Source organism: Polaromonas sp., from assembly GCF_030680935.1.
Classification (GTDB): domain Bacteria; phylum Pseudomonadota; class Gammaproteobacteria; order Burkholderiales; family Burkholderiaceae_C; genus Polaromonas.
This window is the reverse complement of sequence record NZ_JAUXUP010000007.1, coordinates 55,923-144,296: the sequence shown is the minus strand read 5'-3', so window position 1 is coordinate 144,296 and position 88,374 is coordinate 55,923. Positions and strand designations below refer to the sequence as shown.

Below are 88,374 nucleotides of genomic sequence, written 5' to 3'. Positions count from 1 at the left end.
TTTTCTGCACCAAACACGTTTATTCCTTCGAGTCTTTGGCAATGTAGCCAGTTATTTCAAGGCCGTAACCCGTCATGCTGGGCATGCGGCGCGGATTGCCCATCAGTTTCATTTTGTGCACACCGCACTCGCGCAGGATTTGCGCGCCTATGCCGTAAGTACGCAAGTCCATGCGGCCACGTTCTGGGGCCTGGGCGGGGCTGGCCGTGCCTTCAAACTGGGCCAATAGTTGCGCAGCACTTTCGCCGCAATTGAGCAGCACCGCCACACCCTTGCCTTCCCCGGCGATGTGCGCCAGACTTTGATCCAGGCTCCAGGAATGCATGACGCGACCGGTTTCCAGTGCATCCAGTACTGACAGGGGCTCGTGCACCCGTGCTGCCACCGAATCGCTGGATGACCACTGGCCCTTCACCAGCGCCATATGCAGGCCCTGGCTGGGCGTGTCCCTGAAGGCATGGGCGGTAAATTGACCGTAAGCCGTTTGAATGCTTCGGGTGCCTATTTTTTCGATCAGCGAATCGTGGCGGCTGCGGTGTTCGATCAGATCGGCGATGGTGCCGATTTTCAGGCCGTGTTCTGCGGCGAAGACTTGCAAGTCCGGCAGGCGCGCCATGGTGCCGTCGTCTTTCATGATCTCGCAAATTACCGCTGCAGGCGAGCAACCGGCCATGCCGGCCAAGTCGCAACCGGCTTCGGTATGTCCGGCACGCATCAGCACGCCGCCATCGACCGCCTGCAAGGGGAAGATGTGCCCGGGCTGAACCAGGTCGCTGACCCTGGCGTTTTTGGCGACGGCAGCCTGCACGGTGCGCGCACGATCTGCTGCCGAGATGCCGGTGGTGACGCCCTCGGCCGCTTCAATGGACACGGTGAAGGCGGTGCTGTGTCGGGTGCCGTTGCGTGTGGCCATCGGTGGCAGCTGCAGCATCTCGCAGCGCTCGCGTGTCAGGGTCAGGCAGATCAGGCCCCGGCCGTAACGCGCCATGAAATTGATGGCATCGGCACTCACGTGATCGGCGGCCAGCACGAGGTCGCCCTCGTTTTCACGGTCTTCTTCGTCCACCAGAATAACCATGCGGCCGGCCCGCATGTCGGCCACGATGTCTTCAACGGGGGAGATGGCGATGGTCATGGTTCAGGTATTCTTTTCGTTCTGGAGCATGCGCTCCACGTATCGCGCAATCAGGTCAATTTCAAGATTCACCCGGGATTGGGTCTGCAGATGTTGCAGGGCGGTGTTGTGTACCGTGTGGGCAATCAGGTTGATGCTGATCTCGCAACCAGCTTGATGGGGCAGGTCGGCCACCCGGTTCACAGTCAGGCTCACGCCGTTGACGGTGATCGAACCCTTGTAGGCGAGGTATTTGGCCAGTTCATGCGGCGCCAGAATACGCAGCTCCCAGCTTTCGCCGACTTCGGCAAAATGCGTCACCGTGCCGATGCCGTCCACATGCCCGGCGACGATATGGCCGCCCAGACGGTCATGGGCGCGCAGGGCTTTTTCAAGATTGACGGGGCCGGGCTGCGCCAGTCCACTGGTTCTGGCCAGTGATTCTGCTGAAATTTCAATCAAAAACTGGTGTTTTGGAAGGTCAACGGTGGTGACCGTCATGCAGGCGCCGTTGATGGCAATGCTGTCACCCAGACCGACGTCGTCCAGATAACCCGCAGGCGCCTCTAGGGTGAGACGCTTGCCGTGGTCCAAAGAGCTGCCCAGGCTATGGATGGCGACGATGCGCCCCATGCCGGTGATGATTCCGGTAAACATGGTCGTATTTTCGCAGAGATTGCCGCCGGGTATGGCGGGTTGCTGGAATCAGGGCTTGACCAGGCCTCAAAAGAGGTCGCGTCCACGTACCCGGGCCACGATGCGCAGGTCGGGGCCCAGCCTGTCGGTAGCGCGAAACTCCAGTTCCAGCGCCTTCGACAGCTCGGTGATGGGCCCGAGCTTGGCCATGCCTGCTCCATCGCCGATGAGTTTGGGCGCCAGATACACCAAAAACTCATCAACCAGGCCAGCTTGAATCAGTGAACCATTGAGTTTGTGCCCTGCCTCGACGTGTAGCTCATTGATTTCGCGTCGGGCCAGATCCTGCAGCATGGCCTGCAAATCCACCTTGCCGCCCGCGCCGGGCAGGTAGATGACGGTCGCACCGCGCGCTTCCAGCGCTGCTTTTTTAGCATCGTTTTGCACTGCGGCGTATATGTAGAGCGCGCGGCCAGCTATAAAAAGATGAGCGTCCAACGGTGTTTCTAGGCGGCTGTCCACCACCACCAGGTGTGGCTGGCGCGGCGTGTTCACCAGGCGCACGTCAAGACGCGGGTTGTCCTGCAGCACCGTACCAATGCCGGTCAGCACCGCGCACGAACGGGCGCGCCAGGCGTGGCCGTCTGCACGCGCCGCGTCAGAAGTGATCCATTGGCTGACGCCGTTGGCAAGCGCGGTCTTGCCGTCCAGCGACGCCGCGACCTTCATGCGCACCCAGGGCGTCTTGCGGATCATCCGGCTGAAAAACCCGATGTTGAGCTCGCGCGATTCCTGCGCGCCGGGGCCCACTTCCACCTCAACGCCGGCAGCGCGCAGGCGCTCAAAACCCTGGCCCGAGACCAGGGGATTGGGATCGGCGATGGACGCGACGACCTTTTTGATGCCAGCTGCAATCAGCGCATCACAACAAGGGCCGGTACGACCGTGGTGGGAGCAGGGTTCAAGGGTGACCCAGGCGGTAGCGCCAGCAACATCGTGGCCCTGTGCGGCGGCATCGCGCAGCGCCATGATTTCGGCGTGCGGGCCGCCTGTGTGCTGGGTGTGGCCCTGGCCGAGGATCAGACCGTCTGAACTGCTTAGCAGACAGCCAATACCCGGGTTGGGCGGACTGATCAGGCGCGCGCTCTCGGCCAGTCGCAGTGTTTGCTGCATCTCGTTGTGCAACGCAGGATGAGTTGAATTTGTCATTTGCCGCCTGGCTAGTAACGATAACCGTTCGTCGGTACTGTACCCGCTGCACTGATTCACTTGCGTAACATCCTTGGCATGCATGGAGAAAACTCGTTTGTATTGCGTAGTGTGTACCAACGGTCCCCAATCAGACCTTCGTTAAAAGCGGGTCGACTTTTTCTTGGGTTTTCTCTTATTGAAGTAATGGTGGTGGTTGCCATCGTGGCTATTTTGGCAACCCTTGCCGCGCCCTCATTTGTCACTATGTTGCGAAACAACCGGCTGTCCGCAGCGGCATCCGCATTGCAGGTGTCCCTTAGCCTGGCAAGGTCGGAGGCCGTCAAGCGCGGCGCTGACGCGCGAGTCACGGTTGCAGCAAATACGACAGCCGGTGTCTGGACAAACGGCTGGACGGTGTTTGTGGATGGGACTGGGACCGCCAACGCAGGGGTGGCACCAACGGCTGATACGGCGGGTGTTACAGGCGTGACTCGCGTCGAGGTGGTGGCAGCGCCGTCGGGACCTATCGACACGGGGCAGACGGGCACGCTCAATTACTTTACCTACAACGGTGCCGGGCGATTGATCACCACGACGGGGGCTTCGGCTAACCGGTCTTTTTGGTTTTTTGACGCGACCAGTGAAAGATACTGTCTTGTTCTTAACGTGTCAGGTCGTGTGCGAACCACCCGTGTGGCCAGTGGTGCAAGCTGCCCTACGGACTAGAAGTGTAGAAGCAACCTCAATATGAAAAATGTGTCGCACTTTTACCTACATGCGCCAAAGCGTTCTGCAAAGGCGAATGGCAAGCAGGGCGGTTTCAGCCTGATTGAAGTGTTGGTCACCATGGTGATCCTGTCGTTTGGCTTGCTGGGTGTCGCCGGACTGCTGGTCAAAGGGATATCCAATGCGGCGGCTTCTGAAGCCTCTTCCAAAGCCAGTCAACTGGCTGCGGACATGGCCGACCGGATTCGCGCCAATCCGGCGGTGGCGCTGTCGGCAACCAGCCAATACATTACCACTTACGCAGACACGTCACCTGTCAGTCCCACAACAATAGCCATGAAGGATAAAAAGGAGTGGCTTGACGCCCTGGCCGCCCAATTGCCGCAGGGGGACGGCAAGATCACCAACACTGTGTCCGGTGGCGCACGCAAAGTGGAGATCGAGGTACGCTGGTCCAATTGCCTGGGAACCTTGAGTGACGACGTTACCACTGCGTGTACGGATAACTCGGCTGCAGCCTTCCAGACTTTTGTTTTCGAGTTGCGGCTATGAGGGCATTCCAAAGTAGCCGTCGTGGCAGTGGGCAACGGGGGTTCACGCTGATTGAGCTGATGATTTCGCTCGTGTTAAGTATGGCCGTGCTTATAGGACTGTCTTCGGTGTATGTGGCGGTAAAAAGCGCCTTTCGCTTTCAGGAGAGCACGGGCAGATTGCAGGAAGACGCGAATTTTGCCCTGGATACCATTGCAAGAGAGCTTCGCATGGCTGGTTTTGCGGGTTGCTCCGGCATTCAGACGCTAACGGTGGCAGGTGTAACGACTCGTTATCCGGGTAACGTCCTGGCCTCGGCAAATCCGAACACCATCAGTGGCCCCAATCCGTTGGCAACTGTTGAATCCGGCAACGCGGAGGTGACGGTGCAACCCTTCACACCGCTTAATTTCATCCGCGGTTTTGACAGCGTGCCAAGCACGATGTTCGCGTCTGGATCTGTCCCTGCATCCAGTGGCACAGACAGCCTGTTTTTTGCTGGGGGTAGTGCCAATGCTGTCGGCGTCACGGTGGCAATGTCAGCGAGTAATTCTCCGCTCACCATTTCTTCCAACGTGTACGGGTGGAGTGGTGCGAATACCATGATTGTTTCCGATTGCAATTCGTCCAGCATTTTTGAAGGAACAGTGAGTACCAGTGGAGGTGTCACAACCATCGCCCACGACGGAACCGGAAACAGTACAGATACGTTCAACAGCAGCTACAAGTTCGGCCCGCCTGTGGCCTCCGGAGTGGATGCGCGAACTGGAGCAATTGTCATGTTAGCGCAGTGGAACTTTTTTTATGTCGCAACCCGCAGTGGTGCCACGACGCCCAGCTTGTATCGGATTACCTTCAACGGCGCAAGCCGATCCAACGCGGAAGAAATCGTGTCTAACGTAGAAAGCATGCAACTGCATTATGGTGAAAATACCCAGGTAGACGCCAGTGGGGCCGCTACGCGTGTCGCTGACGAGTGGCGCACTTCTGCGGCAGGCGTGACTGATTGGGCGCGCATCGTTGCAGTGCGTATTGGGCTGATGATGGTTAGCGCAGAGGACAACACCAGCCCCGATGTCGTGTTGACGACGCCTACTCTGTTGGGGCAAACCTATACCCTGCCTGCCGGCGCGTCGACGAACCGGCTCCGCAAGGAGTTTTCTACTACCGTGGTTTTGCGCAACAGCGTTGCAGCACGGTAGAGAGACGGATACACCTTATGTCGTACAAGCACATTGCAGGTATTCCCCGTAAAAACCATCGCTGTGTGGTTTTGGCGGCAAGAAGGCTTCCATTGGTTTTGCAACCCCGCTGCAAATCACAGCGCGGCATGACTCTGATAGTCGGTTTGATTTTGTTGGTCATGCTCATATCCATCAGCATGATTGGTTTTCGTAACACCACCCTGTCCGGGCGCATGACAGGTAATGTTCTGGATCGGAATGTTTCTTTCCAGTCGGCCGAAAGTGCTGGCAAAGAGGCCTTGCAGGTCATTGAGGGCGGGGGATTTTTGACCACCACAGTTGGCCACTACGATCCGCCATTCAGCGAGGGCGACAACGGAAGTTTCTGGACGCAAGGGGCGGGAGCGACAGTCGCGGCAAGTGCCTGCGCTACAACGACCCCGTTCAGTTGGACCAGTTGTGCCGCGTCTGTGGCCACGCCTTATGCCAACAACTCCGAGAGTGCGAAATATGTGATTGAGTTGGTGAGTACTGTCGCGGGTGCTACTACCACCGCCCGCACATACAGAGTGACCGCACGCAGCGTGGGCGGATCAGGCGCAGCAGAGTCAATTGTGCAAGTCATGTATGTCCAGACGACAACACCATAGCAAGTTTTAAGGGGTTCACCATGAACAAGCCAGCCATTTTTTCGGAACACAAGCATGTGATGGGCATGGGTCTGGGTCCCCGATCGGTGGGGTCTGTGCCAGCGAATTGGCGGCAACGGTTCGTGTTCACCGCATGGTCCTTGGCAGCGCTGTTTTTTGCGCTGGCTCTGGTCGGCTTGCCGCTGAAAAGCGCGAACGCGCAAACCACTGTCAGCATCGCAAACGTACCGCTGTTGGCTCTGAAAAGCGCGCCCGGTCTTGTCATGTTGACCATGAGCAAGGATCATCGGCTTTTTTATGCCGCCTACAACGATGCCAGCGATCTGAATGCCGACGGCATACCTGACGTCGGGTTCAAACCGTCCATTACCTACTATGGCAACTTCGCGTCGGATCGCTGTTATTTGTACGACTCGGGTGACTCAAGATTCAGTCCTAAAGATGTCGCCAAGAGCAGTGACGGATGTGCGACGGCTGTATCCAATGCACGCTGGCACGGAAATTGGCTGAACTGGGCCACGACTTCGCGCATGGATGCGCTGCGACGCGTACTGTACGGAGGTCATCGCGTGTCAGACCCGACCACAGCGTCAGGCACCACGGTTTTACAAGGGGCGTTTATTCCCCAGGACAGCCATGTCTGGGGTAAAGAGTACAGGCCGGTCACTGGGCGCGACAGTTACAACATCACCCACTACACCCCCCTCGCGGCGCCCGCAGCGGGCAAGCAGCATCTGTTTGCCGTGAGAAGTGATGCTTACGAGACTACGCCTGCGGATGCGGGTTCGGGTGTCTATCCATTTCCAATGCCAGCCCCGAGACTGCGGGTGATTCTTAATGCCGATCAGGTTACCGATCGCATCTGGAACTGGACTTCTGCAGATGGCAATGCCAATATTGCCCGTAGTACTGCCTTTGGTATCACCAGTACAGCCTACACACTTAGGGTCGAGGCCTGCGTTACATTGAGCGGCGCCCGGGAAACAGGCTGTACGGGGTACCCTGCAGCAGCACCTGTTATTTGGAAGCCAACGGGTGTGTTGCATGATTATTCGGTTAGCGACCAACTGAAATTTGGCTTGCTCACTGGTTCATTCAGAAACAATTACTCTGGCGGGGTTGTACGTCGCAACATCGCCAAATTTTCAGATGAGGTAACTCCTTCCAATGGCGTTTTTCGGCAGGTGACCGAAGGCACGGCGACGGTTGACGGTATAGCCCGAACCATCGACCGCATTTCCATCTATGGCTGGAAAGGGAACGGATATTACTGCGACAACAATTTCAATTCGCTGCAGATAGAGGGTGCTTGCCCTTCATGGGGGGCTCCTATCGGCGAAATGATGTACGAAGGGCTACGGTATTTTGCGGGGAAAAGCTCGGGGTTTTCGGCATATGCGAATGGTGTCAATGTCAACACCTCACCAGACTCAAGGCTTCAACTGCCATTGATGGGCACTGGCTCCTCTCCGTGGCAAAACCCTTTCAGGGCTAAAACGGATGGCGGAAGTCCTATTTGCTCGCGCCCCGTACAGATGGTCATCGCAGACGCTGTGACGTCATTTGACAATGACGGGATTCCGGGGGCGTACTTTCCGGTAGTGGAGCGAATGGGTAACCCGCTTGCTCCTCCCGAAGGCGACCTTGCTGGGGTGAATGTGACCACCCAATCCAACATCATTTGGGGCCCCCCGCCGGTGACGTCTCCGGTTACAAAGTCGGAGAATCTGGGGACACGGAATGTCTTCATTGGCCAGTCGGGCACGCTCAGCGACGGAAACCCCACCCTGAAACCTGCCAGTTCTTTTGCGCAGCTCCAGGGGCATGCGCCGGACGCCACACAGTCGCGCGGGAGTTTTTATTCGGCGGCGGTTGCGCGTTTTGGAAAAGTGACAGGCTTCCCGATTGGCAACCCCCCCTCGGTGCCCACGACGACGACCAACGCAACAGTCGATACCATTGCTGTGGTTCTTGGTAGCGTAGTGCCGAAAATTGAAATTAAATACAGCGGCAAAACCGTTTCCCTGGTTCCTGTTTCCAAATCGGTAGGTCCCAGCAGCTTCGTCAGTAGTTCAGCCTATGGCGCGTTTCAGCCGACAGGTTCCATCACCGGCTTTTATCTGGACACTTTCAACAACACCAGTGGAACCACGGGGCTGGACTATAACGCAGCCATCAACGGTGGGCGGCCAACGATGTCTTTTGTCGTGAACTTTTCTGACACCGACGCTGGCGGCGACAACGAAACCGACGCGGTGGTCGGCTACAACGTCAGCGTGAATGCTGCAAATAACGTGGAGGTGCAACTTGTACCGATCAACACATCTGCAGCAGGCATTGAAATGCACGTTGGTTATTCCATATCGGGCACTGCCAATGACGGTCTCTATCTGGATATGACGACCAAACCGAGTGGGGGCACGCCGACGATCAAGTATTACCTTGACACGCTTTCCAGCCAGGGACCAGCCCCGGCAAACGGCTCACGGGTCAACGCTACCATGCTGCCAAGCACGTCAACCACCCGTACGCTGGCCTTTGCAACCAGCGCAACGGTATCGGGTTACATACCGCATGACACGCTGTGGTACGCCGCCAAATACGGTGGCGCGGGCCTGCTGGACTCCAACGGCGACCCCACCAACTATTTCAAAGTCAACAATCCAGCCAACCTTCCGGATCAGATGGCCAAGGCCTTCCGTTCTGCTGCTGCGTTGGCGGCGGTGGCCAGCACCAGCGTGGTGGGTGTGGGGCAGCGGAGCCTGGGCTCGGCCGCCATTTACCAGGCCAATTACGATTCGCTGACATGGACTTCGCGCTTGTACGCTTTTTCCATTGCAACCAGCGGCGCTGTGTCCGATACACCTATTTGGGAGGTTTCTACAAAAATCCCTGTGCCGGCGTCGCGCACCAAGTTGTTTCTTGGCCAGGGGGGAGCGACCACACCTCTTGCCTTGACTTCTGGCGGCTACGCCACGTTGCCGAGCGCCGTGCAAACCGACTTCGTCAACTCTGCAACTTATGAGTACCTTCTTGGGGACAAAACGGGCGAGGAGCGAAAAGGAGGCAGTTTCCGTAACCGCGGCAGTACGGCTGCGGCCGAATACGGCTCGGTGTTGGGCGACATTGTCAATTCAGATCCACAGATCATTTCAGCGAAAAATCTGGACTACACAGCGAGTGACTCGACTTACACGACCTTCCTGAGTTCCATCAATTTTGAAACTCTCGCGGTGGGTACGAACAGTGGGTTTTTTCATATTTTTGACGCCGAGCCCGATGCAACCGGCGGGGGCGAGTTGCTCGGTTTCATGCCGCAGGCGGTGAGGAGCAGTGTTAAAAATCTGGCAGACCCTGGCTACCAGCATCAGAATTACATTGATGGTTCGATTGCTGTCGGGCACGCGAAGATCACTGTGCCCGGCGATGCCACCACCAATTGGCGCACGGTAGTTGTTGCTGCCGGCGGCAGTGGCGCCCAGACCGTGTTTGCCATCAATGCCAGTTCAAAAACGTTTTCAGCCAACAGCATTTTGTGGGAAATCAATTCGACCACCGCTGGCGTTGGGTCGACCTTTGGCAACATCATGGGCAGGCCTGGTATCGGCAAACTGGCGGACGGGACTTGGGTTGCCATTTTTGGAAATGGCTACAACAGCAGCGCTGGTACAGCGAATCTCTACGTCGTGAGGTTGAGCGACGGTAATATTCTCCGGATCATACCGACCAACGCTTCCATCACGAGCAACGGCATGGGCGCGGTCGAGTTGGTGCGAAAAACATCGGGCAACCGGGACACGATCGCGTACGTGTACGGCGCGGACTACAAAGGAAATATCTGGCGCTTTGACCCAAGTTCCGGTAGTGCCGGTGCCCTGATTTACACCACCCCGACAGGAAGGCCCATCACCGCCGAGATCAAAGTCGGGGCAGCACCCTCGCATGCGAACACGACGGGTGGCAAGATGATTTATTTTGGAACTGGCAGCTATTTGAGCGCTGCTGACCCTGCCAATACGACAGTACAGGCCTTGTATGGAATTTATGACGACTTGGTGCATAACATCACCACCACGCCGTTTGTCACAGAAGCGACGCTGTCTTCCATGACCATCAATATGCCTGCTCCGGTAGGGGGTGTCACAAGCGACGTTCGCACCACATCAGCGGGGGCAACGCCGGATTGGTACACAGTGGCTGGTAAAAAGGGGTGGGTGGTCCCACTGACTGGCACCAACATCACGGCGGGGGAGCGAGTAATTGCTCCTCCTGTGCGCTATACCATTTCAGGCGTGGTGGACGCATTTTTGTTTACCTCGATAGTGCCGAGCGTGGATGATTGTGTTGCCGGACTGGATGCCTGGATCACTGGAATAGACGCCCTGACCGGCGGGTATAAAAAGGTATTCAACGATCTAATTCCCAATTCGGTTCGTATTCGCGGCGGTTCTCCAAGAGGCGTGTTCGTGTTGCAGGACAACGGCCCACCAGCGCTGTATATCAGCCAGACCATCTTCAACGATACTATTTCGACAACGTCTTTCACCACCAATGTCGGTGGTCAACAAACGGTCTGCATCAATGGGGTCTGTGGAAAAACGCAGGTACTTCAAATAAATTTAACACCTTCAACCACTTCTGGCACCAGCGGAGCAGTTGGGCGTCAAATCTGGCGCCAGCTTAAGTAAGCGACTTGTGACCGCATCAATCTAATAAGGGGGATAAAAAATTGAAAACACGCAAGCACACCGGTGGTTTCACGTTGATCGAGTTAATGATTGTTGTGGCCATCATTGGCATTTTGGCTGCCGTTGCGCTGCCAGCTTACACGTCCTATATTGAACGAGGGCACAGGACCGGCGCGAAAGCTGCGTTGCTTGAGGCGGCGCAGTTTATGGAGCGTTACCGGGCGGTCAATTTCCGGTATGTTGATAGCGGTGGTGTTGCGCCTGCCTTGCCAACTGCGCTTACGCTGTCGCCGAACTCGGGCGTAAAGCGATACGACGTGGCGTTGAGTGGCACTACAACTGCGACATCCTTTACCTTGACGGCAACCCCAAGTGGTTGGACGGACACCCTCTGTGGAAACCTCACACTGACCAACCTGGGCGTCAAGGGACAGAGTGCTGGCGACGCGGCCACGTGCTGGAACAAATAGGCTTGGTCTCTGCGGCCTACCGCCGCACCTCATCCACCAGCGTCTTGAACTCATCAATATCCTCAAAACTCCGGTAAACGCTGGCAAAACGTACGTAGGCGACTTTGTCGAGTTTTTTGAGTTCGCGCATGACCAGTTCACCCAGTCGGGTGGAGGGGACCTCGCGCAGGCCCAGGTTCAGCAGTTTTTCTTCGATACGCTCAATCGCCGAGTCCACCTGCTCGGTGCTGACTGGGCGTTTGCGCAGCGCCAGGCTCATGGATTCGAGGATTTTGCTGCGTTTGTATTCAATGCGGCGCCCGTCCTTTTTGACGATAGCCGGAAAGTTGACGTCGGGCCGCTCATAGGTGGTGAAACGCTTTTCACACGCGCCGCACTGGCGGCGGCGGCGTATGAAGTCTGCGTCTTCCGACACCCGGGTTTCGACCACCTGGGTTTCGAGGTTGCTGCAAAAGGGGCACTTCATGCTGCCTTGCCTGAAGTTATAAGCAAAATTGGCCTCCAGCCCTTATTGGGTATGCGCAGGCAGCTATAAAAATAATAGCGGCTGAGCGCTACTGCGGATCTAGCGATAAACTGGGAAACGGCTGGTCAGCGCGTTGACCTTGGCGCGGACCGCTTCGATGTTTGCAGTGTCGCGCGGATTGTCGAGCACGTCTGCGATCAGGTTGGCGGTCAAACGCGCCTCTTCGTCCTTGAAGCCGCGGGTGGTCATGGCCGGGGTGCCAATGCGTACGCCGCTGGTGACCATCGGCTTTTCCGGGTCGTTGGGGATGGCGTTCTTGTTGATGGTCATATGCGCGCTGCCCAGCACGGCCTCGGCTTCCTTGCCGGTGATGCCTTTTGCGCGCAGGTCCACCAGCATCAGATGGCTTTCGGTGCGGCCGCTGACGATGCGCAGCCCGCGCTGTGTGAGGGTTTCAGCCACAATTTTTGCGTTTTTCAGGACCTGCTGCTGGTAGGTCTTGAACTCGGGCGTCAAGGCCTCTTTGAACGCCACCGCCTTGGCCGCAATCACATGCATCAGCGGGCCGCCCTGCAGGCCGGGGAAAATGGCGCTGTTGATGGCCTTTTCGTGCTCGGCTTTCATCAGGATGATGCCGCCGCGTGGGCCGCGCAGGCTTTTGTGGGTGGTCGAGGTCACGATGTCGGCATGTGGCACCGGGTTGGGGTACACGCCTGCGGCGATCAGACCGGCGTAGTGCGCCATGTCGACCATGAAAATCGCACCGACATCTTTGGCTACCTTGGCGAACCGCGCGAAGTCAATGCCCAGTGAATAGGCAGACGCGCCGGCAATGATCAGCTTGGGCTTGCTTTCATGGGCTTTGCGCTCCATGGCGTCGTAGTCGATTTCTTCCTTGTCGTTCAAGCCGTAACTCACGACATTGAACCATTTACCGCTCATATTGAGAGCCATGCCGTGGGTCAGGTGGCCGCCTTCAGCCAGGCTCATGCCCATGATGGTGTCGCCGGGCTTGAGAAAAGCCAGAAAGACAGCTTCATTGGCCGATGCGCCGCAGTGCGCCTGTACGTTGGCGGCTTCAGCGCCGAATATTTGCTTGACGCGGTCAATCGCCAGTTGCTCGGCCACGTCCACATGTTCACAGCCACCGTAATAACGGCGTCCCGGGTAGCCCTCGGCGTATTTGTTGGTGAGTTGCGAGCCTTGCGCGGCCATGACCGCGGGCGAGGCGTAGTTCTCGCTGGCGATCAGCTCGATGTGGTGTTCCTGGCGCGCGTTTTCCGCCAGGATGGCGGCCCACAGCTCAGGGTCGGTTTGTTCTACAAGAATGGTGCGGTTGTACATGGCAGTCCTTTAAAGACGTGGTCCCTGCCATCTGGTCGATGAAACAAGGGCTGCCCAGGCGAACGGCTGAACGCTGTACTCACTGCATGAGGTCAGCGGTGCGCTTCCCAGTGGTATCCCACGTCAGCAAGCGCCCTTTCTGTAGGGGGCTGCTTATCGCCAGTTGCGCACGGTGCTAGTGTAACGGACGCAGCGCCGGTCTTCGGCCAGAAGCGGCCCCAGGCGGCGTCCATGAAGCTTGGGTGGCTCAGGAAATGGCCAGGCTGGCGATCTTCTCGGGGGTCTTGTCTGCAGATTCCATATCAGCGGGCATGGACGCTGGAATGGCAAGGGGCGGGCGCACGGTCGGCTGGTAGGTCGGTGCCCGACCACTGACAACAGCCAGCAGGCGGGCGTGTTCGGCCATCACCTTGGCGGCGTAACCGCCGTCGCTTTCGAGATTGGCCGCGCCCACGTAGTACTTCAGGCCGGCTTCGACCGAACCAGCGCGGGCGATACATTCCTGCAGCACCTTGACACCCACGCGCAGGTTGGTAACCGGGTCAAACGCAGCCAGCTTGCCGCCAAAGTTTTCATACTTGGCGTGGTGAATGTTGGTCATGACCTGCATCAGGCCCTGGGCGCCGACCGGGCTTTGTGCAAACGGATTAAAACCCGACTCGATTGCCATGATGGCCAGAATCAGGGTCGGGTCGAGTTTGACTTTTTGGCCAATTTCAAAGGCCTCGGCTACCAGCACACTCAAAGGTTCTGGTGCAATGCCATATTTTTTGCTCAGCCAATAGGCGACGGCCGCCTGTTGCCGGGGCAGGTCTTTGGGGTTGGCCGCCGTGGCGCGGTCAACCGCGTCGGGCTCGGTATAACCTATGGCCGCCTCCTGGCGTTCCAGCAACCAGCCCATGAGTTTTGCTTCACCCGCCTGACGCAGGTCGGGCCGCGCGGTGAGCATGATCACCGCAAACACGACGGCCAGCCCGACCAGGGCAAAGCTGTTGTGGGTGATCTCGAAAAAGCCTTGAGCGATGTCGTCGGCAATGTTTGCAAGACTGTTGCCAATATTCTTCTGAAGCCTGCGCATCATCAATGCGGGGCTGGATTGTCCTAGCGCTGTCATAGCACTCCTTTCTACGTACCGGCTTTTTGAGCCAAGCACTTTGATTGGGTCGCCATCAAACCAAGGGCTTGCCTTGGGGGTGTTGACCCCTTGTCTGACTTTGCCGGGTTCGGCAGCGGATTCGGGTTGTCCCTTAGTTTTATCTTGGGATGGCGGATTCTAGGGGGCGTCTAAATAACATGTCAATAATATAAAGTTAAAGTAATATACACAAAACGATATTAAATAGGCCATCCAGGGCTTCCAAGCGCCTGTTTTCGCCGATTTTGGCTTTTTTGAGGTTCTACCTCTAGCTGGCCAAAAACCCATACTTTGAAACCTGGGTACGGGCTGTTTTGTCCTCAAATCAAACGCTTGCATCAGATTTGCAGAAATCACCAGAACATGCGCCTGTGGCGCTGGAAGGCTGGGTTTGGCGAAAGTCTGATATGTCTGTAGGACAAATGCGTGCCGGGTAAAGCCGTCAGAATTTTCAATCGCAGAGACGAAATTGATTACAAATTTGGGCTTGCACCAAGCTGCCGACAGGATTAATCTGCAAGTGCTTGAGCATCTCAAGCATTCGCCGGGTAACCAACCCTGGTAAAACTGAGAGCAATCACTTGCTTTCATCGCACTGGAGACGATCTTCTCTTCTTTGCGAAGCCCGACGGCATGAGCATCACGCCCGCCGTCAGCCCCGGTCGGCCTCGCTGCCCGGGGTTTTTTTATGGGGCCGACGTCCTTATATATATGCAGTGATACAGGCGGGGTCTGATGCACGCAAGCAGCGGGCTACAGGCCCTGTTCTGACGGCTGCATGAAGGCGGCTGGACAAGTTAATTGGGCGACGCCCTAAAAACGGCGAAAATACCTGCATTGCTTTATTCCTGAAGCTTTGGTTGGGGCTGTAGATACCTGTTCTGCAGCGCCGCTTTTTGACGCCGGTCCGGCCTTCACCTTTGACGCCAACAGCCGAGGGCTTGAGGTCAGACCTGTAATTTCCTGATTGCTGAAGACCCCCGCTTCACCGATCCACTTACCTTTATGCTGCGTTCCCCCATGTCCAAATCTGCCAAGCCCGATACCTCCGCCGTGAAAACGCCTTCCACCAAGAGTACCGACAGCCATCCTCTGGACGGTTTGACGGGTGGCGCTTTTTCTGCGCCCACTTCGGGCGAGCGCACCGCCCGCATCCGCGAATGGCTGGCCACCGATCCCGGCGCTGAGCAGATGGCCGAGGTGTACAAAGACCTGGCCAACCGGGACAAAGGCGCAGCCAAGCCACTGAAAGAGAAGCTGGACGAAGCCAAGCGCCTCAAAAGCCAGGAAACGGTAGCCGCCGAGTGGGCCGACAAAGGCGCGGCCCTCATGGGCCTTAAAAAGCTCAATCTTGCTGATGCGCTGGCCTGGCAGCGCGACGCCGCCAAGGCTGGGGCGCCGCTGTCGCGCGAGCCGCTGGCTGGTCTCAAGGCGCAACTGGCCGACCGCGTCAAGACGATTGAAGACCTGCAGCACCGCGCGCAGGTACAACGTGAGGCGGCGGTGCTGATGGCCCAGAGGGTAGAGGTGCTGTCCACCAAACCCTGGCGCGATGCACAGTCGGCCTGGGACACTTTGCGTGCCGACGTGACCCACTGGCAGACGGAGGCTGATGCGCTGGCGCAAGACAGCAACTGGCCCAGTGTGGATGCCAAATTTCCGCCCATGCTCGACGCCTCGCGCGGCCAGTTGCTGGCGGTGTGGGAAGCGTTTCAGGCCGCGCTGGCGCTGGCGGTTGCCGCCGCCGAAGACGCAGTGGCGCCGCTGCCGGCGGTGCCGGTCTGGGCTGACGAGTTGCGCGCAGCGCGTGGCACACCACGCGGCGGTGACGCCCTAGCGGGCGATCATCCCGCGCGGGCGCCAAAGGTAAAAATCGATCCTGCCGTGCTCAAGGAGATGCGCGAAAAATCGACCGCCATCGTGCAGGCTGCGCTCGCCAAACTGGAGCATGAAGTCACCGAAGGCCACGGCAAGTCCACCCCCAAAGTGGCTGCCGAACTGCGCCAGGCACTGAAGGAAAACATCCGCAACATCGACAATGCGCTGGAGGCAGCCGCCCATGCGGCGCTCACGGCAGCTGGCGAACTGGAAGGCTGGCAACGGTGGCGCGCCGACCAGATCCGCGAGGAGCTGGTGGCCAAGGCTGAAGCGTTGGTCGCCAAGCCGCTGGGCGGGCGCAAGCAGCAAGAGGCGCTGCGCACCATGCGCGAGCTCTGGAAGACCAGCGACCAGGGGGGCACGCCCAACCACGCCATGTGGAAGCGTTTTGACGACGCCTGCAACGAGGCCCACAAGGTGGTTGAGGTCTGGCTGGAGAAAGTCAAGGAGCAAAGCGAAGTCGTCAAGGCCGAACGCCGCCTGCTGATCGACGAGGTGCTGGCCTGGGCCGAAGCCAACAAGGGCAACACCGACTGGAAGCACCAGATCCGCAGCCTCAATGGGTTTGTAGAGAAATGGACGGCGGCCGGTCACCTGAGCGAAAAGGCCTTTGCCGAGATCCAGCCGCAGTGGAAAGCGGCCATGGACGCGGCCGACGCCGGTCTCAGGGCTGCGCGTTCGGACAGCCTGGCGCGCCGCAAGGCCATGATTGAAGAAGCCCAGGTGCTGGGCGCCGAGCCGCAACTGCATATTGATGCGGTCAAACACCTGCAGCAGCGCTGGCAGCACGAGGCCCAGGCCGTTCCGATTGAGCGCAAGCAGGAGCAAAAGCTCTGGGACGCCTTCCGCAAGCCGATTGACGATGCCTTCCAGCGCAAGACCGCCGAGCGCGAGAAAGCCGCGTCGGCTCTGGGTGAACATGACCGCCACGTACTGGAAGCAGCCAAAGCGGTGGAGGCCGCTGCCGCCACGGGTGATGCGCAGAAGATTCACGCCGCCGCCAAAGCACTGGAAGCGGTGGTTCGCGGTCAGGTGCCGGTCCCCGCAGCGGCTGCAACGCCTGAAGTGTCAAATCCGACGCCCGCTGCCCAAGAGGCACCGGTTTCGGAGGTAAATCAGGCTACAGCCCATGCGCCAACTGCGCAAGCAGCTACCGAAATCATAGCGCCTGAAGTGGCGGCGGATGTTGCGCCAACTGAAGTGGAAGCATCTTCTGAGCCGCAAGCCGAAGCCGAAGCCGAAGCTGAGGTCGCGGCCCCCGCACCCGCGGAAGCTGCCGCACCACCGCCCGCGCCCAAACCAGCCCCCAAGCCGGTGGTGGCCATGCGTGGGGACGACCGACCGGGCATGCGCAAGGCCGAACCTGCCTCTGCAGGAGGGCGTGGCGGCAAATTTGGTGACCGCAAGGATGCACGCCCGGGTGGCAAGCCCGGCGGCCCGCGCGCCAGCACCGACAACAAGTTTGAGCCTTATCGCCCGGAGCGCAGCTTTGAGGCGCGTCCTGATCGCGGCGAGCGCCCGGCTTTTGAGGAGCGCGGCCCTCGGTTGGGTGACGCCGCCTTCCGCGCCCAGCGCGAGGCATTTGAAGCGGCCAACCAGGCCCTTAAAAAGCTGTCGATGCAGGCGCACGGTGAAGTGTTGACGAATTTGCTGACTGCCTGGGAAAAGCGCGATCCGGCGCAATTGCCTGCCGCACAAGAGCTCGGCAAGCTGGTCACGCCTGCGGTGCGCAGCAGCTGGGTTCAGGCGCTGGGTGGCGCACCGGGCAAAGACGCGTCCGAGGCGCTGCTGCGCCTCGAAATCGCTGCCGAGTTGCCAACGCCCGCCGAACACATCAGTGCGCGCCGCATGTTGCAGCTGCAGTTGTTGACCAAGCGCAATGCGCCTGCGCCGGCAGAAACCTGGGGTGAAGATGCGGCCAAGGTGCTGGCCGCCAGTTTTGACGCCGGCAATGCACGGCGTGTGCAGAACGCGCTGAAGGCCCTGCTCAAGCGCTAGAAAGCGAGCGCCGCCCTGAGGGGCGGCTGCTCAGCGTGCAGGCCGCAGCGCCGACTTGGGTCTGAACGCCTTGCAAACGGCATCGTCGGTTTCCAGGTAAGGCCCGCCTATCAGGTCGACGCAGTACGGCACGGCGGCAAAAATACCGGCCACGGCTTGCGTGCCATCGGCGTTTTTCAGGCCTTCCAGCGTTTCGGCAATCGCCTTGGGTTGACCCGGCAGATTCAGAATCAGACTTTGGTCCCGCACGACCGCGACCTGGCGTGACAGGATGGCGGTGGGCACAAACTTGAGGCTGATCTGGCGCATCTGCTCACCAAACCCCGGCATGTCCTTGTGCGCCACGGCCAGCGTAGCTTCTGGCGTGACATCGCGCAGGGCAGGGCCGGTGCCGCCGGTGGTCAGCACCAGGCAGCAGCCAGCGTCAACAAGTTCGATCAGGGTGGCGCTGATCTGCGCCTGTTCATCCGGGATCAGGCGTTCTGCAAATTCCAGCGGGTTGAGCAGGGCGCGGCCCAGCCATTCTTTCAGCGCCGGCAAACCCTTGTCTTCATACACACCACTGGAGGCGCGGTCACTGACCGAGACGATGCCTATCTTCACCGTATCGACGGGGCCGCTCATGGGGCCTCTGGCGCCAGCGCTTCGCGCACCAGCTGAAAGATCTCTCGGTAAGATTTTCCGTGACGCGGGGCTTCGCCGGGCTTCTCGGGCTTGGCGTCCTTGCGCGCCTGGCGCACCAGTGCGCGTAATTGCTGTGCGTCGGTATCAGGGTGTTCCGTGAGCCAGTCGCCCAGCGCGTCGTCGTCGGCAATCAGTTTGTCGCGCCATTGCTCAGCCAGGTGCAGCGCCAGCGTGAGCTGGGCCGAGCCGTTTTTCTGCTCGTCGATCGCGGCGCGTATCGGTTCGGTGTCCAGTGGACGCATCAACTTGCCGATGAACTGCATCTGGCGGCGCTTGCCCTCGAAGTTGGTGATCTTTTTGGCCTGGGCGATCGCGTCAATCAGTTTCTCCGGCAAGTCCAGGCGCGCCATCAGGTCGGCGCGCAAGGTCAGCAGGGCTTCGCCCAGCGCCTGTTTTTCATCGGCCTCGGCCTTGAGCTGGGTCTTGCTCGGCGGGCCGACTTCTTCGAGCGCGATTTCTTCGGGTTTGACGAAGCGGCCGTGCGACCAGTAGCCCTTGATGGCCTTGGGAGTCTTGTTGTTCATAGCAGTCAGTATCATAGCTACCCATATGACCCTCAAGACCCCCAAAACAGCTCCCCGCCCCAAACAAACCGCCCAACCTGAATCCGGTTTCAGCTACCACCGTGATTTTTTTGAGGAATTGGTCGATAGCGCGCTGGCGCATGCCAAAAAAATAGGCGCCACCGACGCCGCTGCCGAGGCCTCAGAAGGCTGCGGCTTGAGTGTCAGCGTGCGCAAGGGCGAGCTTGAAAACGTCGAGCGCAACCGTGACAAGTCTTTGGGCATCACCGTGTACGTCGGCCAGAAACGCGGCAATGCGGCCACCAGCGACTTTTCCAAGGCCGCCATTGAACAAACCGTCAAGGCGGCCTACGACATTGCCCGATTCACTGCGGAAGACAAAACCTCTGGCCTTCCGGCGGACCGCGACATCGCGCGTGTGCACCCCGAGCTCGACCTGTTTCACCCCTGGGCTATAGATTCGGAAGGCGCGGCGCAGCTGGCACTGCAATGCGAGGCGGCAGCGCTGGGTACCAGCAAACGCATCACCAACAGCGAAGGCGCGGGTGTGTCGGCCCAGCAGAGCCACTTTTTCAGCGCCCACACGCGTGGTTTTCGCGGTGGTTATGCAAGCTCGCGGCACAGCATTTCAGTCGCGCCTATCGCCGGCAAGGGCAGCCAGATGCAGCGCGACGCGTGGTACAGCTCCATGCGTGACGCCAGCGAGTTGGCCAGCCCTGAGGCCGTCGGTCGCTACGCCGCCGAACGCGCACTGGCACGCCTGAACAGCCGCAAGATCAAGACTACGCAGTGCCCGGTGTTATTCGAGTCGCCGCTGGCCGCCGGCCTGCTGGGTGGTTTTGTGCAGGCCATCAGCGGCGGTGCTTTGTACCGCAAAAGCACTTTTTTGCTGAACAGTCTGGGGAAGCCGGCCTTTCCGGCGCACATTGACATCACGGAAGACCCCTTCGTGAAAAAAGGCAAGGGCAGCTCACCGTTTGATGAAGAAGGCGTCAAGACCCGCGCGCGCACGGTGGTGGACGCCGGCATTGTGCGTGGCTACTTTTTGAGCACCTACTCGGCGCGCAAGCTCGGCATGCGCACCACCGGCAACGCCGGCGGCTCGCACAACCTGGTGATGAGCAGCCGCCAGACGAAGGTGGGTGACGACCTCGACGCCATGCTCAAAAAACTGGGTACCGGCCTTTTTGTGACCGAACTGATGGGGCAGGGCGTCAACTACGTGACCGGCGATTACTCGCGCGGCGCGTCAGGATTCTGGGTTGAAAAGGGCCGCATCGCGTTTCCGGTGGAGGAGATCACGATTGCCGGCAACCTCAAGGACATGCTGATGGGCATCCAGGCGGTGGGCGCCGATGTGTACAACTATGGCGCCAAAAGTGTGGGTTCGATTCTCATCAACCGGATGAAAGTGGCTGGCTCTTAGCGCAGCGCGGGGCGAGGGGCCCCGCTTGCGGGGATCGACCAGCGAAGCTAAGAGCGAGGGAGCGGGCTCGAAGCCCGCGACCGAAGAATCACGCGGCCCTACTCTCCCGACGGCTGGGCTAAGCCGCCAGCGCTGCTTTGACCGCCGCCGACACCTGACCCATGTCCGCCTTGCCGGCGAGCCTGGCTTTCACCGCACCCATGACCTTGCCCATGTCGCCGGGCCCCGAGGCACCGAGTTCGGTGACGATGGCCTTGACCTCGGCGGCGACTTCATCAGCGCTCAGGCGGGCCGGCAGATAGGCCTGCAGCACCAGCAGCTCTGCGGCCTCCTTGTCGGCCAGGTCTTTGCGTTCGGCCTTCTCGAAGGCTTCGATGGAGTCCTTGCGCTGCTTGATCAGCTTGTCAACGATGGCGACCACGGCCGCGTCGTCAAGCACCACGCGCTCATCGACTTCTCTTTGCTTGAGGGCCGCCAGCAGCAGGCGGATGGTGCCCAAGCGCTCGCTGTCCTTGGCGCGCATGGCGGTTTTCATGTCTTCGGTGATCTGGTCTTTGAGGGACATGGTGTTCTCCATCAGTCGGTAGGGGGTAAAAAGGCAAAAAGCCCGCAGAGCGTCCTCGTGCGGGCTTTTTTGCCAGAAGGCGCGTACTGATTTAGTACAGCTTCTTGGGCAGTTGCATCGAGCGGATACGCTTGTAGTTGCGCTTGACGGCGGCAGCCTTCTTGCGCTTGCGCTCGGCAGTTGGCTTTTCGTAAAACTCGCGGGCGCGCAGGTCGGTCAGCAGGCCGAGTTTTTCGATGGTGCGCTTGAAACGGCGCAGAGCCACGTCGAAGGGCTCGTTATCTTTTACACGAATGGTCGTCATTGATGAAGTGATCCAAAAATTTTGCGTCCTTAGTGATCTGATCAGAATCAGGCCAGACGCGGGTTTGCCAGCAAAGCCTGAGATTATAGCACCCCCACGGTCGTTCACGGCGTGTAACTCCCTGCCCCCAGAGGGAGCCGCAGCGCCTGCGGCCCGGCAGAGCCGGTTTCGCGGCCGTGGCTGGTTGGCCCCCACGTTCGCTCACTTCGTGTAGCTCTCTGCCCCCCAAGGGGGCGCTGCCCTTGCAGGGCGCCGCGCTGCCAGAGGCAGCGCATCTGGCGTCTGTCCATGCCCGCTCAAGCGGGCTCGGAGCCGCAGCCGCCAGCCTGCCGGCCGGCAGAGCCGGATCCGCGGCCCCTGCTGGTCAACGCGGGGAGGGGTGGGGGGATGTGTTGTTGTGTTTTAGCGCCAAGGCTTCGGCGCAGGCATGGGCACTGGCCCAGGCCCACTGGAAGTTGTAGCCGCCGAGCCAGCCGGTCACGTCGACGACTTCTCCGATGAAATACAGGCCTTGCTGCCTGGATTCCATGGTCTGGGACGACAAATCGCGGGTATCGACGCCACCCAGCGTGACTTCGGCCTTTTTGTAGCCCTCGGTGCCCGTTGGTATCAGCTGCCAGTCCTGCAGGCGCTCGGCCAGTGCGGTCAGGGCCTTGTCGGTGGCCTCGCTGACGGGTTTTTGCCAGGCGGGGTCGCGGCTTGCCCAGGCGTCGGCCAGGCGGCTGGGCACCAGCGTAGCCAGCTCGTTGGCGATCAGTTTTTTCGAGCTGGCCTTGGCGCGCAGCAGCAGGGTGGGCAGGTCCACGCCGGGTGCGAGATTGATGCGTACCGGCTGGCCTTCGCGCCAGAAGCTCGATATCTGCAGCACCGCAGGCCCGCTCAGGCCGCGGTGCGTGAACAGCAGGTCTTCGGCGAAGACCACGGCTTTTTTGCGCTGCTTGGGCGTGGCGTCCGGCGTACCGGTTTCGATCAGCACCGGCAGCGCCAGACCGGAAAGCTGGGCGTAGGGCGCCCAGGCCTCGCCGTCGAAGGTCAGCGGCACCAGCGCGGCACGCGGCTCGACCAGTCGAAGGCCGAACTGCTTGGCGATGCGGTAGCCAAAATCGGTCGCTCCGATCTTGGGAATCGACAGCCCGCCGGTGGCAATGACCACTTGCGGCACTTCGATCAACCCCCGGTCGCTCTCGATTTGATAGCTGCTTGCGCTTGTCTTGTCTGGGCTGGATGCCTGTTTGATGCTTGAAACCCGGCAGGGCTGCCAGCGTGTGACACCGCCAGCATCACATTCGGCCAGCAGCATGTTGATCACGTCCTCCGCCGAGCGGTCGCAAAACAGCTGGCCTTTGTGTTTTTCGTGGAAAGGGATCTGGTAACGCTGCAGCAGGGTGATGAAGTCCTGCGGCGTGTAGCGCGACAGGGCCGAGCGGCAGAAATGCGGGTTCTCGCCGACGAAGTTGGCCGGCGTGGTGTCACGGTTGGTGAAGTTGCAGCGGCCACCGCCCGAGATGCGGATTTTTTCGGCCACTTTTTCGCTGTGGTCCAGCAGCAGCACCTTGAGTCCGCGCTGGCCAGCCAGGCCCGCACAAAACAGGCCGGCAGCACCTGCGCCTATGACTACTACGTCGTATTTTTCAGTCAAATCGGCCTCTGACCCATGACTGGCGTCCGTGAACAGCTATCAAAATTGGAGCAAGTTTGGGCTGTAGCAAGCTCACCCTTTCCAGGTAAAAGGAAACTTGAACTGCCTGACAAACCCGTTCGGCACGTAGTCGCCGAGTACCCCGTAATGTTCGGGCCATAACTTGCTGCTTTTGACGGCCGTGCCGAACAGGTGGTCAAGAAACGCGAAGTGTGCGGCGTAATTACGGTCCAGCGCGTCCTGGTCCTGGCTGTGGTGCCAGTGGTGAAAGTTGGGCGTGACGATGACGTAACGCAGGGGGCCCAGGTGCACGCTGACGTTGGCATGGTTGAACACCGCCTGGAAGCCGACGATGACGATGTAGGCGTCAATCACTTCCTTGGAGAACCCCAGCACGTAAATGGGCGCCAGAACCAGCGTGCGGGTGATCAGTACTTCGACGATGTGCTGGCGGGAGCCGGCCAGCCAGTCCATGCTTTTGACACTGTGGTGTACCGCGTGCAGGCGCCACAACATCGGTACCTGGTGGTAGGCGCGGTGTGTCCAGTACTGCGCCAGGTCGGCAACCAGCACGATGAGTAACACCGCCGCCCAAAAAGGCAGGTTTTGCACCCAGCCGCGAATGCCGTCGTGGGCCGCCCAGCCAAAGATGCGATGGACCAGTAGATTGGTGGCCAGCAGCATGAAGCCCACAATCATGTGGTTGACGATGAAGTGGTGAAAGTCGGTCTGCCATTCCGCGCGGAAGACTGCTTGCTCCTTGCGCAGTGCAAACAGCTTTTCAATGAAGATGAAGATCAGCGAGGAGCCCAGCAGGTCCAGGATGAACCAGTCCAGGCCTATGTAGGGCGTGTTGTTGGCAAAGTCGGTGACCGGCACCTTGTGCCCGCCCAGCAGCGCGGCACCCGCTACCAGCAGAAAGGCGGCGCCAGACAACCAACGCGAGCGGTTGAAGATGATATTGACCAGGGACATGCCGCCGGCGATCACCAGTGCCGAGAACATGAGCATGCGAATGATGTCCACGTTGTAGCTCTGGCGCAATTGGGGAGTTGTCAGGTACTCAGGGAAGTGAAAGGCCAGCACGCCGAGAAAACACAGGATGCCCAGGCTCAGGGCAATCACGCCGCTGATCAGGCCGCGGCCCCGGCGCAGGGCGCCGTGGCTTTCTGTCAGTTCATTGAGCTTCTCAAGCATGGCTCATGCTCCCGTGGCCGTTGTTTTACCTCGGGAGTGTAGCCTTGGCGCCCGCGTCTGGGCGATCAGGCGGTCTTGAATTGCGCCGGGTGCTCTGTGGCTGCCGCGATGCCGCTGACCACATCGCCCACCACGATGACCGACGGGCTGGCCAGGACGGAATCGCTGATCGCCTGGGCCAGCTCGCCCAGTGTGGTGGCGATGTGGCGCTGGTTCGCCAGCGTGGCGTTCTGGATCACAGCCACTGGTGTGGTCGCGGGCAGGCCGGTCAGCAATTCGTTCTGGATGCGGCCGGCGCCACTGACACCCATGTAGATCACCAGCGTCAGTTTGGCTTTGAAAGCGGTTTCGGCCAGCATGCGCCAGTCGGTGCCTTCGTCGCCTGGTTTGGCGTGGCCGGTGACAAACACCACGCCGTGGGCATGCTGGCGATGTGTCAGCGGCACGCCCAGCGAGGTGACGGCCGCCAGGCCCGCAGTGATACCGTTGACGACGGTCACTTCAATGCCGGCGGCCTGCAGGTGCTCGACCTCCTCGCCGCCGCGCCCGAATATGAAGGGGTCACCGCCCTTGAGGCGCACCACATTTTCGCCTTCGCGCACGGCCATGATCATGAGTTTTTCGATGAACTCCTGCGGTGTGGATTTGCAGCCGCCGCGTTTACCGACGTGGACAATGCGCGCGCCGGGTTTTGCAAAGGCAACAATTTCGTCGCTGACCAGGTCGTCCACCAGCAACACGGTGGCGGTCTGTATGGCCTTGAGCGCCTTGAGCGTGAGCAGCTCCGGGTCGCCTGGGCCTGCGCCGACCAGGGTGCAATGGCCGCGTGAAGAAGAGTGCTTGCTGCTTGTCATAGTTGGGATGTCAATTGCAAGATATGTTCCACCTGCCGGGCGATCGATGCAGGTACGGCGTGCGAGCCCGACATCACCGCGCGGATATAGGCGGCGGTGCTGTCGCTGTCGATGGCGGTGGGCAGGTCCGGCACACTGGCCAGCGTGCCGGGCTGGAATTCCTGCAACAGCGTGCGCTGGCCGCCGATGAAAGCTTCCATCTGCGGCGTGCGGCGTGCATCGGCCACCACCTCGCCTTCGGTGCCGCGCAGCAGCAGGGCGTTGGCTGCGATCAGTTCAAAGGTCTGGCCCATGGAGATCGCGTATTCCGGGTGCGTGTAGCTGCTGACCACCAGCGCCTGGCCCAGGCAGGGGTTCATGATCTTGACCAGGCTGTGTGCCGGGTTGCGCAGGCCAACCGCGCGCCGCACGTCCAGCAGGCGCTTGAGGCCGGGGCACAGCAGTTCTGTGGGGGCAAACACCACTTCGCCATTCGCTATTGATTTAATAGCTGTTTGCGCATGTATATCAAGGGCTGCAAGCACATTCGATGTAAAAATCCGGCTGGACTCGGTGGCTGTGCCATGCACCAGTACCGGCAAACCCTCACGCGCGAGCAGCAGTGCCAGCAGTGGCGTCAGCACTGGCAGCTTGCGCGCGCCGTTGTAGCTGGGCAGCACCACGGTGGGCCTGTCACTGGCCGGAAAGCGCTGCATGCGCTGATAAGTGGCGTCCAGAAAACCCGCCATCTCTTCGGGAGTTTCGCCCTTGATACGCATGGCCAGGCAAAAGCCGCCAATCTCCAGGTCGGTCACGCTGCCATCGAGCACCTGGCCGAACAGGTCGGCGGCCTGCTCGCGCGTAAGTGGCCGGGCGCCGTCTTTGCCGCGGCCTATGACCTTGATGTACTGGGCGATGGACATGCGTGATTGTCGGCGAAGGCAGATAACTTTTCGTTATGAGCTTAAGCGCGATGTGTCAGGCGAGCACCTTGATGGGAATCACATTGCGCCCGCCCGGATTGCCGCCGCCTGGCGGGAGGGCCAGGGCGGCACTGCGGATGAGGCGTTTGATCTCGGGGACACATGAGCCGCAATTGGTGCCGCATTTGAGTTTGTCCTGCAGGGCAAGCAGGCGCTCGTCATCGCTGGCGAGCAGGCCCGCGCCGCCGGGCTCGTTCACGATCGCGCGCAGGCCGGCCGCGATCTGTTCGTCACTGACGCTGAAACAACTGCACACCGGTTTGCCGCGCGGCATCATTGCACCGGGGGCTTTGGCACCGGGCAGCAACAGCAGGCGGCCATAGGCCTGTGCGGGCAGTTCGTCCTGCAGCAAGGCCTTGATCCAGGCCTGCGCGCTGACATCGCCAGCGAGCACAAAGCCGGCCAGTTCAGCCTGCTCGCCTTTGCGCACCAGCCGCGCCGCGCGGTGCTGGCCTTTTTTGGCGTCGGCATAACGCAGCACATCGGCACCGTCAAGCCCGAGGATGGCCTCGATGTTTTTCAGCATGGCGGCTGGCGCAGCTTCAAAAGCCGCAGCACGAAACAGCACGCCGGTGCGTTGGCGCCCGGCCTCACCGAGCGGCACCTCGTTGGCAAAAGGCACACAACTGCTGAAGGCAAAGGCGGCCATCAGCGGCTTGAGTTGTTCCCGCGCGGCAAGGGCCTGACCCTCAGGCAGCCAGGCCATGGCCAGCAGCGACCAGGGCAGTTCAGCCTTGAGGATTTTGACGGCAGCGTGTTTGAGTTCGGGTTGCTTCGAACTCGGGCAATAGGCCGAGGTGGTCAGCGCGTTGACGCCGGCCAGCCGCTCGCCGCTGGCAGAGAGGCCGCTCAGATACTCTTCGCCCCAGTGCATGGCCATGAAGGCCTGGCTCACTGCCACTTCCGGTGAAGCCTGCAGTGGTACCACGATGGAGCCGCGCTTGGAGGTCACGTGCACCAGGTCGCCGTCTTTCAGCAGGCGTCGCGCCATGTCCTGCGCGTTCATCTGGATCGACGGTTCTGCCACATGGCCAAACAGCCGACCCAGCGTACCGGTGCGGCTCATGCCGTGCCACTGGTCGCGCAGGCGGCCGGTGGTCAGCGAGAAGGGGAAACGCGATTCGCGTGGTTCGGCCACCGGTTTGTAGACGGTGTTGACGAAGCGCGCCTTGCCGTCTTCGGTCGGGAAGATGCCGTCTTCGTAGAGCCGGACCTTGCCGCTGGCTTCACCTTCCTTGAGCGGCCACTGCTGCGGCGCGGCTTCGAGCATGGCGTAACTCATGCCGGTGATGTCGAGGTCGCGCCCGCGTGTCGATTCACGGTGTTCGTTCCAGATGCTTTCCACAGCGACGATTTCGTCGGCGACTGGCCACGGAAACAGCGTGCTGATTTTTTGCACCGGCAAAAGTTTTTCAAGCCGCTGCGCAAACGCCACCGCAATCGACCAGTCGTGACGTGTTTCACCCGGTGCGGCCACGGCGGGCCGGACGCGGCTGATACGACGCTCGCTGTTGGTCACGGTGCCGGTTTTTTCGCCCCAGGTGGTGGCCGGCAGCAGCAGGTCGGCGTAGTCGCAGGTGGAGGGCGTGGCAAAGGCTTCCTGCACCACCACCAGTTCGGCGCGCTGCAGGGCCCGCCGCACGGTGGCCTGGTCGGGCATGGACTGGGCCGGATTGGTGCAGGCGATCCACAGCGCCTTGATCTCTCCATCGGCTGCGGCCTGAAACATTTCGACGGCGGTTTTTCCGGGTTTTTCCGGAACGGAGGGGATGCCCCACAGCGCAGCCACTTCGGCACGGTGTTGGGGGTTGGCCATGTCGCGGTGCGCGCTCAGCAGATTCGCCAGACCACCCACTTCGCGACCGCCCATGGCATTGGGCTGGCCGGTCAGCGAGAAAGGCCCGGCGCCGGGCTTGCCGATCTGTGCGGTGGCCAGGTGCAGATTGATGAGCGCCGCATTTTTTGCGGTGCCACTGCTGGACTGGTTCAGGCCCTGGCAATACAGGCTCAGCGTCGCGGCGGAAGTGGCAAACAGTCTGGCGGCCGTGAACAGGTCTTCCTTTCTGATACCGCAGGTGTCCGCGACCAAGTCGGGCGTGTAGTCGCGCACCGTGGTTTTCAGCGCATCAAAGCCGTTGGTGTGTTCAGCGATCCAGGCCGGCTGGGTCCAGCCTTCCCACAGCATGATGTGCAGCATGCCGTTGAACAGCGATACATCGGTACCCGGCTGAATCGGCAGATACAGATCCGCAATGCCGGCCGTGTCGGTACGGCGCGGGTCGCAGAAGATGATCTTCATCGCCGGGTTGGCGGCCTTGGCATCCTCGATGCGCCGGAAAAGAATCGGGTGCGCGTAGGCCGTGTTGCTGCCAACGATGAAGATGCATTGCGCGTGGTTCACGTCGTCGTAGCAACTGGGTGGTGCATCGGCGCCCAGCGTTTGTTTGTAGCCCGCCACCGCGCTGCTCATGCACAGGCGCGAGTTGGTGTCGACGTTGTTGGTGCCTATCAGGCCCTTGGCCAGTTTGTTGAAGACGTAATAGTCCTCGGTCAGCAGCTGGCCAGAAATGTAGAAACCGACGGCGACCGGTCCGTGGTCGCGGATGATCTGCGCAAACTTCTCACTGGCAAAGTCCAGCGCACTGTCCCAGCTTGTGCGTAGCGGTAAACCGCCGCGCTGCGTGCGCTGCATCGGGTGCAGCAGCCGGGTCTGGCGCGTGACGGCATGGGACGCGGTCAGGTGCAAGGTCGAGCCCTTGGTGCACAGCCGTCCGAAATTGGCCGGATGGTCCGGATCGCCGCGCACGCCGGTGATCTGGTCGGCCTCGGACTCAATAACCACGCCACAGCCTACCCCACAGTACGGGCAGGTAGATTTGGTTTCGCGAGTCATCACGCAGTGTGCGGAGCCTGCACGTCGAAAGTCTGGTCACCCAACGCGCCGGTCGAGGCACAGGGACCTGCGCGCGGCGCCGCCAGGTCCAGGGCGAGCGTGGCCAGCTCGGCCGGGTCAAGCATGACCTGCCCGTCATCGACCTTGCAGGCAAACTTTGGTGTGCAACCTTCATCGGCGCCCTGGGCACAGCCGTCGGCCAGGCCTATGGTCCAGTTGTGCAGCGGGCAGGCCACGCTGGTGCCGAACACGATGCCCTGCGACAGCGGACCGCCCTTGTGCGGGCAGCGGTCCAGCAACGCGAACACCTGGTCTTCGGCGTTGCGGAAAACGGCCACGTCCACACCTTGCGCCCTGGCCACGCGGCGCGAGCCGAGCACCGGGATGTCTTCCACCCGGCAAATTACCGTCCATTCATTGGTTTTCATGCTGCCTGCCCCGCGCTTTCCAGTTTTGTGAACTGCCGGGTATCGACCGCCGCTTCCTTCAGTTCAAACCACGGGTCGGGCTCACCATCGAGCGCAAACTGCAGCCGCTCCCACAAGGCCTTGCGGCCTTCGTGGTCTTCAAGTATTTTTTTCTTCACATAGTCGAGGCCGACGCGGTTCACGTAGTGCACTGTGCGCTCCAGGTACCAGCCTTCCTGGCGGTACAGCTCGCAAAATGCGCCGGTGTACTCGAGGACTTCGGCGGCGGTCTTGAGTTTGGTGAAGAAGTGCGCGACTTCGGTCTTGATGCCACCGTTGCCAGCGATATACATCTCCCAGCCGGAATCGACACCAATGATGCCCACGTCCTTGATGCCCGATTCGGCGCAGTTGCGCGGGCAACCCGACACCGCGAACTTGACCTTGTGCGGCGCGTACATGCGCCACATCGCGCGCTCCAGGTCCTTGCCCATCTGGGTGCTGTCCTGGGTGCCCATACGGCACCATTCGCTGCCGACACAGGTTTTTACCGTACGCAGCGCCTTGGCGTAGGCGTGGCCCGAAGGCATGCCGATGTCTTTCCAGACATTGACCAGGTCTTCCTTTTTCACGCCGAGCAAATCGATCCGTTGGCCACCGGTGACCTTGACCGTCGGGATCTTGTATTTATCCACCGCATCGGCGATGCGGCGCAGCTCGCTGGCTGTGGTTTCGCCGCCCCACATGCGCGGTATCACGCTGTAGGTGCCGTCTTTCTGGATGTTGGCGTGGCTGCGTTCATTGATGTAGCGGCTTTGCGGGTCGTCCTTGGCCTCCTTGGGCCAGGTGCTGATCAGGTAGTAGTTGACGGCCGGGCGGCAGCTGGCGCAGCCATTGGGCGTCTTCCAGTCCATGAATTTGAAGGTATCCGTAATCGTCATCAATTTATTGCTGCGGATGGCATCACGCACCGCCTGGTGCCCATGGTCGGTGCAGCTGCACATGGCCTTGAGTTTGGGGGTGGCCGAGTAGTCGCCGCCGGCGGTGAACATCAGGATCTGCTCGACCAGCCCGGTGCATGAGCCGCAGCCGCCGCTGGCCTTGGTGTGTTTGCGCACCTCATCGAGCGTGAACAGACCTTTTTCGCGAATCGCCTTGACGATGGTGCCCTTGCACACGCCGTTGCAGCCGCATACTTCGGCGTCGTCAGCCATCGTGGCTGCCTTGTTCTGACCTTCATGGCCGGCGTCGCCTAGATTCGATTCGCCGAACATCAGTTTGTCGCGGATGCCCGCCACGCTGCGGCCATCGCGCAGCAGTTTGAAGTAATAGCTGCCGTCCACCGTATCGCCGTACAGGCAGGCGCCGATCAGCTTGTCGTCTTTGAGCACCAGTTTTTTATAGACGCCGCCGAACGGGTCGCTCATGACAATTTCTTCCGTACCCTCGCCACCCATGAATTCACCGGCGCTGAAAAGGTCGATGCCGGTGACCTTGAGCTTGGTAGAGGTCAGCGAGCCCGTGTAGCGCCCAATGCCGAACTGCGCGAGGTGATTCGCTGCCACCTTGGCCTGCTCGAACAGCGGTGCCACCAGGCCGTAGGCAATTCCGCGGTGTGCCGCGCATTCGCCGACCGAGTAGATACGGGCGTCGGTGACGGTCTGCATGGTGTCGTTGACGACGATGCCCTTGTTGCAATGCAGGCGCATTTTTTCGGCCAGCTCGGTATTCGGGCGTATGCCCACGGCCATCACGACCAGGTCGGTCGGCAGCTCGGTGCCGTCCTTGAATTTGATGGCGCTGACCCGGCCGTCCGGGCCGGCCACCAGCTCCTGGGTCTGCGCGCCCATCAGGAATTTCAGGCCCCGGTCTTCCAGCGACTTCTGCAGCAGCTTGCCGGCCACGCTGTCGAGCTGGCGCTCCATCAGCGTGGGCATGACGTGCACCACGCTCACATCCATGCCGCGCAGCATCAGGCCGTTGGCAGCTTCCAGGCCCAGCAGACCGCCGCCTATGACCACGGCATTTTTGTACCGTACCGAGGCGTCAATCATCGCGTTGGTGTCGGCAATGTCGCGGTAGGCGATCACGCCTTGCAGGTCCTTGCCGGGAATCGGCAGGATGAAAGGGTTGGAGCCTGTGCACATCAGCAGGCGGTCGTATTCCTCTTCAGTGCCATCGTCGGCCCGTACGATGCGTCTGATGCGGTCCACTTCAACGACCTTCTTGCCGGCGTGCAGCGTGATGTGGTTGTCCTTGTACCAATCCCAGCTGTTGAGCACGATCTCGTCGAGGGTCTGTTCGCCCGCCAGCACCGGGCTGAGCAGAATGCGGTTGTAGTTGGGATGGGGCTCTGCGCCGAAAACGGTGATGTCGTAGAGATCGGGCGCGACCTTGAGCAGCTCCTCGATGGTACGAACGCCGGCCATGCCGTTGCCGACCATCACCAGTTTTGATTTTTTCATCGGGTCACTCCAGATTGGTTCAGGGGAGTCATCGCAAGCGCCATGCCACGGCTGCGCGCCGGGGCAGCGCCGCCGGTCAGGGCCCGCAGTCCCGATAGGCTTTGAAAAATTGAGGTAGAAATCATGATGCTCTCTCCTGTTGAACAGGGGCCGGTCGTCTGACCGATATGAGGCACACCATTACGCACGTCGTTATGCGCAGAACCCGCAGTGCTTTCGCTAAGGTTGGGCGCTCCGTTACGCCCATGCATGACTACGCAAAAGTTGTGCCATATCATGGTTCGGGTCGCGGGTGCTATCGTCCCGGCCAGCCGCATGGCGTGCGACTTGCGTTCCCTGCAGACAGCTTTCCCTCTTAAAACCTGATTTTTATGACCTCCGCACTGGTAATTTTGAATGGCCCCAGCAGCCCGCATGCACTTGCGGCCGATCTCGAAGCGGTGGGCATCGAGGTCCTGGGTACCTTGCAAGGATGCAGCAAACTGGTGCAGGAGGTGCTGCGCCAAAGCCCCGACGTGGTGATCTGCGATGACCCGGTTCCCGGCGAGGAGATTTTCAAGGCGCTTGGGCTTGTTGGCGAGACCTCGCCGCGCCCGCTGATTGTTTTCAGCACCGACGCGGATGCCGGCAGGATTGCACGCGCCGTGCAGGCAGGTGTGCATGCCTATGTGGTCAATGGTTACGCCCGGCAGCGCCTGAGGCCACTCATTCATTTGGCGCAGGCGCGTTTCTCACGCGAACAGGGACTGCGCGAGGAAATGCGGGATGTCGCCAGCCGTCTTGAAGAACGCAAGGTGGTGGACCGTGCCAAGGGAATTTTGATGCGGGCCAGAGAGGTGTCCGACGATGATGCCTTCAAGATGCTGCGCACGGCCTCGATGCACAGCAACCAGCGGCTGGGCCAGGTGTCGGAGCACATCATTCATTCGGCGCGTTTTGCCGAAGATGTGAACCGCTCCGGCCAGTTGCGCATGTTGTCCCAGCGCCTGGTCAAACTGGCCTTGCTGCAACTGGGCGGCACGCTACCCGCGCAGGTGCCAGTGTGGCTGAAAGACTCGGTCATGCGCATTGATGCCAACCTTGCCGCGCTGGGAAAAAACCTCTCCCAGCCTACCTTTGGCGACCTGCTGGCGCAGATTCAGCGCACCTGGTCACAACTCAAACCGATGCTGCAGGGTGCCACCGCGGCCGGCCCCATGTCGCAGCTGGACGCGCTGGCGGGGCAGTTGCTCCAGCAAGCTGAAAGCCTGACCGGCAGCCTGGAAAGCGCAGGCGCCATGCCGCCGCTGCAGGTGCTCAACCTGGCCGGGCGCCAGCGCATGCTGAGCCAGCGTTTTGCGAAGTACGCGCTGGTCGGCATGCTGGGCGCGCGAGCCGGCATGGCGCCAGATGCGCAGGGCCTGGCGCAAACCCGCATCGCCTTTGACGAGGCGCTGGGCTACCTCAACACCATCCCGCTGAGCAGCAAGGAAATTCGCGCGCTGCTCGACACTGCTGCCGTGAGCTGGGCGCAGATGCTGGCTGGCACTGCGCCTGGGGCGGCTGACCTTGAGCGAGTGGCCACCGCCAGTGAAGATCTGCTTGATGTGTTCGACAAGCTGTCCGTGCACTACGGTCGCAGCATGCAGATGCTGGTCGGCTGAGGGCGATTGCTGCGATGCACCATTTCCGGGCGCAAGAATTGCTTGCTTTGGTGCATGGCCTTTGACATCGACATTGGATTCGCAACACTCGCTGGCCGCAAGGAGGTCAACGAGGATTTTTGTGCCGCCATGCTGCCCGAGGCAGGGCAGGAGGCCATGGGCTCCATCGTGGCCATCGCCGACGGCGTCAGCACCGGGGGCATGGGCAAGGAGGCCGCACAAACCACCGTGACCAGCCTGGTGCGCGACTACTACGGCACGCCCGAAACCTGGGACACCACGGTGGCGCTGGACCGCATCATTGGCGCGCAGAACGCCTGGCTGGCAGGGCTGAACCGGCGCCGCCATCCGGCGCTTGGCCTGACCACGTTGACGGCCCTGGTGCTGCGTGGCCAGTCCTATGCGCTGGCGCATGTGGGTGACACCCGCGCCTACCTGCTGCGTGAGGGGCTCATGACGCAACTCACCACCGACCACGTGATGGACCACCCCGATCTGCGGCACCAGTTGCTGCGCTGCGTCGGCGCGGAAGATCGTCTGGTGATGGACTACACGCAAGGGGATCTGCAGGTTGGCGATGTGTTTGTGCTGCTCTCTGACGGGGTGCACAACGTGATGTCGGACAAAAAGCTCCAGGCCCTGGCCGGCGCGGACGCGCAGCCGAACCCGGAGGGCCAGGCGCAGCGCATCAGCCGCCAGATGGTGGACGCCGCGATTGCAGCGGGCTCCGCGGACAACGCCACGGCTCTTGTTGTGCGTGTGCTTGGTTTGCTGGACGCCACCCTGGACGATGAAAACCGGCGCGCGCTGGCCTTGCCGGTGCCCGGCAAGCTCAGGGTCGGTGACAGTCTGGACGGCTTGACCGTGACCGCGCCGGTGGCCGACAACGGCATCAATGTGCTTTATCAAGTCAGGTGGAATCCGCCCTCTGCAGGCTCAGACCCGCAAGCCCGGCCGGCGGGCGGCAAGCTGTATGCCCTGAAAACCCTGCACCCCGCGCGCGCGCATGACCCGCAGGAGCGTGCGATGCTGGCGCACGAAGCCTGGCTGGGCAGGCGCATGCGCTCGTCCCGGGTCGCCGGCCATCTGGTGCAGATTCATGATCGCTTGCCCGGCGGCGGCGAGCCGGGTGCGTTTTATCTGCTGTACGACTGGCATGCCGGCGAGACCCTGCAGCAAATGCTGGACCGCCAGCACCGGTTTGGCCTGCCGCAGGCGCTGTCGCTGGCCACCCAGGCGGCCACGGCCCTGGGTTTGCTGCATCGCCAGCATGTGGTCCATCGTGACATCAAGCCGGCCAATCTGCACCAGGGCGACGATGGCGTGTTGCGTGTGCTGGACCTGGGCGTGGCGCTGACCGGGCGCGAGCCTGAGGCCATGCGCAAGCTGCACGCCGGCACGCCCAGCTATATCAACCCCGAGCAATGGGGTTTCAGCATCCGGGCAGCAGCCGTTGGCAAGGACGGCCCGGAAGAAATGGCCGACGCGCAGAGCGATTTGTTTGCGCTGGGCGTCACCCTGTACCAGTTGCTCACCGGCAAGCTGCCCTATGGCGAGGTGCTGCCCTATCAGGCGGGGCGTTATTACCGCGACCCGAGGCCGCCCAGCCGCCACAACCCGGAGGTGCCGATCTGGCTCGACCATGTGGTGCTCAAGGCCGTGGCCCGCGACAAGCGGCAACGTTTTGAAACTGCGGAAGAACTGCTGCTGGCCATCGAACGCGGTGCCTCGCGGCTGTTGATCGCGCCTGCGGCCAGTCCCATGATTCAGCGCGATCCCGTGGCGCTGTGGAAAATCGCCTTGGGGCTGTCGATACTGCTCAACGGGCTGCTGGTTTACTGGCTGCTGTTCCTGCCAAGATAGGGGGCCTGTCCAGCGAGTCCCGGGCCGGATCGCAGTCCCCGCTGGAACGAATTTTCGGGCTTTGGCCCTTTCCGGACGGGCGCAAGCAGCTATTAATTCAGTAGCGCTTAGAGCGAAAGGCCAAGCAGCTCCGCAGCGTCCATCGCGCTGCTTCGTCCTTGCAGGGAAAAGCGCTTGCGGCGACCGGTCTGGACCGAGCCCGCCACCTCACGCAGCAGGCTGGCGCTGGCGGCAATTTTCCATCCGGCCTGGTGCGCCTGTTTTTGCAGCAGCACACCGGCGCTGACGGTGTCGCCGACCGGCAGGATCTGGGATTTGCCGCGCAGCGGGTCTTCCAGTCGGGCCAGCGTGACAGCGCCGCTGTTGAGGCCGACACTGACCTCGAAACGCGGCAGTGTGCGCCCGGGGAAATGGCTCGCCAGAAAGCCCTGTACGCGCTGCGCGGCATCGATCAAACCCAGTGCGGCCCGGGTCGCCCGCAGGCTGCAGTTGACGGTTTCCGTGTCGGTGCTGTCCACAAACACGGCCAGCAGGCCCTCGCCCACAAACTGCATGTGGTAGGCGCCAAACAGATAAACCGTGTCGCCGGCGTTGTTGTAGAACTGCCGCACCACTGTGCTCAGCTCGGTGCTGCTGAGCTTTTCGGTGAAGGCCGAAAAATTGACCACGTCCACAAACAGCACCGCAGCATTGGCAAATTTGCAATCCTCTGCCGCCGATTCTGCCGTTGGCCATTTGTCGCCCAACTCGGACAGGAGTTTTTCCTCATAAAGGCGGCCCAGCTGTTTTTTCTGGGTGTCCAGGGCTGCCGTAATCGCGGTATCGGTGGCTTTGGCCTGCGCCGACTGCCGCATCAATTGTTTGGTCAGCTGGGCGGCAGCGGCTTCGCGCAATTCGTCGAAAACAATGGGTTTGGTCAGGTAATCGTCGGCGCCTATGGTCATGCCACTGCGTACGTGTTCGCGCTCCTGCAGCGAGGTCAGCAGGATGACGGGGGTGGCCTGGATGGCCGGATCTGCGCGCAGCGCCTGTAACATGGCAAAGCCGTCCATCTCGGGCATGTTGACATCACTGACCACCAGGTCGGGCCGGTAATCACGCACCATGGCCAGCCCCGAGGCGCCGTTGCCGGCCTCCATCACTTCGTAGCCCTCAAAGCGCAAGGCCGCGGCAATCAACTCCCTGATCGTCTCGTCATCATCGATTGCTACAACCAGGGCCATTGCATTTTTTCCGGTGAAAGATAAATCGGCAGCTTGGAGCTTACCAGCGCTTGTGCCTGATCCCCGAACGCCCTGTCAAATTCCGGTCTGGCGACGGCACGGAAAAGTTTTGGCAATTGGCTATTGAATTGATAGCTGCTTGCCCCTGCCAGATAGGGGTGAACGGCCAAAAATGGACCGTCGCGGCCGCTTTGTTGCTTCGCAGAAAGTGGGGCAAAAGCGCAAGACGCCTTTATCGCTTCGCTACTAGGCGCTGCGCGCCCTCCCACCCTTTTCAGCCCAGGTGCGGGTCCAGCGGATTTGCATCACCCTGAGCATCACCAGCATGCCCAGGGACAGGGCTGCAAAGAAGAAAAATCCCCACATATAGGTGCCGGCGTATTGTTTGGACAGGCCCATCGCGTTGGGCACCAGGCCGCCGCCCAAGGCGCCTATCTCGCCGATCATGGAGCCCGCCACTGCAGTGGCCAGCGGCCAGCGCAGCGGCACCAGCTGAAACAGCGCACCGTTGCCAGCACCCAGCGCGGCGAAACAGAGCATTACCAGCAGTGTCGTGCCCACCAGCGAACCGCCGGCCAGCCCGCACAGCACCAGTGTGATGGCAATGGTCAGCAGCACCACGCTCAGCGTGTTCACGCCGCCCCAGCGGTCCGAGATCCAGCCGCCAAAGACCCGCAGCGCTGCGCCCATGAAAGCTGCCAGCATCGACAACTGCCCGGCCTCCACCTTGCTCACACCAAACTGGTCGTAGTAGTAGGAGGGGAGAAAGGTCGCCAGGCCGATGAAACCGCCAAAAGTCACGGCGTAAATCAGGCTGAAGGCCCAGCCGTCTTTTTCGAACAGGCAGGCCACATGCTCGCGCAGCGTGGCGTGGCTGTCCACGTCGTCGGGCTCCTTCGCGAACAGAATCATGGCGATCAACGGCAGCAGCATGGCAATTGCGGCAATGCCATAAACGCTCTGCCAGCCGAAACGCTGCGCCAAGGCTGGCGCAATCAGGACCGACACCGCGGTGCCCACGTTGCCCGCGCCGACCAGACCCATGGCCAGTCCCTTGTAGCGGGCCGGAAAGGAGCCGGAGCCCAGGCTCAGCGCCACGCCAAAACTGGCGCCGGCGATGCCTAGCAGCACGCCCATGGCCAGCAGGCTGCTGTAGGAATCAACCAGAAAGTAGCCGAACAGCAGCGCCACCATGATCAGGCCCATTTCGACCAGCGTGGCGTTTTTTCGGCCTATGTACTGGGCCAGCACGCCCAGCGGGAATCGCATCAGCGCCCCCGCAAATATAGGCACCGACAGCATCACCCCTTTTTGCGTCGGCGACAGGTTGTAGGTTTCCGAGATGAAGGGGGCCATGGCCCCGTTCATGACCCAGATGCAGCAGGAAAACGCGAAGTAGAAGAACGCAGCGCCCAATGTGGGCGCGTGGCCGGCTTTTAGAAAGGTACGGAACCCGGACATGGTGCAAGCGCTTTCGGAAAAATGTGAATTCCCGGAATTAGTGCGAGAAACGTGCCACCTTGGGGCGCTGAAAACGCACCCTGACGGCGCAATGCAGGCGGGTTTTGGTGATTCTTTTGGTGCGCCGCACAAATTGCGGGCATTTTCCGGGCCGTTCTCAGTGCTTGCGCTCCATGTCCACACACACCATGGCGGCGTAGTGGCTCCAGCGCAGGGTGATCACATAAGGGCGGGTGCGCACCCTGGCCTTGATGCCCTGCGCGCCCTGGAGTTTGATGGGGACCGAAATCTGCAACTCCGGCCCCAGCGCTTTGCGCGCGTTGCCGGCCAGCGTGTTGGCAATTTCACCCACCGCGTCGAGTAGATTGCCGTCACCCAGGTCGGTTTCATGCTGCAGCAGCAGAATCTCGCGCACCAGCTTGCCCGGCATGGAGACGACAACCTGGCCGTTGTGGCTGCCGGTAAAAGTGACGATGCCGTTGAATTCAAACCCCTCGATGTCGCCGGTGCCCAGAAAGGCAGAAGTGATCACGGGCTCCTGCCGGGTCGTGACTTTCAGGTAATTTCTGATCGAATCAACAAACAGCTTGAGATCGGTGTCGGTGAGTGTGGCCACAGTGGGGTCCCGCTAGTGTTGAACTTCTGCCACGTCCAGCAGCGCGATCTGCAGCTCTTCGTCGGTGAAAGGTTTGGCCACAAAGCCGCGCGCCCCGAGTTTGAGCGCCTGGATGGCGGTTGATTTATCGCTCAGGGCGCTGACCACCAGGATGTTGATTTTTGGATCGATTTTGAGCAGCTCCGTGATGCATTCAATCCCGTCCATCTCGGGCATGGTCAGGTCCATGGTCACCACCTCTGGCCGGGTTGCGCGTGCCAGGCGTATGGCTTCGCGGCCATTCCTGGCCAGGCCCGCCAGCACGATGCCCTTGATGCCACCGTTTTGCACCACCCGCGAGATGCGCGTGCGGATCATGTTGGAGTCGTCAACAATCATGAGGCGCATGAGGTTCTCCGTGGGGGGAAAGGGCGAGCGTGGGGGCCATATCTTTTTAAAAAATGATCTTGAACTCGGTGTGCTGCCCCGGCCTGCTGGTCAGCAGCAGTCGCGCGCCCAGCTTTTGCACGTTGGCCTGCACCAGATCCAGGCCGACACCGCGACCGGCGTGTGGCGACGCAGCGGCTGCGGTTGAAAAGCCGGGCTTGAAGATGTGGGCAACCATTTGTTTGTCGCTGAAGCTTTGTAGCTGTTCGGCGTTGTACCAGCCCAGCTCCAGCAGCCGGCGGCGAACCTCCGTGGCATTCAGCCCGGCACCGTCATCACGCACGCTGAGTTGCCACTGGCCGCTGTCGTCCCGCGTCAGGTTGACCGCCACCTGGCCCTCAGGCGTCTTGCCGGCAGCCAGCCGCACTGGTCCCGCCTCCACACCGTGTACCACCGCGTTGCGAACCAGCTGGATGGCGATTTCACGGACCAGATCCATCTTTTCAGCAGGCAGGTCCATGGCGCTGCCCATGCGCACAGCCGCGTTGATGCGTTTGCCGCAATCCATGCCCACTTCGGTGGCCAATTGGGTCAAACTGGCGTTCAGCGCCTGTGGCACAGCATCGGTCAAGGCCGGATCGACAGCTCTTTTCCGGCTCATCGCCTTGAACGCGGCGACTTTGGACAGCAGGTCTTCCAGCGGCAAGGGCAGTGCCAGCAAGGCGTCGCCGGTAGCGGTACCGCTGTCCTTGAGTTTTTGCAGCTCGTTTTCGAACTGGTGCGCCTGGGAAGCCAGGATCTCCAGGCCCAGCGAGGCCGCGTCGCCCTTGACGGCGTGGATGCGCCGGTAGGCCCCGTCTATGGCTTTGAGCACCTGCGCTTCCGAGGCTGCCGAGGATGTGCTGCGCAGCAGGTCATTGACTTCCAGCAGCGAGGCCTCGGCACGTGCGACAAAGCCGCGCATCATGGCTGGGTCGGTCTCAAAAGCCTTGAGCATCATGGACAGCTCTTTTTGCGAGCGGTGGCGTTCCCCTGCCAGTCGCGCTTGCAGCTCGACTTTCTGGCTGATGTCCTGCACGGTGACCAGCAGATGGCGTACGGCGCCGTCCTCGTGCACACGATTGAAGTGGAAGGAGAGGTAGCGCTTGCTGTCCTGGCCCAGCCGGTTTCTGACGGTGAGCTCCACCTCCGCGAGCGGGTTGATACCCTGCACCAGTTGCTCTTTCACATGGGGTGAAAACAGCAGCTCGACATAGTCGCGCGCATCGGTCAGCGCTTTCTGAGACACCAGTGTAGCCAGCACCTCAAAAAAATTTTGTCCGGGAACCAGTGTTTTTCCAAACAGGGCATGGGCCGAGCGCGACAGCTGCATGCCCAGCCGGTGTTCCGGTGTGAGCAGGAACAGACCTTCACGCACACTGGTGAGAATCTCGCGGTTTTCCTCCGTGGCGGCCTCGATGGCGGCATCCGAGGTGTTCAGTCGACGCAGGAACTTGAACAGGATAAACGCGAAATTGAGCAGCGCCAGCACAATGCCGACGGTCTGCACCCGGCGCAGCGCGGTGGCACGGTCAGATGCCACGGCTTCCAGCGCGGTGGTTAGCTCGTTCATCAGCGCCAGCAGTTTCAGGTTGTTGGCTTTGGCGTAGATCACTGCGTCCTGCAGCTGCGCATCAGAGGCGGTGTCGGTCAATACCGGCTGCAGCTTTTGCTGGTAGGGCGTCCAGATGTCTTGCGCTTTCTGCAGGATGCCCAGCGCCTTGTCGCCTTCGGCGGCTTTCAGGAAGACCGGCTTGCCGTCGCCACCGGGCAGGGTTGCACCGCCTTGAAAACCCTTGAGCGAGGCATCGAAAAGCTTGACCGCGCCTTTGAGCTCGTCGAGGTCTTTTTCAACTGGCAAGCCTTTGCTGCGCGCCGCGTCCACCGCCAACAGGGACTTCGCGGTGCGTTGCGACAACATGCGTTGGCGGCCTGAGAGGTTGACGCCCAACGCGTCTTCTGCAATCTGGAACGAGGTGTAGAAGTTCAGGACCAGCACGCCCAGGTCAAACAGCAGGAACAGGGCCACCGCAATGATGATGTCGCGGTATTTGCCGAAAGAGGTGAAACGACTCTTGCCGGCCGAACCTCTGCGCTGCGCAGTGGTTCTGGATGATGCGGCCACCAGGGTGTCGGTAGCAGGCAAAGCAGCGTACATGGCAGTCCTCCCGTTGATGTTTTTTTCTGAACAGGCGTGCAGGCTCCCGCCAGAGCCGCACCTCACTCGATGTGGCACTCACCGACATGTAGCCGGCGCCCTGTTTACTGCGGATTCAGGCGCTCAGTTTTTCCACATGCCCTTGGCGGGTGTAGAGAAAATCGATCACGGCTTTGCGGTAGCCGAGATAGTGGATGTCCTCGGCCAGCGCAACCCGCGAGCGTGGCCTTGGCAGATCGACCTGCAAGACTTCGCCAATGGTGGCGGAAGGCCCATTGGTCATCATGACAATCCGGTCGGACAAAAGCACGGCTTCGTCCACGTCGTGTGTGACCATGACCACGGTGCTCTGCGTGGTGGCGACGATCTGCAGCAGTTCGTCCTGCAGCTTGGCGCGGGTCAACGCGTCGAGGGCGCCGAAAGGCTCGTCGAGAAGCAGCACTTTGGGCTCCATACACAGGGCCCTGGCGATGCCTACCCGCTGCTTCATGCCACCTGAAATTTCGCCGGGGCGTTTCTGTGCTGCAGGGGTCAAACCGACCATGGCCAGCGCAGCATCGGTGCGTTGGCGCAACTGGGCCCGGGTTTCGGTGGCCGCAAACACCCGCTCCACCGCGAGGTAGACGTTTTCATGGCAAGTCAGCCAGGGCAGCAGCGAATGGTTCTGAAACACCACGGCGCGCTCGGGCCCGGGACCGGCGATTTCACGGTTGGCGCATAGCAGTGCGCCCTGCGTCGGCGTCGTCAGGCCGGCGATCAGGTTGAGCAGCGTGGACTTGCCGCAGCCCGAGTGACCGATCAGGGTAACGAACTCGCCCTTGGCCACCGTCAGGTTGATGTTCTGCAGCGCGCAGAAGGGCCCTTTTTTTGTTTTGAAGGTCTGTTCGACGCCCTGGATCTCGATGTATTTGGTGGTGAAAGATTCGCTCATAGTGTGTTCCCTTCTTGGTGCATGTGGCTCACGTCGCTGCCTCCCGGAGGTCGATAGTGGTTTGAGGCCATAAGGTGTCGGCAGCCGAAGCCGTTCGCTCGGGCGCCGATCCCCAGCGGGCTGGGGCCCCTCGTCGCGCGGCTCACGTTGCTGCCTCCCCTGTGCTGAATACGGCTTGAAGCCATAAGGTGTCGGCAGCCGAAGCCGTTCGCTCGGGCGCCAATCCCCAGCGGGCTGGGGCCCCTCGTCGCGCGGCTCACGTCTTCACCTCCTCAAACGTGAACGCAGTGGCCAGTTTGATCAGTGCGAACTCCAGCACCAGGCCCACGATGCCGATGACAAAAATCGCGATGATGATGTTCTTGACGTTGAGGTTGTTCCACTCGTCCCAGACCCAGAAGCCGATGCCAACGCCGCCGGTCAGCATCTCGGCCGCCACGATCACCAGCCAGGCGGTGCCCACCGCCAGCCGCACGCCGGTGAGCATGTAGGGAAGCACGGCGGGAAAGAGGATTTTGGTGAAAATCTTCCACTCGCTGAGGTTGAGTACGCGCGCCACGTTCATGTAGTCTTGCGGCACGCGCTGCACACCGACCGCGGTGTTGATGATCATGGGCCAGATCGAGCAGATGAAGATGGTCCAGATGGCCGCCGGATTGGCGCCTTTGAACACCAGCAGCCCGATAGGCAACCATGCCAGCGGTGACACCGGCCTGAGCAGGCTGATCAGCGGATTGAACATGCGGCTCAGGAAAGTGAAGCGCCCGATCATGAATCCGGCAGGAATGCCGACTGCGGCGGCCATGCCGAAGCCGATGGCCACACGCTGCAGCGAGGAGAGCACGTTCCAGCCCACACCCTGGTCGTTCGGACCCTTGCTGTAGAAGGGGTCGCTGAAGACGTCCAGCGCCTGGCGAAATGTCTCGGCCGGTGAGGGAATACTTTTGCCGGTGGACACAGACACCAGTTCCCACAGGCCAACAAGAAGACCCAGCCCCAGCAATGGTGGCAGCACCGCCATCCACACGTCGCGCCAGTCGAAAGGCACTTTTGCGGCGGTGGCCTGGCCTGTGGGAACAAGGGTATTTTCAGCTTTAGCCCCTGTTGCGTCTACGCCTGACGCTATGGTATTGATAGCGGACTTGGCGGTGCCCGGTGTCGATGACGACAGGGCGGCGGGCGCCTCGTCGAAGGGGGAGTGAAAAACAGCGCTGACCATGGTGTGTTCCTTTTCAGACTCGCTGCCTCAGCAGCGTATGGGTTGATCGGGTTGTTTGTTTCAGCGGCTGAAGGCACGCTCCGGGGCGACTATCCCCAGCGAGCTGGGGCCCCTCGTCGCGCGGCTCACGCTTTCACCTTGAAACCATCAGCGTATTTCTTCGGATCTTTGCCGTCCCAGACCACGCCGTCGATCATCTTGCTGCTGCGCATCACGTCTTTGGGCACTGGCGTTTTGCTGGCGGTGGCGGCGTCTTTGTAGATGTCGATGTGGTTGATCTGTTTTGCCAAGGCCAGGTAGTCCGGGTGTTCCTTGATCAGGCCCCAGCGTTTGTGCTGCGTCAGGAACCACATGCCGTCCGACAGGTAAGGGAAGTTCACCGCGCCGTCGTTGTAGAACTTCATGTAGTTGGGGTCGTCCCAGGTCTTGCCCAGGCCGTTCTGGTAGCGGCCGAGGATGCGCTGGTTGATCGCGTCCACGCTGGTGTTGACGTAGCTCTTGTCTGCCACGGTTTCGGCCATCTTCATCTTGTTTTGCAGGCCGGAGTCAATCCATTTGCTGGCTTCCAGAATGGCGGCGGTCACGGCCCGCGCAGTGTTCGGGTTTTTCTTGGCGAACTCGGCGGTGGTACCCAGCACTTTTTCTGGATGGTCTTTCCAGATGTCCTGCGTTGTTACGGCGGTGATGCCGATGCCGTCCATGATCGCGCGGTGGCCCCAGGGCTCACCCACGCAAAAGCCGTCCATGTTTCCAACCCGCATATTGGCCACCATCTGCGGTGGTGGCACCACGATGGCGCGCGCGTCCTGGAAAGGGTTGATACCGGCGCTGGCCAGCCAGTAATACAGCCACATGGCGTGTGTGCCGGTGGGAAAGGTTTGAGCGAAGGTGTATTCGCGCTTTTCTGTTGCCATCAGCTTGGCCAGCGAAGCGGCGTCCACTGCACCCTTGTCGGCGATTTTCTTTGACAGCGTGATGGCCTGTCCGTTGTTGTTCAGGCTCATGAGCACGGCCATGTCCTTTTTGGGGCCGGCCGTGCCCATATGCACGCCGTAGATCAGGCCATACAACACATGGGCGAAGTCGAGTTCGCCGCTGACCAGCTTGTCACGCACGCCGGCCCAACTGGCCTCCTTGGTCGGAATGATCTTGACGCCGTATTTCTTGTCAATGCCCAGCACTGAGGCCATCACCACGGATGCGCAGTCGGTCAGCGGGATGAAACCGATCTTCACCTCTTTCTTTTCAGGCGCGTCCGAGCCCTGGGCATAAACAACAGCGCGCAACGCCGGGCTGATGCCTGTGGCGCCTACGGCTGCGGCCTGCAAAACAGTCCGTCGTGTCAGCGAAGATTTGAGCAATTCGGTCATGGTCGGGCTCCAGAAGTGAAAACAAAAGCAAAAACAAAAAAGGCGCTCGACCCGGGCAAACACAATCAATGTGAATGCAGGGTGCGAACGCCTTTGTTCCTGGAGGAAATACGCTTCGCCGTTGAAGCGTATTACCTGTTGCCGTACCTACAAGCAAAACCTGTGCCAATTGTGTTTTTGCCCTATTTGACTTGAAATTTGCAGTCAAATAGGCCTGCAGCCCTTTATCGGTGAGCACAAGCAGCTATAAAAGGTATAGCAGACAAGGCGAGAAGCTGAGCGGACGAATGGGCCTTCTGGGCCCGCACTGCATTTGTGCATTGCACCATTTCGGCGTGACGGCGTGCTGTCTCAACCCAGCAAGTCCGCAGCATCCAGCATGCGTTGGGCGACCTCGCCCAGACGCAAGCCTTTGTCCATGGCGGACTTGCGCAGCTTGTCGTAGGCCGCTTTTTCGCTGAGGTTCTGGCGCTGCATCAGCAGGCCTTTGGCTCGGTCGATGATTTTTCGGTCCTGTAGCTCGGTCCTGACGTCGGCCAGCTCTCGCCGCAGGCCCTGCTCGTGCTCGAAGCGCGCCATCGCCACGTCGAGGATGGGACGTATGCGTTCTGGCGACAAACCGGCCACGATGTAAGCGGACACACCGGCTGCCACCGCGTCTTTGACATGGCTGGTGTCGTTGTCGTTGGTAAACAGCACAATCGGCCGACGCGCGTCGCGTGTGGCCATCACGACATGTTCCAGCGAATCGCGCGCCTCACTCTCGGCGTCCACGATGATCATGTCGGGTTGCAACTGGGCCAGGCGTTCGTACAGAAAGGTGTCAGCGGGCAGCACTGCAACGACGTTGTAGCCGTTTTCCAGCAGGCCGATGCGCAACTGCCGGGAACGTTCGGCCTGGGCTCTGGCATGACTGTCCGTGCTGATGCCCTCCAGCAGATCCGGAGCAATGATGACCAGGCGCAGGGTCTGAGAGGGTGTCATCTCAAGCCATCTGCAAGATTTAAGCCAAACCTTACACTTGGACGATGATTGTTTTGGGATTTGAGTCTAGTTGTGATGAAACCGGTGTTGCGCTGGTGGATGCCTCGGGCACAGGTGTACCTCGCTTGCTATCACACGCTCTTCACAGCCAGATTGCCATGCACCAGGCTTATGGCGGCGTGGTGCCTGAGCTGGCCAGCCGCGACCATATCCGCCGCGTGTTGCCATTGACCGAACAGGTGCTGGCCGATGCGGGGCGAAGCTTGAAAGATGTGGATGTGGTGGCCTTCACGCGCGGGCCTGGCCTGGCCGGTGCGCTGCTGGTGGGCGCTGGCGCGGCCTGCTCGCTGGCGGCGGCACTGGGCAAGCCGGTGGTGGGCGTGCACCATCTGGAGGGGCATCTGCTGTCGCCTTTTCTCAGTGCCGATCCGCCTGAATTCGCCTTTGTGGCCCTGCTGGTCTCAGGTGGTCACACCCAATTGATGCGGGTGGACCGGGTTGGCAGTTATGAATTGCTTGGCGAGACCATTGACGATGCGGCCGGAGAAGCGTTTGACAAATCGGCGAAATTGCTCGGCTTGCCTTATCCGGGCGGCCCGCATCTGGCCCGACTGGCCCAGGGCGGCGACGCTCAGGCTTTCAAGCTGCCCCGGCCCTTGCTGCACAGCGGCGATCTCGATTTTTCCTTCTCAGGGCTGAAAACCGCGGTGCTGACGCAAGCAAAAAAACTGGGCGCGGTCATCAGTGAAAAAGACAAGGCCGATCTGGCCGCCTCGACGCAGGCGGCGATTGTCGAGGTGCTGGTGAAAAAATCGATGCAGGCGCTGGACCAGACCGGCCTGACGCGGCTGGTGGTCGCCGGTGGCGTGGGCGCCAACATGCTGCTGCGCGAGCAGCTCAATGCCGCCTGTAGCAGGCGCGGCATTCGTGTGCATTACCCTGAGCTGCACCTGTGCACCGACAATGGCGCCATGATTGCCCTGGCTGCTGGCATGCGTTTGCAGGCTGGCATGGAGGCACCCAACACGGCCTACCTGTTTGACGTCAAACCGCGTTGGCCGCTGGGTATGCTGGGCGCGTGAGCATCAGGGGCACGGCGGCCTGCGCCGCCTTCGTCGTTATCAGTCGATGGCAAGCCGGGTGACATTGCTGACCGGCACTTTTTTGGCCAGCGTCAGTGTCAACACGCCATTTTCAAGTTTGGCGGCGCTGGACGTGATATCGATCTCCAGTGGAAAGCGGTAGGCGGCCTTGACGGTTCGCGCGGCGTCAGCCTTGCTGGTGATGCGGACCACATCGCCTTCGATGCCGATGTCCAGTTGATCCTTGCCCAGACCGGGCACATCGAGCTGCAGCGAGTAAGCTTTTTCGCCGTCTTCCACCGTGGCGGCCTGGGTGGCGCGCGCTCCGGACAGGGAGCCCAAGGTGTCGTCCAGAAACCGGTCGAGGGCGCCGTTGTTGACGAGCGCCGGATTGTGGCGCTGGAAGCGGGAAGCAGGGCGGGTGGCGAGTGAGTAGAACATGGGAACTCCAAAGGTTGGTTGGGGAAATTTCCCCTACACTTCGCGGCTCTCAACCGTGATCGCCGCATGCACAGCAGGTAGGCGTGCACGGGTGTATTTCAAGGAAATCATTGAATGTATTTTTTTGCGCCCCGCCTCTTGAAACGTATCGTGCTGACCCTAGCGGCCTGCGCCTGTTTGTCATCGCCGGCCGTGCTGGCCCAGCCTGCGCCGGTGGGGCAACCGCCTGTGCGGGTGGCGTTGATCGAAAGCCTCTCCGGACCTTTCGCCAATACTGGCGAAGCGGTGTTTCGCAACCTCGCGTGGGCGGCGGAGCGGGTCAATGCGCGCGGGGGCATCAGACTGCCCGGCGGCAACCGGGCGCTGGTGCTCGAGCGGTATGACAGCAAGGGCCAGAATGAGGAGGCCCTGTCGGCGCTGCGCTCTGCGATTGACGACGGCATCACGCTGGTGGCGCAGGGCAACTCATCGTCAACCGCTGCGGCATTGATCGATGCCATCAGCAAGCACAACGAGCGCGATCCGGGCAGACGTCTGTTGTTCATGAACTATTCGGCGGTGGATCCGGTATTGACCAACGAAAAGTGCAGCTACTGGCATTTCCGTTTTGATGCCCATGCGGATATGCGCATGGCGGCCTTGATGGATGTGCTCAAGGACGACAAGGCGGTCAGGAGCGTTTACCTCATCGGCCAAGACTACAGCTTTGGCCAGGCGGTGCTGCGGGAAGCGCGCAAACAGTTGGGCCTTCAGCGTCCGGACATCCAGATTGTTGGTGACGAACTGCACCCCATGGGCCGGGTCAAGGACTTTTTGCCCTATGTGGCGAAGATCAAGGCCAGCGGCGCGCAGGCCGTGTTGACCGGCAACTGGGGCAATGACCTGACCCTGCTGGTCAAAGCTGCCAGGGAAGTGGGTTTTGAAGGCAAGTTCTACACCTTCTACGGCAATGCCCTCGGCGTGCCGGCCGCTGTCGGCGATGCCGGTGTCGGCAAGGTGATCGCGGTGGCGGACTGGTTTCCCAATGCGACCAGCGCCCAATCCGAAGCTTTCTACCAGTCGTTTCGCCAGCGTTTTCCGAAACCGCAGGACGACTATGTCCATATGCGCATGCAGCTCATGGTGGAGGCGCTGGTGCAAAGCATTGAGAAGGCCGGTACCACGGAAGCTGCAGCGGTGGCGGCGCAACTGGAAAAAGCGGCGGTGCTGTTTGCTGGCCACCAGGGCGTGATGCGCGGTGCTGACCATCAGTTCCAGCAGCCTTTGCTGGTGGCGGTGATGGACAAACAAGGCGCGCCCGGTGTCCGTTTCGATGTCGAAGGTTCGGGCTACGGCTTTCGCGTGATCAGGACCATTGCTGCGGCGCGCGCGGAGCAGCCGCACACTTGCAAGATGGTCCGTCCCTGAGAGGTTTGCATGCGACAAGTTGTTCTTGACCTTGAAGAGTCCCTGATCCGCCAGGTTGCCAATGCGGGCATGGGCCGCAGCGATGTGCTCAAGTTCTGGTTTGGCGAGAGCGATGAAGCCACGCCGGCCTTTATCCGGGAAGCCGCTGCCCGTTCGCTCAGTGAAGGCGAGACCTTTTATGCGCACAACCTCGGGCTGGCAGAACTGCGCGAGGCCATTGCCACCTATTGCGGCAACTTGCGCTGCGAGGGGGCGGCGCCTGTCGGGGCCGACCGGATCGCCGTAACCTCGGGCGGGGTCAATGCCCTGATGCTCGCAGTTCAGGCCGTCGTCGATGCGGGTGATGAGGTGGTGGCGGTGACGCCAGTCTGGCCCAACCTGACCGCGCAGCCAGCCATCATGGGCGCGCAGGTGCGCTGCGTGAGCCTCAAGCCGATCGCGGGCCGGTGGCAGCTCGACATGGACGAACTGCTGGCTGCCGTGACGCCCGCTACCCGCTTGCTGATCGTCAATTCGCCCAACAACCCGACCGGCTGGACTTTGAGCCGTGCTGAACAGGAAGTGCTGCTGTCGCACTGCCGCAAGACGGGCACCTGGATCCTGGCCGACGAGGTCTACGAGCGCCTGTATTACGAAAAGTCGCCAAACGGCTGTGCCCCGAGTTTTCTGGATATTGCCTTGCCTGACGACCGCCTGATGGTGGCGCACAGTTTTTCCAAGAGCTTTCTGATGACCGGCTGGCGCCTTGGCTGGCTGGTGCTGCCGGCGTCGGCCACCCCGCACATGGGCAAGCTGATCGAGTTCAACACCTCTTGCGCGCCCGTCTTCGTCCAGCGCGCCGGCGTGGTGGCCCTGCAGCGTACCGACGAGGTGACGCCGCAGGTTGTAGCGCATCTGAAAAACTGCCGCGACACACTGGTGCCGCTGTTGCAGGCCGTGCCTGGCGTGGAACTGTCCCCGGCACCTGGCGGTATGTATGCCTTTTTTCGCCTGGCCGGGCAGGGCGATGCGTTAGAGACGGCCAAACGGCTGGTGGTCGAGGCGGGTCTGGGACTGGCGCCTGGCGATGCCTTCAGTGCCGACCGCTCGGCCGCGATGCAGGGCTGGCTGCGCTGGTGTTTTGCCAGCCAGGACCTGGCGCGGCTGCGTGAGGGGGTAGACCGCTTGAACAGCTGGCTGGGGAGGACCTGAAGGCGGCGCCATCCTGGGCTATAATCCAAGGCTCTGCCTAAAAAGCGGGCGTCTCGCATGAGGCACTCGCTGCAGAACACGACGGCACCGGTCAACTCCCACTTCGGGAACACTGCGCCGCTCGCAAGTTACACAAGGAAAACCCATGATTGCAAAATCCGTGAAGGCTGAGATTGTTCAGTCCAATGCCCGCGCCGCCAACGACACCGGCAGCCCGGAAGTCCAGGTCGGTCTGCTGACCGGCCGCATCAATGAGTTGATGCCCCATTTCAAGACCCATGCCAAGGATCACCACGGTCGCCGTGGCCTGCTGCGCATGGTGAGCCGCCGCCGCAAGCTGCTGGACTACCTGAAGTCCAAGGACGCGGCCCGTTACATTGCGTTGATTGCCAAGCTTGGCCTGCGTAAATAATCGCTGAAACGACTGCAAGGCGCCTGAGTTAGTTCACTAGCTCAGGCGCTTTTTACTTCGGAGCAAGGCAAAACGATCACGCGCTGTGTCATTCCACAAGAAAAGACCTGAAATCGCAGGCATTTTGTGGAATGGCATCGTGTTCTGCCAGCCGCTACTCCGGGCCTCCGGCGCTGCCTCAAGTGCCTGAATCTAGTGGAGATAAAACTCATGAGCATTTTCAACAAAGTCACCAAATCCTTCCAGTGGGGCCAGCACAAGGTCACGATGGAAACCGGCGAAGTCGCCCGCCAGTCCGGCGGCGCTGTGCTGCTGGACATGGACGGCACCGTGGTGCTGGCCACCGTGGTCGCCAAGACCGAAGCCAAGCCCGGTCAGGACTTTTTCCCGCTGACCGTCGACTACCTCGAAAAAACCTATGCCGCCGGCCGCATCCCTGGCAGCTTCTTCAAGCGTGAAGGCCGCCCCAGCGAGTTTGAAACGCTGACCTCGCGCCTGATTGATCGTCCGATCCGCCCGCTGTTTCCTGAAGGTTTCTTCAACGAAGTCCAGGTGGTGATCCACGTGCTGTCGCTGAACCCTGAAGTTGAAGGCGACATTCCCGCGCTGATCGCTTCGAGCGCAGCGCTGGCCATTTCCGGCATCCCGTTCAACGGTCCGATCGGCGCTGCGCGCGTGGCTTACATCGACGGCCAGTACGTGCTGAACCCTGGCAAGACCCAGCTCAAGGACTCCGTCATGGATCTGGTTGTGGCCGGTACCGAAGCCGCCGTGCTGATGGTCGAGTCCGAAGCCAAGCAGTTGTCCGAAGAAATCATGCTTGGCGCCATCGTGTTTGGCCATGAGCAGGGCAACATCGCCATCAATGCGATCCACGAATTGGTGCGCGACGCCGGCAAACCGGTCTGGGCCTGGCAGGCACCTGCCAAGGACGAGCCGCTGATCGCCAAGGTCAATGAGCTGGCCGGTGCCAAGCTGCAAGCCGCTTACCAAATCCGCGCCAAGCAGGCCCGTACCCAGGCTTGCCGCGTTGTGACTTCCGAAGTCATGGCCGCCCTGAAGGCCGATGGCGCTGCATTTGACAGCGTGGCTGTTGAAGGCATGCTCTTCGACATCGAAGCCAAAATCGTCCGCAGCCAGATCCTGTCGGGTGAGCCGCGTATCGACGGCCGCGACACACGCACTGTGCGCGCCATCGAAATCCGCAACAGCGTGTTGCCCCGTACCCACGGTTCGGCCTTGTTTACGCGTGGCGAAACCCAGGCGCTGGTGGTGACCACGCTGGGCACTGAGCGTGACGCGCAACGCATCGACGCACTGTCGGGTGACTACGAAGACCGCTTCATGCTGCACTACAACATGCCTCCGTTCGCCACCGGCGAAACTGGCCGTGTCGGCAGCCCTAAACGCCGCGAGATTGGTCATGGGCGGCTTGCGAAACGCGCACTGATCGCCGTGCTGCCTTCCAAGGAAGAGTTCCCGTACACCATGCGTGTCGTCTCTGAAATCACCGAGTCCAATGGCTCGTCGTCGATGGCTTCGGTCTGCGGCGGCTGCCTGTCGCTGATGGACGCTGGCGTGCCGATGAAAGCCCACGTGGCCGGTATCGCCATGGGCCTGATCAAGGAAGACAACCGCTTTGCGGTGTTGACCGACATTCTGGGTGACGAAGATCATCTGGGCGACATGGACTTCAAGGTTGCTGGTACCACCGCTGGTATCACCGCGCTGCAGATGGACATCAAGATCCAGGGCATCACCAAGGAAATCATGCAGGTTGCACTGGCCCAGGCCAAGGAAGCCCGCATGCACATCCTGGGCAAGATGCAGGAAGCCATGGGCGAAGCCAAGGCCGAGGTCTCTGACTTTGCCCCGCGCCTGTACGTGATGAAGATCAATCCCGAGAAAATCCGTGACGTGATTGGTAAAGGCGGCGCTGTCATTCGCGCGCTGACCGAAGAAACCGGCACACAGATCAACATCGAGGAAGACGGCACCATCACCATCGCGTCGAACGACAGCGCCAAGGCCGACGAAGCCAAGCGCCGCATCGCCGAGATCACCGCTGAAGTCGAAATCGGCAAGGTCTACGAAGGCCCTATCACCAAGATCCTGGACTTCGGCGCCCTGGTCAATCTGCTGCCCGGCAAGGACGGCTTGCTGCACATCAGCCAGATCGCCCACGAACGTGTTGAGCGCGTCAGCGATTACCTCAGCGAAGGCCAGATCGTCAAGGTCAAAGTCATGGAGACCGACGAGAAAGGTCGCGTCAAGCTGTCCATGAAGGTGCTGCTGGACCGTCCTGCACAGGGCCAGGATCAGGGCTGAATCTGCTATTGATTTTGTAGCTGTTTGCGCCCGTCCTATAAGGGCTGCAGCCCTGAATCATTGAAAATTCTGATGAAAGCAGTTGAAATCACCTCCTTCGGCGCGCCCGACGTTCTGCGTCTGGGCGAGCGGCCTGCGCCGGTGGCGGGCAGCGGCGAGTTGCTGATTCGCGTCGCTGCCTCCGGCATCAACCGGCCTGATGTGCTTCAGCGCACCGGCAACTACCCCGTTCCTCCGGGCGCGTCGGACATTCCTGGCCTGGAAGTGGCGGGGGTGGTTGTCAGCGGTGATGCGCAGGCCATGGCCAGTGCCGGCTTCAAAGTGGGTGACCGTGTTTGTGCGCTGGTGGCCGGCGGCGGATATGCCGAACTGTGTGTGGCGCCTGTGGGCCAATGCCTGTCGACGCCAGACGGGTTCAGTGATGTTGAAGCAGCGTCGCTGCCTGAGACTTTCTTTACGGTGTGGAGCAACGTCTTTGACCGGGTTCAACTTCGGGCAGGCGAGACACTGCTGATTCAAGGCGGCTCCAGCGGCATTGGCGTGACAGCCATCCAGATGGCCAAGGCCATGGGTGCGAAGGTCTACGTCACGGTGGGCAGCGACGACAAAGCCGCCGCTTGCCTGCGGCTCGGGGCCGACCACGCGATCAATTACAAAACCAGTGACTTTGTCGAAGAGGTGAAAAAACTGACCGTCGGTCAAGGTGTCAACGTCATTCTGGACATGGTGGCGGGCACTTATGTGGCGCGTGAGATCGAGTGCCTGGCCGACGATGGTCGCCTGGTCATCATCGCGGTGCAAGGCGGCATCAAGGCTGAGCTCAATGCCGGTCTGGTACTGCGCAAGCGTCTGACCATCACCGGTTCGACACTGCGTCCGCGGCCGTTGGCTTTCAAGACTGCGATTGCGCAAGCACTGAAAGAAAAAATCTGGCCCCTGCTGGCAAGCGGCGCGATCAAGCCCGTGATCCACAGTACCTTTGCTGCGGCCGACGCTGCCAAAGCCCATGCGCTGATGGAGTCGAACCAGCATGTCGGCAAAATTGTTTTGACATGGTGAAGTCATGAGTGTGAAAAAACTGATTGCGGGCAACTGGAAAATGAACGGCAGCCTGGCCGCCAACGAGGCCCTGCTCAGGGCGCTAGCCAGTGGCATGCCGGTGCAGTCAGTTTGTGCGGTGGCAGTGTGTGTGCCTGCGCCGTATCTGGCACAGTTTCAGGCCATGGCCGTGACTCTGCCCGCGCTAGATGGCATTGATTTGGGAGCACAGGATGTGTCTGCCAAAGCGTCAGGGGCTTACACCGGCGAGGTGAGTGCGTCCATGCTCAAGGACTTCGGGTGTCGTTATGCCATCGTGGGCCACTCCGAGCGGCGCCAGTACCACTTTGAGACCGATACGCTCGTTGCAGAAAAAACGCAGCAAGCGCTGGCTGCGGGCATCACGCCGATTGTGTGTGTCGGCGAGACACTGGCGGAGCGTGAAGCAGGGCAGACCGAAAGCGTTGTCAAGCGGCAACTGGCTGCGGTGATTCATGCCAACGGCCACTGCATCAGTGAAATTGTCGTGGCCTATGAACCCGTGTGGGCGATTGGCACCGGCAAGACGGCCACGCCCGAAGAGGCGCAAGCGGTGCATGCGGTGCTGCGGGCACAACTGAAGGCCGCGACCGATCATGCGGACCGTGTGAAAATTCTGTATGGCGGCAGCATGAACGCGGCCAACGCCGCTTCGCTGCTGGCCCAGGCCGACATTGATGGCGGCCTGATTGGCGGGGCTTCGCTGAAAGCTGCCGATTTTTTGACAATTATTGCTGCAGCCGTCGTCTGACGTGCGTGTAGTGCTATTTATTTAGGAGTAAATATGAATGCTTTGTTAACCGTTGTTCTGGCGGTCCAGATGCTCACCGCGCTCGGCATGATAGGCCTGATCCTGGTGCAGCACGGCAAAGGCGCCGACATGGGCGCAGCCTTTGGCAGCGGTGGCTCTGGCAGCTTGTTTGGCGCCAGTGGCAGTGCCAACTTCCTGTCCCGCACCACAGCGGTACTGGCCGCTGTGTTTTTTGCCGCCACCTTGATGCTGGCCTACTTTGGCAATTCAGGGCCCCAGACGGGCACCAGCGTTCTGGAAGGCTCGGCGATTACTGCGCCCGTTCCGGCACCGACAGGTGCCGCACAGATTCCGGGCACCGCAGTGCCGGCAAGCACATCGGGCGCCGTTGCTGTGCCGCCTGCACCAGCTGCTTCCGGGGCTGGACAAATCCCGACGAAATAGAGTGATCAAGGGGTGCTGCGCCTCAGGGCGCAGCCTGAATTCAGGGTAAACTCTGAGACTGTCTGGAAAGCCAAAAACCTCCGGGTTTCCTCATGCCATCCAGACAGTTAAAACCGCGGACGTGGTGAAATTGGTAGACACGCTATCTTGAGGGGGTAGTGGCGAAAGCTGTGCGAGTTCGAGTCTCGCCGTCCGCACCACTTACAGGCACGGGTCTGCGCTGCAAGGGCAGGGCGCCGGGCCCGGAACAGCAAACTGGCACACGGCACAAGCGGCTTGCAGAAGTTGAATCGACGATGAACCTCGACCAATACCTCCCCGTCCTGTTGTTTATTCTGGTCGGCGTGGCTGTCGGCGTGGTGCCCCAGTTGCTCGGGCGTCTGCTTGGTCCCAACAAGCCAGACAGTGAAAAAAATTCCCCTTATGAGTGCGGCTTCGAGGCGTTTGAAGATGCCCGCATGAAGTTCGATGTGCGCTACTACCTCGTCGCCATCCTGTTCATACTTTTCGATCTTGAGATTGCCTTCCTGTTTCCCTGGGCCGTGGCGCTCAAGGAGATTGGTGCAGTCGGTTTCTGGTCCATGATGATTTTCCTGGGCATTCTGGTCGTGGGTTTTATCTACGAGTGGAAAAAGGGTGCGCTGGACTGGGAATAGCGGGCAGTGATCAAGCGACCGCATGAGCGGTAGCCACAAAGGTACAGGTATGTCACTAGAAGGTGTTTTCAACGAAGGCTTCATGACCACGAGTTACGACTCGGTGGTCAATTGGGCCAAGACCGGATCGCTCTGGCCCATGACGTTTGGGCTGGCCTGCTGTGCGGTGGAGATGATGCATTCGGCCGCAGCGCGCTACGACATCGGCCGCTTCGGCGCCGAGGTGTTTCGTGCCAGTCCGCGTCAGAGTGACCTGATGATTGTGGCCGGAACGCTCTGCAACAAGATGGGGCCGGCCTTGCGCAAGGTGTACGACCAGATGGCCGAGCCGCGCTGGGTGATCTCCATGGGATCGTGTGCCAATGGCGGCGGCTACTACCACTACAGTTATTCGGTGGTCCGTGGTTGTGATCGCATTGTGCCCGTGGATGTCTACGTCCCGGGGTGTCCACCCACGGCAGAGGCGTTGATCTACGGCATCATCCAGCTGCAGCAGAAAATCCGCCGCACCAACACCATTGCGAGGGCTTGATGGGTCCTTTGCATCCCGCTTCTGCTGAAGAACTCGCCGGCATTGTCACTGCTGCGCTGGGTGAAAAAGCCAAACGTGTCACCGTTGCGCTTGGTGAACTGACCGTTTTGGTCGATGCCGTCGACTACAAGGCTGCTGCCCAAATCCTGCGCGATGCCAGGGGTTGCCAGTTTGAGCAGTTGATGGATCTGTGTGGTGTTGATTACTCTGAATATGCCGATGGGCAATACGATGGCCGGCGTTTTTGCGTGGTCTCCCATCTGCTGTCGGTCAGCCTGAATCAGCGGGTTCGCCTGAAAGTTTTCTGCGCGGATGATGATTTTCCGGTCGTGGCCTCCGTCAACGACCTGTGGAATTCAGCCAACTGGTTCGAGCGCGAGGCATTTGACCTGTTCGGCATCATTTTTGAAGGCCACAACGACCTGCGCCGCATCCTGACCGACTATGGATTTATCGGCCATCCCTTCCGCAAGGATTTCCCGACCACGGGTTATGTCGAGATGCGTTATGACCCCGAACAGAAACGGGTGATTTACCAGCCGGTGACCATTGAACCGCGCGAAATCACCCCGCGCGTGATCCGTGAAGACAACTACGGAGGACTCCAGTAAGGAGCCCGCAAGAGACCGACATGGCTGAAATCAAGAACTACACACTCAACTTCGGGCCGCAGCATCCCGCTGCCCACGGCGTACTGCGCCTGGTGCTGGAACTGGATGGCGAGGTCGTGCAGCGTGCAGATCCGCACATCGGTCTGTTGCACCGCGCCACCGAAAAACTCGCCGAAAGCAAGACTTACATCCAGTCGCTGCCTTATATGGACCGGCTCGACTACGTGTCGATGATGTGCAACGAGCACGCCTACTGTCTGGCTATCGAGAAGCTGCTGGGTGTGGATGTGCCGATCCGCGCGCAATACATCCGTGTCATGTTCTCGGAAATCACGCGCCTGCTCAATCACCTGATGTGGCTGGGCTCGCATGGCAACGACTGCGGCAGCTCAACCATCCTGATCTACACCTTCAGGGAGCGTGAAGATCTGTTTGATATCTACGAAGCCGTGTCTGGTGCCCGCATGCACGCGGCCTACTTCCGTCCTGGCGGTGTTTACCGTGACCTGCCGGACAGCATGCCGCAGTACAAGGTCAGCAAGATCAGGAATGCCAAAGCCATAGCGGCCATGAACGAGAACCGCCAGGGTTCCCTGCTTGATTTCATCAGCGACTTCACGCGGCGCTTTCCCGGCTATGTGGACGAATACGAAACACTGCTCACGGACAACCGCATCTGGAAGCAGCGCACGGTGGGCGTCGGCGTGGTGTCGCCAGAACGCGCGCTTGGCATGGGCATGACCGGTCCGATGTTGCGCGGCTCAGGCATCGCATGGGACTTGCGCAAGCAGCAGCCTTACGAGGTGTACGACCGCATGGACTTCGACATTCCGGTGGGCAAAACCGGTGACTGCTACGACCGCTATCTGGTACGGGTCGAGGAAATGCGCCAGTCCAACCGCATCATCGAGCAGTGTGTGGCCTGGTTGCGCGCCAACCCGGGCCCGGTGATTACCAGCAACCACAAAGTCGCGGCTCCGGGTCGCGAGTCCATGAAATCCAACATGGAAGAGCTGATCCACCACTTCAAGCTCTTCACCGAAGGCTTTCATGTGCCCGAAGGCGAAGCCTATGCCGCGGTTGAGCATCCCAAAGGCGAATTCGGGATTTACATCGTCAGCGACGGGGCCAACAAGCCCTATCGCCTGAAGATTCGCCCGCCCGGTTTTGCACACCTTGCTGCACTGGACGAAATGGCCCGTGGTCACATGCTGGCGGATGCCGTGGCGATCATTGGCACCATGGACATTGTTTTTGGAGAGATTGATCGATGATCTCTGAAGTCACCAAAGCGCGCTTCGATAAAGAAGTCGCCAAATACCCCGCAGATCAGAGGCAGTCGGCCGTCATGGCCTGCCTCGCCATCGTGCAGGAAGAGCAGGGCTACGTCAGCGCCGAGAGCGAAAAACTCGTGGCCGGGTACCTGGGCATGGCGCCGATTGCGGTGCATGAGGTCACGACCTTCTACAACATGTACAACCAGAAGCCGCAGGGCAAGTACAAGCTCAACGTCTGCACCAACCTGCCGTGCCAGTTGCGCGATGGCACCAAGGCGCTGGCCTACCTGGAGCAAAAATTGGGCGTGACCATGGGCGGCACCACCGCCGACGGCCTGTTCACCCTGCAGCAGTCCGAGTGCCTGGGCGCCTGCGCCGACTCGCCGGTCATGCTGGTCAATGACCTGCACATGTGCAGCTTCATGAGCAACGACAAGCTCGACCAGCTGATAGCCGGCCTTCAATCTGCCGAGGCAAAGTAACCATGTCTGCTTCCAGCATTCTTTCCCAGTTTGAGGCCACCGGTGTCCAGACTTCTTTTCATGGCCGTCACATCAGCCCGCAGATCATGGCGGACCTCGACGGCTCGAACTGGCGCCTGAAAGACTACGAGGCACGTGGCGGTTACCAGGCGCTGCGCAAGATTCTGGGCCAGGACGGCGGCGAAGGCCTGACGCAAGACCAGGTGATCGCCGAGGTCAAGGGCAGCGGCCTGCGCGGGCGTGGGGGTGCCGGTTTTCCGACCGGCCTGAAATGGAGCTTCATGCCGCGCCAGTTCCCGGGTCAAAAATACCTGGTCTGCAACTCGGACGAAGGTGAGCCGGGCACGGCCAAAGACCGCGACATCATGCAGTACAACCCGCATATCGTCATCGAAGGCATGGCGATTGCCGCCTACGCGATGGGCATCAGTGTCGGCTACAACTACATCCACGGCGAAATTTTCACCACCTACAAGCGCTTTGAAGAGGCGCTCGAAGAAGCGCGTGCTGCGGGCCTGCTCGGCAACAACATCCTGGGCAGCAGCTACAGCTTTCAGCTGCATGCGGCGCACGGTTTCGGCGCCTACATCTGCGGCGAAGAAACCGCCTTGCTCGAATCGCTGGAAGGCAAAAAAGGCCAACCCCGTTTCAAACCGCCGTTTCCGGCGAGTTTTGGCCTGTACGGCAAACCGACGACCATCAACAACACCGAAACCTTCGCGGCCGTGCCCTGGATCATCCGCAACGGCGGCCAGGCTTATCTCGATTGCGGCAAGCCCAACAACGGCGGCACCAAGATATTCACCATCAGCGGCGATGTCGAGCGTCCCGGCAACTATGAAATCCCGATGGGCACGCCGTTTGCCAAGCTGCTGGAACTGGCGGGCGGCATGCGCGGCGGGCGCAAGCTCAAGGCGGTGATCCCTGGTGGTTCGTCCATGCCGGTGCTGCCAGCCGACATCATGATGGCCACCGACATGGACTACGACTCGATTGCCAAGGCTGGCTCCATGCTGGGCTCGGGCGCCGTCATCGTGATGGACGAAACGCGTTGCATGGTCAAGAGCCTGCTGCGCCTGTCCTACTTTTACATGCACGAGAGCTGTGGCCAGTGCACGCCTTGCCGCGAAGGCACCGGCTGGCTCTGGCGCATGGTGGACCGCATTGAACACGGCCAGGGGCGCGAGACCGATCTGGAGATGCTCAACTCGATTTCGGACAACATCCAGGGGCGTACCATTTGCGCGCTCGGTGACGCCGCCGCGATGCCGGTGCGCGCCATGATCAAGCACTTCCGCGCCGAGTTTGAGCACCACATCACCCACAAGACCTGCCTGGTCCCGGTTTACGCTTAATCGCGCCTCCCCTAAAAGCAAAAATTCACCATGGTTGAAATTCAACTCGACGGTCAGAAAGTGGAAGTGCTCGAAGGCAGCACGGTGATGCATGCGGCCGAAAAAGCCGGTACCTACATTCCCCATTTTTGTTATCACAAGAAACTCAGCATTGCGGCCAACTGCCGCATGTGCCTGGTCGATATCGAAAAAGCGCCCAAGCCCATGCCGGCCTGTGCCACGCCCGTGACGCAGGGCATGATCGTGCACACCAAGAGTGACAAAGCCATCAAGGCCCAGAAGGGTGTGATGGAGTTTTTACTGATCAACCACCCGCTCGATTGCCCGATCTGCGACCAGGGCGGCGAATGCCAGTTGCAGGACCTGGCGGTGGGTTATGGCGGCAGCGGCTCGCGTTACGAAGAAGAAAAACGCGTGGTTTTCCACAAAGACGTCGGCCCGCTGATTTCGATGGAAGAGATGAGCCGCTGCATCCATTGCACGCGCTGTGTGCGTTTTGGCCAGGAAGTCGCTGGCGTGATGGAACTCGGCATGTCGCACCGTGGTGAACATGCCGAGATTGAGACCTTCGTCGGCATGTCGGTGGACTCCGAGCTGTCCGGCAACATGATCGACATCTGCCCGGTGGGCGCGCTGACCAGCAAGCCTTTCCGTTACAGCGCCCGCACCTGGGAGCTGTCGCGCCGCAGGTCGGTCAGCCCACATGACTCTACCGGTGCCAACCTGATTGTTCAGGTCAAGAGCAACAAGGTCATGCGTGTGGTGCCACTGGAAAATGAAGACGTCAACGAATGCTGGATTGCCGATCGCGACCGCTTTTCCTATGAGGCCCTGGGCAGCGAGCAGCGCCTGACCGGCCCCATGCTCAAGCAGGGCGGGCAGTGGAAGGCAGTGGACTGGCAGACCGCCCTCGAATACGTGGCCAACGGCCTGAAGCAGATCAAGGCCGACCACGGCGCCGAGAGTATCGGCCTGCTGGCCAGCCCGCACAGCACGCTCGAAGAGCTGTACCTGGCGGCGTCGCTGATGCGTGGTCTGGGCAGCGACAACATCGATCACCGCCTGCGCCATGCCGATTTCACGCCTTCGCAAGGCGTGCGCTGGCTGGGCACTTCGATCGCATCGCTGTCGCAACTGCAGCGCGCGCTGGTGGTGGGCTCCAACCTGCGCAAGGATCATCCGCTGTTTGCGCAACGAATCCGGCAGTCAGTCCGCAAGGGCTGCGCGCTGAGTGTTATTAATTCAGCAGCAGAACTGGCCTCTGCCGATGCCTGGGCGATGCCGTTGGCGCACGCTACTCTGGCTGGCCCGGGTGCATGGGCGCAGGCGCTGGCCGATGTTGCCGCTGCGATAGCGGCAGACAAGGGTGTGCCCGCTCCTGCTGCTGGCCGGGCAACAGATGCCGCCAAAGCGATGTCCAAGTCATTGATGGGCGGTGAGCGCAAGGCCATCCTGCTGGGCAACGCTGCAGCACACCATGCCCAGGCCAGTACCTTGCTGGCCCTTGCCAACTGGATTGGCGAGCAGACCGGCGCATCCGTTGGTTACCTGACCGAAGCGGCCAACACCGTGGGCGCGCAGCTGGCCGGCGCCCTGCCGTCAGGCAAGGGCCTGAACGCGGGGCAGATGCTTGCGGGTGGTCTAAAGGCGGTCATTCTGCTGAACAACGAGCCGGAGTACGACTCGGCGGCGGGCGCAGCGGCAAAAGCCTCGCTCAATGCCGCCCAGATGGTAGTGACCTTGAGCCCCTTTAAGGCCAATCTGGATTTCAGCGACGTCTTGCTGCCGATTGCACCCTTTACAGAAACTCCCGGTACCTTTATCAACGCCGAAGGTCGCGTGCAGAGTTTTCATGCGGTGGTCAAACCTCAGGGTGAAACCCGGCCCGCCTGGAAGGTGCTGCGTGTGCTGGCCAACCTGCTGGAACTGCCCGGCTTTGATTTTGAGTCCGCGCAGGATGTACTCAAGCAGATCCCGGGCGCGCAAGATGCGGTGGTGTCGGCTGACAAGCTTGGCAACGCCACGCAAGCCACCATTGATCTGTCGGGGTCCGCTACAGCGCCTGTCGTCGCCAGCATTTACCAGCTCGACGGTTTGGTCCGGCGCGCCACGTCGCTGCAGCTGACCGCAGATGCGCGGCAGGCGGTGGCTGCTGAGGGAGTCACCGCATGATTGACAGCATATTCGGCTTTGGCCAAGGCTTGATGGGCGGCATCTGGCCGACCATGGTCTGGCCTGTGTTGTGGATACTGATCAAGATCGTCTGTGTGCTACTCCCCCTGATGGGCGCGGTAGCCTATCTGACGCTCTGGGAGCGCAAGTTGCTGGGCTTCATGCAGGTGCGACTTGGACCGAACCGCGTGGGCCCTTTCGGCTTGCTACAGCCCATCGCCGATGCGGTGAAGCTGCTCACCAAGGAAATCATCAGTCCGACGGCTGCCAGCAAAGGTCTGTTTGTACTCGGCCCCATCATGGCCATCATGCCAGCGCTGGCGGCATGGGTGGTGATTCCCTTCGGCCCCGACGTGGCGCTGGCCAATGTGAACGCCGGCTTGTTGCTGATCATGGCGATCACGTCGATCGAGGTGTATGGCGTGATCATTGCGGGATGGGCATCCAATTCGAAATATGCTTTTCTGGGCGCGTTGCGCGCCTCAGCCCAGATGGTCAGCTACGAAATCGCCATGGGTTTTTGCCTGGTGGTGGTGCTGATGGTGTCAGGCAGCATGAATTTGACCGACATCGTGATGGGACAGGCCAAAGGCATGGCCGCCGGCAGCGGATGGACCTTCCTGTCCTGGAACTGGCTGCCTTTGCTGCCTATCTTCATGGTTTATCTGATATCCGGCGTGGCCGAAACCAATCGCCATCCGTTTGACGTGGTGGAAGGCGAGGCCGAGATCGTGGCTGGCCATATGGTCGAGTATTCCGGCATGGGCTTTGCCATCTTCTTCCTCGCCGAATATGCCAGCATGTGGCTGGTGGCCATTCTTGGTGCACTCATGTTCCTGGGCGGCTGGTTGTCGCCGGTGGACCATGCCTTGTTCAACTGGATTCCTGGCTGGATCTGGCTGGGCCTGAAGACTTTCCTGGTCGTTTCCATGTTCATCTGGATCCGCGCGACTTTTCCGCGCTTCCGTTATGACCAGATCATGCGGCTAGGCTGGAAGATTTTTATCCCCGTCACCCTGGTGTGGCTGGTCGTTGTGGGCCTGTGGATGCAGACGCCCTGGAATATCTGGAACTAAGCGGAAAATCATCATGGCCAGCGCAACCGCTTCAACTTTTTCATTCCGGGATTTTTTCAGGAGCTTCATGCTCGTGGAATTGCTCAAGGGCATGGCTCTGACCGGACGGTACGCCTTCCGGCGCAAGATCACTGTGCAATTTCCTGAAGAGAAAACACCGCTTTCTCCACGCTTTCGGGGTCTGCACGCATTGCGCCGTTATGACAACGGCGAAGAGCGCTGCATTGCCTGCAAGCTCTGCGAGGCGGTTTGCCCGGCCATGGCGATCACGATCGAGTCGGATGTTCGCGAAGACGGTAGCCGCCGGACGTCGCGCTACGACATCGACTTGACCAAGTGCATTTTTTGCGGTTTCTGCGAGGAAAGTTGCCCGGTCGACTCCATTGTGGAGACACATATCCTCGAGTACCACGGTGAGAAGCGCGGCGATCTGTATTTCACCAAGGAGATGCTGCTGGCCGTGGGTGACCGCTATGAAAAAGAAATCGCCGCCAGCCGGGCTGCGGATGCCAAGTACCGCTGAAACCGCTTCAAAGCAGTTGGCTCAAGAAAGATTCGCCGAACATGGACGTTAAAACAGGTTTCTTCTATTTTTTCTCCCTGGTGTTGCTGTTTGCAGCTTTCCGGGTGATCACGGCGCGCAACCCTGTGCATGCGGTGCTGTACCTGATGCTCGCGTTTTCCCAGGCGGCCGCGGTTTGGTTGCTCCTCAAGGCCGAGTTTCTTGCCATTACTCTGGTGCTCGTGTACCTGGGTGCGGTGATGGTGCTGTTCCTGTTTGTAGTGATGATGCTGGACATCAACATGGACACCGTGCGCAGGGGCTTCTGGAAGCACTTTCCGCTGGCCGCTACGGTCGGCGTGCTGATCGCACTCGAAATGGCTGCGGTGCTGATGGGTGTGCGCTGGAAGGAAGAGGTCAGGGGCACCGCTCTGCTCAACGCCGCTGGCCAGACGATTCAGCCATCCAACACCATGGCAGTGGGCAAGTTGCTGTACACCGAGTATCTGTACCCCCTGCAGATTGCCGCGACCATTTTGCTGGTGGCGATGATCGCCGCCATTGCCCTGACCCTGCGCCAGCGCAAGGACAGCAAACACATCAACCCGGCCTTGCAGGTGCGCGTGAAGGCGCGGGACCGCGTCACACTCGTCAAAGTGGCGGCCACGCAGGCTGCCCCTGATGTGGCTGCACCACCGCCCCCCGCCGAGGAGAAAAAATCATGACATTGACCTTGGGGCACTTTCTATCGCTGGGGGCCATGCTTTTTGCGCTGTCGGTGGTGGGTATTTTTCTTAACCGGAAGAACCTGATTGTTTTGCTGATGGCCATCGAGCTGATGCTGCTGGCTGTCAATACGAATTTCGTCGCCTTTTCGTATTATCTGGGTGACATGCATGGGCAGATATTCGTGTTTTTCATTCTGACGGTTGCTGCGGCCGAATCGGCCATCGGTCTGGCGATCCTGGTGTTGCTGTTCCGGAACAAGTCCAGTATCAACGTGGACGAACTTAATACGCTCAAGGGTTAACACACATGAGTCAGACCCTTTCTGCCAGCACCTTGCTGGCCGTTCCCATGGCGCCGCTGGCCGGTGCCTTGCTGGCCGGTATTTTTGGCACGGCTTTTGGCGGCAACTGGATTGGCAAGCGCCTGTCGCACACCTTGACCATTCTCGGTGTGCTGGTGGCCTTCATTCTTTCGGCCATGACACTCAAGAGTGTGGCGATTGACGGTGCGCGCTTTAACGAGACGCTTTACACCTGGATGGTGGTCGGTGGCCTGAAGATGGAGATCGGCTTCCTGGTGGATGGCCTGACAGCCATGATGATGTGTGTCGTCACCTTTGTTTCGCTCATGGTTCATATCTACACCATCGGCTACATGGAAGAAGACGAAGGCTACAACCGCTTTTTCGCCTACATCTCGCTTTTCACCTTCTCCATGCTGATGCTGGTCATGAGCAACAACATGTTGCAGCTGTTTTTCGGCTGGGAGGCGGTGGGCCTGGTGTCTTACCTGCTGATCGGTTTCTGGTTCAACAAGCCGACCGCCATCTTCGCCAACATGAAAGCCTTTCTGGTCAACCGCGTCGGTGACTTCGGCTTTATCCTCGGCATCGGCCTGCTGGCCGCTTACGCCGGCACACTGAACTACACCGAAGTATTTGCCAAGTCGGGCGAAATTGCGGCGCTCAGCCTTCCAGGCACCGACTGGATGCTGATCACCGTGATCTGCATCTGCCTGTTTATTGGTGCCATGGGCAAGTCGGCCCAGTTCCCGCTGCATGTCTGGCTGCCTGATTCGATGGAAGGCCCGACGCCGATTTCGGCACTGATCCACGCGGCCACCATGGTCACCGCAGGCATCTTCATGGTGGCGCGCATGTCGCCGCTGTTTGAGCTCAGTGACACGGCGCTTAGCTTCATCATGGTGATCGGCGCCATCACCGCGCTGTTCATGGGTTTCCTGGGCATCATCCAGAACGACATCAAACGCGTGGTGGCGTATTCCACACTGTCCCAGCTCGGCTACATGACGGTGGCGCTGGGTGCCTCGGCCTACTCGGTGGCGGTCTTCCATCTGATGACCCACGCCTTCTTCAAGGCGCTGCTGTTTCTGGCGGCGGGTTCAGTCATCATGGGGGTGCACCATAACCAGGACATCCGCTGGATGGGTGGGCTGCGCAAGTACATGCCCATCACCTGGATCACGGCGTTGCTCGGCTCGCTGGCGCTGATTGGTACCCCGCTGTTTGCTGGCTTTTATTCCAAAGACAGCATCATTGAAGCCGTGCATTTCAGCACCTTGCCGGGTGCCGGCTTTGCGTATTTCGCGGTACTGGCCGGCGTGTTTGTCACCGCCTTTTATTCTTTCCGCATGTATTTTCTGGTGTTCCACGGCAAGGAGCGTTTTGACCAGAACCCCGATGCCCACCATGATGGCCATCACGATGACCACCATGGCCATGAGCCGCACCATGCACCGCATGAATCGCCGTGGGTAGTCACTGCGCCGCTGCTCCTGCTGGCCGTTCCGTCGGTGGTGATTGGTTTCATGGCCATAGGGCCCATGTTGTTTGGCGACTTCCTGAAAGACGCAATCATTGTCAACGCCGACAAACACCCGGCCATGGCAGAGCTGGCCAAAATCTTCCACGGCCCTGTGCAAATGGCTTTGCATGGCCTGATGACGCTGCCGTTCTGGCTGGCTCTGGCTGGCGTCGCTTCGGCCTGGTACATGTACATGGTTAATCCCGCATTGCCGGCGGCCATCAAGCGCCGGGTGGAGCCGCTTTACACCCTGCTGGAAAACAAGTACTACATGGACTGGTTCAATGAAAACGTGCTGGCACGCGGAGCGCGCGCGTTGGGCACCGGACTGTGGAAGGGCGGCGACGAAAAAATGATCGACGGTGCCCTGGTCAATGGCTCCTGGAAGCTGGTGGGCTGGGTGTCCGCGGTGGTGCGCAAGGTGCAAACGGGCTACATCTACCACTATGCGCTGGCCATGATCATGGGTATTTTTATCCTGATCAGTTACTTCTCGACCTGGCCCATGATCAAAAATCTGCTCGGCAAATAAGAGGAATAATAAAAATGGGATTGTTGAGCCTTGCCATCTGGACACCGGTTTTTTTCGGTGTCGTGTTGCTGGCACTCGGACGTGACGATCAGGCGCGCAGCGTGCGCTGGGTTGCGCTGATCGGTGCCCTTGTCAGTTTTCTGGTGACCCTGCCTTTGTACGGCGGTTTCGAGCTCGGTACACCCGCCATGCAGTTTGTCGAGAAAGCAGTGTGGATAGACCGGTTTGATATCAATTACCACTTGGGTGTGGATGGCATCTCTCTGTGGTTTGTATTGCTGACGGCGTTTATCAATGTAGTCGTCATCATTGCCAGCTGGGAGTCGATCACCACCCGCGTCAACCAGTACATGGCGGCTTTCCTCATCCTCAGCGGCTTGATGATCGGCGTCTTCTGCGCGCTCGATGGCATGCTTTTTTACGTGTTTTTTGAAGCCACGCTGATACCGATGTACCTGATCATCGGCATCTGGGGCGGGCCCAAAAAGATCTACGCCGCCTTCAAGTTCTTTCTCTATACCTTGCTTGGCTCGCTGCTGATGCTGATCGCGCTGATCTTCCTCTACGTCAAGTCCAATGGCAGTTTTGATCTTGCCACCTGGTATACGTTGCCTTTGAGCGGCACGGCGCAGACTTTCCTGTTCTTCGCTTTCTTCGCCGCCTTTGCTGTCAAGGTGCCGATGTGGCCGGTGCACACATGGCTGCCCGATGTGCACGTTGAGGCGCCGACTGGCGGCTCTGCGGTGCTGGCTGCCATCATGCTCAAGCTGGGCGCTTACGGTTTTCTGCGCTTTTCGATGCCGATCGCACCTGACGCCGCGCGCGAGTGGGCCTGGTTGATGATTGCGCTGTCGCTGATCGCCGTGATTTATGTGGGCCTGGTCGCCATGGTCCAGCAGGACATGAAAAAACTAGTGGCCTATTCGTCTGTGGCGCACATGGGTTTTGTCACATTGGGCTTCTTCATTTTCAATGACCTGGGTGTATCTGGCGGCATTGTCCAGATGATTGCGCATGGTTTTGTGTCGGGTGCGATGTTCCTGTGTATTGGCGTGTTGTACGACCGGGTGCATTCGCGCGAGATTGCCAGCTACGGCGGCGTCGTCAACACCATGCCCAAGTTCGCTGCCTTTGCATTGCTGTTTGCCATGGCCAATAGCGGCCTGCCTGCCACCGCCGGTTTTGTGGGCGAGTGGATGGTCATATTGGGTGCCATCAAGTTCAATTTCTGGATCGGCATGGGCGCTGCCACCGCCCTGATTTTCGGCGCTGCCTACACCCTGTGGATGTTCAAGCGGGTGTACCTGGGCCCGGTGACCAACGACGAGGTCAAGGGCCTGACCGACATCAACAGCCGCGAGTTCCTGATGCTGTCGCTGCTCGCCGTGGCCGTCCTGTACATGGGTATCTACCCCAAGCCCTTCACCGATGTGATGGACAGCTCGGTGGCTGGTCTTCTCAAGCATGTCGCGGCTTCCAAACTGCCATAAGCAACCCACATAAGAATTCAGATGATTGACAAACTATCCTGGATCGCGGCTTTGCCCGAGATCGTTCTGCTGGCGATGGCCTGCGTCATCCTGCTGGTGGATCTTGGCGTCAAAAGCCCGCAGCGCACGCTCACCTACGTGTTGACCCTGCTGACGCTGGCTGCGGTGGCCGCGCTCACGGCGGTGTACGCCGTCAACGGCACCACGGTGTATGGTTTCGGAAAAATGGTGGTCAGCGACCCCATGGGTAACTGGCTCAAATGTTTCGCCAGCCTGGCCATGATGGTGACCCTGGTGTACGGGCGGCCCTATGCGGCTGATCGGCAAATGTTGCGCGGTGGCGAGCTGTTCACGCTAGGCATGTTTGCGCTGCTGGGTATTTTCGTCATGATCTCGGGCAACAACTTCCTGGTGATCTACATGGGGCTTGAGCTCATGGCTCTGTGCAGCTACGCGTTGGTGGCGCTGCGCCGCGACAACGCAACCGCCACAGAGGCGGCCATGAAATATTTTGTGTTGGGTGCGCTGGCCTCGGGCTTCCTGCTTTACGGCCTGTCCATGATGTATGGCGCCACCGGTTTCCTGGACGTCCACGAGGTTTACACAGCCATTGCCGGCCGCCAGGTGAACCACCAGTTGCTGGTGTTCGGTCTGGTCTTCGTCGTGGCTGGCCTGGCTTTCAAATTGGGTGCGGTGCCATTTCACATGTGGCTGCCTGACGTGTACCAGGGCGCACCCACAGCCATCACGCTGCTGATTGGTGCAGCGCCTCAACTGGCGGCATTTGCCATCTGTATACGCTTGCTGGTGCAGGGCATGCTTCCGCTGGCGATTGACTGGCAACAAATGCTAGGGCTGATGGCTGTAGGCTCGCTGCTGGTGGGTAATCTCGCGGCGATTGCGCAATCCAACCTTAAACGCATGCTGGCCTTTTCCACCATCTCGCAGATGGGTTTTCTGTTGCTGGCGCTGCTGGCTGGCGTGGTCAACGGCAATCAGCTGAATGTGGAATACGCCTACGGTGCGGCCATGTTTTATGTCATCACCTATGTGCTGACCACGCTAGCGGTGTTCGGTGTCATCCTGCTGCTGGCGCGGGTTGGCCATGAATCTGAAGAGATCAGCGACCTGGCCGGTCTGAACCAGCGTAGCCCGCTGTTTGCGGGTGTCATGGCCATTTGCATGTTTTCGCTGGCGGGTGTGCCGCCGGTGGTCGGGTTTTACGCCAAGCTGGGCGTGTTGCAGGCGCTGGTTTCTTCGCAGCAGACCTTGTATGTAGTGCTGGCCGTTTTTGCGGTGATGATGTCGCTGATTGGTGCCTTTTACTACCTGCGTGTGGTCAAAGTGATGTACTTCGATGCGCCCAATGCCGGCATGCCCACAGCCATTGATGCACCTGCCGATGCCCGGGTGGTGCTGTCCATCAATGGCGCCCTGGTGTTGCTGTTGGGCATCATGCCCGGCGGGCTGATGACGCTGTGTACCCAGGCGATCGCCAGTGTCGTCAAGTCCCTGGGGACCTGAATGACCCAAACCGTTTCGGTGTGGCTGGTGGTGGGCCTGGCCCTGCTGGCCGCCAACCTGCCATTCATCAGCAACCGCCTGCTGCTGGTTTACCGCTTGACCGGTCCCAAAGTTCTGGCGGTGCGCCTGGTTGAGCTGGTTCTCTGGTACTTTGTTGTGGGCGGTATTGCGTTGCTGCTTGAGCAAAGCGTCGGGCAAATTGCGCCTCAAGGGTGGGAGTTTTACGCCATCACAGCCACCTTGTTCGCCACCTTTGCCTTTCCGGGTTTTGTTTTTCGCTACCTGTTCAAACACCGGTAGACATGGCCCCGGGTGCTCCCATCGCGCAAGCCGCTGAGCAGCTTGCAGACAGCCATCTGGTCGAGCAGCGCCTCAGCAGCCAGGAGTTGCTGCACGGTAATTTTCTGCACGCCTTCCGCGACACCGTGCGCCTGCCGGACGGAAACGAAGCCTCGCGCGAGTATGTGCGCCATCCCGGAGCCGTGATGGTGATTGCCCAGCTTGGCGACGGCCGCCTGGTGCTGGAGCGGCAATATCGCTACCCGGTGCAAAGGGTGATGCTGGAGTTTCCGGCTGGCAAACTGGATGCCGGTGAGGCATCGCTGGCCTGCGCGCAACGCGAGCTGCTGGAAGAAACCGGTTACTCCGCCGCGCTGTGGGCCCGGGCTGGGGTGATGCACCCCGTGATTTCCTACTCTACCGAATTCATTGACATCTGGTTCGCCAAAGACCTGACGCCCGGCGAGCGCAAGCTCGATGCCGGCGAGTTTCTTGACGTGTTGACAGCGACCCCTGCCGAGCTGCTACAGGGCTGCCGCGACGGCAGCGTGACCGACGGCAAGACCCTGGCAGGAGCCCTTTGGCTGCAAAACGTCTTGTCTGGCGCATGGACGCTGGACTGGCAAACCAGCGCGGCTTCCTCCGGGACCTGATAGGTTGATAATTGACCCATGAAAGTCCTCAACCTCCAGTGTTCGCACCAGCATGCCTTTGAAGGCTGGTTCGGCTCGGAAGATGATTTTCAAAGCCAGCTGACGCGTGGTCTGGTGAGCTGCCCACTGTGCGGTGACCCGGTCATCCAGAAAATGCCCAGTGCGCCCCGGCTCAATTTTGGCGCTTCCGCCGCGCTGCCAGAAGCTGCAAGCACGTCACGGGAAGTGTCTGTGCCCGCAACGCCCCGCAACCCCCCCACGCAGCAGGTAGTGGCGTCAGACGGCCATTCGGCAGGGCAGGCCGAGTTTTTAAAGGCCTTGCGCCATGTGCTGGCCCACACCGAAGACGTGGGTGAGCGTTTCGCCGACGAAGCCCGCGCCATGCACTACGGCGACGCCGAGCACCGCAACATCCGGGGTCAGGCCAGCCGCTCTGAAGCGATGGAGTTGCTGGAGGAGGGGATTGAGGTGATGCCCTTGCCGCTGCCGGCTGCGGTCAAGGAAACACTGCAGTAGCCAATGCTGGTCATCCCGGACTTGATCCGGGATTCAGGCGGGCATGACGCGAAGGAGTGGTCAACGTGACGTGGATTGCGGCTCAAGGCCGCAATGACAATTCAATCACGGGTACAAACCGCGCAACTCACGCGTATGCAAAATCCGTTTACAAGCCACGATGAATGTCGCTGTGCGCAGGCTGACCTTGTTGTCCTGTGAGACCTGCCAGACCGCTGCAAATGCCTCTTTCATGATGCGCACCAGGCGCGCGTTGATTTCGGCTTCGTCCCAGAAGAAGCTGGAGAAATCCTGCACCCATTCAAAATAGCTGACCGTCACGCCGCCGGCGTTGGCAATCACATCGGGCAGCACCAGCACGTTGCGCTCCTGCAAAATATCGTCGGCTTCGGGTGTGGTCGGGCCGTTGGCGCCTTCAATGATCATGCGGGCCTTGATGCGGCTGGCGTTGTCTTTGGTGATCTGTTGCTCCAGCGCGGCGGGAATCAGGATTTCGCAATCGACTTCCCAGAACAACTCATTGGGCATCACATCTGCATGCGCAAAGCCGCCGACGCTTCCGGTCTCCTGCACATGTTTGAGCAGAGCGGGCACGTCCAGGCCTGAGGACTTGTAAATTGTGCCGCCGTGGTCCTGCACCGCCACAATGCGCGCACCAGCCTCGGCAAACAGCTTGCCGGCCACACCGCCCACATTGCCAAAACCCTGCACCGCCACGCGGGCAGTCGCAATGTCCAGCCCTATGTGTTTGGCCGCTTCTGCGCCCACAGTGAAGACACCGCGGCCAGTCGCCTCGCGCCGCCCCAGTGAGCCGCCTAGATCCACCGGCTTGCCGGTGACCACGCCGGTGGCAGTGGAGCCGGTGTTCATCGAGTAGGTGTCCATCATCCACGCCATGATCTGCTCATTGGTGTTGACGTCGGGCGCCGGGATGTCCTTGTTCGGGCCGATGATGATGCCGATCTCGCTGGTATAGCGGCGTGTCATGCGCTCGAGCTCGCCACGCGAGAGTTTTTTGGGATCAACGCGAATACCGCCTTTGGCGCCGCCGTAAGGCACATTGACCGCCGCGTTTTTGATCGACATCCAGGCCGACAGCGCCATCACTTCCGACAGTGTCACGTCCTGGTGAAAACGCACGCCGCCCTTGCCGGGCCCGCGTGAGACGTTGTGCTGCACGCGATAACCTTCAAAGTGCGCCACCGTGCCGTCGTCCATGTGGATGGGCACGTCCACAATCAAAATGCGCTTGGGGCGCTTCAGTGTTTCGGCCCAGCGCGCCAGGTTGCCCAGGTGCGGTATCACCCGGTCCACCTGTTGCAGGTAATTGCCCCAGGGACCGAGCTGGTCGGCTTGCAGGTAAGAGGGCAGCGGGTGGGCGCCGGGGGTGGTGCTGGGGCCGGAAGCTTGCGACATGAAAAACTCCTTGTGGACAATCAATGCGCAGAGCTTAGGCCTGCGGCCGCCAACTGTCCAAGGCCAGCATCCTGTCATCTCATGCAAATAATGCATGACCGACAGAGGCCGTGTATCACCTCAGACGTTGAACTGCAGCGCCGCCAGACGCGCATAAATACCGCCGCGCTCCACCAGCTCGGCGTGGCTTCCCTGTTCCACCAGCCGGCCATGGTCCAGCACCAGGATGCGGTTCGCCTGCTGCACCGTGGCCAGGCGGTGCGCAATCACCAGCGTGGTCCGGCCCTTCATGGCCGACTCCAGCGCCGCCTGCACCATGCGTTCGCTTTCGGCGTCGAGCGCGCTGGTGGCCTCGTCCAGCAGCAGCAGCGGCGGGTTTTTGAGCATGGCGCGGGCAATCGCAATACGCTGGCGTTGGCCGCCCGACAAGCGCACCCCGCGCTCACCCAGAAAGGTGTCGTAAGCTTCCGGCAGCGCCATGATGAACTCGTGCGCAAACGCGGCACCTGCCGCTGCCTTGACCTCCTCGTCACTGGCTTTCGGTTTGCCGTAACGGATGTTTTCCAGCGCACTGCTTGAAAAAATAACGGCATCCTGCGGCACGATGCCAATGCGCTGGCGCAGGTCGTGCAACGCCATATCGGCAGTCCGCACGCCGTCGAGTTCAATGCGGCCCGAGGCCGGGTCGTAAAACCGCAGCAGCAGCTGAAACACGGTACTTTTGCCCGCGCCGCTGGGCCCGACGATGGCCACGGTTTCGCCGGGCCGTACCGTCAACGAGAAATCCGTCAACGCCGCCTGCAGCGGTCGTGACGGGTAGTGAAACGTCACCGCTTCAAATTTGATAGCGCTTCCCGCAGTAACCACAGGGGCTGGCGCCGGGTTCAAGGGGGAAAGTACCGGCGAGCGGCTGGCCAGCAGCTCCATCAAGCGCTCGGTCGCGCCAGCAGCGCGCAGCAGGTCGCCATAGACTTCACCCAGCACCGCCGTGGCGCTGGCCAGAATAATCACATACACCACCGTCTGGCCCAGGTGCCCCGCCGTGATGTCACCACGCATCACTGCCTGTGTGCCCTGGTACAGCCCCCAGAGCAAGGCGCCCGAGGTGGCAATGATGATGAAGGCAATCAGCACCGAGCGTGCCCGTGTGCGTCGGATAGCGGTCACAAACGCATTTTCGGTGGAGGTGTCAAAACGCGCGGCCTCGCGGTTTTCGGCGGTGTAACTTTGCACCACCGGGATGGCATTGAGCACCTCGGCCGCTATGGCGCTGGAGTCGGCCACCCGGTCCTGGCTGGCACGCGAGAGCTTGCGCACGCGCCGGCCAAACCAGACCGACGGCAGGACGATCAGCACCAGAACCACCAGCACCTGCACCATCAGGTAGGGGTTGGTGTACACCAGCATGGCCAGCGCACCCACACCCATCACGGCGTTGCGCAGCCCCATGCTCAGCGACGAACCCACCACCGTCTGGACCAGCGTGGTGTCGCCAGTCAGGCGCGACAGCACTTCGCCGGTTTGTGTGGTCTCAAAAAACTCCGGGCTTTGATGCACCACATGTACATACACGGCATTGCGCAGGTCGGCCGTCACCCTTTCGCCCAGCCAGCTCACCATGTAAAAACGCCCGGCCGAAAAAAGCGCCAGCGCTACCGCCACCGCAAACAGCGCCACAAAGTGCTCGCGCAACGCCAGTACCGTCGCGCCCTTGTCGGCCGCATTCAAGCCGCCATCAATCAGGCTGCGCAGTGCCAGCGGAAACACCAGCGTGGCCACGGCAGCCATGACAAGAAAAACCCCGGCCAGCACGATCCGGCCCCGGTAAGGGCGCAGAAAAGGCAGCAGGCCCGACAGCGAACGCGGCGCACCCTTGGGCGCGTCGGAAGGAGAGGAGGTAGCCATGCAGGGAGTTTAGTCGGGGCCGCCCTATCGGTGATTGCCCTGGACCTGACGGATTTCGCCGCGATTGAAGCCACATGACGGCGAAGCGTGTGTGCCAATGCCATGGCGACATCGTCAAAGGCGAGGTCGACCCTTATGGGCTGCCACAGCTGGGTGCCTTAAACTTTGTCGGCCATCCCTCTTTTTCTAAACCGGAGACAACAACATGAAGTGCAAGTCGATTCTTTTCCTGGCCCTGGCCAGCCTTTCTTTCACGGCTTTTGGCCAGGCTTTTCCGAACAAGCCGATCAAGGCCATCGTGCCCTTTGCGGCGGGCAGTGCCACCGACACGGTTGGCCGCGCCTTTGCCGCCAAGATGACCGAGACCCTAGGCCAGACCGTTGTGGTCGAGAACAAACCCGGCGTCAACGGCATGCTGGGCGCGGACGCGGTGGCCAAGTCCGCGCCGGACGGCTACACCATCCTGATTGGCACCAACAGCACCAACGCTGCCCTCAAAAGCTTGATGAAAACCCTGCCCTACAACCAGGACACCGCCTTCACCCCCGTGGCTTACATCGGCTCGGTGCCGCTGATTGTTGCCGTCAACAACGACGTGCCTGCCAAAAACCTGCGCGAGCTGGTGGCCCTGGGTAAGACCAAGGCAGGGCACATCACCTCGGCCAGCGCCAGCACCTCGCAACTGGTTTCTTCCGAAATGCTGGCCAGCATGGCCGGTATTTCGTTCACCAGCGTGCCCTACAAAAGCGGCCCCGCCGCCATGACAGACCTGATAGGCGGCCAGGTGATGATGTTCACCGCCGACTTTGCCGTCATGCTGCCCCAGATCAAGGGCGGCAAGATTCGCGGCCTGGCCGTGACATCGACAAAACGCTCACCGGCCATCCCCGAGCTGCCCACGGTCAACGAAGCCCTGGGCCTGAAAGACTATGAACTGATCGCCTACTTTGCCGTGTTTGCGCCGGCCGGCACACCGCCCGACATCGTTGCCAAGCTGAATCAGGCCGTCAATGCCGCCGCACAAAGCAAAGACATCCAGGAAAAGTTCTCGGCCATCGGTTTCGCGGTTGAGCCCGGCACACCCGAAGCACTGGCACAGCGCAACGCGATGGAAACCGTCAAGTGGGCCAAGGCCATCCGCGACGCAAAGATTGAGCCGCAATAAGCAAGTAGCCCGGCAAGGCGGTTGCGGGCCGCGCGCAGATGGTTCAGCTGTGCGCGCTGCGGGACCGGTCCTGGCCTCCAAAGCGTTATATATTTAATAGCGGCTAACGCATATTGAGAAAGGGCTGCAGGCCTAAATGGCATAAGTATGCACGCGATTCGCCGGGGCGAGAGATACTTGATGGGGCAGCGCCATCCCGGCGCAGGAGCCGTGTATGTCGGGTCTGTTCAGAAATTTTTTAACCATCGTGTGGGCGCTGTGGCGCTACAACAGCGTGTCGCCACAGTCACGCACATCGGCCTGGTTCTTCGTCACGCCTTTTGATACTGGCATCGCCACACTCAAAAGCGACAAATACCTGCAACTCGCCGAGTCGGCCCAGGTGGATTACATGCTGCAGACCGGCCTCATCAAAAAAACACTGGGCAGTGGCTACAACTTTGTCAACGCCGCGCAGATGGTCAAGTTCATCAAGCCCATTCGCCTGTTCAAGCGGGTGAGGGTAGAGACCCAGGTGGTGTTTGCAGACAGCAAGTGCGTCTGGTTCAGCCACAGATTTTTTGTGGGGGAAACCCGCCACGCTGAAGTGTTGGTGAAGATGAAGTTCAAAAAAGGGCCTGTGACGGTGGCGCCCCGCCTGCTGGTTGGCGCGTTTCGGGGTGCGAAGCCCTCGTGGGCCGACCATTGGGACGACGCGCTGGCCGCATGGTCATGACACGCCATCGACCGTATGGCCGGCCGCAAAAGGAAGTCTTCCAGGCGCGGGAGGATCGGAGTAGCCGCCTAAGCCGGCATTCGGGCGGCTGCTTACCCTGCGCCACTGGCGATGCCAGCCGGGCGCACCTTACGGTCGCCCGCCCCGACCCTTGATCCATAGCGACCCGTGCGCACATAGCTATTTTTGCCACTGGCCAGGTTCCGGAAAAATTGCTGGCAGGAGATCGGTGCTTCAGGAGCGCTGACAGCACCCGCCAGAGACGACCGGGTGCCCGCTCAGTTCAGAAGACGCTTCTGTAATTTCAGGAGCTTGTTGAGATTACGTGAACAACTGCACGTCCTTATTGGTTTTTTTGTAAACGGTTGCGGATTTGCCGTGTTCGCGGTTGCCTTATTTTCAGTAACTAGTTAACATCAAAGTGTAAGAAAAAGTTACTTAATCAATTTTGATAGTTTAATCAGTTACATCAAATCAAGGCCGTATCGTGACAAAAAACCTGACCCGCTTCTCCGTCCTGGCAGTCGCCATTGCTGCATTCAGCACCTTTTCGGCCAGTGCTCTTGCCGCCACCGCCACCGGCACGGCCAACGCAACTGTCCTGACGCCCATCGCTATCGCAGCTGGCACAGCCCTTAATTTTGGAACACTGGCGGGCAATGCCTCGGGCGGCACGGTGGTGGTATCGGCTGCTGGCGCGCGTTCGACCACGGGTACTGTGGTCGTGACGGGGGCTGCATTTTCGGCTGGCTCTTTCACCGTCACCGGTACCGGCTCTTCGACTTTTGCCGTGACCTACCCTGCCTCCTTCAACGTCACCAGCAGTGGCAACACCATGGCCGTGGCCGTGACGGGCGCAGCAACCGGCACACTCTCGGGTGGAACCGTGTCCTTGCCCGTCGGCGGGACGCTCACTGTTGGCGCCAACCAGGCTGCTGGCAGTTATACAGGCACCTATACGATGACCGTGGAATACAACTAAACTGCAACGCATGCCAACAGGTCTGTCTTTCTTTCGTGGTTCACCGTCTGGCCTGAACACGCTGGCGCTGGGCGCGGCGTTCGGTCTGGCCGCGCTGAGCCACGGGGTTAATGCGGCTTCGACCAGCGGCACCGCGAGTGCGACGGTGTTGGCTCAAATTTCTTCCCAGCCCGTTCCCATCGTCTCGGCAAGCCCTGCTTTTGTGGCAGCGTCGCAGTCCGTCGCGCTGCCTTTGCCAATCCGGCTCGGCTTCAGTATTGACCGTCCGTCGCGCCTTTCGGCGGCGGCGGGTGCCACTTCGAACGGAGCCGGTGAAGGTTCAAGTTTTGGCATGACCATGATTGATGTTGATGCCTCAGGAGTCGCGCGGTTCAGTGTGGCCGGTGCCGGCACCACTTCAGGCTACATTGTTCAATTCCCGGCTTCCACGGACAGTTTGCTCGATCGGTCGCCAAGTGCCGCTGTCCCCTGCGTAGACGGGGCTTCCACGGGACAAGGTTGTACAGACTCCGCACTGATTGTGCCTGCCCAAGCCCTCCGGGGCGGCGGCCGTCTGGCTGTTGAGATCAGTCAGGCCCTGAGCAAATTGATCGCGGGTGAGTTGAGCGTCCAGGTCAACTACAACTAGGCTTTGCGCCGGTTTGACCGCCTGAGACGCGGAACCTCATCCATGGAAACTTCCTTCTACAAACCCCGCGTGATCGCGAAATTTGCCTCGATAGTGAGTGCCTGTCTGATTGCCTGGGCGCCCGTTGCCTCGGCCAGAACCCAATCGATTACTGTCACGGCAACCCAGTCGGTTGTGAACTTTGGTTCTTTTGCGGTGCTTCCCAGTTGTGCCAATTGCTCCATCACCATCAGCCCCAGCGGTGCGCGTACCGCCACGGCCGGGATTGTGCTGACCAGCGCCAGTCCGGGGCAAGCTGCCAGTTACTCGGTTGTAGCCGTTTGCAATGGACAGGGCTGCGACCCCTACACGTCCGCTATTACCCCTACGTCTGCGACGATAACCGCCGGTGGGGTCACCATGACGGTTGACACTTTCACACTACAGCCGAGCGGAGCGCTTCCCAATTTCACCATGGGTGTGGGGGCCAGGCTGACGATCCCCAGCAACCCGGGTGCGGGCACCTATACTGGCGCAACGTTCATGCTGACGGTGAATTCCCCTTGAAGCCCGCAAACATGTCTCTTTCATGCCGAAGGCCGCAGGGCAAACCCGCTCCGGGGGGACGATGATGACCGGAATGGAGTCTTTCATGACAACCTTGCGTCCCAAAGCGGTTCTTTGTTCATTTGCCAGCCTGTTGCTGGTGTCGCTTATTGGTCTTGTGCCAGGGCGCGCGTGGGCGGATCTGATGATCAATCCGACGCGAATCGTGTTTGACAAGAATCAACGCTCTGCGCAGATCGATGTCATCAACGATGGCACAACGCCAGCCACCTACCGGCTCAATATTGTCAACCGCCGCATGACGGAAACCGGCGAGTTTCAGCCCATCACCGAGCCCGGTCCGGGCGATCAGTTCGCCGGTCAGATGCTTGTGTTTTCTCCCAGGCAAATTGTTTTGCAGCCTGGCACGCAACAACTCGTTCGCATCGCGCTACGCAAGCCTGCGGAACTCGCACCGGGCGAATATCGCTCCCACCTGAGTTTTGACAAGGTGGCCGACCCGACGCTGACCAATGCCATCGAGATTCAGGTAAAACCAGGCGGCAACGAGGTCGGTGTCACGATTGCAGCGCTTATTGGCGTATCGATTCCAATCATCGTGCGTCACGGGGAGACGGATGCTTCGGTCACCCTGACTGAGGTTTCCATCGAAAAACCCAGGGCACCAGGACAGCCCGGAGTGGTTGCGTTGCACATGAACCGCACGGGAAATCGCTCCGTGTATGGCGATCTCACGGCTACATTCAAGACAGCCAGTGGAGCTGAGCAGGTTGTTGCCCAGGCTGGTGGCGTGTCAGTCTACGTCCCGAACGCGCTTCGTCGGGTGAGGCTTACGCTGCAGACGCCTGTGGGCGCGGTCCTGTCAGGCGGTACCCTGCGTGTGACCTACAGGGAGCGCACTGCCGATGGCGGCAAGTTGCTGGCGGAAAACACCGTCCAGATTCCTTGATGATCCTGCCAGTCGGCTGCGCAAGCCCCGCTGACAGGAGAATCCCCATGCAAAAAGCACGTGGGGAGTGCAAAAGCCCAGGGATATAACAAGCTTGACGTCCCTTTTCAAATCGCTGTTTCACGGCGTCATCTTCCTTTTGTTGTGGGTCCTTGCGTACCCCGCGTTTGCCCAGCCGACCCCGTCCAAAGCCCCGTCGCTGGACAGCAATACCGTTCTTTTCGAGATTGGCATCGACCAGCATGTGCTGACCGATTCTTTGAACGCATTTCAGTTCGGCCAGAAAATATTCCTGCCTCTGGGCGAGATGTCGAGTTTGATGACCATCGCCATTCGGGCGTACCCGGACGAGGGTGCCGGACGCGGCTTTGTGCGCGGGGAAAGCAGGACGTTCTCACTCAACGTAGGCAACACAACGGTCACTTTGGGTGAAAAAACCTCGACCTTTGATGCAGCGGATATCCTGCGCCGGAACGATGACATCTATGTGGAAAGCAGGTTACTGGCTGATTGGCTGCTGGTTGACTTCGAGGTCAATCTCAACAGCTTGACCATCAAACTCAAACCTCGGGAGCCACTGCCCCTGCAGGCACGTCTGGCGCGTGAAGCTGGCTTGAGTGGACTCGCTGCCCGGTCAAGACCAGAAGAGTTGAATTATCCCCGGCGGGATAACCCGTACCGACTCGTTGATGCCCCGTTTATCGATCAGACGGTCTCCCTGGGGGCGCAGCGGGGCAACAGCCTCCAGTCCAACAGCGCCTCCTATACAACGTATATTCGTGGTGACCTCGCGGGCCTGCAGGCTTCCGCTTTTTTGTCTGGTACCAACCAGAGCAATTCCCGGCAAAGCCGTTTCACGGTTGGCCGCAGCGATCCGCAGGGCGAACTGCTTGGCCCTCTGAGGGCCAGGTCTTTTTCTCTGGGCAATGTCAGCGTGCCCGGGGTATCCAATATTTCCCGCAGCAGCGATTTCGGCAAGGGCTTTTCAGTCGGCAATCTGCCCCTTGAGCGCTCGACCCGGTTTGCCAGCCATACCCTGCAAGGCGATTTGCCGCCCGGCTGGGATGTGGAGCTTTATCTCAACAATGCCCTGATTGCCTATCGGCAGTCCCGAGGGGACGGGAAATATTCATTCGATGATCTGACGCTGGTGTATGGCGCAAATGAGTTCCGGTTGGTGTTCCACGGCCCACAAGGGCAGATCCGCGTAGAGCGACAAAATTTTTCGCTGGACGAATCTCTCAACGTGCCCGGCAGTTTTTACTACAACCTTGCCTCGAACAGTGACACAACAGGCTTGAAGCGTAGCGCCGCCCTCGCAGAGTGGGGCTTGAGCAAATTTCTGACGGGCACGCTGGGCGTGGTGGACCTGGAGGGCTTAGATCGCACCCGCCAGAACTACACCAGTCTGGGTTTGAATGGCTTCGCGGGCAACGCTCTTCTGGTGGGAAACCTGACCCAGCAGGCAAATGGAGGTTCACTCTCCGAAATCGGCGCCCGGACCCGACTGGGGGGCATTTCAGTCGGCTGGAGCCACCTGCAATTGAAAGACTTCACGAGTGAACTCTTCCCCTTGTCTGCGGACCCGGTACGCTCGCGCGACCGGATTCGCTTCGACGGATTGATCTCTCCTGACCTGCTGGGCGCCTTGCCCTTTACTTTGGAGTTCCAACGCGATCGCCTCCAGTCGGGAGCCCGTGTACTCGATGCAAGGGCGCTGCTTTCCACTTCTCTCGCGGCTGCAACGTTGACCAACCTGCTCCATGTGTCAAGCACCCAGAGCGCGCGTTCCGTCGACGGCGCTTTTCAGATTGGCGGCAATGTGGGTCAGTTCCGGGTTGGTGCCCAGGTCAGCTACCTGGTTCGGCCAGTTGCCAAGTTATCCGCGCTGGCTGTTTCTGCCGATCATGCTTTGGCGGGTGGTTATTTATTGAACGTCAGCAGTGCCTACACTTTTCAGGACTCGGTGCTGCGCCTTACGTCCAGCCTGAACAAGAGTTTTGGTGGGTATGCGCTGGCCTTCACAGGTGGCGTGACGTCCCGCCGCGAGTTCACCGTCGGTATTCAGGTATTCACGTCTGTCGCCCGTGAGCCGCGTCGCTCGCAGTGGATGCTTGATGCTGTTCCGGGCGCGGAGTCGGGCGCTGTTTCCGCTCGCGTATTTGTTGATCGCAACGGGAATGGGGTCATGGACGATGACGAGGAGCTTGTAAAAAATGTCGGCTTTCTCGTGAACTCTTCCAACCATCCCGTGCGTACGGATGCATCCGGCATCGCCTATATGAGGCATCTGCCTGGCAACCGGAACATCGATATTGCAGTCAATCCTGCAACTGTTGAAGATCCACAAATGGTTTCTTCGCTCAAGGGTGTGCGTGTAACTCCCCGTCCGGGTAATACCACCCAGATCGAGTTTCCGTTGGTATTGACAGGTGAAATTGATGGCACGGTTTACCTGGAGAGCAACGGACGTAAACGGGGTGTGGGCAACGTGTTGATTGAACTTGTTGATTCGTCTGGAAAAGTGGCGGCGCAAACACGCAGCGGCTCAGACGGCTTCTATGTGCTGGTCGAAGTCCGGCCCGGAAATTACAGCTTGCGTGTCGGCGAAGAACAACTCAACGAACTCAAACTGGCCTACGCTGGTCCGCTACGGATAACGATGTCACCGAAAGGTGTTTTTGTGAACGGGCAGGATTTTTTACTCCAGCGCCAGCGGTAACTCAAAGAGCGAGCGGGCGCTATCGCTCATGGGCAAGCAGCCCTTGCTGACGCGATCGACCTGAACGTCAACGCATGGCAATGATTTTTGTTATGCGGGGCTGCACCCGGCCCAGCTTGAAAAAACCTGGCGTGAATCGTGTTTCAACGGCGGCCTCACATCCGCAACACCGCCGCATACCCCGTCATCTCCAGATACCCGCGCCCCACTCGTTGGCCCTTGTTGTCGATCAGCTCGCTCAGGCCTTCCCAGTAGATCGCGCCGGTGGACTGGCGGCTGTCCAGCTCCTGGTTGTCGATGACGGCGCGCACGGTGTAGGTGTCTGCGGGTGTGCGTACCAGCCACTCGACCGGGTAGCTGGCCTGGCTCAATGGGCTTTTCCAGCGGCGCTGTGGATTGAAGATCACTTCGCCTCGGCTGAATGCATACACATCACCTTTGGCCGGGCGGAATGAGCCGCCGTCCCACACGGCGTTACCGTCTTTGTCGCGCAGGCGGAAGGCGGTCAGTGCGCTGCCGTCGTCCAGGTTCATGCCTATCCAGTCCCAGCCCACGGCGCTGGGGTGCAGCACTTCCTGGCTCCACTCGTGGTCCAGCCAGGCTTTGCCAGTCACCTCAAACGTCTGGCCTTTGAGTTGCAGGCTGCCGCGTGTGGCCAGCTGCGGCAGGCTGTAGTAATAACTGGCCTGCTTCTCGTCCGGCCCTTTGCGCGACAGGCCTTGTTTGCCTTGCAGCAGCACCGGCTGCGTCTCGGTGAACTGCAGGTTCAGCGCAAAGTCGGCCGCGGTCAAGCGGGCCGTGTGCGTGTTGCCCTGGCTTTGTAGTGTCCAGTCGCGCAGCTTCAGGTCCATGGTCTGTGTGCTGGCGCTGGCAACCTCAAAACCTTCACGCGCGATGCGTTGGTCGTGCCAGAGTTTTTTGCCCTGCACATCGGTGATGGCGGCGTGCGCAAAAATCAGCTGCCGGGCCGCAAATTTTGATTCCATGCCCTGGGTGGCGTCCACGCGTGAGCGAAAAAAAGTCAGCTGAAAACCAAACTCGCGCGCCCCTGCTGCAGGCCCGGCTGTGCTGGCATGGCCGGTGACGTACCACCACTCGGTGCGAAAGTCGGGGTGTGCACCAAAATCGCGCGGAAACTTCAGCGTCCTGGCCGGCAGGGCCCACAGCGGGCTGCTGCCCGCCATGCCCGCCAGCCCGGCGGCCAGCAAGACCTGTCGGCGCGGCATGCCGCCTGGCAAGGGTGCGGGCGGGGTGCGGGTGTACATGGCCCGATTCTCGCAGCAAGTAGCGGGGTCTTTAGGGCATACAGCGGTTGCGGGGCAGGTGTCTAGCGTCTATCCTAGAAACCTATGCGTGGCACTCAGCCTTTTTGCATTTGACTTCATTCGGGAGATCGACCATGTACAAGCAGATTTTGTTGGCTTACGACGGTTCCAAAGCCGGACAGAAGGCGCTGCTCGATTGCAGCGAGATCGCGCAATGGAGCCAGGCCACGCTGACCCTGATTGCCGTGACCCCGCTGTACATGGACCTGGTGGGCGTAGAGGGCGGCGTATACGACCGTACGCTGGCCGAGCACGAGAAAGAAAAATACACCGCTGTGCTGGCCGAAGGTTTGCAGCAGCTTGCCAGCTCGGGCCACCAGGCCACCGGCGAGGTACTGGTGGGTGAGACGGTGGACGAAGTGACCAAATATGCCAAGAAGATCAGCGCCGACCTGATTGTGGTGGGGCACAAACACCTGGACGGCTGGGCGGCTCGCTGGTGGCGCGGCTCGGTCTCCAAGTCGCTGATAGAGCATTCTCCGTGCAGCGTGCTGGTGGTGATTACCCACTGAGCCTCGCGTATCCCCGCATGCGCCGGGGGTGGTTTGTCGTTAGCGGCCACAGCCAGGGGCCACCCATCGTTCATTTATTTTGAATCCGATTGGCGATGCCGCGCGTATCCAAGCTGCTCAACCCCAAAAACCTCACCAAAAAGGTCTGCTATGAACACCTCCTCTTTCAAACTTGCCAGCCTTGCCGCGCTGACGCTTGCCAGTCTGGCTGCATGCACCACCATGGCGCCTGACGGCCCGGAACGCGCTGAAAAAGCGGTAGCCGTCACCGCCTCGAACAAGCTGCTCAAGTTCAATGCGGGCCGCCCTGGCCACATTCTGGCCACCCTCAACATCACGGGTTTGCAGGCCGGCGAAACCTTGCTGGGCATTGATTACCGCGTGGCCAAAGACCAGCTCTACGCCCTGGGCAGCAGCGGCCGGCTTTACACGCTCAATGAGGACACCGCTGCAGCCAGCGTTGTGGGCATGCCGTTTGCCGTCAAGCTCGAAGGCACGCAGTTTGGATTTGACTTCAACCCGACGGTTGACCGCATCCGTGTGGTCAGCAACACCGGGCAAAACCTGCGCCTGCACCCTGACACGGGCGCGGTGGTGGACAGCAACCCCGCGCTTGATGGCGTGCAAACCGACGGCAAGTTGACTTATGCAGCGGGCGACGTGAACTTTGGCAAGTTGCCCATGACCGTTGGCGCGGCATACAGCTACAACAAGGCCGACACCAAGATCACCACCAACTTTGCGCTGGACGCCGCCACTGGCGCCCTGGTGACGCAAGGTACACGCGAAGGCGTCACGCCTGCTGTGTCACCCAACACCGGTCAGTTCTTTACCGTAGGCGCTACTGGCATGGCTTTCACGACGGCCTCCTTTGACATCCAGGCTGTGAGCGACGTGGCGTTTGCGGCTTTGAACAGCGACAGCGCCAACGCCAGCCGCTGGGTGACGATAGATCTGAAAACTGGCGCAGCCAGGTCGCTGGGCACCATAGGCGGTGGTGAGCGCGTGGTTGGTATTGCGCTGGAGCCTTGAGCCAAATAACCGCCATGGCAGGCCGTCATGGCGGGCTGTTTCTGCTGGTACCTCCCCGTGTGTTGACGCGTTCTTGCGCGCCGCAGGCGGCATGGCTCGGTGTCCAAGTCGCTGACCGAGCACTCTCCGTGCAGCGTGCTGGTGGTGATCACGCACTGAGCTTCGGGCACCCCTGCAGGGGCGGAGGTGGGTTACGGGCAGCAGCCGCCCTGAGTCTGGATCGGCGGGCATTTCACCGAGCCGTAAGAACAAAACACGCAGCAATCGCCGGCCTTGGGCCGCATCAACAACTTGCATGCCGTGCATTCGTAAAAAAACTGGCAGGCGTCTGTGGGCATGGTTTCGAGCTGCGCGTGGCCGCATGACGGACAGCTCAGCAGCGATTCAAGAACAAGCGCGCTCATGGTTGTCTGACGGTCGAAGGGTAGCCCGCGTTTTCAGTGGCTTTGGTCAGCGCGGGCACAGCGGTTTGTGCATCGTCAAAGGTGACGATCGCCTGGCGCTTCTCGTAACTCACCTGGGTGGCGGTCACGCCTTTGACTTTGGACAGCGCCCGCTTGACGGTGATGGGGCAGGTGGAACACGTCATACCCGGTACATCCAGCGTGACCGTCTGAATGGCAGCATGGGCTTGCACGGCAACCATGGACAAGGCGGCGCAGGCGGTGAAGAGGGTCAATTTCTGAAGCAGCATGGTGAATCCTCGGTCAAGGTTTTGGGTCAGTAGAGCAACGGCGCCAGGTAGGGGTAAGACAGGGCAATCAGCACCAGCGCGGCAACCGCCATCAACAAGGCCTTGTAGCCGGTTTGCGCGGCGGGCAGGGCGCAGATGTCTCCGGGCTTGCAGTCGGCTGCAGGCCGGTAGATTCGTTTGGCAGCAAGCAGCAGTGCAAGCAATGCTGCGCCTATGAACCAGGGCCGGTAGGGCTCCAGGCTGGCCAGGTTGCTGAGCCATGCACCGCCCAGACCGACGGACACCAGCAGCAAAGGCCCCAGGCAACAGGCTGAAGCCAAAATCGCGGCCAGGGCGCCCGCAGCCAATGCGGTTTTTGTGGGGTTGTCTGTAGCCATGGGCATGTGCTTGTTGATTGGCATTGACTGTAAACTCTGTACTTATGTACGGAGTCAAGCCCCCCCAAGCAACATTGACAATCGGCCGTCTGGCCAGGGCCGCCGGCGTGAACCTGGAGACAGTGCGCTTCTACCAGCGCAGCGGCCTGATCCACGAACCGGAACGCCCGCCCAGTGGTTACCGCAGCTATGGCAGCGCTGACGTGCTGCGTATCCGCTTTATCAAGCGGGCCCAGACGCTGGGCTTTTCTCTGGAAGAGATCGCCACCCTGCTGCAGCTCGATGAAGCCACGGTGTGCGCCGAGACGCGCCAGCTCGCCTCGCGCAAGCTGGCCATGGTGCAGGCCAGGCTGGACGATCTGGTGAAGATGCAATCGGCGTTGACCGACATGATCCGCCAATGTGACACGTCGCAGGCGGATGGCCGCTGCCCCTTGATTGACGCGCTGTCTGAGGGCTGAGGTCTGGCCTCCATCCGGGTCTGCCGCCCAGGCTTCTAGTGCGTCGGCGCCGTCTGAAAAACAATTTCGCCGCTGGGAATGTGCACCACACGGGTCTCCTGGCAGGTGGGGTCTGCCAGGCTTTTGACAGCCACGGCCACAGCCAGCGAGCGGTCTGTGTAGAGCGGCCTGAGAGCGGTAGGCGGGAACAAGCTGCCTCGTAGCGTGTTCCTGCTTTCAATGCGGTATTGAGCGGGCGCCATGGTGTGTGCCTTGTTGAAGTGATGTGTTCATCTTAGGCAGGTCGCGCGGCCTTGTGATGACATTGCCGCATTTAAAACGTCACGTTGGTAAGCAAAAGAAAGCGCACATCACCCGCTGCCGGTGGATAGCCGGGCCCAGTCAACCGGCCTGCCCGCAAAGGCTGACGGGCCGCCTTAACCGGGCTTACCAGTCTTCCTTGACCGCCAGCACCGCATCGCGGCCCGCTGCTGCGCGTCCGGCCAGCCAGGCCGTGACCGTGCCGGCCAGCACCACCGCCGCGCACAGGCCCAAGAGGCGCGGCCAGGGCAGGGCCAGGTCCATGGTCCAGTGAAAGCTCTGCGGATTGACCACATGCACCAGCACCAGCGCCACGGCCAGGCCCAGCCCCAGGCCGGCCAGGGCACCGGCCAGTGTCCAGGCTGCGCCTTCACCGGCCACCAGCGCCAGAATTTGCCGGCGCGTCAAACCCAGGTGCGCCAGCAGGCCAAACTCTTTGCGCCGCGCCAGCACCTGCGCGCTGAAGCTGGCCGCCACACCAAACAGGCCAAACGCAATCGCCACCGCCTGCAACCAGTAGGTCACGGCAAAACTGCGGTCAAAAATTTTCAGAGAGGTAGCGCGTATCTGGCCACTTGATGCAAACTCGATCAGTTCGGCTGAGCCGGTTTGTGCCAGCGCCAGCGCGCGCACCGCTTGCTGCACAGTGGCGTCGCTGGCGCCGGGCGTCAGCCACAGCGCCACGTCGTTGATGCGGCTGTCGCCGGTCAGCGCCACAAAGTCGCGCTGGTCCATCGCAATGGCGCCAAACTGGCGTGCGTAGTCGCGCCAGACACCGGCCACATAAAACCTGGGGGCTGCAGCGGGTGTTTCATTTGCTCCCGAATTGATAGCTGCTTGCGCAGGTGCAGCAAGGGCCAGGGCCCCAAAAGACTCTGATAGTGGGGCAAACAGCGTGCCGGGGCGTGCGCCGTACAAATCAAGCATGGGCTCGCTCACATAAATACCGATCAGGCCGGGGGGCACCGGCAGGGGCTCGCCCACCAGAGGCAGGCTGGCTGCCGGCTGGTCCAGCTCGCGGGCGATCAGCGCCACTGTGGGTTGGTTGGCGTCCAGCAGCAGCTGCGTGCCGCGCAAGGTGCTGATACGCGCCACACCCGGCAGCTGCGCCAGCGCCTGCACAAAGTCCGGTGGCAAATACGCGGTGTCGCTGGCGGCGCTGCTGTTGGCGGTGCGCACATACAGGTCGGCTGGCAGCACCACGTCCAGCCACTGCGTGACCGAGCCGCGAAAACTCGCCACCATCACCGTCAAGGCGACTGCCAGGCTCAGTGATGCCACCACGCCGCTGACGGCCACCGCCGCGCTGCCACGCACGCGCCGCGCGCGCTCCACCGCCAGCAGCGGCAACAGGCGACGCGCCGCCAGTGGGGCCAGCCGGTCATACAGCAGGGCAATCATCCAGGGCAGCGCGCTGATGCCGCCCACCAGCAGCAGTCCGACCGACAGGTAGGCGCCCAGCGCAATGCCAAATACCGGCGGGCTCAGGGCCAGCAGGG

General features: G+C 60.4%; 80 protein-coding genes, 1 tRNA gene and 1 riboswitch (1 of these 82 cut by a window edge). Of the genes, 46 read left to right on the top strand and 35 right to left on the bottom strand.

All coding sequences use genetic code 11. The features are described from left to right. Positions 1-19: 19 nt before the first annotated feature. From ribBA to ribD, 3 genes are all read right to left on the bottom strand, one after another. Positions 20-1,135 (bottom strand): bifunctional 3,4-dihydroxy-2-butanone-4-phosphate synthase/GTP cyclohydrolase II, encoded by a 1,116-nt coding sequence (gene ribBA / locus Q8L50_RS02210; RefSeq protein WP_305347007.1) that lies wholly within the window; start codon positions 1,133-1,135, stop codon positions 20-22. Between the two features lie 3 nt (positions 1,136-1,138). Beyond that, a complete protein-coding gene (locus Q8L50_RS02205) occupies positions 1,139-1,771 on the bottom strand; it encodes a riboflavin synthase (protein ID WP_305347006.1) in 633 nt (210 codons plus the stop codon). A 66-nt stretch (positions 1,772-1,837) separates the two neighbouring features. Beyond that, on the bottom strand, positions 1,838-2,959 hold the full coding sequence (gene ribD, locus Q8L50_RS02200; RefSeq protein WP_370869719.1) for a bifunctional diaminohydroxyphosphoribosylaminopyrimidine deaminase/5-amino-6-(5-phosphoribosylamino)uracil reductase RibD: 1,122 nt from the start codon (positions 2,957-2,959) through the stop codon (positions 1,838-1,840). A gap of 78 nt (positions 2,960-3,037) precedes the next feature. Between ribD and Q8L50_RS18920 the strand changes: the two genes are divergently transcribed. The 6 genes from Q8L50_RS18920 (at position 3,038) to Q8L50_RS02175 (ending at position 11,190) form a co-directional block, all read left to right on the top strand. Beyond that, entirely contained in the window at positions 3,038-3,667 is a 630-nt protein-coding gene (locus Q8L50_RS18920) for a GspH/FimT family pseudopilin (RefSeq protein WP_370869722.1), read from the top strand. 21 nt (positions 3,668-3,688) lie between these two features. Next, positions 3,689-4,219 (top strand): type IV pilus modification protein PilV, encoded by a 531-nt coding sequence (gene pilV, locus Q8L50_RS02195; RefSeq protein WP_305347005.1) that lies wholly within the window; start codon positions 3,689-3,691, stop codon positions 4,217-4,219. Then, positions 4,216-5,400: a PilW family protein gene (locus tag Q8L50_RS02190; RefSeq protein WP_305347004.1), complete on the top strand. Its 1,185-nt coding sequence runs from the start codon at positions 4,216-4,218 to the stop codon at positions 5,398-5,400. The genes pilV and Q8L50_RS02190 overlap by 4 nt, the downstream gene beginning before the upstream one ends. A gap of 17 nt (positions 5,401-5,417) precedes the next feature. After that, positions 5,418-6,032, top strand: coding sequence for a PilX N-terminal domain-containing pilus assembly protein (locus tag Q8L50_RS02185; protein ID WP_305347003.1), 615 nt, complete (start codon positions 5,418-5,420; stop codon positions 6,030-6,032). Between the two features lie 20 nt (positions 6,033-6,052). Beyond that, entirely contained in the window at positions 6,053-10,720 is a 4,668-nt protein-coding gene (locus Q8L50_RS02180) for a pilus assembly protein (RefSeq protein WP_305347002.1), read from the top strand. A gap of 86 nt (positions 10,721-10,806) precedes the next feature. Continuing rightward, positions 10,807-11,190 (top strand): type IV pilin protein, encoded by a 384-nt coding sequence (locus tag Q8L50_RS02175; RefSeq protein ID WP_370869721.1) that lies wholly within the window; start codon positions 10,807-10,809, stop codon positions 11,188-11,190. Positions 11,191-11,206: 16 nt separating this feature from the next. Here Q8L50_RS02175 and nrdR read toward each other — a convergent pair whose 3' ends face one another. The 3 genes from nrdR to Q8L50_RS02160 all read right to left on the bottom strand — a co-directional run bounded on the left by nrdR (position 11,207) and on the right by Q8L50_RS02160 (position 14,114). Further along, the gene (gene nrdR, locus Q8L50_RS02170; protein ID WP_305347000.1) at positions 11,207-11,656 is read right to left on the bottom strand and encodes a transcriptional regulator NrdR; all 450 of its coding nucleotides are present in this window, start codon (positions 11,654-11,656) and stop codon (positions 11,207-11,209) included. A gap of 99 nt (positions 11,657-11,755) precedes the next feature. Further along, entirely contained in the window at positions 11,756-13,000 is a 1,245-nt protein-coding gene (gene glyA / locus Q8L50_RS02165) for a serine hydroxymethyltransferase (protein ID WP_305346999.1), read from the bottom strand. 45 nt (positions 13,001-13,045) lie between these two features. Further along, positions 13,046-13,177, bottom strand: a riboswitch (ZMP/ZTP riboswitch). A gap of 70 nt (positions 13,178-13,247) precedes the next feature. After that, positions 13,248-14,114, bottom strand: coding sequence for a transglycosylase SLT domain-containing protein (locus Q8L50_RS02160; RefSeq protein WP_370869718.1), 867 nt, complete (start codon positions 14,112-14,114; stop codon positions 13,248-13,250). Positions 14,115-15,140: 1,026 nt separating this feature from the next. Here Q8L50_RS02160 and Q8L50_RS02155 point away from each other — a divergent pair. Then, positions 15,141-18,011 carry a DUF349 domain-containing protein gene (locus Q8L50_RS02155; protein WP_305346998.1) on the top strand — a complete coding sequence of 957 codons (2,871 nt, stop codon included), beginning with the start codon at positions 15,141-15,143 and terminating at the stop codon, positions 18,009-18,011. A 30-nt stretch (positions 18,012-18,041) separates the two neighbouring features. Here Q8L50_RS02155 and mog read toward each other — a convergent pair whose 3' ends face one another. Continuing rightward, on the bottom strand, positions 18,042-18,635 hold the full coding sequence (mog, locus tag Q8L50_RS02150; RefSeq protein WP_305346997.1) for a molybdopterin adenylyltransferase: 594 nt from the start codon (positions 18,633-18,635) through the stop codon (positions 18,042-18,044). Further along, on the bottom strand, positions 18,632-19,219 hold the full coding sequence (gene yjgA, locus Q8L50_RS02145) for a ribosome biogenesis factor YjgA (RefSeq protein WP_305346996.1): 588 nt from the start codon (positions 19,217-19,219) through the stop codon (positions 18,632-18,634). Before yjgA ends, mog begins: the two co-directional genes overlap by 4 nt. Positions 19,220-19,244: 25 nt before the next feature. Between yjgA and pmbA the strand changes: the two genes are divergently transcribed. Then, entirely contained in the window at positions 19,245-20,645 is a 1,401-nt protein-coding gene (pmbA, locus tag Q8L50_RS02140) for a metalloprotease PmbA (protein WP_305346995.1), read from the top strand. 118 nt (positions 20,646-20,763) lie between these two features. Here the strand turns inward: pmbA and Q8L50_RS02135 are convergent, their stop codons facing one another. The 9 genes from Q8L50_RS02135 to nirB form a co-directional block, all read right to left on the bottom strand. Continuing rightward, a complete protein-coding gene (locus Q8L50_RS02135) occupies positions 20,764-21,210 on the bottom strand; it encodes a GatB/YqeY domain-containing protein (RefSeq protein ID WP_305346994.1) in 447 nt (148 codons plus the stop codon). Positions 21,211-21,301: 91 nt separating this feature from the next. Continuing rightward, positions 21,302-21,514: a 30S ribosomal protein S21 gene (rpsU, locus tag Q8L50_RS02130; RefSeq protein WP_007872347.1), complete on the bottom strand. Its 213-nt coding sequence runs from the start codon at positions 21,512-21,514 to the stop codon at positions 21,302-21,304. A gap of 364 nt (positions 21,515-21,878) precedes the next feature. Then, positions 21,879-23,153: an NAD(P)/FAD-dependent oxidoreductase gene (locus Q8L50_RS02125; RefSeq protein ID WP_305346993.1), complete on the bottom strand. Its 1,275-nt coding sequence runs from the start codon at positions 23,151-23,153 to the stop codon at positions 21,879-21,881. A 72-nt stretch (positions 23,154-23,225) separates the two neighbouring features. Then, complete coding sequence (locus Q8L50_RS02120) at positions 23,226-24,350, bottom strand: sterol desaturase family protein (RefSeq protein WP_305346992.1); 1,125 nt, start codon at positions 24,348-24,350, stop codon at positions 23,226-23,228. A gap of 65 nt (positions 24,351-24,415) precedes the next feature. After that, complete coding sequence (gene cobA / locus Q8L50_RS02115) at positions 24,416-25,204, bottom strand: uroporphyrinogen-III C-methyltransferase (RefSeq protein WP_305346991.1); 789 nt, start codon at positions 25,202-25,204, stop codon at positions 24,416-24,418. Next, on the bottom strand, positions 25,201-26,106 hold the full coding sequence (gene ybiB / locus Q8L50_RS02110) for a DNA-binding protein YbiB (protein WP_305346990.1): 906 nt from the start codon (positions 26,104-26,106) through the stop codon (positions 25,201-25,203). The genes cobA and ybiB overlap by 4 nt, the downstream gene beginning before the upstream one ends. 55 nt (positions 26,107-26,161) lie before the next feature. Further along, positions 26,162-29,059 (bottom strand): nitrate reductase, encoded by a 2,898-nt coding sequence (locus tag Q8L50_RS02105; RefSeq protein ID WP_305346989.1) that lies wholly within the window; start codon positions 29,057-29,059, stop codon positions 26,162-26,164. Beyond that, positions 29,059-29,487: a nitrite reductase small subunit NirD gene (gene nirD / locus Q8L50_RS02100; protein WP_305346988.1), complete on the bottom strand. Its 429-nt coding sequence runs from the start codon at positions 29,485-29,487 to the stop codon at positions 29,059-29,061. Before nirD ends, Q8L50_RS02105 begins: the two co-directional genes overlap by 1 nt. Continuing rightward, positions 29,484-31,931 (bottom strand): nitrite reductase large subunit NirB, encoded by a 2,448-nt coding sequence (gene nirB, locus Q8L50_RS02095; RefSeq protein WP_305346987.1) that lies wholly within the window; start codon positions 31,929-31,931, stop codon positions 29,484-29,486. The genes nirD and nirB overlap by 4 nt, the downstream gene beginning before the upstream one ends. A 371-nt stretch (positions 31,932-32,302) precedes the next feature. Between nirB and Q8L50_RS02090 the strand changes: the two genes are divergently transcribed. After that, positions 32,303-33,574: an ANTAR domain-containing protein gene (locus Q8L50_RS02090; protein WP_305346986.1), complete on the top strand. Its 1,272-nt coding sequence runs from the start codon at positions 32,303-32,305 to the stop codon at positions 33,572-33,574. A 54-nt stretch (positions 33,575-33,628) separates the two neighbouring features. Further along, on the top strand, positions 33,629-35,437 hold the full coding sequence (locus Q8L50_RS02085; protein WP_305346985.1) for a bifunctional protein-serine/threonine kinase/phosphatase: 1,809 nt from the start codon (positions 33,629-33,631) through the stop codon (positions 35,435-35,437). A gap of 107 nt (positions 35,438-35,544) precedes the next feature. On the opposite strand, the gene Q8L50_RS02080 is transcribed toward Q8L50_RS02085, so the two are convergent. The 9 genes from Q8L50_RS02080 to Q8L50_RS02040 form a co-directional block, all read right to left on the bottom strand. Then, positions 35,545-36,660 carry a response regulator gene (locus Q8L50_RS02080; RefSeq protein ID WP_305346984.1) on the bottom strand — a complete coding sequence of 372 codons (1,116 nt, stop codon included), beginning with the start codon at positions 36,658-36,660 and terminating at the stop codon, positions 35,545-35,547. Positions 36,661-36,906: 246 nt separating this feature from the next. After that, complete coding sequence (locus tag Q8L50_RS02075) at positions 36,907-38,121, bottom strand: nitrate/nitrite transporter (protein WP_305346983.1); 1,215 nt, start codon at positions 38,119-38,121, stop codon at positions 36,907-36,909. Between the two features lie 157 nt (positions 38,122-38,278). Continuing rightward, the gene (locus Q8L50_RS02070) at positions 38,279-38,737 is read right to left on the bottom strand and encodes a chemotaxis protein CheX (RefSeq protein ID WP_305346982.1); all 459 of its coding nucleotides are present in this window, start codon (positions 38,735-38,737) and stop codon (positions 38,279-38,281) included. Between the two features lie 12 nt (positions 38,738-38,749). After that, the gene (locus Q8L50_RS02065; RefSeq protein ID WP_305346981.1) at positions 38,750-39,124 is read right to left on the bottom strand and encodes a response regulator transcription factor; all 375 of its coding nucleotides are present in this window, start codon (positions 39,122-39,124) and stop codon (positions 38,750-38,752) included. A gap of 46 nt (positions 39,125-39,170) precedes the next feature. Further along, positions 39,171-41,300: an ATP-binding protein gene (locus Q8L50_RS02060; protein ID WP_305346980.1), complete on the bottom strand. Its 2,130-nt coding sequence runs from the start codon at positions 41,298-41,300 to the stop codon at positions 39,171-39,173. A 115-nt stretch (positions 41,301-41,415) separates the two neighbouring features. Continuing rightward, the gene (locus Q8L50_RS02055) at positions 41,416-42,231 is read right to left on the bottom strand and encodes an ABC transporter ATP-binding protein (RefSeq protein WP_305346979.1); all 816 of its coding nucleotides are present in this window, start codon (positions 42,229-42,231) and stop codon (positions 41,416-41,418) included. 256 nt (positions 42,232-42,487) lie between these two features. Next, positions 42,488-43,450 carry a nitrate ABC transporter permease gene (gene ntrB / locus Q8L50_RS02050; protein ID WP_305346978.1) on the bottom strand — a complete coding sequence of 321 codons (963 nt, stop codon included), beginning with the start codon at positions 43,448-43,450 and terminating at the stop codon, positions 42,488-42,490. A 125-nt stretch (positions 43,451-43,575) separates the two neighbouring features. After that, the gene (locus tag Q8L50_RS02045; protein WP_305346977.1) at positions 43,576-44,820 is read right to left on the bottom strand and encodes a CmpA/NrtA family ABC transporter substrate-binding protein; all 1,245 of its coding nucleotides are present in this window, start codon (positions 44,818-44,820) and stop codon (positions 43,576-43,578) included. Positions 44,821-45,171: 351 nt separating this feature from the next. Next, on the bottom strand, positions 45,172-45,804 hold the full coding sequence (locus tag Q8L50_RS02040; RefSeq protein WP_305346976.1) for an ANTAR domain-containing response regulator: 633 nt from the start codon (positions 45,802-45,804) through the stop codon (positions 45,172-45,174). Between the two features lie 44 nt (positions 45,805-45,848). Between Q8L50_RS02040 and tsaD the strand changes: the two genes are divergently transcribed. After that, positions 45,849-46,886 carry a tRNA (adenosine(37)-N6)-threonylcarbamoyltransferase complex transferase subunit TsaD gene (tsaD, locus tag Q8L50_RS02035; RefSeq protein WP_305346975.1) on the top strand — a complete coding sequence of 346 codons (1,038 nt, stop codon included), beginning with the start codon at positions 45,849-45,851 and terminating at the stop codon, positions 46,884-46,886. A 39-nt stretch (positions 46,887-46,925) separates the two neighbouring features. Here tsaD and Q8L50_RS02030 read toward each other — a convergent pair whose 3' ends face one another. Next, complete coding sequence (locus tag Q8L50_RS02030) at positions 46,926-47,327, bottom strand: Hsp20 family protein (RefSeq protein ID WP_305346974.1); 402 nt, start codon at positions 47,325-47,327, stop codon at positions 46,926-46,928. Positions 47,328-47,441: 114 nt separating this feature from the next. On the opposite strand from Q8L50_RS02030, the gene Q8L50_RS02025 reads away from it, so the two are divergent. From Q8L50_RS02025 to Q8L50_RS01905, 25 genes are all read left to right on the top strand, one after another. After that, positions 47,442-48,734 carry a branched-chain amino acid ABC transporter substrate-binding protein gene (locus Q8L50_RS02025; protein ID WP_305346973.1) on the top strand — a complete coding sequence of 431 codons (1,293 nt, stop codon included), beginning with the start codon at positions 47,442-47,444 and terminating at the stop codon, positions 48,732-48,734. 9 nt (positions 48,735-48,743) lie between these two features. After that, positions 48,744-49,925: a pyridoxal phosphate-dependent aminotransferase gene (locus tag Q8L50_RS02020; RefSeq protein WP_305346972.1), complete on the top strand. Its 1,182-nt coding sequence runs from the start codon at positions 48,744-48,746 to the stop codon at positions 49,923-49,925. Between the two features lie 145 nt (positions 49,926-50,070). Continuing rightward, a complete protein-coding gene (rpsO, locus tag Q8L50_RS02015; RefSeq protein WP_305346971.1) occupies positions 50,071-50,337 on the top strand; it encodes a 30S ribosomal protein S15 in 267 nt (88 codons plus the stop codon). Positions 50,338-50,547: 210 nt separating this feature from the next. After that, positions 50,548-52,665 (top strand): polyribonucleotide nucleotidyltransferase, encoded by a 2,118-nt coding sequence (pnp, locus tag Q8L50_RS02010; protein ID WP_305346970.1) that lies wholly within the window; start codon positions 50,548-50,550, stop codon positions 52,663-52,665. 72 nt (positions 52,666-52,737) lie between these two features. Further along, a complete protein-coding gene (locus tag Q8L50_RS02005; RefSeq protein ID WP_305346969.1) occupies positions 52,738-53,724 on the top strand; it encodes an NAD(P)H-quinone oxidoreductase in 987 nt (328 codons plus the stop codon). Positions 53,725-53,728: 4 nt separating this feature from the next. Beyond that, on the top strand, positions 53,729-54,493 hold the full coding sequence (tpiA, locus tag Q8L50_RS02000; protein WP_305346968.1) for a triose-phosphate isomerase: 765 nt from the start codon (positions 53,729-53,731) through the stop codon (positions 54,491-54,493). 33 nt (positions 54,494-54,526) lie between these two features. Then, the gene (gene secG / locus Q8L50_RS01995; protein WP_305346967.1) at positions 54,527-54,937 is read left to right on the top strand and encodes a preprotein translocase subunit SecG; all 411 of its coding nucleotides are present in this window, start codon (positions 54,527-54,529) and stop codon (positions 54,935-54,937) included. 115 nt (positions 54,938-55,052) lie between these two features. Further along, positions 55,053-55,137 (top strand) — tRNA-Leu (locus Q8L50_RS01990). Between the two features lie 96 nt (positions 55,138-55,233). Beyond that, complete coding sequence (locus Q8L50_RS01985) at positions 55,234-55,593, top strand: NADH-quinone oxidoreductase subunit A (protein ID WP_305346966.1); 360 nt, start codon at positions 55,234-55,236, stop codon at positions 55,591-55,593. Positions 55,594-55,642: 49 nt separating this feature from the next. Then, entirely contained in the window at positions 55,643-56,125 is a 483-nt protein-coding gene (locus tag Q8L50_RS01980; RefSeq protein ID WP_077593284.1) for an NADH-quinone oxidoreductase subunit B family protein, read from the top strand. Continuing rightward, positions 56,125-56,736 (top strand): NADH-quinone oxidoreductase subunit C, encoded by a 612-nt coding sequence (locus Q8L50_RS01975; protein ID WP_305346965.1) that lies wholly within the window; start codon positions 56,125-56,127, stop codon positions 56,734-56,736. Before Q8L50_RS01980 ends, Q8L50_RS01975 begins: the two co-directional genes overlap by 1 nt. A 20-nt stretch (positions 56,737-56,756) precedes the next feature. After that, positions 56,757-58,010, top strand: coding sequence for an NADH-quinone oxidoreductase subunit D (locus Q8L50_RS01970; RefSeq protein WP_305346964.1), 1,254 nt, complete (start codon positions 56,757-56,759; stop codon positions 58,008-58,010). Continuing rightward, positions 58,007-58,495 carry an NADH-quinone oxidoreductase subunit NuoE gene (gene nuoE / locus Q8L50_RS01965; protein ID WP_305346963.1) on the top strand — a complete coding sequence of 163 codons (489 nt, stop codon included), beginning with the start codon at positions 58,007-58,009 and terminating at the stop codon, positions 58,493-58,495. Before Q8L50_RS01970 ends, nuoE begins: the two co-directional genes overlap by 4 nt. A gap of 2 nt (positions 58,496-58,497) precedes the next feature. Next, a complete protein-coding gene (nuoF, locus tag Q8L50_RS01960; RefSeq protein WP_305346962.1) occupies positions 58,498-59,850 on the top strand; it encodes an NADH-quinone oxidoreductase subunit NuoF in 1,353 nt (450 codons plus the stop codon). A 30-nt stretch (positions 59,851-59,880) separates the two neighbouring features. Further along, positions 59,881-62,022, top strand: a complete 2,142-nt coding sequence (nuoG, locus tag Q8L50_RS01955; RefSeq protein ID WP_305346961.1) for an NADH-quinone oxidoreductase subunit NuoG — start codon at positions 59,881-59,883, stop codon at positions 62,020-62,022. After that, on the top strand, positions 62,019-63,098 hold the full coding sequence (nuoH, locus tag Q8L50_RS01950) for an NADH-quinone oxidoreductase subunit NuoH (protein WP_305346960.1): 1,080 nt from the start codon (positions 62,019-62,021) through the stop codon (positions 63,096-63,098). The genes nuoG and nuoH overlap by 4 nt, the downstream gene beginning before the upstream one ends. A 13-nt stretch (positions 63,099-63,111) precedes the next feature. Then, a complete protein-coding gene (gene nuoI / locus Q8L50_RS01945; protein WP_305346959.1) occupies positions 63,112-63,621 on the top strand; it encodes an NADH-quinone oxidoreductase subunit NuoI in 510 nt (169 codons plus the stop codon). A gap of 41 nt (positions 63,622-63,662) precedes the next feature. After that, positions 63,663-64,325: an NADH-quinone oxidoreductase subunit J gene (locus Q8L50_RS01940; RefSeq protein WP_305346958.1), complete on the top strand. Its 663-nt coding sequence runs from the start codon at positions 63,663-63,665 to the stop codon at positions 64,323-64,325. Then, entirely contained in the window at positions 64,322-64,630 is a 309-nt protein-coding gene (gene nuoK, locus Q8L50_RS01935) for an NADH-quinone oxidoreductase subunit NuoK (RefSeq protein WP_305346957.1), read from the top strand. The genes Q8L50_RS01940 and nuoK overlap by 4 nt, the downstream gene beginning before the upstream one ends. Before the next feature lie 5 nt (positions 64,631-64,635). Next, positions 64,636-66,684, top strand: coding sequence for an NADH-quinone oxidoreductase subunit L (gene nuoL, locus Q8L50_RS01930; RefSeq protein ID WP_305346956.1), 2,049 nt, complete (start codon positions 64,636-64,638; stop codon positions 66,682-66,684). A 14-nt stretch (positions 66,685-66,698) separates the two neighbouring features. After that, complete coding sequence (locus Q8L50_RS01925) at positions 66,699-68,174, top strand: NADH-quinone oxidoreductase subunit M (protein ID WP_305346955.1); 1,476 nt, start codon at positions 66,699-66,701, stop codon at positions 68,172-68,174. A gap of 21 nt (positions 68,175-68,195) precedes the next feature. Further along, positions 68,196-69,698 (top strand): NADH-quinone oxidoreductase subunit NuoN, encoded by a 1,503-nt coding sequence (gene nuoN / locus Q8L50_RS01920; protein WP_305346954.1) that lies wholly within the window; start codon positions 68,196-68,198, stop codon positions 69,696-69,698. Continuing rightward, positions 69,699-69,998 (top strand): DUF2818 family protein, encoded by a 300-nt coding sequence (locus Q8L50_RS01915; RefSeq protein ID WP_305346953.1) that lies wholly within the window; start codon positions 69,699-69,701, stop codon positions 69,996-69,998. A gap of 2 nt (positions 69,999-70,000) precedes the next feature. Beyond that, positions 70,001-70,630 (top strand): NUDIX domain-containing protein, encoded by a 630-nt coding sequence (locus Q8L50_RS01910; RefSeq protein WP_305346952.1) that lies wholly within the window; start codon positions 70,001-70,003, stop codon positions 70,628-70,630. Positions 70,631-70,648: 18 nt separating this feature from the next. Continuing rightward, on the top strand, positions 70,649-71,146 hold the full coding sequence (locus Q8L50_RS01905; RefSeq protein ID WP_305346951.1) for a DUF1178 family protein: 498 nt from the start codon (positions 70,649-70,651) through the stop codon (positions 71,144-71,146). A 105-nt stretch (positions 71,147-71,251) separates the two neighbouring features. On the opposite strand, the gene Q8L50_RS01900 is transcribed toward Q8L50_RS01905, so the two are convergent. Next, positions 71,252-72,562, bottom strand: a complete 1,311-nt coding sequence (locus Q8L50_RS01900; protein ID WP_305346950.1) for a Glu/Leu/Phe/Val dehydrogenase — start codon at positions 72,560-72,562, stop codon at positions 71,252-71,254. A gap of 120 nt (positions 72,563-72,682) precedes the next feature. Continuing rightward, entirely contained in the window at positions 72,683-74,467 is a 1,785-nt protein-coding gene (locus Q8L50_RS01895) for an ABC transporter transmembrane domain-containing protein (RefSeq protein ID WP_305346949.1), read from the bottom strand. Between the two features lie 205 nt (positions 74,468-74,672). Between Q8L50_RS01895 and Q8L50_RS01890 the strand changes: the two genes are divergently transcribed. The 7 genes from Q8L50_RS01890 to Q8L50_RS01860 all read left to right on the top strand — a co-directional run bounded on the left by Q8L50_RS01890 (position 74,673) and on the right by Q8L50_RS01860 (position 82,174). After that, positions 74,673-75,632 (top strand): tripartite tricarboxylate transporter substrate binding protein, encoded by a 960-nt coding sequence (locus tag Q8L50_RS01890; RefSeq protein WP_305346948.1) that lies wholly within the window; start codon positions 74,673-74,675, stop codon positions 75,630-75,632. Between the two features lie 214 nt (positions 75,633-75,846). Further along, entirely contained in the window at positions 75,847-76,347 is a 501-nt protein-coding gene (locus Q8L50_RS01885) for a thioesterase family protein (protein WP_305346947.1), read from the top strand. A gap of 487 nt (positions 76,348-76,834) precedes the next feature. Continuing rightward, positions 76,835-77,329, top strand: coding sequence for a DUF4402 domain-containing protein (locus Q8L50_RS01880; protein ID WP_305346946.1), 495 nt, complete (start codon positions 76,835-76,837; stop codon positions 77,327-77,329). A gap of 10 nt (positions 77,330-77,339) precedes the next feature. After that, complete coding sequence (locus Q8L50_RS01875; RefSeq protein ID WP_305346945.1) at positions 77,340-77,957, top strand: hypothetical protein; 618 nt, start codon at positions 77,340-77,342, stop codon at positions 77,955-77,957. 42 nt (positions 77,958-77,999) lie between these two features. Beyond that, a complete protein-coding gene (locus Q8L50_RS01870) occupies positions 78,000-78,503 on the top strand; it encodes a DUF4402 domain-containing protein (RefSeq protein ID WP_305346944.1) in 504 nt (167 codons plus the stop codon). An 85-nt stretch (positions 78,504-78,588) separates the two neighbouring features. Continuing rightward, positions 78,589-79,452, top strand: a complete 864-nt coding sequence (locus Q8L50_RS01865; protein ID WP_305346943.1) for a molecular chaperone — start codon at positions 78,589-78,591, stop codon at positions 79,450-79,452. 94 nt (positions 79,453-79,546) lie between these two features. After that, a complete protein-coding gene (locus tag Q8L50_RS01860; RefSeq protein ID WP_305346942.1) occupies positions 79,547-82,174 on the top strand; it encodes a collagen binding domain-containing protein in 2,628 nt (875 codons plus the stop codon). 155 nt (positions 82,175-82,329) lie between these two features. On the opposite strand, the gene Q8L50_RS01855 is transcribed toward Q8L50_RS01860, so the two are convergent. Then, entirely contained in the window at positions 82,330-83,439 is a 1,110-nt protein-coding gene (locus Q8L50_RS01855; protein ID WP_305346941.1) for a carotenoid 1,2-hydratase, read from the bottom strand. 134 nt (positions 83,440-83,573) lie between these two features. Here Q8L50_RS01855 and Q8L50_RS01850 point away from each other — a divergent pair, with 134 nt between their 5' ends. Next, positions 83,574-84,011, top strand: a complete 438-nt coding sequence (locus Q8L50_RS01850) for a universal stress protein (protein WP_305346940.1) — start codon at positions 83,574-83,576, stop codon at positions 84,009-84,011. Positions 84,012-84,161: 150 nt separating this feature from the next. Then, positions 84,162-85,043 (top strand): DUF4394 domain-containing protein, encoded by an 882-nt coding sequence (locus Q8L50_RS01845; protein ID WP_305346939.1) that lies wholly within the window; start codon positions 84,162-84,164, stop codon positions 85,041-85,043. A gap of 191 nt (positions 85,044-85,234) precedes the next feature. Here Q8L50_RS01845 and Q8L50_RS01840 read toward each other — a convergent pair whose 3' ends face one another. From Q8L50_RS01840 to merT, 3 genes are read right to left on the bottom strand one after another with little or no spacing between them, the layout of a single operon-like run. Further along, positions 85,235-85,447 (bottom strand): GDCCVxC domain-containing (seleno)protein, encoded by a 213-nt coding sequence (locus Q8L50_RS01840; protein WP_305346938.1) that lies wholly within the window; start codon positions 85,445-85,447, stop codon positions 85,235-85,237. Then, on the bottom strand, positions 85,444-85,737 hold the full coding sequence (merP, locus tag Q8L50_RS01835) for a mercury resistance system periplasmic binding protein MerP (protein ID WP_370869716.1): 294 nt from the start codon (positions 85,735-85,737) through the stop codon (positions 85,444-85,446). Before merP ends, Q8L50_RS01840 begins: the two co-directional genes overlap by 4 nt. A gap of 26 nt (positions 85,738-85,763) precedes the next feature. Further along, positions 85,764-86,114 carry a mercuric ion transporter MerT gene (gene merT, locus Q8L50_RS01830; protein ID WP_305347012.1) on the bottom strand — a complete coding sequence of 117 codons (351 nt, stop codon included), beginning with the start codon at positions 86,112-86,114 and terminating at the stop codon, positions 85,764-85,766. Between the two features lie 44 nt (positions 86,115-86,158). Between merT and merR the strand changes: the two genes are divergently transcribed. After that, positions 86,159-86,575, top strand: a complete 417-nt coding sequence (gene merR / locus Q8L50_RS01825; RefSeq protein WP_305346937.1) for an Hg(II)-responsive transcriptional regulator — start codon at positions 86,159-86,161, stop codon at positions 86,573-86,575. Positions 86,576-86,610: 35 nt separating this feature from the next. On the opposite strand, the gene Q8L50_RS01820 is transcribed toward merR, so the two are convergent. Beyond that, positions 86,611-86,817, bottom strand: a complete 207-nt coding sequence (locus Q8L50_RS01820) for a hypothetical protein (RefSeq protein ID WP_305346936.1) — start codon at positions 86,815-86,817, stop codon at positions 86,611-86,613. Positions 86,818-87,001: 184 nt separating this feature from the next. Further along, positions 87,002-88,374: the 3' portion of an ABC transporter permease gene (locus Q8L50_RS01815; RefSeq protein ID WP_305346935.1), read on the bottom strand. The gene runs 1,210 nt beyond the window's last position; 1,373 of the gene's 2,583 nt are visible here — the last part of the coding sequence; the start codon falls outside the window, past its right edge — the gene reads right to left on this strand; the stop codon is at positions 87,002-87,004.

Excerpts from the sequence above, each read along its gene's own strand:
- ribBA (WP_305347007.1), bottom strand. The coding sequence starts at position 1,135 with ATGACCATCGCCATCTCCCCCGTTGAAGACATCGTGGCCGACATGCGG.
- Q8L50_RS02205 (WP_305347006.1), bottom strand. The coding sequence starts at position 1,771 with ATGTTTACCGGAATCATCACCGGCATGGGGCGCATCGTCGCCATCCAT.
- ribD (WP_370869719.1), bottom strand. The coding sequence starts at position 2,959 with ATGACAAATTCAACTCATCCTGCGTTGCACAACGAGATGCAGCAAACA.
- Q8L50_RS18920 (WP_370869722.1), top strand. The coding sequence starts at position 3,038 with ATGCATGGAGAAAACTCGTTTGTATTGCGTAGTGTGTACCAACGGTCC.
- pilV (WP_305347005.1), top strand. The coding sequence starts at position 3,689 with ATGAAAAATGTGTCGCACTTTTACCTACATGCGCCAAAGCGTTCTGCA.
- Q8L50_RS02190 (WP_305347004.1), top strand. The coding sequence starts at position 4,216 with ATGAGGGCATTCCAAAGTAGCCGTCGTGGCAGTGGGCAACGGGGGTTC.
- Q8L50_RS02185 (WP_305347003.1), top strand. The coding sequence starts at position 5,418 with ATGTCGTACAAGCACATTGCAGGTATTCCCCGTAAAAACCATCGCTGT.
- Q8L50_RS02180 (WP_305347002.1), top strand. The coding sequence starts at position 6,053 with ATGAACAAGCCAGCCATTTTTTCGGAACACAAGCATGTGATGGGCATG.
- Q8L50_RS02175 (WP_370869721.1), top strand. The coding sequence starts at position 10,807 with ATGATTGTTGTGGCCATCATTGGCATTTTGGCTGCCGTTGCGCTGCCA.
- nrdR (WP_305347000.1), bottom strand. The coding sequence starts at position 11,656 with ATGAAGTGCCCCTTTTGCAGCAACCTCGAAACCCAGGTGGTCGAAACC.
- glyA (WP_305346999.1), bottom strand. The coding sequence starts at position 13,000 with ATGTACAACCGCACCATTCTTGTAGAACAAACCGACCCTGAGCTGTGG.
- Q8L50_RS02160 (WP_370869718.1), bottom strand. The coding sequence starts at position 14,114 with ATGACAGCGCTAGGACAATCCAGCCCCGCATTGATGATGCGCAGGCTT.
- Q8L50_RS02155 (WP_305346998.1), top strand. The coding sequence starts at position 15,141 with ATGCTGCGTTCCCCCATGTCCAAATCTGCCAAGCCCGATACCTCCGCC.
- mog (WP_305346997.1), bottom strand. The coding sequence starts at position 18,635 with ATGAGCGGCCCCGTCGATACGGTGAAGATAGGCATCGTCTCGGTCAGT.
- yjgA (WP_305346996.1), bottom strand. The coding sequence starts at position 19,219 with ATGAACAACAAGACTCCCAAGGCCATCAAGGGCTACTGGTCGCACGGC.
- pmbA (WP_305346995.1), top strand. The coding sequence starts at position 19,245 with ATGACCCTCAAGACCCCCAAAACAGCTCCCCGCCCCAAACAAACCGCC.
- Q8L50_RS02135 (WP_305346994.1), bottom strand. The coding sequence starts at position 21,210 with ATGTCCCTCAAAGACCAGATCACCGAAGACATGAAAACCGCCATGCGC.
- rpsU (WP_007872347.1), bottom strand. The coding sequence starts at position 21,514 with ATGACGACCATTCGTGTAAAAGATAACGAGCCCTTCGACGTGGCTCTG.
- Q8L50_RS02120 (WP_305346992.1), bottom strand. The coding sequence starts at position 24,350 with ATGCTTGAGAAGCTCAATGAACTGACAGAAAGCCACGGCGCCCTGCGC.
- cobA (WP_305346991.1), bottom strand. The coding sequence starts at position 25,204 with ATGACAAGCAGCAAGCACTCTTCTTCACGCGGCCATTGCACCCTGGTC.
- ybiB (WP_305346990.1), bottom strand. The coding sequence starts at position 26,106 with ATGTCCATCGCCCAGTACATCAAGGTCATAGGCCGCGGCAAAGACGGC.
- Q8L50_RS02105 (WP_305346989.1), bottom strand. The coding sequence starts at position 29,059 with ATGACTCGCGAAACCAAATCTACCTGCCCGTACTGTGGGGTAGGCTGT.
- nirD (WP_305346988.1), bottom strand. The coding sequence starts at position 29,487 with ATGAAAACCAATGAATGGACGGTAATTTGCCGGGTGGAAGACATCCCG.
- nirB (WP_305346987.1), bottom strand. The coding sequence starts at position 31,931 with ATGAAAAAATCAAAACTGGTGATGGTCGGCAACGGCATGGCCGGCGTT.
- Q8L50_RS02090 (WP_305346986.1), top strand. The coding sequence starts at position 32,303 with ATGACCTCCGCACTGGTAATTTTGAATGGCCCCAGCAGCCCGCATGCA.
- Q8L50_RS02085 (WP_305346985.1), top strand. The coding sequence starts at position 33,629 with ATGGCCTTTGACATCGACATTGGATTCGCAACACTCGCTGGCCGCAAG.
- Q8L50_RS02080 (WP_305346984.1), bottom strand. The coding sequence starts at position 36,660 with ATGGCCCTGGTTGTAGCAATCGATGATGACGAGACGATCAGGGAGTTG.
- Q8L50_RS02075 (WP_305346983.1), bottom strand. The coding sequence starts at position 38,121 with ATGTCCGGGTTCCGTACCTTTCTAAAAGCCGGCCACGCGCCCACATTG.
- Q8L50_RS02065 (WP_305346981.1), bottom strand. The coding sequence starts at position 39,124 with ATGCGCCTCATGATTGTTGACGACTCCAACATGATCCGCACGCGCATC.
- Q8L50_RS02060 (WP_305346980.1), bottom strand. The coding sequence starts at position 41,300 with ATGTACGCTGCTTTGCCTGCTACCGACACCCTGGTGGCCGCATCATCC.
- Q8L50_RS02055 (WP_305346979.1), bottom strand. The coding sequence starts at position 42,231 with ATGAGCGAATCTTTCACCACCAAATACATCGAGATCCAGGGCGTCGAA.
- ntrB (WP_305346978.1), bottom strand. The coding sequence starts at position 43,450 with ATGGTCAGCGCTGTTTTTCACTCCCCCTTCGACGAGGCGCCCGCCGCC.
- Q8L50_RS02045 (WP_305346977.1), bottom strand. The coding sequence starts at position 44,820 with ATGACCGAATTGCTCAAATCTTCGCTGACACGACGGACTGTTTTGCAG.
- Q8L50_RS02040 (WP_305346976.1), bottom strand. The coding sequence starts at position 45,804 with ATGACACCCTCTCAGACCCTGCGCCTGGTCATCATTGCTCCGGATCTG.
- tsaD (WP_305346975.1), top strand. The coding sequence starts at position 45,849 with ATGATTGTTTTGGGATTTGAGTCTAGTTGTGATGAAACCGGTGTTGCG.
- Q8L50_RS02030 (WP_305346974.1), bottom strand. The coding sequence starts at position 47,327 with ATGTTCTACTCACTCGCCACCCGCCCTGCTTCCCGCTTCCAGCGCCAC.
- Q8L50_RS02025 (WP_305346973.1), top strand. The coding sequence starts at position 47,442 with ATGTATTTTTTTGCGCCCCGCCTCTTGAAACGTATCGTGCTGACCCTA.
- Q8L50_RS02020 (WP_305346972.1), top strand. The coding sequence starts at position 48,744 with ATGCGACAAGTTGTTCTTGACCTTGAAGAGTCCCTGATCCGCCAGGTT.
- rpsO (WP_305346971.1), top strand. The coding sequence starts at position 50,071 with ATGATTGCAAAATCCGTGAAGGCTGAGATTGTTCAGTCCAATGCCCGC.
- pnp (WP_305346970.1), top strand. The coding sequence starts at position 50,548 with ATGAGCATTTTCAACAAAGTCACCAAATCCTTCCAGTGGGGCCAGCAC.
- Q8L50_RS02005 (WP_305346969.1), top strand. The coding sequence starts at position 52,738 with ATGAAAGCAGTTGAAATCACCTCCTTCGGCGCGCCCGACGTTCTGCGT.
- tpiA (WP_305346968.1), top strand. The coding sequence starts at position 53,729 with ATGAGTGTGAAAAAACTGATTGCGGGCAACTGGAAAATGAACGGCAGC.
- secG (WP_305346967.1), top strand. The coding sequence starts at position 54,527 with ATGAATGCTTTGTTAACCGTTGTTCTGGCGGTCCAGATGCTCACCGCG.
- Q8L50_RS01985 (WP_305346966.1), top strand. The coding sequence starts at position 55,234 with ATGAACCTCGACCAATACCTCCCCGTCCTGTTGTTTATTCTGGTCGGC.
- Q8L50_RS01980 (WP_077593284.1), top strand. The coding sequence starts at position 55,643 with ATGTCACTAGAAGGTGTTTTCAACGAAGGCTTCATGACCACGAGTTAC.
- Q8L50_RS01975 (WP_305346965.1), top strand. The coding sequence starts at position 56,125 with ATGGGTCCTTTGCATCCCGCTTCTGCTGAAGAACTCGCCGGCATTGTC.
- Q8L50_RS01970 (WP_305346964.1), top strand. The coding sequence starts at position 56,757 with ATGGCTGAAATCAAGAACTACACACTCAACTTCGGGCCGCAGCATCCC.
- nuoE (WP_305346963.1), top strand. The coding sequence starts at position 58,007 with ATGATCTCTGAAGTCACCAAAGCGCGCTTCGATAAAGAAGTCGCCAAA.
- nuoF (WP_305346962.1), top strand. The coding sequence starts at position 58,498 with ATGTCTGCTTCCAGCATTCTTTCCCAGTTTGAGGCCACCGGTGTCCAG.
- nuoG (WP_305346961.1), top strand. The coding sequence starts at position 59,881 with ATGGTTGAAATTCAACTCGACGGTCAGAAAGTGGAAGTGCTCGAAGGC.
- nuoH (WP_305346960.1), top strand. The coding sequence starts at position 62,019 with ATGATTGACAGCATATTCGGCTTTGGCCAAGGCTTGATGGGCGGCATC.
- nuoI (WP_305346959.1), top strand. The coding sequence starts at position 63,112 with ATGGCCAGCGCAACCGCTTCAACTTTTTCATTCCGGGATTTTTTCAGG.
- Q8L50_RS01940 (WP_305346958.1), top strand. The coding sequence starts at position 63,663 with ATGGACGTTAAAACAGGTTTCTTCTATTTTTTCTCCCTGGTGTTGCTG.
- nuoK (WP_305346957.1), top strand. The coding sequence starts at position 64,322 with ATGACATTGACCTTGGGGCACTTTCTATCGCTGGGGGCCATGCTTTTT.
- nuoL (WP_305346956.1), top strand. The coding sequence starts at position 64,636 with ATGAGTCAGACCCTTTCTGCCAGCACCTTGCTGGCCGTTCCCATGGCG.
- Q8L50_RS01925 (WP_305346955.1), top strand. The coding sequence starts at position 66,699 with ATGGGATTGTTGAGCCTTGCCATCTGGACACCGGTTTTTTTCGGTGTC.
- nuoN (WP_305346954.1), top strand. The coding sequence starts at position 68,196 with ATGATTGACAAACTATCCTGGATCGCGGCTTTGCCCGAGATCGTTCTG.
- Q8L50_RS01915 (WP_305346953.1), top strand. The coding sequence starts at position 69,699 with ATGACCCAAACCGTTTCGGTGTGGCTGGTGGTGGGCCTGGCCCTGCTG.
- Q8L50_RS01910 (WP_305346952.1), top strand. The coding sequence starts at position 70,001 with ATGGCCCCGGGTGCTCCCATCGCGCAAGCCGCTGAGCAGCTTGCAGAC.
- Q8L50_RS01905 (WP_305346951.1), top strand. The coding sequence starts at position 70,649 with ATGAAAGTCCTCAACCTCCAGTGTTCGCACCAGCATGCCTTTGAAGGC.
- Q8L50_RS01900 (WP_305346950.1), bottom strand. The coding sequence starts at position 72,562 with ATGTCGCAAGCTTCCGGCCCCAGCACCACCCCCGGCGCCCACCCGCTG.
- Q8L50_RS01895 (WP_305346949.1), bottom strand. The coding sequence starts at position 74,467 with ATGGCTACCTCCTCTCCTTCCGACGCGCCCAAGGGTGCGCCGCGTTCG.
- Q8L50_RS01890 (WP_305346948.1), top strand. The coding sequence starts at position 74,673 with ATGAAGTGCAAGTCGATTCTTTTCCTGGCCCTGGCCAGCCTTTCTTTC.
- Q8L50_RS01885 (WP_305346947.1), top strand. The coding sequence starts at position 75,847 with ATGTCGGGTCTGTTCAGAAATTTTTTAACCATCGTGTGGGCGCTGTGG.
- Q8L50_RS01875 (WP_305346945.1), top strand. The coding sequence starts at position 77,340 with ATGCCAACAGGTCTGTCTTTCTTTCGTGGTTCACCGTCTGGCCTGAAC.
- Q8L50_RS01870 (WP_305346944.1), top strand. The coding sequence starts at position 78,000 with ATGGAAACTTCCTTCTACAAACCCCGCGTGATCGCGAAATTTGCCTCG.
- Q8L50_RS01865 (WP_305346943.1), top strand. The coding sequence starts at position 78,589 with ATGACAACCTTGCGTCCCAAAGCGGTTCTTTGTTCATTTGCCAGCCTG.
- Q8L50_RS01855 (WP_305346941.1), bottom strand. The coding sequence starts at position 83,439 with ATGTACACCCGCACCCCGCCCGCACCCTTGCCAGGCGGCATGCCGCGC.
- Q8L50_RS01850 (WP_305346940.1), top strand. The coding sequence starts at position 83,574 with ATGTACAAGCAGATTTTGTTGGCTTACGACGGTTCCAAAGCCGGACAG.
- Q8L50_RS01845 (WP_305346939.1), top strand. The coding sequence starts at position 84,162 with ATGAACACCTCCTCTTTCAAACTTGCCAGCCTTGCCGCGCTGACGCTT.
- Q8L50_RS01840 (WP_305346938.1), bottom strand. The coding sequence starts at position 85,447 with ATGAGCGCGCTTGTTCTTGAATCGCTGCTGAGCTGTCCGTCATGCGGC.
- merP (WP_370869716.1), bottom strand. The coding sequence starts at position 85,737 with ATGCTGCTTCAGAAATTGACCCTCTTCACCGCCTGCGCCGCCTTGTCC.
- merT (WP_305347012.1), bottom strand. The coding sequence starts at position 86,114 with ATGGCTACAGACAACCCCACAAAAACCGCATTGGCTGCGGGCGCCCTG.
- merR (WP_305346937.1), top strand. The coding sequence starts at position 86,159 with ATGTACGGAGTCAAGCCCCCCCAAGCAACATTGACAATCGGCCGTCTG.
- Q8L50_RS01820 (WP_305346936.1), bottom strand. The coding sequence starts at position 86,817 with ATGGCGCCCGCTCAATACCGCATTGAAAGCAGGAACACGCTACGAGGC.